103 protein-coding genes and 4 tRNA genes (1 of these 107 only partly in view) are annotated in these 113,245 nt (G+C 71.3%); 65 read left to right on the top strand and 42 right to left on the bottom strand.

Annotated features, from left to right (window positions below; translation table 11 throughout):
• The first annotated feature begins 193 nt into the window (after nt 1–193).
• From ACNYC2_RS26510 to purM, 9 genes are all read left to right on the top strand, one after another.
• The gene (locus ACNYC2_RS26510; protein ID WP_419704612.1) at nt 194–1,069 is read left to right on the top strand and encodes a glycoside hydrolase family 16 protein; all 876 of its coding nucleotides are present in this window, start codon (nt 194–196) and stop codon (nt 1,067–1,069) included.
• 78 nt (nt 1,070–1,147) lie between these two features.
• Nucleotides 1,148–3,496, top strand: a complete 2,349-nt coding sequence (gene purL, locus ACNYC2_RS26505; protein WP_419704611.1) for a phosphoribosylformylglycinamidine synthase subunit PurL — start codon at nt 1,148–1,150, stop codon at nt 3,494–3,496.
• 106 nt (nt 3,497–3,602) lie between these two features.
• The gene (locus ACNYC2_RS26500) at nt 3,603–4,469 is read left to right on the top strand and encodes an endonuclease/exonuclease/phosphatase family protein (RefSeq protein WP_419704610.1); all 867 of its coding nucleotides are present in this window, start codon (nt 3,603–3,605) and stop codon (nt 4,467–4,469) included.
• 84 nt (nt 4,470–4,553) lie between these two features.
• Nucleotides 4,554–6,656 (top strand): RNB domain-containing ribonuclease, encoded by a 2,103-nt coding sequence (locus ACNYC2_RS26495; RefSeq protein WP_419704609.1) that lies wholly within the window; start codon nt 4,554–4,556, stop codon nt 6,654–6,656.
• Nucleotides 6,657–6,746: 90 nt separating this feature from the next.
• Nucleotides 6,747–7,163, top strand: a complete 417-nt coding sequence (locus tag ACNYC2_RS26490) for a sterol carrier family protein (RefSeq protein ID WP_419704608.1) — start codon at nt 6,747–6,749, stop codon at nt 7,161–7,163.
• 284 nt (nt 7,164–7,447) lie between these two features.
• Entirely contained in the window at nt 7,448–12,073 is a 4,626-nt protein-coding gene (locus ACNYC2_RS26485; protein ID WP_419704607.1) for an ExeM/NucH family extracellular endonuclease, read from the top strand.
• 138 nt (nt 12,074–12,211) lie between these two features.
• Nucleotides 12,212–12,511, top strand: a complete 300-nt coding sequence (locus ACNYC2_RS26480; RefSeq protein ID WP_419704606.1) for a hypothetical protein — start codon at nt 12,212–12,214, stop codon at nt 12,509–12,511.
• Nucleotides 12,512–12,585: 74 nt separating this feature from the next.
• Nucleotides 12,586–14,133, top strand: coding sequence for an amidophosphoribosyltransferase (gene purF / locus ACNYC2_RS26475; RefSeq protein WP_419704605.1), 1,548 nt, complete (start codon nt 12,586–12,588; stop codon nt 14,131–14,133).
• Between the two features lie 58 nt (nt 14,134–14,191).
• A complete protein-coding gene (gene purM, locus ACNYC2_RS26470; protein ID WP_419704604.1) occupies nt 14,192–15,298 on the top strand; it encodes a phosphoribosylformylglycinamidine cyclo-ligase in 1,107 nt (368 codons plus the stop codon).
• 64 nt (nt 15,299–15,362) lie between these two features.
• Here the strand turns inward: purM and ACNYC2_RS26465 are convergent, their stop codons facing one another.
• The gene (locus ACNYC2_RS26465; RefSeq protein WP_116673279.1) at nt 15,363–15,575 is read right to left on the bottom strand and encodes a DUF3073 domain-containing protein; all 213 of its coding nucleotides are present in this window, start codon (nt 15,573–15,575) and stop codon (nt 15,363–15,365) included.
• Between the two features lie 595 nt (nt 15,576–16,170).
• On the opposite strand from ACNYC2_RS26465, the gene ACNYC2_RS26460 reads away from it, so the two are divergent.
• Nucleotides 16,171–16,380 carry a BldC family transcriptional regulator gene (locus ACNYC2_RS26460; RefSeq protein ID WP_108495333.1) on the top strand — a complete coding sequence of 70 codons (210 nt, stop codon included), beginning with the start codon at nt 16,171–16,173 and terminating at the stop codon, nt 16,378–16,380.
• A gap of 65 nt (nt 16,381–16,445) precedes the next feature.
• Here ACNYC2_RS26460 and ACNYC2_RS26455 read toward each other — a convergent pair whose 3' ends face one another.
• The 3 genes from ACNYC2_RS26455 to ACNYC2_RS26445 form a co-directional block, all read right to left on the bottom strand.
• The gene (locus ACNYC2_RS26455; RefSeq protein WP_419704603.1) at nt 16,446–16,769 is read right to left on the bottom strand and encodes a DUF3618 domain-containing protein; all 324 of its coding nucleotides are present in this window, start codon (nt 16,767–16,769) and stop codon (nt 16,446–16,448) included.
• Nucleotides 16,766–17,218, bottom strand: a complete 453-nt coding sequence (locus ACNYC2_RS26450) for a phage holin family protein (RefSeq protein WP_116673281.1) — start codon at nt 17,216–17,218, stop codon at nt 16,766–16,768. The genes ACNYC2_RS26455 and ACNYC2_RS26450 overlap by 4 nt, the downstream gene beginning before the upstream one ends.
• 512 nt (nt 17,219–17,730) lie before the next feature.
• Nucleotides 17,731–17,991: a GntR family transcriptional regulator gene (locus ACNYC2_RS26445; protein WP_419704602.1), complete on the bottom strand. Its 261-nt coding sequence runs from the start codon at nt 17,989–17,991 to the stop codon at nt 17,731–17,733.
• A gap of 85 nt (nt 17,992–18,076) precedes the next feature.
• On the opposite strand from ACNYC2_RS26445, the gene ACNYC2_RS26440 reads away from it, so the two are divergent.
• Nucleotides 18,077–18,340 (top strand): hypothetical protein, encoded by a 264-nt coding sequence (locus ACNYC2_RS26440; protein WP_419704601.1) that lies wholly within the window; start codon nt 18,077–18,079, stop codon nt 18,338–18,340.
• A gap of 108 nt (nt 18,341–18,448) precedes the next feature.
• Here ACNYC2_RS26440 and ACNYC2_RS26435 read toward each other — a convergent pair whose 3' ends face one another.
• Together ACNYC2_RS26435 and ACNYC2_RS26430 are read right to left on the bottom strand one after the other, a co-directional pair.
• Complete coding sequence (locus tag ACNYC2_RS26435) at nt 18,449–19,093, bottom strand: bifunctional 4-hydroxy-2-oxoglutarate aldolase/2-dehydro-3-deoxy-phosphogluconate aldolase (RefSeq protein WP_419704600.1); 645 nt, start codon at nt 19,091–19,093, stop codon at nt 18,449–18,451.
• Nucleotides 19,090–19,935 carry a GntR family transcriptional regulator gene (locus tag ACNYC2_RS26430; RefSeq protein ID WP_419704599.1) on the bottom strand — a complete coding sequence of 282 codons (846 nt, stop codon included), beginning with the start codon at nt 19,933–19,935 and terminating at the stop codon, nt 19,090–19,092. Before ACNYC2_RS26430 ends, ACNYC2_RS26435 begins: the two co-directional genes overlap by 4 nt.
• A 244-nt stretch (nt 19,936–20,179) precedes the next feature.
• On the opposite strand from ACNYC2_RS26430, the gene ACNYC2_RS26425 reads away from it, so the two are divergent.
• From ACNYC2_RS26425 to ACNYC2_RS26370, 12 genes are all read left to right on the top strand, one after another.
• Entirely contained in the window at nt 20,180–20,407 is a 228-nt protein-coding gene (locus ACNYC2_RS26425) for a hypothetical protein (RefSeq protein ID WP_419704598.1), read from the top strand.
• On the top strand, nt 20,404–20,730 hold the full coding sequence (locus tag ACNYC2_RS26420; protein WP_419704597.1) for a DUF6284 family protein: 327 nt from the start codon (nt 20,404–20,406) through the stop codon (nt 20,728–20,730). The genes ACNYC2_RS26425 and ACNYC2_RS26420 overlap by 4 nt, the downstream gene beginning before the upstream one ends.
• Nucleotides 20,731–20,746: 16 nt before the next feature.
• Nucleotides 20,747–20,953: a hypothetical protein gene (locus tag ACNYC2_RS26415; protein WP_419704596.1), complete on the top strand. Its 207-nt coding sequence runs from the start codon at nt 20,747–20,749 to the stop codon at nt 20,951–20,953.
• Nucleotides 20,953–23,172 carry an FtsK/SpoIIIE domain-containing protein gene (locus ACNYC2_RS26410; protein ID WP_419704595.1) on the top strand — a complete coding sequence of 740 codons (2,220 nt, stop codon included), beginning with the start codon at nt 20,953–20,955 and terminating at the stop codon, nt 23,170–23,172. Before ACNYC2_RS26415 ends, ACNYC2_RS26410 begins: the two co-directional genes overlap by 1 nt.
• 3 nt (nt 23,173–23,175) lie before the next feature.
• Complete coding sequence (locus tag ACNYC2_RS26405) at nt 23,176–23,346, top strand: KOW motif-containing protein (protein WP_419704594.1); 171 nt, start codon at nt 23,176–23,178, stop codon at nt 23,344–23,346.
• Nucleotides 23,347–23,387: 41 nt separating this feature from the next.
• Nucleotides 23,388–24,476 carry a hypothetical protein gene (locus ACNYC2_RS26400; protein WP_419704593.1) on the top strand — a complete coding sequence of 363 codons (1,089 nt, stop codon included), beginning with the start codon at nt 23,388–23,390 and terminating at the stop codon, nt 24,474–24,476.
• A gap of 50 nt (nt 24,477–24,526) precedes the next feature.
• A complete protein-coding gene (locus tag ACNYC2_RS26395; protein ID WP_419704592.1) occupies nt 24,527–24,901 on the top strand; it encodes a hypothetical protein in 375 nt (124 codons plus the stop codon).
• Nucleotides 24,902–25,043: 142 nt separating this feature from the next.
• Nucleotides 25,044–25,394 (top strand): hypothetical protein, encoded by a 351-nt coding sequence (locus ACNYC2_RS26390; protein ID WP_419704591.1) that lies wholly within the window; start codon nt 25,044–25,046, stop codon nt 25,392–25,394.
• Between the two features lie 19 nt (nt 25,395–25,413).
• A complete protein-coding gene (locus ACNYC2_RS26385; protein ID WP_419704590.1) occupies nt 25,414–25,827 on the top strand; it encodes a hypothetical protein in 414 nt (137 codons plus the stop codon).
• Nucleotides 25,824–27,104, top strand: coding sequence for a hypothetical protein (locus ACNYC2_RS26380; protein ID WP_419704589.1), 1,281 nt, complete (start codon nt 25,824–25,826; stop codon nt 27,102–27,104). Before ACNYC2_RS26385 ends, ACNYC2_RS26380 begins: the two co-directional genes overlap by 4 nt.
• 170 nt (nt 27,105–27,274) lie before the next feature.
• Nucleotides 27,275–27,505 (top strand): helix-turn-helix domain-containing protein, encoded by a 231-nt coding sequence (locus ACNYC2_RS26375; protein ID WP_419704588.1) that lies wholly within the window; start codon nt 27,275–27,277, stop codon nt 27,503–27,505.
• The gene (locus ACNYC2_RS26370; protein WP_419704587.1) at nt 27,502–28,743 is read left to right on the top strand and encodes a site-specific integrase; all 1,242 of its coding nucleotides are present in this window, start codon (nt 27,502–27,504) and stop codon (nt 28,741–28,743) included. The genes ACNYC2_RS26375 and ACNYC2_RS26370 overlap by 4 nt, the downstream gene beginning before the upstream one ends.
• Nucleotides 28,744–28,832: 89 nt before the next feature.
• On the opposite strand, the gene ACNYC2_RS26365 is transcribed toward ACNYC2_RS26370, so the two are convergent.
• From ACNYC2_RS26365 to ACNYC2_RS26350, 4 genes are all read right to left on the bottom strand, one after another.
• On the bottom strand, nt 28,833–29,489 hold the full coding sequence (locus tag ACNYC2_RS26365; protein ID WP_419704586.1) for a hypothetical protein: 657 nt from the start codon (nt 29,487–29,489) through the stop codon (nt 28,833–28,835).
• Between the two features lie 357 nt (nt 29,490–29,846).
• Nucleotides 29,847–29,919: transfer RNA gene (locus tag ACNYC2_RS26360), tRNA-Phe, on the bottom strand.
• Between the two features lie 54 nt (nt 29,920–29,973).
• A tRNA-Asp gene (locus tag ACNYC2_RS26355) sits at nt 29,974–30,047 on the bottom strand.
• 145 nt (nt 30,048–30,192) lie between these two features.
• A tRNA-Glu gene (locus tag ACNYC2_RS26350) sits at nt 30,193–30,265 on the bottom strand.
• A 100-nt stretch (nt 30,266–30,365) separates the two neighbouring features.
• Between ACNYC2_RS26350 and ACNYC2_RS26345 the strand changes: the two genes are divergently transcribed.
• Nucleotides 30,366–30,710 carry a metallopeptidase family protein gene (locus ACNYC2_RS26345; RefSeq protein WP_357503921.1) on the top strand — a complete coding sequence of 115 codons (345 nt, stop codon included), beginning with the start codon at nt 30,366–30,368 and terminating at the stop codon, nt 30,708–30,710.
• A 52-nt stretch (nt 30,711–30,762) separates the two neighbouring features.
• Here ACNYC2_RS26345 and ACNYC2_RS26340 read toward each other — a convergent pair whose 3' ends face one another.
• On the bottom strand, nt 30,763–32,139 hold the full coding sequence (locus ACNYC2_RS26340) for a M15 family metallopeptidase (protein WP_419704585.1): 1,377 nt from the start codon (nt 32,137–32,139) through the stop codon (nt 30,763–30,765).
• Nucleotides 32,140–32,554: 415 nt separating this feature from the next.
• Between ACNYC2_RS26340 and ACNYC2_RS26335 the strand changes: the two genes are divergently transcribed.
• On the top strand, nt 32,555–33,166 hold the full coding sequence (locus ACNYC2_RS26335) for an antibiotic biosynthesis monooxygenase (protein ID WP_419704584.1): 612 nt from the start codon (nt 32,555–32,557) through the stop codon (nt 33,164–33,166).
• 27 nt (nt 33,167–33,193) lie between these two features.
• Here the strand turns inward: ACNYC2_RS26335 and ACNYC2_RS26330 are convergent, their stop codons facing one another.
• Complete coding sequence (locus ACNYC2_RS26330) at nt 33,194–34,054, bottom strand: glycerophosphodiester phosphodiesterase (RefSeq protein ID WP_419704583.1); 861 nt, start codon at nt 34,052–34,054, stop codon at nt 33,194–33,196.
• 190 nt (nt 34,055–34,244) lie between these two features.
• Here ACNYC2_RS26330 and ACNYC2_RS26325 point away from each other — a divergent pair, with 190 nt between their 5' ends.
• Nucleotides 34,245–34,739 carry a hypothetical protein gene (locus ACNYC2_RS26325; protein WP_419704582.1) on the top strand — a complete coding sequence of 165 codons (495 nt, stop codon included), beginning with the start codon at nt 34,245–34,247 and terminating at the stop codon, nt 34,737–34,739.
• Here the strand turns inward: ACNYC2_RS26325 and ACNYC2_RS26320 are convergent.
• The 5 genes from ACNYC2_RS26320 to ACNYC2_RS26300 form a co-directional block, all read right to left on the bottom strand.
• Nucleotides 34,714–36,162 carry an FAD-binding protein gene (locus ACNYC2_RS26320; RefSeq protein ID WP_419704581.1) on the bottom strand — a complete coding sequence of 483 codons (1,449 nt, stop codon included), beginning with the start codon at nt 36,160–36,162 and terminating at the stop codon, nt 34,714–34,716. The two genes, ACNYC2_RS26325 and ACNYC2_RS26320, sit on opposite strands and share 26 nt — an antisense overlap.
• A 79-nt stretch (nt 36,163–36,241) precedes the next feature.
• Nucleotides 36,242–36,760 carry a TrmH family RNA methyltransferase gene (locus ACNYC2_RS26315; protein ID WP_419704580.1) on the bottom strand — a complete coding sequence of 173 codons (519 nt, stop codon included), beginning with the start codon at nt 36,758–36,760 and terminating at the stop codon, nt 36,242–36,244.
• Between the two features lie 106 nt (nt 36,761–36,866).
• Complete coding sequence (locus ACNYC2_RS26310) at nt 36,867–37,343, bottom strand: SRPBCC domain-containing protein (RefSeq protein WP_419704579.1); 477 nt, start codon at nt 37,341–37,343, stop codon at nt 36,867–36,869.
• Nucleotides 37,340–37,669, bottom strand: coding sequence for an ArsR/SmtB family transcription factor (locus tag ACNYC2_RS26305; RefSeq protein WP_419704578.1), 330 nt, complete (start codon nt 37,667–37,669; stop codon nt 37,340–37,342). The genes ACNYC2_RS26310 and ACNYC2_RS26305 overlap by 4 nt, the downstream gene beginning before the upstream one ends.
• Nucleotides 37,670–37,779: 110 nt before the next feature.
• A tRNA-Lys gene (locus ACNYC2_RS26300) sits at nt 37,780–37,855 on the bottom strand.
• Nucleotides 37,856–38,077: 222 nt separating this feature from the next.
• Here ACNYC2_RS26300 and ACNYC2_RS26295 point away from each other — a divergent pair.
• Nucleotides 38,078–38,362 carry an iron-sulfur cluster biosynthesis family protein gene (locus ACNYC2_RS26295; RefSeq protein ID WP_116677444.1) on the top strand — a complete coding sequence of 95 codons (285 nt, stop codon included), beginning with the start codon at nt 38,078–38,080 and terminating at the stop codon, nt 38,360–38,362.
• On the opposite strand, the gene ACNYC2_RS26290 is transcribed toward ACNYC2_RS26295, so the two are convergent.
• Nucleotides 38,346–39,164, bottom strand: a complete 819-nt coding sequence (locus ACNYC2_RS26290; RefSeq protein WP_419704577.1) for a M50 family metallopeptidase — start codon at nt 39,162–39,164, stop codon at nt 38,346–38,348. The two genes, ACNYC2_RS26295 and ACNYC2_RS26290, sit on opposite strands and share 17 nt — an antisense overlap.
• Before the next feature lie 192 nt (nt 39,165–39,356).
• Between ACNYC2_RS26290 and ACNYC2_RS26285 the strand changes: the two genes are divergently transcribed.
• Both ACNYC2_RS26285 and msrB read left to right on the top strand, forming a co-directional pair.
• Nucleotides 39,357–40,859, top strand: a complete 1,503-nt coding sequence (locus tag ACNYC2_RS26285; RefSeq protein ID WP_419704576.1) for a DEAD/DEAH box helicase — start codon at nt 39,357–39,359, stop codon at nt 40,857–40,859.
• Between the two features lie 137 nt (nt 40,860–40,996).
• On the top strand, nt 40,997–41,395 hold the full coding sequence (gene msrB, locus ACNYC2_RS26280; protein ID WP_108495362.1) for a peptide-methionine (R)-S-oxide reductase MsrB: 399 nt from the start codon (nt 40,997–40,999) through the stop codon (nt 41,393–41,395).
• Between the two features lie 15 nt (nt 41,396–41,410).
• Here the strand turns inward: msrB and ACNYC2_RS26275 are convergent, their stop codons facing one another.
• The 11 genes from ACNYC2_RS26275 to acs all read right to left on the bottom strand — a co-directional run bounded on the left by ACNYC2_RS26275 (nt 41,411) and on the right by acs (nt 55,289).
• Nucleotides 41,411–41,968, bottom strand: coding sequence for a MarR family winged helix-turn-helix transcriptional regulator (locus tag ACNYC2_RS26275; RefSeq protein WP_419704575.1), 558 nt, complete (start codon nt 41,966–41,968; stop codon nt 41,411–41,413).
• Between the two features lie 149 nt (nt 41,969–42,117).
• Nucleotides 42,118–43,734 carry an MDR family MFS transporter gene (locus ACNYC2_RS26270; protein WP_419704574.1) on the bottom strand — a complete coding sequence of 539 codons (1,617 nt, stop codon included), beginning with the start codon at nt 43,732–43,734 and terminating at the stop codon, nt 42,118–42,120.
• On the bottom strand, nt 43,731–44,234 hold the full coding sequence (locus tag ACNYC2_RS26265) for a MarR family winged helix-turn-helix transcriptional regulator (protein WP_419704573.1): 504 nt from the start codon (nt 44,232–44,234) through the stop codon (nt 43,731–43,733). Before ACNYC2_RS26265 ends, ACNYC2_RS26270 begins: the two co-directional genes overlap by 4 nt.
• A 198-nt stretch (nt 44,235–44,432) precedes the next feature.
• Nucleotides 44,433–45,875, bottom strand: coding sequence for a sugar porter family MFS transporter (locus ACNYC2_RS26260; RefSeq protein ID WP_419704572.1), 1,443 nt, complete (start codon nt 45,873–45,875; stop codon nt 44,433–44,435).
• 87 nt (nt 45,876–45,962) lie between these two features.
• Nucleotides 45,963–46,967, bottom strand: coding sequence for an anion permease (locus ACNYC2_RS26255; protein ID WP_419704571.1), 1,005 nt, complete (start codon nt 46,965–46,967; stop codon nt 45,963–45,965).
• A 1-nt stretch (nt 46,968) separates the two neighbouring features.
• Nucleotides 46,969–47,586, bottom strand: a complete 618-nt coding sequence (locus tag ACNYC2_RS26250; RefSeq protein WP_116673298.1) for a DUF47 domain-containing protein — start codon at nt 47,584–47,586, stop codon at nt 46,969–46,971.
• A 335-nt stretch (nt 47,587–47,921) separates the two neighbouring features.
• Nucleotides 47,922–48,521: a hypothetical protein gene (locus ACNYC2_RS26245; RefSeq protein WP_377136613.1), complete on the bottom strand. Its 600-nt coding sequence runs from the start codon at nt 48,519–48,521 to the stop codon at nt 47,922–47,924.
• 82 nt (nt 48,522–48,603) lie between these two features.
• Nucleotides 48,604–49,500 (bottom strand): NUDIX hydrolase, encoded by an 897-nt coding sequence (locus ACNYC2_RS26240; protein WP_419704570.1) that lies wholly within the window; start codon nt 49,498–49,500, stop codon nt 48,604–48,606.
• 136 nt (nt 49,501–49,636) lie between these two features.
• Nucleotides 49,637–51,892, bottom strand: a complete 2,256-nt coding sequence (locus ACNYC2_RS26235; protein WP_419707909.1) for an RNA degradosome polyphosphate kinase — start codon at nt 51,890–51,892, stop codon at nt 49,637–49,639.
• Nucleotides 51,893–52,210: 318 nt separating this feature from the next.
• Nucleotides 52,211–53,188: a mycothiol synthase gene (gene mshD, locus ACNYC2_RS26230; protein WP_419704569.1), complete on the bottom strand. Its 978-nt coding sequence runs from the start codon at nt 53,186–53,188 to the stop codon at nt 52,211–52,213.
• A 70-nt stretch (nt 53,189–53,258) separates the two neighbouring features.
• Nucleotides 53,259–55,289, bottom strand: coding sequence for an acetate--CoA ligase (gene acs, locus ACNYC2_RS26225; RefSeq protein WP_419704568.1), 2,031 nt, complete (start codon nt 55,287–55,289; stop codon nt 53,259–53,261).
• A 180-nt stretch (nt 55,290–55,469) separates the two neighbouring features.
• Between acs and ACNYC2_RS26220 the strand changes: the two genes are divergently transcribed.
• Nucleotides 55,470–56,561, top strand: coding sequence for an NADH:flavin oxidoreductase/NADH oxidase (locus ACNYC2_RS26220; RefSeq protein WP_419704567.1), 1,092 nt, complete (start codon nt 55,470–55,472; stop codon nt 56,559–56,561).
• 537 nt (nt 56,562–57,098) lie between these two features.
• Here ACNYC2_RS26220 and ACNYC2_RS26215 read toward each other — a convergent pair.
• Entirely contained in the window at nt 57,099–57,929 is an 831-nt protein-coding gene (locus ACNYC2_RS26215; protein ID WP_419704566.1) for an HAD family hydrolase, read from the bottom strand.
• Between the two features lie 253 nt (nt 57,930–58,182).
• On the opposite strand from ACNYC2_RS26215, the gene ssd reads away from it, so the two are divergent.
• The 9 genes from ssd (at nt 58,183) to ACNYC2_RS26170 (ending at nt 64,538) form a co-directional block, all read left to right on the top strand.
• Nucleotides 58,183–58,971 (top strand): septum site-determining protein Ssd, encoded by a 789-nt coding sequence (ssd, locus tag ACNYC2_RS26210; RefSeq protein ID WP_419704565.1) that lies wholly within the window; start codon nt 58,183–58,185, stop codon nt 58,969–58,971.
• Entirely contained in the window at nt 58,968–60,128 is a 1,161-nt protein-coding gene (locus ACNYC2_RS26205) for a TadA family conjugal transfer-associated ATPase (RefSeq protein WP_419704564.1), read from the top strand. The genes ssd and ACNYC2_RS26205 overlap by 4 nt, the downstream gene beginning before the upstream one ends.
• Nucleotides 60,122–61,270 carry a type II secretion system F family protein gene (locus tag ACNYC2_RS26200; protein WP_419704563.1) on the top strand — a complete coding sequence of 383 codons (1,149 nt, stop codon included), beginning with the start codon at nt 60,122–60,124 and terminating at the stop codon, nt 61,268–61,270. Before ACNYC2_RS26205 ends, ACNYC2_RS26200 begins: the two co-directional genes overlap by 7 nt.
• A 150-nt stretch (nt 61,271–61,420) precedes the next feature.
• A complete protein-coding gene (locus ACNYC2_RS26195) occupies nt 61,421–61,642 on the top strand; it encodes a DUF4244 domain-containing protein (protein ID WP_419704562.1) in 222 nt (73 codons plus the stop codon).
• A 3-nt stretch (nt 61,643–61,645) separates the two neighbouring features.
• On the top strand, nt 61,646–61,990 hold the full coding sequence (locus ACNYC2_RS26190) for a TadE family type IV pilus minor pilin (protein ID WP_419704561.1): 345 nt from the start codon (nt 61,646–61,648) through the stop codon (nt 61,988–61,990).
• Nucleotides 61,987–62,397 (top strand): Rv3654c family TadE-like protein, encoded by a 411-nt coding sequence (locus ACNYC2_RS26185; protein ID WP_419704560.1) that lies wholly within the window; start codon nt 61,987–61,989, stop codon nt 62,395–62,397. Before ACNYC2_RS26190 ends, ACNYC2_RS26185 begins: the two co-directional genes overlap by 4 nt.
• Nucleotides 62,398–62,451: 54 nt before the next feature.
• A complete protein-coding gene (locus tag ACNYC2_RS26180) occupies nt 62,452–63,432 on the top strand; it encodes an ABC transporter ATP-binding protein (protein WP_419704559.1) in 981 nt (326 codons plus the stop codon).
• Nucleotides 63,429–64,301 carry an ABC transporter permease gene (locus ACNYC2_RS26175; protein ID WP_419704558.1) on the top strand — a complete coding sequence of 291 codons (873 nt, stop codon included), beginning with the start codon at nt 63,429–63,431 and terminating at the stop codon, nt 64,299–64,301. Before ACNYC2_RS26180 ends, ACNYC2_RS26175 begins: the two co-directional genes overlap by 4 nt.
• A gap of 3 nt (nt 64,302–64,304) precedes the next feature.
• A complete protein-coding gene (locus ACNYC2_RS26170; RefSeq protein ID WP_419704557.1) occupies nt 64,305–64,538 on the top strand; it encodes a helix-turn-helix transcriptional regulator in 234 nt (77 codons plus the stop codon).
• A gap of 3 nt (nt 64,539–64,541) precedes the next feature.
• Here the strand turns inward: ACNYC2_RS26170 and ACNYC2_RS26165 are convergent, their stop codons facing one another.
• Nucleotides 64,542–67,196: a DEAD/DEAH box helicase gene (locus tag ACNYC2_RS26165; protein ID WP_419704556.1), complete on the bottom strand. Its 2,655-nt coding sequence runs from the start codon at nt 67,194–67,196 to the stop codon at nt 64,542–64,544.
• A gap of 172 nt (nt 67,197–67,368) precedes the next feature.
• Here ACNYC2_RS26165 and ACNYC2_RS26160 point away from each other — a divergent pair, with 172 nt between their 5' ends.
• Nucleotides 67,369–69,681 carry a hypothetical protein gene (locus ACNYC2_RS26160; protein ID WP_419704555.1) on the top strand — a complete coding sequence of 771 codons (2,313 nt, stop codon included), beginning with the start codon at nt 67,369–67,371 and terminating at the stop codon, nt 69,679–69,681.
• Between the two features lie 86 nt (nt 69,682–69,767).
• On the opposite strand, the gene ggt is transcribed toward ACNYC2_RS26160, so the two are convergent.
• Both ggt and ACNYC2_RS26150 read right to left on the bottom strand, forming a co-directional pair.
• Nucleotides 69,768–71,594 (bottom strand): gamma-glutamyltransferase, encoded by a 1,827-nt coding sequence (gene ggt / locus ACNYC2_RS26155; protein ID WP_419704554.1) that lies wholly within the window; start codon nt 71,592–71,594, stop codon nt 69,768–69,770.
• A gap of 123 nt (nt 71,595–71,717) precedes the next feature.
• Nucleotides 71,718–72,266: a methylated-DNA--[protein]-cysteine S-methyltransferase gene (locus ACNYC2_RS26150; RefSeq protein ID WP_419704553.1), complete on the bottom strand. Its 549-nt coding sequence runs from the start codon at nt 72,264–72,266 to the stop codon at nt 71,718–71,720.
• Between the two features lie 149 nt (nt 72,267–72,415).
• Here ACNYC2_RS26150 and ACNYC2_RS26145 point away from each other — a divergent pair, with 149 nt between their 5' ends.
• Complete coding sequence (locus ACNYC2_RS26145; protein WP_419704552.1) at nt 72,416–73,381, top strand: SGNH/GDSL hydrolase family protein; 966 nt, start codon at nt 72,416–72,418, stop codon at nt 73,379–73,381.
• 30 nt (nt 73,382–73,411) lie between these two features.
• Here ACNYC2_RS26145 and ACNYC2_RS26140 read toward each other — a convergent pair whose 3' ends face one another.
• The 3 genes from ACNYC2_RS26140 to glp are packed head-to-tail and all read right to left on the bottom strand — an operon-like array spanning nt 73,412 to nt 75,617.
• Nucleotides 73,412–73,672, bottom strand: coding sequence for a DUF6457 domain-containing protein (locus tag ACNYC2_RS26140; RefSeq protein ID WP_419704551.1), 261 nt, complete (start codon nt 73,670–73,672; stop codon nt 73,412–73,414).
• Nucleotides 73,669–74,322 (bottom strand): molybdenum cofactor guanylyltransferase, encoded by a 654-nt coding sequence (gene mobA, locus ACNYC2_RS26135; protein ID WP_419704550.1) that lies wholly within the window; start codon nt 74,320–74,322, stop codon nt 73,669–73,671. Before mobA ends, ACNYC2_RS26140 begins: the two co-directional genes overlap by 4 nt.
• Nucleotides 74,319–75,617: a gephyrin-like molybdotransferase Glp gene (glp, locus tag ACNYC2_RS26130; RefSeq protein ID WP_419704549.1), complete on the bottom strand. Its 1,299-nt coding sequence runs from the start codon at nt 75,615–75,617 to the stop codon at nt 74,319–74,321. The genes mobA and glp overlap by 4 nt, the downstream gene beginning before the upstream one ends.
• An 89-nt stretch (nt 75,618–75,706) precedes the next feature.
• Between glp and ACNYC2_RS26125 the strand changes: the two genes are divergently transcribed.
• Complete coding sequence (locus ACNYC2_RS26125; protein WP_419704548.1) at nt 75,707–76,096, top strand: VOC family protein; 390 nt, start codon at nt 75,707–75,709, stop codon at nt 76,094–76,096.
• 3 nt (nt 76,097–76,099) lie between these two features.
• Here the strand turns inward: ACNYC2_RS26125 and ACNYC2_RS26120 are convergent, their stop codons facing one another.
• Together ACNYC2_RS26120 and ACNYC2_RS26115 are read right to left on the bottom strand one after the other, a co-directional pair.
• Nucleotides 76,100–76,696, bottom strand: a complete 597-nt coding sequence (locus ACNYC2_RS26120) for a Fic/DOC family protein (RefSeq protein WP_419704547.1) — start codon at nt 76,694–76,696, stop codon at nt 76,100–76,102.
• On the bottom strand, nt 76,689–77,219 hold the full coding sequence (locus ACNYC2_RS26115) for a helix-turn-helix domain-containing protein (protein ID WP_419704546.1): 531 nt from the start codon (nt 77,217–77,219) through the stop codon (nt 76,689–76,691). Before ACNYC2_RS26115 ends, ACNYC2_RS26120 begins: the two co-directional genes overlap by 8 nt.
• A 266-nt stretch (nt 77,220–77,485) precedes the next feature.
• Between ACNYC2_RS26115 and ACNYC2_RS26110 the strand changes: the two genes are divergently transcribed.
• Genes ACNYC2_RS26110 through ACNYC2_RS26100 form a run of 3 tightly spaced genes read left to right on the top strand, consistent with a single transcriptional unit; the run spans nt 77,486 to nt 82,871 of the window.
• Nucleotides 77,486–78,868 (top strand): MFS transporter, encoded by a 1,383-nt coding sequence (locus ACNYC2_RS26110; protein ID WP_419704545.1) that lies wholly within the window; start codon nt 77,486–77,488, stop codon nt 78,866–78,868.
• Between the two features lie 2 nt (nt 78,869–78,870).
• Nucleotides 78,871–81,219, top strand: a complete 2,349-nt coding sequence (locus tag ACNYC2_RS26105) for a molybdopterin oxidoreductase family protein (RefSeq protein WP_419704544.1) — start codon at nt 78,871–78,873, stop codon at nt 81,217–81,219.
• Nucleotides 81,216–82,871, top strand: coding sequence for an FAD-dependent oxidoreductase (locus tag ACNYC2_RS26100; RefSeq protein ID WP_419704543.1), 1,656 nt, complete (start codon nt 81,216–81,218; stop codon nt 82,869–82,871). The genes ACNYC2_RS26105 and ACNYC2_RS26100 overlap by 4 nt, the downstream gene beginning before the upstream one ends.
• A gap of 98 nt (nt 82,872–82,969) precedes the next feature.
• On the opposite strand, the gene ACNYC2_RS26095 is transcribed toward ACNYC2_RS26100, so the two are convergent.
• Nucleotides 82,970–83,647 carry a class I SAM-dependent methyltransferase gene (locus ACNYC2_RS26095; protein WP_419704542.1) on the bottom strand — a complete coding sequence of 226 codons (678 nt, stop codon included), beginning with the start codon at nt 83,645–83,647 and terminating at the stop codon, nt 82,970–82,972.
• An 86-nt stretch (nt 83,648–83,733) separates the two neighbouring features.
• Here ACNYC2_RS26095 and ACNYC2_RS26090 point away from each other — a divergent pair, with 86 nt between their 5' ends.
• From ACNYC2_RS26090 to ACNYC2_RS26045, 10 genes are all read left to right on the top strand, one after another.
• Nucleotides 83,734–84,939, top strand: coding sequence for a Fic family protein (locus ACNYC2_RS26090; RefSeq protein ID WP_419704541.1), 1,206 nt, complete (start codon nt 83,734–83,736; stop codon nt 84,937–84,939).
• A 104-nt stretch (nt 84,940–85,043) separates the two neighbouring features.
• Nucleotides 85,044–87,638 (top strand): nitrite reductase large subunit NirB, encoded by a 2,595-nt coding sequence (nirB, locus tag ACNYC2_RS26085; RefSeq protein ID WP_419704540.1) that lies wholly within the window; start codon nt 85,044–85,046, stop codon nt 87,636–87,638.
• Nucleotides 87,635–88,075: a nitrite reductase small subunit NirD gene (gene nirD, locus ACNYC2_RS26080; RefSeq protein WP_419704539.1), complete on the top strand. Its 441-nt coding sequence runs from the start codon at nt 87,635–87,637 to the stop codon at nt 88,073–88,075. Before nirB ends, nirD begins: the two co-directional genes overlap by 4 nt.
• Before the next feature lie 56 nt (nt 88,076–88,131).
• Nucleotides 88,132–88,911, top strand: a complete 780-nt coding sequence (cobA, locus tag ACNYC2_RS26075) for a uroporphyrinogen-III C-methyltransferase (RefSeq protein ID WP_419704538.1) — start codon at nt 88,132–88,134, stop codon at nt 88,909–88,911.
• 52 nt (nt 88,912–88,963) lie between these two features.
• Nucleotides 88,964–90,055, top strand: coding sequence for a uroporphyrinogen-III synthase (locus ACNYC2_RS26070; RefSeq protein WP_419707908.1), 1,092 nt, complete (start codon nt 88,964–88,966; stop codon nt 90,053–90,055).
• 100 nt (nt 90,056–90,155) lie between these two features.
• On the top strand, nt 90,156–91,928 hold the full coding sequence (locus ACNYC2_RS26065) for an RNA polymerase sigma factor (protein ID WP_419704537.1): 1,773 nt from the start codon (nt 90,156–90,158) through the stop codon (nt 91,926–91,928).
• 104 nt (nt 91,929–92,032) lie between these two features.
• Nucleotides 92,033–92,611: a sigma-70 family RNA polymerase sigma factor gene (locus ACNYC2_RS26060; RefSeq protein WP_419704536.1), complete on the top strand. Its 579-nt coding sequence runs from the start codon at nt 92,033–92,035 to the stop codon at nt 92,609–92,611.
• Nucleotides 92,608–94,365, top strand: a complete 1,758-nt coding sequence (locus ACNYC2_RS26055) for a hypothetical protein (protein ID WP_419704535.1) — start codon at nt 92,608–92,610, stop codon at nt 94,363–94,365. The genes ACNYC2_RS26060 and ACNYC2_RS26055 overlap by 4 nt, the downstream gene beginning before the upstream one ends.
• 145 nt (nt 94,366–94,510) lie before the next feature.
• Nucleotides 94,511–95,062 (top strand): sigma-70 family RNA polymerase sigma factor, encoded by a 552-nt coding sequence (locus ACNYC2_RS26050; protein WP_419704534.1) that lies wholly within the window; start codon nt 94,511–94,513, stop codon nt 95,060–95,062.
• Complete coding sequence (locus tag ACNYC2_RS26045; RefSeq protein ID WP_419704533.1) at nt 95,059–96,060, top strand: hypothetical protein; 1,002 nt, start codon at nt 95,059–95,061, stop codon at nt 96,058–96,060. The genes ACNYC2_RS26050 and ACNYC2_RS26045 overlap by 4 nt, the downstream gene beginning before the upstream one ends.
• Nucleotides 96,061–96,123: 63 nt before the next feature.
• Here the strand turns inward: ACNYC2_RS26045 and ACNYC2_RS26040 are convergent, their stop codons facing one another.
• Nucleotides 96,124–97,368, bottom strand: coding sequence for an oxygenase MpaB family protein (locus ACNYC2_RS26040; protein WP_419704532.1), 1,245 nt, complete (start codon nt 97,366–97,368; stop codon nt 96,124–96,126).
• A gap of 31 nt (nt 97,369–97,399) precedes the next feature.
• Entirely contained in the window at nt 97,400–98,602 is a 1,203-nt protein-coding gene (locus ACNYC2_RS26035; protein WP_419704531.1) for an FAD-dependent monooxygenase, read from the bottom strand.
• Between the two features lie 163 nt (nt 98,603–98,765).
• Between ACNYC2_RS26035 and ACNYC2_RS26030 the strand changes: the two genes are divergently transcribed.
• The 6 genes from ACNYC2_RS26030 (at nt 98,766) to ACNYC2_RS26005 (ending at nt 107,176) form a co-directional block, all read left to right on the top strand.
• A complete protein-coding gene (locus tag ACNYC2_RS26030) occupies nt 98,766–99,368 on the top strand; it encodes a sigma-70 family RNA polymerase sigma factor (RefSeq protein ID WP_419704530.1) in 603 nt (200 codons plus the stop codon).
• On the top strand, nt 99,365–100,600 hold the full coding sequence (locus ACNYC2_RS26025; protein ID WP_419704529.1) for a hypothetical protein: 1,236 nt from the start codon (nt 99,365–99,367) through the stop codon (nt 100,598–100,600). The genes ACNYC2_RS26030 and ACNYC2_RS26025 overlap by 4 nt, the downstream gene beginning before the upstream one ends.
• 128 nt (nt 100,601–100,728) lie before the next feature.
• On the top strand, nt 100,729–102,036 hold the full coding sequence (locus ACNYC2_RS26020; protein ID WP_419707907.1) for a M18 family aminopeptidase: 1,308 nt from the start codon (nt 100,729–100,731) through the stop codon (nt 102,034–102,036).
• 401 nt (nt 102,037–102,437) lie between these two features.
• The gene (locus ACNYC2_RS26015; protein WP_419704528.1) at nt 102,438–103,955 is read left to right on the top strand and encodes a helix-turn-helix domain-containing protein; all 1,518 of its coding nucleotides are present in this window, start codon (nt 102,438–102,440) and stop codon (nt 103,953–103,955) included.
• Nucleotides 103,952–104,704, top strand: a complete 753-nt coding sequence (locus tag ACNYC2_RS26010; RefSeq protein ID WP_419704527.1) for an HAD family hydrolase — start codon at nt 103,952–103,954, stop codon at nt 104,702–104,704. Before ACNYC2_RS26015 ends, ACNYC2_RS26010 begins: the two co-directional genes overlap by 4 nt.
• A gap of 162 nt (nt 104,705–104,866) precedes the next feature.
• The gene (locus ACNYC2_RS26005) at nt 104,867–107,176 is read left to right on the top strand and encodes a sodium-translocating pyrophosphatase (protein WP_419704526.1); all 2,310 of its coding nucleotides are present in this window, start codon (nt 104,867–104,869) and stop codon (nt 107,174–107,176) included.
• A 97-nt stretch (nt 107,177–107,273) separates the two neighbouring features.
• Here the strand turns inward: ACNYC2_RS26005 and ACNYC2_RS26000 are convergent, their stop codons facing one another.
• Nucleotides 107,274–107,852: a DinB family protein gene (locus ACNYC2_RS26000; protein ID WP_419704525.1), complete on the bottom strand. Its 579-nt coding sequence runs from the start codon at nt 107,850–107,852 to the stop codon at nt 107,274–107,276.
• 154 nt (nt 107,853–108,006) lie between these two features.
• Between ACNYC2_RS26000 and ACNYC2_RS25995 the strand changes: the two genes are divergently transcribed.
• The 4 genes from ACNYC2_RS25995 to ACNYC2_RS25980 form a co-directional block, all read left to right on the top strand.
• Nucleotides 108,007–110,670, top strand: coding sequence for a M14 family zinc carboxypeptidase (locus tag ACNYC2_RS25995; RefSeq protein ID WP_419704524.1), 2,664 nt, complete (start codon nt 108,007–108,009; stop codon nt 110,668–110,670).
• 188 nt (nt 110,671–110,858) lie between these two features.
• Nucleotides 110,859–112,601 carry a M20/M25/M40 family metallo-hydrolase gene (locus tag ACNYC2_RS25990; protein WP_419704523.1) on the top strand — a complete coding sequence of 581 codons (1,743 nt, stop codon included), beginning with the start codon at nt 110,859–110,861 and terminating at the stop codon, nt 112,599–112,601.
• Nucleotides 112,602–112,669: 68 nt separating this feature from the next.
• A complete protein-coding gene (locus ACNYC2_RS25985) occupies nt 112,670–113,002 on the top strand; it encodes a CD225/dispanin family protein (RefSeq protein ID WP_419704522.1) in 333 nt (110 codons plus the stop codon).
• Nucleotides 113,003–113,081: 79 nt separating this feature from the next.
• Nucleotides 113,082–113,245, top strand: partial view of a hypothetical protein gene (locus tag ACNYC2_RS25980; protein ID WP_419704521.1) — the start only. 1,096 nt of this gene lie beyond the right edge of the window; the window shows 164 of its 1,260 coding nt (coding positions 1–164); the start codon lies at nt 113,082–113,084; its stop codon lies off the right edge, out of view.

Genomic DNA, 113,245 nt, shown 5'->3' with positions numbered 1-113,245 from the left:
TGCACGTCCATCGCATATCACTGGCTGACCGTTCAGCGGGACTGAAGTGTCAACGGCGGCTCGGCTACGTGTTTTCACCATCTTGTCCCACCGACCGGGTGAAAAGTAGCGTCGCCCCACCATGCCGGTGCGATCGGCCGCATGTCCGTCCCGCCCACGTGTGGGGAAACACATCTTCGCGAAGGAGCGTCCGATGCGTAGCACGAGACACCGCACCATCCGCACCACGGCCACGGCCGCCGCTGCCATGACGTTGGTCCTGTCGGCCTCGCTCGTGGCCTCCGCCACCGCGCCCAAGGCGCCCGACGCCGGTTCGGCGTCCGCGGCCACGCCCGCCGCCGTCGGCGCGCTGAGCTGGTCCGACGAGTTCGACGGCGCCGCCGGCAGCGCCCCGAACCCCGCCAACTGGAACCTGGAGACGGGTGCGGGCGGCTGGGGCAACAACGAGCTGCAGAACTACACCAGCTCCCGCGAGAACTCCGCGCTGGACGGCAACGGGAACCTCGTCATCACCGCTCGCCGGGACGGCAACGGCGGCTACACCTCGGCCCGGCTGACCACGCAGGGCAAGGTGCAGCCGAAGTTCGGGCACCTCGAGGCCCGGATCAAGATCCCGCGCGGTCAGGGCATCTGGCCGGCGTTCTGGATGCTCGGTGGCCAGATCGGCAACGGCGTCCCGTGGCCCGACTCGGGCGAGATCGACATCATGGAGAACGTCGGCTTCGAGCCCCACATGGTGCACGGCACCCTGCACGGGCCCGGCTACTCGGGTGGTGCGGGCATCGGAGCCGCGTACACGCACCCGCAGGGCTGGTCGTTCGCCGACGACTTCCACACCTTCGCCATCGACTGGGCGCCCGGCCGGATCAGCTGGTCGGTGGACGGCAACGTCTACCAGACCCGCACGACCGCCGACGTCGGCGGCAACCCATGGGTCTACGACCAGCCGTTCTTCTTCCTGCTGAACGTCGCGGTGGGTGGCAACTGGCCCGGATATCCCGACGGGACCACGCAGCTCCCGCAGCAGATGGTCGTCGACTACGTCCGCGTCTACGACTCCCAGCTCTGACCGCACCGGCGCGTGGCGCGTCGTAGACTGGCGGGGCGCTCCGGCGCCAAGAAACCTACCCCGCACGCGAGGAACTACATGACCGCGCCCGCGTCCCAGGCACCCTCCCGCACGACTCCCGCCGTCCCGAGACTGGACACGGTGGAGACCGCCGCGGCCACCCCTGATGAGGTGCAGCCGTACGGAGAGCTCGGCCTCAAGGAGGACGAGTACCAGCGCATCAAGGACATCCTGGGCCGCCGCCCCACCGCGGCCGAGCTCGCGATGTACTCGGTGATGTGGAGCGAACACTGCTCCTACAAGTCGTCGAAGGTGCACCTGAGCAAGTTCGGCGAGAAGGTGACCGACGAGATGAAGGAGCACCTCCTCGTCGGCATCGGTGAGAACGCCGGCGTCGTCGACATCGGCGACGGCTGGGCAGTCACCTTCAAGGTCGAGTCGCACAACCACCCGTCGTTCGTGGAGCCCTACCAGGGCGCCGCGACCGGTGTGGGCGGCATCGTCCGCGACATCATCTCGATGGGCGCGCGCCCCGTGGCGGTCATGGACCAGCTGCGGTTCGGCGACGTCAACCACCCCGACACGGCGCGCGTCGTGCACGGCGTCGTCTCCGGCGTCGGCGGCTACGGCAACTCCCTCGGCCTGCCGAACATCGGCGGCGAGCTCGTCTTCGACGGCTCCTACCAGGGCAACCCCCTGGTCAACGCCCTCTGCCTCGGCGTGCTGCGGCACGAGGACATCCACCTCGCCAACGCCACCGGCCTCGGCAACAAGGTGGTGCTGTTCGGCGCCCGCACCGGCGGCGACGGCATCGGCGGCGCCTCGATCCTGGCCTCGGAGACGTTCGAGGACGGCGTCCCCGCCAAGCGCCCGAGCGTGCAGGTGGGCGACCCCTTCATGGAGAAGGTGCTCATCGAGTGCTGCCTCGAGCTCTTCCAGGCCAAGGTCGTGGAGGGCATCCAGGACCTCGGCGCCGCGGGCATCTCCTGCGCCACCTCGGAGCTCGCCTCCAACGGTGACGGCGGCATGCACGTCGACCTCGACGACGTCCTGCTGCGCGACCCCACGCTGAACGCCGGCGAGATCCTCATGTCGGAGTCGCAGGAGCGCATGATGGCCGTCGTGCGGCCGGACCAGCTCGACGCGTTCCTCGCGATCACCGGCAAGTGGGAGGTCGAGACCGCCGTCATCGGCGAGGTCAACGACTCCGGCCGCCTCACCATCGACCACCACGGCCAGCGCATCGTGGACGTCGACCCGAAGACGGTGGCGCACGAGGGGCCCGTGTACCACCGGCCCTACGCGCGTCCGGAGTGGCAGGACGCGCTCCAGGCCGACTCGACGGCGGCGGCGGGCCTCGCCCGTCCGGCGTCCGGCGAGGAGCTGCGGGAGACCGCGCTGACGCTCCTGGCCTCGCCCAACCTCGCCTCCAAGGCGTGGGTGACCGACCAGTACGACCGGTTCGTCCAGGGCAACACGGCGCTCGCCCAGCCCGACGACAGCGGCGTCATCCGTGTCGACGAGACCACCGGGCTCGGTGTCGCGCTCGCGACCGACGCCAACGGCCGCTACGGCAAGCTCGACCCCCGTACGGGTGCCGCGCTGGCCCTCGCGGAGGCGTACCGCAACGTCGCCACGTCAGGCGCCGAGCCGCTCGCGGTGACGGACTGCCTCAACTTCGGCTCGCCGGAGCATCCCGACTCCATGTGGCAGCTCGTCGAGGCGATCGAGGGCCTCGCTGACGCCTGCCAGGAGCTCGGCGTCCCGGTGACCGGTGGCAACGTCTCGCTCTACAACGGCACGGGCGAGCCCGGCCAGATCGACTCGTCGATCCACCCCACCCCCGTGGTGGGCGTGCTCGGCGTGCTCGACGACGTCAGCACTTCGCTCTCGTCCGGCTGGCGGACCGAGGGGCTGTCGCTCCTCCTGCTCGGCACGACCCGGGACGAGCTCGACGGCTCGGCCTGGGCCGACGTCGTGCACTCCCACCTCGGCGGCCTGCCGCCGCGCGTGGACCTGGCGGCCGAGAAGGCGCTGGCCTCCGCGCTCGTGGAGGCGCGGAAGACCGGCCTCGCCGCCGCCGCGCACGACCTGTCCGAGGGCGGCCTGGTCCAGGCGCTGCTCGAGGCGTCGCTGCGCTTCGGCGTCGGCGCGTCGGTCGCGCTCGAGGGCGTGACCGGCCGCGACAAGGTGGACCCGTTCGTGGCGCTGTTCGCCGAGTCGACGGGCCGCGTGATCGTCGCGGTCGACCCCGAGCACGAGGGCGAGCTGACGCACCTTGCCGAGGACGCCGGTGTGCCGGTGCTCCGTCTCGGCACCACCGGCGGCGACGCCGTGGTGATCGAGGGCCAGTTCGAGATCCCGCTGTCGGAGGCCCGCGAGGCGCACGAGGCCACCCTCCCGCGCATCTTCGGCATATGCCGGTAAGGTCCGGGAGTGCGATTTGTCCACGGCTTCATCTCGTCAGTGCTCTGGATCGTCGCGATCCCCCCTGCTCCTCATAGCCGTCGCCCGGCTCCTGCCGTTCGACGGCGTGATCCCGCTGCCGCACCTCGTGGCGTTCACGCCATGGGCGACGCTGGCGACGTTGCCGTTGCTGATCGTCGCGCTCTTCGCCCGGCGCAAGGTGCTGGCGGTGCTGCTCGCGGCCGCGCTGGCCGGCTACGTGTACTGGCTGGCGCCCTTCTTCGTGCCGCCGGGCACGTCGTCGCCGGCCGACCCGGCCGACGCCGGCACGCTCCGGGTCATGACCGTCAACGTCCTGTACGGGCAGGCCGACGCCGAGACCGTCGTCGGCCTCGTGGAGTCCCAGCACGTCGAGGTGCTCGCGGTCCAGGAGCTGACGCCCGCCTTCGAGCAGGCGCTGACGGACGCAGGCCTCGACGTGCTGCTGCCGCACAGCTTCACGGTGCCCGCCGACGACAGCCCCGCGGGGAGCGGCCTCTGGTCGTCCACGCCGCTGGCGGAGGAGGAAGAGCTGCCCGGCACGAGCTTCGCGATGCCGTCGGCGCTCGTCGGCGTGGGCGGCACCGACGTGCGCGTCACGGTCGTGCACCCGCACCCGCCGATGCCCACGGACATCACTGCCTGGCGTACCGAGCTGGCCCGGCTCACCGAGCACGCCCACGCGGACGACGCGCGGCAGATCCTGGCCGGCGACTTCAACGCCACCTACGACCACGCCGGATTCCGTGACCTGCTCGGCTCGCGCTTCTCCGACGCCACGCGCGAGTGGGGCGCCGGACCCGCCGTGACCTGGCCGGAGGGCAGCCAGGTGCCCCCGCTGTTCGCCCTGGACCACGTTGTGGTGGAGCGGGACATGCCGGTCTCCGACGTCGTCACGATGCAGGTGCCGGGCACCGACCACCGGGCGGTCCTCGCCACCGTCGTCGTCGAGTAGCAGGGCCGCCCGCGCGGCCGATAGCAGGGCCGGCAACACAGCGACACCGCGCGGAGAGGGCGAAACCGGCTTATGTTCGCAGTTGTGCCCACTCGTCAGATGCGCCTCGCGCCCGCCGCCCCCGACGACGTGAGCAGTGCCCTCGCGGCGCTCCGCGCCGAGGTCGGCCTGCCCGCGATGTTCCCGCAGGACGTCCTCGAGGAGGCTCGGGCCGCAGCCGACCGGGACCTCTCCGTCGGCCGGAACGACCGCCGCGACATCGAGTTCGTGACCATCGACCCGCCCGGCTCCAAGGACCTGGACCAGGCGGTGCAGGTGGAGCAGTCGGGCGAGGGTTACGTGGTGCACTACGCGATCGCGGACCTGGGCGCCTTCGTGACGCCCGGCGGCGCGCTCGACATGGAGGTGCGCAAGCGGGGCATGACCGTCTACGGGCCGGACGCCCGGACACCGCTGCACCCGAAGATCCTGTCGGAGGGCGCGGCGAGCCTGCTGCCCGAGGAGGACCGCCCGGCCGTGCTGTGGACGGTCACGCTGGACGCGCGCGGCATCATCACCGGCGCCTCGCTGGAGCGGGTGCTGGTGCGCAGCCGCGAACGGCTCACGTACGCCGAGGTCCAGTCGGCCCTCGACGCGGGCACGGCGAGCGAGTCCCTGCAGCTGCTGGCCGACGTCGGGCGCCTGCGCCAGTCGCTGGAGGCCGCGCGCGGCGGCGTCTCGCTGGAGGTGCCCGAGCAGGAGGTGGAGCGGCGGGAGGACGGCACGTACACGCTCTCGTTCCGGCGCAACCTGCCGGTCGAGGAGTGGAACGCGCAGATCTCCCTGCTCACGGGCATCGCGGCGGCCCATCTCATGCGGGAGGCGGGCGTCGGCATCCTGCGCACCCTCCCCGAGGCCGACCCCCGCGACCTGGCCCGCCTGCACCGCACCGCCCGCGCGCTCGGGATCGACTGGGCGGACAGCGTCCCGTACGCGCGCCTCGTCCCGACGCTCGTCTCGCGGGTCCCGGAGCACGCCGCGTTCCTGAACGAGGCGACGACCCTGTTCCGTGGTGCCGGCTACGTCGCGTTCGGCATGCCGGGGCCCGACGGCGCCCCCGTCCCGCCGCCCGAGAACACGCGCCACGCCGCCATCGCGGCCGACTACGCGCACGTCACCGCGCCGTTGCGGCGCCTGGTGGACCGCTACGCGACGGAGGTCTGCCTCGCGGTCTCCGCGGGTACCGCCGTCCCCCGGTGGGTGCTCGACGCCTTGCCGCACCTGCCTGCCGTGATGGCCGAGACCGGCCGTCGGACCGCGTCGTTCGAGCGTGAGTGCGTCGACATCGTCGAGGCGTCCCTCCTCGCCGACCGGCTCGGCGAGGAGTTCGACGGCGTGGTGGTCGACGTCGAGGACGACACCAAGGACATGCAGCGCGGCCTGGTGGTGCTGCGCGACCCCGCCGTACGCGCCCGTGTGACGGGTCCGCGGCTCCCGCTGGGCGACGAGGTGCGGGTCAAGCTCGCCGAGGCGGACGTCTCCGAGCGCCGAGTGATGTTCACGCTGCTCGGTGACGGCGCGGTCGACCAGGGAACGGACGCCGGGACCGCAGCACACCGGGCCGACACGTGGGACGGCGGCGGACGACGCTCCACCACCGGCCCGCGCTCGGCCGCCGGTGTGGCGCGACGTGCGGCAGATCCCGCGGCCTTCTCAATCCCCGTCGCCGACGGTCCGGTGCCCGCCCACGGGAGAGTCCTGCGGTCCACCGTCGAGCCCGCGTTCGCGACCGGCCCCGAGCCGGCCCCGCAGCCGAGCCCGAGCCCCGGGCCACGTCCGGTTCCCCGGCCCCGACCGGTTCCGCAGCGGCCTCAGCCGACCCCGCAGCCGCGGCCGGACGGCGAGGAGGCGGCGGCTCCGCGTCACCCGGGTCACGGCATCAGCTACCCGCCCATGCGGCGGCCCGTGCGCCCTCAGGTCCGCGACGAGATGCCGCTGTCCGAGCCCTGGCCGCGGCACGCGCCGCAGAGCGGGTCGCCCCGGCGGCTCGCGGCGCCGTCGCAGCCCGTACCCGCGGTACGCGGCGACGCGTTCCCGGGCGTGACGCACGTGGACTACCCGTCGGTGGCCTCGCTCGAGCTGCCGATGGTCGTGGCGGCGGACCTGCTCGCCGTCGAGGGCCCGGGCTCGGACGTCTACCGCTACTGACACCGCGGTCCGCGATACTGGCCCTATGAAGCACGCAGCTCCCGCCGCTGCCGCCCGGATGCGGCTCGGCGACCTACCGGCGGTGCGGTAGTGCCCCCGCGGCGCCGGACCGACCCGGCGGCCGGGCGTGCCGCCGTCGTCGCATGGGCCCGTGGCGAGGCGGACCGGCGTGACGTGACGACCGCCGTCCGGTTCACGCTGGAGGAGCTGGCCGACACCGCGCCCGGAAATTCTGTGGAGGTGCGCGTGCCGCCCGCCGGTGCGGTGCAGGCCGTGGCCGGGCCACGGCACACGCGCGGCACGCCGCCGAACGTGGTCGAGACCGATCCGGCCACCTGGCTCGGCCTTGCCACAGGCACCGTGACCTGGGCGGACGCCGTCGCGGACGGCCGCGTGCACGCCTCGGGCGAGCGCTCCGACATCTCCGACCTGCTGCCGCTGACGGTCGGGCGCCGGGCGGTGTCCGGGGTGGGCGGCGACCCGGAGTCCTCGGTCGCCCCAGGGTGAACCGGGGCGCGCGGGGTAACGGATGTCGGTAACACCCGTTAACCTCGGCGTCGATCTCGTACATCGGCCGCGGCAGGTTCACCCGGTGCTGGAACAGCAGTTTTCCCGGCGGGTGCCCAGTTGTAACCGCTGGTTCACGAGGCAGTGATTGGTTTGGTGACACTCGTGCCGGACCGCCTGCGCAACTGATGCGCGCCCGGCCACGGCGATGCCGCCGAACAAGACGTCCAGCAGCAGTGCACTCCCAGCCCGGCCTTCGGTCGGCTATTGCAGAAGGAGTCAGCGTGAGACCCACCACGCTCCGGTCCCCGCGACCGCAACCCCACCACCGTGGAAGGGCCGCCGTCGCAGTGGCCCTCTCCGCAGCGCTCGTCGTGCCCGCGACGGCGGCTTTCGCCGCGCCCGCGGCCGGCGCCGACGGCCCGGACTCCGGGCACGTCGTCATCAGCGAGGCCTACCTCGTCGGTGGCAGCACCGGCCAGCCGTACCGGAACAAGTTCGTCGAGCTGCACAACCCCACCGATCAGCCAGTCAGCGTCGACGGCTGGTCGGTCCAGTACAAGTCCGCGACGGGCGCGACGTTCTCCGGCGTCACCGCGCTGAGCGGCACCATCGCCGCCGGTGGCCACTACCTCGTGCAGGGCGCCTCGAACGCGGCGAACGGCGAGCCGCTCCCCACGCCCGACGCCGTCGGCACGCTCAACCCGAGCGGCACGGCCGGCGTGGTGGCGCTCGCGTCGCAGGCCACCGCGGTCACGCCCGCGAAGGGTGCCGTGCCGGCCGAGGGCGCCGCGGGCGTCGTCGACCTGCTCGGCTACGGCACCGCCGACACGTTCGAGACCGCTCAGGGTCCGGCCGGCCAGGGCACCGGCGTGGTCGGGTCCTTGGAGCGCACCGGCGACGCCGGTGACAACTCGGCGGACTTCGTGTTCTCCACCGAGGTGACCCCCGTCAACGGCGCGGGGTCCGAGCCCGAGCCCAGCCCCACCCCGTCGCCGTCGGTGCCGACCGAGCCCGGCGAGGTCACCCCCATCGCCGAGATCCAGGGCACCGGTGACGCCTCGCCGCTCGCGGGCACGACGGTGACGACCCGTGGCGTCGTCACCGCCGTCTACCCGACCGGTGGGTTCAACGGCCTGTACCTGCAGACCGCCGGCACGGGTGGCAGCCAGGACCCGACGCCCGGCGCGTCGGACGGCATCTTCGTGTTCTCCGCGGCGGCAGCCGCCGACCTCTCGGCCGGCGACCACGTGGAGGTGACCGGCGCGGTCTCCGAGCACAACGGGCTGACCGAGATCACCCCGTCGTCGGGCGGCTGGGCGGTGCTGAACGAGCCCGCGACCGTCGAGCCGACGGCGACCGCCTGGCCGGCTGCCGCCGCCGAGCGCGAGGCCTTCGAGGGCATGCTCCTCGCCCCGCAGGGCTCCTTCACGGTGACGGACAACTACGACACCAACTACTACGGCGTGATCGGCCTGGCGGCCGGTGAGAGCCCCCTCGTGCAGCCCACGACGGCGGGCCGGCCGGGGTCGGCGGAGTACGACGCACAGATCGCGGACAACGCGGCCCGCGCCGTGCTCCTCGACGACGGCTCGTCGGTGAACTACAACTCGACCGCCAACAAGTCGAAGCCGCTGCCCTACCTGACCGGCGGTGCGCCGCTGCGCGTGGGCGCAGGGGTCACGTTCACGCGTCCTGTCGTGCTCGACTACCGGTTCGACGCGTGGGGCTTCCAGCCGACGTCCCAGCTGACGCCCGACGTCGCCGACGCCGTGCAGCCCGCGACGTTCGAGGACACGCGTGAGGACGCGCCCGCCGAGGTGGGCGGCAACCTCCAGGTCGGGACGTTCAACGTCCTGAACTACTTCAGCACCACGGGCGACGAGCTCACGGGTTGCACCTACTACACGGACCGCGCGGGTGACCCGGTCACCGTCTCGGGCGGCTGCGACGTCCGCGGCGCGGCCGAGGAGGAGGACTTCCAGCGGCAGCAGACCAAGATCGTCGCGGCGATCAACGCGCTCGGCGCCGACGTCGTCTCGCTGCTCGAGGTCGAGAACTCGCGCTACTTCCTGGGCAAGTCCCGGGACCAGGCGGTCTCCGACCTGGTGGACGCGCTCAACGCCGCCGCGGGTGCCGGGACGTGGGCCTACGTGGCCTCGCCCGCCGAGGTGCCGGCCGACGAGGACGTGATCCGTAACGCCTTCATCTACCGCACGGCCTCTGCCGAGCCGGTCGGCGAGTCGCACATCCTGCTGACGGGCGACGCCTTCGACAACGCCCGGCGTCCGCTGGCCCAGGCCTTCCAGCCCGCGGGCGGTGCGGCCGACGCCGGCGACGACATCCTCGTGGTGTCGAACCACTTCAAGTCGAAGGGCTCGGCGGGCCCGTGGCCGGGCGACGCGGACCAGGGCGACGGCCAGGGTGCCTCGAACGAGTCGCGCGTGCGTCAGGCGAACGACCTCGTCGCCTTCGCGGACGCCCAGGCGCAGGCCGCCGGGACGGACAAGGTCCTGCTGGTGGGCGACTTCAACGCCTACGAGCACGAGGACCCGATCCACGTCCTGGCCGAGGCCGGCTACGTCGACCTCGCCGCCGAGACCGGTGAGTACTCCTACAACTTCGGTGGCATGGTCGGCTCGCTCGACCACGAGCTGGCCTCGCCCGCGGCGGCGGAGCTGGTCACCGGCGTGGACATCTGGAACATCAACGCGTACGAGCCGGTGGCGAACGAGTACAGCCGCTACAACTACAACGCGTCGATCCTCTACGACGAGACGCCGTTCCGGTCCTCGGACCACGACCCGGCGATCGTCGGGCTCGACCTGGGCGCCTCCGAGCCTGGCTCGGTCGACCTGGACCTCGTCGCCATCAACGACTTCCACGGCCGCATCGACGCCAACACGGTCAACTTCGCGGGCACCGTGGAGCAGATCCGGGCGCAGAACCCCGACGGGACCGCGTTCGTCTCCGCGGGTGACAACATCGGCGCCTCGCTGTTCGCCTCCGCGCTGCAGCAGGACCAGCCCACCATCGACGTGCTGAACGCGCTGGGCCTGAAGACCTCCGCGGTCGGCAACCACGAGTTCGACCAGGGCATGACGGACCTGACCGACCGCGTCATTCCGGCCTCGGACTTCAGCTTCCTCGGTGCCAACGTCTACGACGAGGCGACGGGCGAGCCCGCGCTGCCGGAGTACGACGTGATCTCGGTCAACGGGGTCGACGTCGGTTTCGTCGGCGTGGTCACGGAGGAGACGCCCACGCTGGTCACGCCCGCGGGCATCGAGGGCCTGGCCTTCGGCGACCCGGTCGAGGCGATCAACCGCGTCACGGACGAGCTGCTCGACGGTGACGCCGCGAACGGCGAGGCCGACGTGGTCGTGGCCCTTGCGCACGACGGCGCGAGCGCGGGCACGCCGGACGGCGCCACGCTGGAGGAGGAGATCGCCGCAGGCGGTCCCTTCGCCGAGCTGGTGCAGAACACCGACCCACGCGTCGCGGCCATCTTCACGGGTCACACGCACAAGCAGTATGCGTGGGACGCGCCGGTCCCGGGCGCGGAGGGCAAGACCCGTCCGATCGTCCAGACCGGCAACTACGGTGAGTTCCTGGGTCACGTCTCCCTCACGGTGGACACGGAGACGTTCGACGTCACCGACTACACCGCCGAGAACGTGGCGCGCACGACCACCCCGGCCGCCGAGCTGATCGCGGCGTACCCGGCGGTCGCCGAGGTCGACTCGATCGTCGACGCCGCGCTGGCCGAGGCCCAGGAGATCGGCACACAGCCGGTCGGCGAGGTCACCGCGGACGTCACGACGGCGTTCTCGGGTGGCTCCTACACGGACGGCGTCTACACGGGCGGCAACCGTGACGACCGCGCGTCGGAGTCGGCGCTCGGCAACCTGGTGGCGAACTCGCTGCGCGAGTCGCTCGCCGCCGAGGAGCGGGGCGGCGCCGACATCGGCGTCGTGAACCCGGGCGGCCTGCGCAACGAGCTCTACTTCGGCGAGGACGGCGTGATCACCTACGCCGAGGCCAACGCGGTGCTGCCGTTCGTCAACAACCTGTGGACAACCACGCTCACGGGCGCGCAGCTCGACACGCTGCTCGAGCAGCAGTGGCAGACGGACGCCAACGGCAACCGCCCCTCGCGCCCGTTCCTGGCGCTGGGGCTGTCGGACAACGTCTCGTACACCGTCAAGACGGCAGACCCGAACGCGACACCGGGCGACAACGTCTCGTCGATCACCATCGACGGCGTGCCCGTCGACCCGGCCGCGGAGTACCGCGTCGGGACGTTCTCCTTCCTGATCTCGGGAGGCGACAACTTCCGGGCCTTCACCGAGGGTGCGGAGAGCCGCGACTCGGGCCTGGTCGACCGTGAGGCCTGGATCTCGTACCTGAAGAGCTCCTCGCCGGTCACGCCGAGCTTCGCCCGCACCCGTACGGTCACCCCGGCTCTGCCGGGCACGGTCAAGGCCGGTGCCTCGACCGACGTCAGTCTGTCCGGTCTGGACCTGACCTCGCGCGGCGCGCCGCAGAACACCGCCGTCGAGACCTTCCTGGTCCCGTCGGGCGGCGCGGCGGCCGACGGCGTCTCCCTCGGTACCAGCCCGGTCACCGGCGGCGCCACGTCGGCGACGGTCACCGTGCCGGCAGGCACGGCACCCGGGGCGTACCAGCTCCTGGTGCAGGCAGCGCCGTCCGGCACCACCGCCCGCCTGCCGCTGACCGTCGAGGCAGCGGATCCGGTGGAGCCCGAGGCGCCCGCCTGGCGGCCGTTCAAGCTCTACTGGTGGGGCGACCTGGTGACCTACAAGGGCCTGGTCTACGAGGCGACCCGCCCGACGATCCTCCAGATCCCGGGCGTCGGAAAGCGCAGCCCCTGGCAGCTGGTCGACTGACCCGCCCGAGGACCGCGAAGTAGAGCGCCTGTCCGAGTCTCCCTGGTCTCACCAGGGAGACTCGGACAGGCGCTCTACTTCGCGGTCCCCAGCGGTCGGGTTTCCGGGTGCCCCTTCCGGGGCGCGTACCCTGGTTTCGTGAGTGAAACCCAGGCACCGAGCGACTCCGCCGACGACGTGGAGGTGCGCGACGTCATCGACCCGGCCAGCGTGCGCCGGGCTCCGCGGTACAAGGCGTTCTTCTGGACCGGCGCGCTGATCGGGATAGTTCTCGGGCTGAGCCTGTCCCTCTACCTGGTGAACTCGCCCTCCGGCGCGGCCATGATGAAGCCCGGCGTGTACGTCACGGTGCTGACGGCCTTCGTCACGATGGTGACCACGCTGCTGGCCGGCCTGTTCGCCGTGATCGCCGACCGCCGGAGCCTGCGCGGTCGCTGACCCGGCGGGCCGCTGACACGGAGGTCACAGGTCGGGCAGACGACTTCGATCCGACCGCATGGGATACTCGGGGCATGCCTCTGCGCGGAGATGGCCGACTCAACCACGACCTCATGCCCGGCGAGAAGGGCCCCCAGGACGCATGTGGCGTCTTCGGGGTCTGGGCACCCGGCGAGGAGGTCGCCAAGCTCGCGTACTTCGGTCTGTACGCCTTGCAGCACCGCGGACAGGAGTCCGCGGGCATCGCCACCAGCAACGGTGAGCAGATCCTCGTCTACAAGGACATGGGACTCGTCTCCCAGGTCTTCGACGAGACAGCCCTGAACGCCCTGACCGGCCACATCGCCGTCGGGCACTGCCGTTACTCCACCACTGGTGGCGTGACCTGGGAGAACGCCCAGCCCACGCTCGGCGCCACGGCGTCCGGCACGGTGGCCCTCGGCCACAACGGCAACCTGACCAACTCGGCGGACCTCGTCAACCTCGTGGCCGAGCGCTACGGCGCGCAGCGCCGCGGCGAGCTCGCCCGCGGCAACACGACCGACACCGCGCTCATCACGGCACTGTTCGCCGGCGACGCGGACCGCACCCTGGAGGCCACGGCGCTGGAGGTGCTCCCGCGTCTGCGCGGCGCCTTCTCCCTCGTCTTCATGGACGAGAACACCCTGTACGCGGCACGCGACCCGCAGGGTGTGCGCCCGCTCGTCCTCGGTCGTCTCGACCGCGGCTGGGTGGTCGCCAGCGAGACCCCTGCCCTCGACATCGTGGGCGCCTCCTTCGTGCGCGAGGTCGAGCCGGGCGAGCTCATCTGCATCGACGCCGACGGCATGCGCTCAGAGCGCTTCGCCCCGGCCGAGCGGGCCGCCTGCGTCTTCGAGTACGTCTACCTGGCTCGTCCCGACAACACCATCAACGGCCGCTCGGTGCACGCCGCGCGCGTCGAGATGGGACGCCAGCTGGCCCGCGAGCACCCCGTCGACGCCGACCTCGTCATCCCGACGCCGGAGTCCGGCACGCCGGCCGCCGTCGGCTACGCGGCGGAGTCCGGCATCCCGTTCGGGCAGGGCCTCACGAAGAACGCCTACGTGGGCCGTACGTTCATCCAGCCGTCCGACACGCTGCGGCAGCTCGGCATCCGCCTGAAGCTCAACCCGCTGCGCGAGGTCATCAAGGGCAAGCGCCTGGTGGTCGTGGACGACTCGATCGTGCGCGGCAACACCCAGCGGGCCCTGATCCGCATGCTGCGGGAGGCGGGCGCCGCCGAGGTGCACGTGCGCATCTCGTCGCCGCCGGTGAAGTGGCCGTGCTTCTACGGCATCGACTTCGCGTCGCGCGCGGAGCTCATCGCCAACGGGCTGGCCGTCGACGAGATCGGCCAGTCGCTGGGCGCCGACAGCCTGGGCTACATCACCACCGAGGGCATGATCGCCGCGACGGAGCAGCCCAGCTCGCAGCTCTGCGCCGCATGCTTCACCGGCAAGTACCCGATCGAGCTGCCGCCGGACGACCAGCTCGGCAAGCACCTGCTCGAGCAGGCGGAGCTGCCGCTCGGTCCGCCCGAGGACGGGCTCAAGCAGCTCGCCGTGAGCAGGGGCGGTTCGACCGCGCTCGAACACCCGTGACCACACCGCTTCACCAGCACACCGCTTCACCCGCCACGACCACTTTCATGGAGCACCAGTGACATCCGAAGGCCTGACGTACGCCGCCGCCGGCGTCGACACCGAGGCGGGCGACAAGGCCGTCGAACTCATGAAGGACGCCGTGCGCCGCACGCAGGGTCCGGCCGTGCTCGGCGGCGTGGGCGGCTTCGCCGGCCTCTACGACCTGTCGGCGTTCAAGGGCTACCGCGCACCGCTGCTGGCGACGTCCACCGACGGCGTCGGCACCAAGGTCGCGATCGCACAGGCGATGGACAAGCACGACACCATCGGGTTCGACCTGGTGGGCATGGTCGTGGACGACATCGTCGTGATCGGCGCCAAGCCCTTGTTCATGACCGACTACATCGCGACGGGCAAGGTGGTCCCGGAGCGGATCGCGGACATCGTCCGCGGCATCGCGCAAGCCTGCGAGGTGGCCGACACCGCGCTGGTCGGTGGCGAGACCGCCGAGCACCCCGGCCTGCTGAAGCCGGACGAGTACGACGTCGCGGGTGCCGCCACGGGCATCGTCGAGGCCGACAAGGTCCTCGGCCCGGACCGGGTCCAGCCCGGCGACGTGCTGATCGGTATGGCGTCCAGCGGTCTGCACTCCAACGGGTACTCGCTGGTACGCGCGGTGATCAAGCACGCCGGCTGGTCCCTCGACCGGCACGTGGACGACCTCGGCCGGGCACTGGGCGAAGAGCTCCTGGAGCCGACGCGTGTCTACGCGACGGACTGCCTGGCCCTCGCCGCGGACGAGGCGGCACAGGTCCACGCGTTCACGCACGTGACCGGTGGCGGCCTTGCCGCGAACCTGGCGCGTGTGCTGCCCGCAGGGCTGGTCGCCACGGTCGACCGTGCGTCGTGGGACGTGCCGGCGGTGTTCCGCATGGTGCGCGATCTCGGCGGCGTGCCGAACCGCGACCTGGAGAACACCCTCAACCTGGGCGTGGGCATGGTGGCGGTAGTGGGCGCTGACGGCGCCGCCGCGGCCCTCTCCCGCCTGTCCACGCTGGGCGTGCCCGCGTGGACGCTCGGGAGCGTCGATACCCTGGATGCCTCTGCGGCGCAGGAAGACCTGGTCGCAGGGACAAAGGGTGTGTCCGGCGGCGCTGTCAGGCTCGTGAACGACTACCGCTGATGATGCGGAGCCGAGACCTGATCAGGAGCTGAGCGCGGTGCCGGCGCTAAGGCGCCGGCACCTTTTAACGCGCGTTGCCGTCCTGCTCTACCCAGTCGGAGTACCTATTGTCGTACTCCTCGTCCTCCGGGGCGTCCCACCGCGACTGTGTCGCAACATCCGTGCGGGAGCTTCCGCTGAGCTCCTGCTCGAGGGCGTGATAATTGGTGTCCGGGCTGTAGTACTTCAGCTCGCGAGCAACCTTGGTCTGCTTAGCCTTCTGACGGCCGCGGCCCATGGCTCCGACCCCCCTCAACGTAGGAGCGGGGCGGCACCGTGCATGGACGTGCGGCCCCGTAGCGTTTCGTCTGTCCAGGTTCCAACGTTACATGCTGGTACGGCGTTTCTTCCAGTCCGTGGACGTGATTCGTCCGATCGCCTGATGTGACATTCGGATCACCCGGTCTCGCACGTCCTGCTCGGGCGTGGCCCGTCCCTTGACGGGCACATGGCTATCACGAGATCCACGCATTACCATGGCTGCCAGTTGGTCGGCGCCGGTGCCACGCGCCAGCGGATTCCCGCTCGTGTGCCCGGGGCGTCTTTCCCTGATGCTTTGCCGACTCCTGGTTGATGCACGGATGTCGACCGGTTCCACCCCTGCGGTCGTCCGTACGCGGCGACGAGGTGCGGTCGGATAGTGCCATTGGCGTGTCGCACGTGTCCGAGACACGCCCGAAACGGGCGCGCGTGGCGAGGCCTGGAGAAAGTGAGGAAATAAACCGCTCCCCCAAGTCGCCTAAATCCCGTTTGCTGCTAACAATGGTGCAAGAGCGGGTGTCGTCAACCGCCTGGTACGGCCAGGCCGACACCGTTCCGGAGGAGGTGCGGGGATGTCCATCCACGGAGAATCCGAGGTCCTGCTCACGCCCGCCGAGGTAGCGAGCTTGTTCCGTGTTGACCCCAAGACAGTAACGCGTTGGGCAAAAGCGGGAAAGCTCTCGTCGATCCGGACACTTGGCGGTCACCGCCGCTACAAGGAGTCCGAGGTACGGGCGCTGCTCGGTGCGGCAGCGGACAGCTCGGGCGACTCTGACAACTAGTCAGGCGTCGTTGACGGATTGGTCGGCAAGCAGAAACGAAGGCGCGCCGGGTGCTGCCCCCCAGCTCAGCCCCGCGCGCGCCTGAGTACAGCGGTCACGGCAACTGCCGTGCCTACGACTACCACTAGCGTGGCTCCGATCAGGAGCTTGGCGTTGCGGGCCCGGCGCGGATCTTGCGCCGGGCCGTTTTTGTTGCCGAACGCGCCGGTGGCCATCGCGCCGGCGTCGCTGGCGGCCTGCTTGGCCTCGCGCGCGATGCGAGAGGCCTGATAGCTGGGGCTCAGGCGCGTGGTCAGCTCGTCGATGGCCGCAGCGAGCTCCGCACGGGTGCGGAGAACCTCGGCCTCGAGCTCACGGCTGCTGGACGGCGGTGTTGTCGGAGTGCTCATCGGTGCATCCCCTCCTTGATCGACGCGATGTCGTCCTTCACCCGCTGGACGCTCTCCGGCGGGGTGGTGCCCTTCTTCAGGAGCTGCACGCCCACCAGTGCCAGGACGGCCGTGACGAGCAGCATGAAGCCGCCTATGGCGAGCGCGGACAGCCACAGCGGCCACACGGTCCCCAGGCCGTACACGGCGGCCAGGAGCAGCACGCCCACGGTGTAGACGAGGATCAGCAGAGCGAAGACCAGCAGCCCGATACCGATGCCGGACTTCTTCGCCTTCTCGGCCAGCTCCGCCTTGGCGAGCGCGATCTCCGCGCGTACGAGCCGGGACGCCTGGTCGGAGATCTGCTCGACGAGCTTCCCCAGCGATGCGGGTCGCTCGGGTTCCGGCGTACCTGTCGGGGCGCCGCCTGCTGCCCCCGTGTGGCTGTCGATCTTCACGTTCTCGATCATCTGCCCTCCCGTGCCGCCGTTTTCGTAACTGCGCCGCTGAAGACAACTCAACAGGTCAAGTGCGCATGGGGCAATTCCTGGCGCGGCGTGGCTCCGAGGAAAAGAGATGAAGGGAACTGTGCGCGAATGAAAATTCGCTGAAAGGAATTTCCTTGAAGTCGCCTGAGAGCGATCACCGCTTCTGTGCGGCACCGGTTAGCCGGACGGACAGGCCAGGCGCGGAAACGCCGATGGGCCGCACTTCCGAAGAAGTGCGGCCCATCGAGATCGCTGGATCCTGCGATCCTTTGGCTGTGGCTCCGACCGGCGTCGATCCGGTGACCTTTCGATTTTCAGGCGCATCCGGCCGGTTGTGGCGACTGCACCGTGGGTCTGATGCCGCGTCGCCCTGTCCACAGGCGTCTACTGCTGACCGCTCGTGGCGGTCGGCGTTGTCATGCAATTTGTCATGCAGCAGGTCCGCTGACAGGTCTAACCGTCGCGGAGCCGCCGGGCCCGTTCGCGCAGCGAGGTTAGGGGCAGTCGTCGGCGTCGTCTGCGGACGGCTGTGCGACGTAGGTGCCCTTGCCCTGCACGGTAGAGACCAGGCCACGCTCACGCAGGAGTTGCACGGCTGAGCGGGCGGTGGGCCGCGCGACGCTGAACTCTTCGCAGATGGCCGCCTCGGAGGGGATGCGGCGTCGCGGCGGATACGTGCCGTCGGCGATGCGGGCAGCGAGCACGGCAGCGATCTGCTCGTACAGCGGCTCTGGCCCGTCAAGATCCAACGTCATGTATCGACGGTAAATGTCTTACAACAATGCTTCTCGACACGTGACGACACCTGTCATCACATGACAAGTGCAGTACGTTCCACGCATGAGGACTTCTCAGGGGATGCCGCCCGAGGGCACCGAGGCCAGGTGCGAGTTCTGCCGCGGGGTCGTGATGCTGGTTCCTGTACCGGCGCGACAGTGGCACTGGGTGCATGAAGGCGACCCGATAGACGGACAGCGCCACTGCCTCGGTGGCGTCCGTGACGGGCTGCGCACGCTCCACAAGCCCAGGGATCTCGCCTGGATGTACGACGAGGACGGCTACCCGCTGTCGCCTACGGGCCAGCCGCTGCCGCGCGGGCACTGACCTCCCATGGAAACGACAGAAGCGTGGAAGACCGTCCTGGTCTTCCACGCTTCGTCCATCTCAGGACGTTTGCCCTGGTCGAGCACGCTCCCGCGCGGCCCTGCGTGCCTACGGGGAGTCGGCGACGATGTCCAGCCATTCGCGCGCCGAGGTTCGAACCGTGCGGTAGTCGCCGGTTGCCATGCTGTCGCCGACGAGGTCGGAGCCGACGCCGAGGGCGACCGCTCCGGCGTCGAGCCAGGCGCGGGCATTCTCTCGGGTGATCGTGCCGGTAGGCATGATCCCGGCATCCGGCAGTGGCGGTAGGAGTTGCCGGATGAACTTCGGCGTGTGCGAGCTGGCCGGGAAGAGCTTGACCACTTCGGCGCCTGATTGGGTGGCTGCGTCGATCTCGCTCGGCGTGAAGACGCCGGGCACGAAGCCGATGCCGCGTTCCCGGGCGTACTCGACCACCGGCATGGACATGCTTGGTGCCACGAGGAAGCCCGCGCCCGCATCGATGGCGCGCCGCGCGTCGGCGACGTTCCGCACCGTGCCTGCGCCGACATACGCGGTGTCGCCGAGACGCGCGGCAACCTTGGTGACCACGGACAGAACCTCTGGGCCGGCTATGGGGAACTCAAGTGCCCGGATGCCCTCGGACACCAACACCTCGGCGACGTCGGCGAGGCGTTCGACGTCCGCGCCACGCAGAATCGCGAGGAGCCGCGCGTCACGGATCGCTTGGGCTGCGCTCGATGGTCGCGTGGTCATGCTGCCTCCGTCACCGTGGTGAGCATTTTGGTCGCCTGGCTTTGCAGCGGCTCACTGGATGCGGAGTTGTTGATGACGACGTGGTCTGCCTCGGGCCGGAAGTCGAGGTCGATTCCCGCGACGTAGTCGTTCCAGTCCACGAGCTTGCCCGTGTCGCGGGCAGCTCCGCGACGCTTGAGGTAGGTGTGCATGGTGCTGGCGTCGCAGCGGACCCACACGAGGGTGAGGCCGACACCTGCGGCGTTCAGGCGAGTGCTGACGCGGTCGATCCATGCGCTGTCCTGGAACTCCCGGATGAACGGCGCCGTGGCGATCACCCCGACGCCGACCTCGGCGTTCTCTTGGATGGTTGCTAGCAGGGCCTCGTACTCGTGCGGGCGAACCTGCTCAAGATATGTCTGAGACTCGCGGTCGTGGGCTGGCCGCCCCAGGTCCTCAAGAAGCCGCTCGACCACGGGGCGCGTGATCGTGTCCTTGTCGATGATCGCGGCCCCGGTCAGGCGCGAGAGCACCCGGGCAAGCTCGGACTTGCCGCTACCGGCATAGCCACCAATCAGGAACACGTGCGGCTTGCGCGGCTCGCCGCTCGACGACGGCGGCGTGATGCCACTGCGGACGATGCGGCGCGAGCGGGAGACGTTCTCGACGAGGCCATCTGCGGCAAGGTGCTCCATCGCCTTGTTGACGGTCCACGCGCTCACTCCCATCTGTTCGGCGAGAGCGCGGGTGGAGGGCAGTGCTTCGCCGTCGCGGAGCCTGCCCGCTTCGATGTCGTTCCTCAGGATTCGTTCGACTCGTTCGAGCTTCTGGCCGCCCACATCCTCGGCGCTGTACTGCGACATGTGACCTACCTCACATTGGGATCTAACAGCTGACTGGATTTGGCCTAACAACTGGTCTGTCACCGATCATCCCCGGCTAACCGCCATCTGCCAAGTCCTGCCTCGTCGCACCAAACAGTTGACAGGGTTGCCTCTCACGTTGTTAGGTCGCCATACAACAGAACTGTGACCGGCGACATAGAGCCGGATCACAGGGGCCCGAGCCGATGGGCGGCCCGGGACTGAGGCACTGAGGAGTCGAGCAATGACGCAGAGAACCGTGGATCTCAGGGCCGCTAGGCGGGTCCTGCTTTCCGTGTCCGTGGGTCTGAAGGACGCCGCCGTCTTGCTGATCGCGAGCGGTCTGGGCGACGACGGCCGGACCGCATCGCGCATGGGCGACGAGGTCGTGGCGATGCGGAAGCGGGTCCGCAAGGCCCACAACACCGCCATCAACGCCGAGCGCAACGAGCCGACGGGGGAGACCCGATGAGCACCTACACCGCCCTTGCCGCCGCGTTCGACGACGAGCCGACGCCGAGTGAGCTCGCGGCCATCGTCGACGAGGAAGTCGCCATCGACGCCGGGGTCGACCTGGTGGACGCCGAGTGCGCCCTGGTCACGTCGCCCAACGAGCTCACGATCCGCCGCCACCGCCGCGCCGTCGTCGCCTACGGCGTCGCGCTGCGTACGGCCGCCGAGACCAGCACCAACCGCACCAACCGCGCCACGTCCACGGCTCCGATGTACACCGCCGGTAGCCAGCTCTCGACGGCCCGCCGGGTCGTCATCCGTCCCGCCACCCGCACCGCCTGATTAAGGAGTAACCGCCATGGTCACCATGCCCCTGTTCTTCATCCTGGGCGTCATCGTCGTCGCAGGTGTCGCGCTCAAGAAGACCGGCAACGGGTCCCTCATCCTGGGCATCCTGTTCGGCCTGGCCCTGGGCACCACGGTGTTCGGGGCCCCGATCCTGGAAGCGGCCGGGTCTTTCCTCGACGGTCTCGTGTCCGGCGTCTCGTCTGTGGCGGGTGCCTGATGACGACGCCCAACGACGAGACGACGCCGGGCAGCAACGTGCCCGATGACGCCGAGCTGGCCGAGCTCGAAGCCATGTTCAACCGGCCCGGCGCGGACGTCGCGGTCCGTGCCGGGCTGGACCAGAGCCCCGTGCCGGCGGACGAGGACAACTCGCTTTCGGGCGAGGTCATCGACGCCCCGGCCGCTCCGGAGCCCGAGCTCGCGGAGCGTGCGCCGCGTGTGGTCGAGCACCGCGGCGACCATGAGCCGCTGACGATCCTGCCCGAGTGGGCCAAGTCGCCCGAGGTGTTCCTCGCCGCCGCCTACCGCGAGGCCAAGTTCGTGGCCTCCTGGTCCGCTCACCACGGCATCCGGCTGCCGTTCGTGTACCTGCCCAAGTTCCTGGTCCGGGCCGGTGTCGGGCTCGGCCTCTGTGTGCGTGGCCTGGCCCGGTGGGTGACCGACGCCGACAACCGCACCACCCGCGCCGCGCTCATGCTCGGCGTCAAGGGCACAGCCGAGTGGAAGACGCTCCGCAAGGAGCACGCCGACGGCGTCCGCGCCCGGCTCGGTGGCCTGGCCGCAGCCGGGTTCACCTCCGGTGTCGCCGGGGTCACCCTGCACGCCTACACCGGCCCCGAGGGCCTGACGGCCGCCGCCATCGCCACGGGCGCGGCAGCGCTCACCGCGTTCGGCGTCGTCGGCACCCGCCACGCGGCCACGCCGATTGCCGAGTCTCACAAGAGCGACGTCCCCAAGCTCACGGTGGACGTCGTCACGGACGCGCTGCTCACGCTCGGTCTGGGTTCGATGGGGGAGGCCAAGCGCGGCAACGCCGAGGTCAAGGTCCTGCGGATCTTCCCGACCACGGGCGGCGTCGAGATTCACGTTGACCTGCCGCCGGGCGCGACCGCTGCGGACGTGATCGAGCGCAAGGACCGGCTGGCGTCGGCGCTGCGTCGCCCGATCGACACGGTATGGCCTGAGGGCAACCCCAAGGCTCACCCGTCGCGGCTGAACCTGTTCATCGCGGACAAGGGCCTCTCACAGCGCGCCGTGGGCGCCTGGAAGTACCGCAACAAGGGCGCCGTGAACGTGTTCGAGTCGTTCGTCATCGGCGAGGACCAGCGCGGCCGCCCCGTCACCACGTCCCTCATGTACAACAACGGCGTCATTGGTGGCCTGCCAGGCATGGGCAAGACGTTCCTGCTCCGCGTGCTCATCCTGGGCGCGGCCCTGGACCCGCGCACCGAGCTGCACATTCACGAGCTCAAGGGCACCGGTGACCTGCTGCCGTTCGCCCCCATCGCGCACGTGTGCCGCTCCGGTGACGACCCGGAAGACCTCAAGGCCCTGCTCGCCGACCTGAGCGCGGTGCAGAAGGAGATGCGCCGCCGGGCGCGGATCCTGCGCGGGATGCCGCGTGACGTGGCACCGGAGTCCAAGGTCACCGACGAGCTCGCCGCCGTGGGTAACCCGTACGGGTTCAAGCCGCTGCTGTTCGTCATCGACGAGTCGCAGCTCGGGTTCGGTGACCGCACCCTCGGTGCGGAGATCTCCGACCTCGTCGAGGACATCACCCGCCGTGGTCGCGCGCTCGGGATCATGATGTGGCTCGCCACGCAGCGCCCGAACAAGGACGCCATCCCGACCGGCATCTCAGCGCTGTTGTCGCTGCGGATCTGCCTGCGGGTGGGGGACCAGACGACCAATGACATGGTCCTGGGAACGTCCATGTACCGGGCGGGGCACCGGGCGACGATCTTCTCTCAGGAGGACAAGGGCGTCGCGCTGCTGGCCGGTGAGAAGTCCGACCCGCTGCTGGTGCGTGGCGCGTTCATCGACGGGGCCGCGTCGGACCAGATCGTCGAGCGCGCCCGTGCCATCCGCGAGGCCAAGGGCCTGCTTACCGGGATGGCGGCCGGGGACGAGGCCGCCGACCTGGACCACTCCACGATCCTGGACCACCTGCTCGCAGTGTGGCCCGCCGAGGACCCGCAGTGGCCCAACGGGAAGATCTGGTCCGACGTCCTGGCCGAGCGCCTGGCCGAGTCCAAGCCCGCCCTCTATGAGGGCTGGGACGCCGCACAGGTCAACGCCGCCGCCAAGCGCCACGGCGTCACCTCGAAGAACGTCAAGCGCGGCACCAACGTCCGCAAGGGCCTCGTGCGCGCCGACGTCATCGCCGCCGCTGGCGACGTCATCGCGCTGCCCGACACCACCACCGAGGAGGACTGACCCATGAGCACGCTCCGCAAGGGCACCAAGGTCCGCGTCACCAGCGGCCCCAGCAAGGGGCAGACCGGCCGGATCGTCGACGCCGACGCCGCCGACCCCACCTACCTGGTCCACATCCGCCGAGGCGACCGCCTCGTTGAGATCCCCCGCGCCAGCCTCAAGACCACCTGGTGAACACCACACACCCGCTGCACCACCCGGAAGGAGCACCGATCATGAGCACCACACACTCCACCACCGATGCACCGCGGCGAGGCTCGCGCCGCCTGGTCCTGGGCGGAGCTATCTCCGTCGCCCTCATCTCCACCGGCTCCGCCTACCTCGCGATGGTCTCGTTCGGCATCGACGTCCTCGGGATGAACCAGGGCACCGCCTACACCACGGCAGGGGTGTTTGAGCTCTCGCTCATCACCGTGGCTCTGCTGGCTCGTGAGGCGGCGCGGGACAACCGGCCCGGCGGGACCCTGCTCACGCTCACGTGGGCGCTGTCGTCCGCGTCCGGTGTGTTCGCCGCGTGGCACGAGCTCTACATGGGCCACCCGCTCGGCGCGGTTCTGTTCCGGTTCATCGTGCCGCTACTGGCCGCCCTCATGTGGCACCTGGCGCTGATCGGTGACCGCCACCTCGCGTCCGGAGCGACCTGGTCCGGCATCCGGCAGTCCATGCGGATGCACGCCCTGTTCCTCACCACCGAGGACGCTGTCCGGGCACACGCCGCCGACGACGGCACGCCGTCCGCCCGCCGTGCGGTCGAGCGGGCTGAGGCTCGCCGCCGGGCTGCCCGGGCGGTTGCGCTCAAGTCGGTTCCCCCGGCCGAGATGCGGACCCGGACCGCTGAGTGGCTGGACTCGCTGTCCGCCGTGGCGGACGCCGTGACCGACGTCGCCCGCCTGCACGTCGAGGCCAACAACCGCGTCGCTGGGCTCGCGTCCGCCCCGGTCATGTCCGGGCCGGACTACACCGAGCGCGTTGACGACGCTGTCCGGGCTGAACTGGCGGACATGGCCGGACTGTCCGCCACCCCGGCGGCCGGACAGAGCACGCCCACTGTCCGGGCCGCTGTCCGGCCCGCGCCGCGCCGGACTGTCCGCCCGGTGTCGAACGGTGACCGGGCTGTCCGCCTGGACATCGTGTCCGGGCTGCTGTCCGCCAACCCGGACGCCACCGCCCGCGACGCCCTGTCCGCTCTGGCCGACGCCGGGCACATCGTGACCGACCGGACCGCGCGCCGCCTGCTGTCCGAGGCACGCCCGGCGCCCACCGACACCGCCACCGCGACGGACGCCGAGGCTGACGCCGCATAGCTCACCAAGCACACCACCGCCCGCCCCGCCCGTCGACCGCAGGAGGAACCGTGAACCGCAACGACAACCTCAGCTCCGCCGAGTACGCCGAGCTCGTGCACGCGGCCCGCAAGCTCGTCGCCGCCGTCGAGCGCGCAATCCACCGCAGCGAAGTCGTGTTCGCCGTCGCAATGGGCCTGACCATCGCCGCGTCGCTGCTCGGTCTGGACCTGGTCGCCACGATCACCTCCGTGATCGCCGTCGGCGCGCTGGGTGGTGGCTTGATCCTGCTCATGGCCCGCCTCGCCCTCGGTCCCGCACCCGCCGAGGTAGCCATCACCACCACCCCCACCGAGCTCGTCGAGCACCCGGCGAACGGTAGCGCAGGACCCGCTACCGGTAGCGGCCCCGCTACCGCCACAAACCGCAGGATTCTGCGGAAGTAGCGGGGTAGCGCCCCCTCGCGGCGCACCCCAGAACCCCTACCTCACGCACTGCTGAGGGCACGGCGGGCCGCTACCGCTACCCGCCGTGTCCCTACCCCGCTCATGCCAAAAACAGGCCGCAGAACAGGAACGGAGACCCGCCATGACCAGCACACCGCCCGCCGGTCGCGCCTACTCCCGTCAGGTCATCGCCGCGTGGCTGCACGGCTACACCACCGGCCACGCCGTCGGTCGTCACGACGGCCGTGTCGTCGGGTTCGTCGAGGGGTACGACGTCGGGCACGCCGACGGCATCCCCGAGGGCCGCCGCCTGGCCGATGACGAGGCATCCGAGAAGTGGCGCGCGTACCGCGCCATGTCCGACGCGGTCCGCCCGAACAGGGCCCGCCCCGGGGCTGCGTGGGGCGAGGCCAAGCCGCTCCCGACGCCTGCCGAGTGCCTGGCCACCTGGCCTGCCACGCCCGCTCTGTACTCCGTCCGCGACGCCGCCTGACCCCGAGGGAGACACGACCATGAAGCACACCACCCGTCACCTGACCGCTGTGCCGGCCAAGCCCGCCCACCACGTCGAGGCGTTCGTTCTCGACGTCCACCGCACCCACACGAGCTGGTGCTACTGGCCCGCCCAGCCCGGACAGCACCGGCGGCTCGAGTACTCCGAGGCGCAGGCCGGAACCTACCCCGTACGCGTCGAGACCAGCCCCGTAGGCGACCTGCTCGCGGTGGTGGACCTGGACACGTTCGTCATGCGCCGCGTCACCTGGCGGTGGATCTTCCCGACGGTTGAGCGGCTCTACGTCCGGACGGTGTCTGACGTCGCGTGGCTCACCGACGAGGTGACTGACGGCGTCGCGGCGATGACCGACACCGACGGCACGCCGCTCGCGACCTGGCGTCGCCTGCCCACCGAGGAGGTCGCCCGATGACCGCCACGACGCCCGAGCTCCACACCGGAACTGAGGACCTGGACCCCGAGTCCGTGTTCTGGGAAGCACGCCCCGAGCTCGCCGCCGTGCGTCAGTACGCCCGCGCCGCGATGGCCTCACCCTGGGCAGTGCTCGGCTGCACCCTGGCCCGCGTCGCACTGTCGGTGCCGCCCGTCGTCGTCCTGCCGCCGCTGGGCAACGACGCCTCCGCCGTCGCGTCGCTCAACCTGTTCGTCGGGCTCGTCGCACCGTCCGGCGTCGGTAAGGGCGTCGCCACCCGTGCCGCCGAGGGGTTCCTCAGCATCCCGCCCGGCGGCGGGCGCCTGATCGTCGAGCGCCCCCTCGGTTCCGGCGAGGGCATGGCGCACGTGTTCACCGACACCGACGACGACGGCGAAGACACCCCCGCCGTCCACTCCGTGTGGTTCGACGTCCCCGAGGTAGACACCCTCACCGCGCTCGTCGGTCGCAAGGCATCCACCCTCGCGTCCGAGGTCCGCAAGATGTTCACGGGGGAGGGCCTGGGCTTCCAGAACGCCGACGCCACCCGCCGCAAGATCGTCCCCGCGCACTCCTACCGGGCCGCACTCGTCGCCGGTGTCCAGCCACGCAAGGCGGGACCGCTGCTCGACGACGCCGCCGGCGGAACACCGCAGCGGTTCCTGTGGATGCCCGCCACCGACCCCGGCGCACCCGACGAGCTCCCGCCCGCACCGGACCCGCTGACCTGGACCTCGCCCGTGCTGTGCACGGAGCAGCGGCGCGTGCACCTGAACGTGGCCGCACCGATCAAGGCCCGGCTCCAGGCCGAGCGCCGTGCCCGGCTGCGCGAGGAGCTGACCGACGACAACGGACAACAGTCGCTCGTGCGGCTCAAGGTCGCAGCCCTGCTCGCGCTGCTGGCCCGCCGCACCGACGTCACAGAAAGTGACTGGAGCCTGGCCGACTACGTCATGGGCGTCTCTGACCACACCCGCAACCGGATGCGGGAGGCCCTGCGCGCCGACGCCGCCCACGCCGTGCGCGAGCGGGCCGAGGCACGGGCCGCGTTCGACGAGCATCAGGACGACGCCGTCGTCCGACGCACGGCCGAGAAGATCCTCGCCCGGCTCTCCACCGACGCGGTCCCGTCGAGCACCGTCCGTTCGGGTCTGGGTAAGAACCTCCGTGAGTACTTCGAGGCCGCTGCCGATGCGCTCATCGCCCGGGGACTCGTCGAGCGGGCAGACGACGAGTACCGGGGACAGCCCCGAACGATGCTCCGGCTGCGCCACTGACCCACAGCCCTGGCATCTGCCATGCCTGCCAGGGCTGCATATGCCAGGCATGAAACAGCAGGTCAGCACCGCTTTTCATGCCTGGCAGGTCAGCCCTGGCGTTTGCCAGGGCTGACCCCCTCGAACCACCACCCGCACCACCCCGCGAACTGCCCGGAAGGAGACGTGCCATGGCAACCTCAACCCCGCCTGTCTACGTCGAGACCGCGCCCACCATCACCGCCGTCGTCCCCCTGCTGTACCGCGTCGAGGAAGCCGCTGAAGCGCTCCGGCTCTCCCGCGCCATGGTCTACGAAATCATCCGCTCCGGTGAGCTCCGCACGGTCAAGATCGGCACCCGCCGACTGGTGCCCGTCGCCGCCCTGGGCGAGTACATCGACACCCTCGGGAGTGCAGCATGAGCGAGAGCAAGCGGACCACCCGGACGAAGCTGCCGCACGGTGAGGGGAGTGTCTACCCGAACCCCCGTAGTGATGGGTACATCGCGGAAGTGACCGTCGCGTTCGATGCACGCGGCAAGCGCGTCGTGCGACGCGGCTATGGCAAGAGCGAGACTGCGGCCATCAAGGAGCTGCGCCGCAAGGTCAAGGAGTACGAAGACGGGCTGACTGTCGAGGCCGCCCGATACAAGGTCGAGGACGCGGTGCGGGACTGGCTCAGGTACGGGCAGGGCAAGACCGCCGACAACACGTGGGAGGGGTACCGGTTCAACTGTGAGCGACACCTGATCCCGGCCCTCGGTAAGCGCCGTCTGCGGGACTTGACCGCGACCGAGGTCGAGGAGTGGTTGGCCTCGCTGACGACGGTTCTCGGCACGTCGATGCTCAAGCAGCTCCACTCGGACCTGAACCGCTCGGTGAAGCGCGCCATGGCACGAGGCATGGCGGCCCGGAACGTGGTTGAGCTGTGCACAGTTCCCGAGGGCCGTGAGGGTCGGGCGTCGCGGTCGATGACAGAGGCACAGGTCCGCTCTGTGCTGGAGCACTGCAAGAGCGACCCCATCTATCCCTACATCGTCCTGTCGATCTTGACCGGGCTGCGTACCGAGGAGGTCCGCGCGCTCAAGTGGGACCGCGTCGACCTGGACGGCGCCCCGGAGACGGGCCGTCCGCCGAGCGTCATGGTGTGGCGCTCTGCTCGCCGGAAGGGCGACACCAAGACCAAGCTGTCTCGCCGCACACTCGCCCTGCCCGCCGTCGTTGTGGCGTCGCTGCGACTCCACAGGACTCGGCAGATCGAGCGGGACATGAAACTCGGTAGGGAGTGGGACCCGAACGGCTTCGTGTTCGGCACCCGCAACGGAACCATGATGAGTTCCCGGAACGTCGCCCGCGACGTTCGTCGAGCGCTCGCCAAGGTGCCGGGAATCGTCCCCGACGAGTGGACGCCGCGCGACTGGCGGCACACTTACACGTCGGTGATGTCGGCCGGAGAGGTGCCGCTGGAAGAGGTGTCCCGGACCCTTGGGCACAGCAGCACCGTCGTCACCGAACAGGTCTACCGGCACGAGCTGCGGCCGGTGATCCAGACGGCGGGGGCAAAGATGGATGACCTCTTCCCGGTAAACGAGGTGGGCGTGGGCTGGCACATGGAACCGCTGTTTGGCCCAGCAGAGGCGGAGGGGCGAGAGGGCTTTTAGTCGGCCCTTTCGGAACCTGGGTCGGTGGCTGACACCTTCAGCACTCTCGGGTGCGGGGTGCGGCCGCCGGCCCCCAAATACTGGTAGCCCTACGCTGACTGCACGTCGTCTGTATCTGCCTTTTCCCTGCTGTCTAGTCTGCGCATGAGGTCTCGGACGGATATACCCATTTGCCTTGCCGTCTGCATCCAGAGAAACTTCTGCCCAAGTCGCATCTCGCGCGCAAACCCGAGAGGGCCGCCCCGTATGCGGTGTCCTTCGTCGTCAATCGCCCAGTAATTGCTTGCTGCGTCCTTGAAGACAATGTGCATTCGCTGATCGACGCCGGTGATCCCTGGGGGTATCGGACTCGTCAGGACTTCTCCTGGCTCGACGTACTGAGCAGCCGGGTCCTCACCTCTCTCGAACCCCCACTGCCACGTCCCGACGCTGCGTGAACGAAAAAATCGTCGGCCGCCGCGCAACCGCCGCACCGTGCGAACGGGGTGACGAATCCAGAACCAGATCTGTTCGGGGATCGTCCAGGGGCGAAAGTACACGCGGGGCATTGCGATCGGGGCCGAGCTCAGATTGCGAATCTTCGCATACTCTTGGTCGGTCACCTCGACCCAGAAGTGGATCCCTTTGGCTTGCTCGCGTTTTCGATTTCGGCGATCGAGCATGAGGATGGAGAGTGCGACGAACAGTGATCCCACAGTTCCGACCGCTTCGAGCCAATCAGTGAACGACGGCGGTTGCTCAGGCATGACCGGAATCTACGACGACTTCCCGCCCGATGGAACGGCGCCACCAATGGCGGAGGCGGAATCACCCGCTGATCCTCTCTGTGTTGCGCACAGCCGCTCCGGAGGAGTCAGGGATCGATGCCACCGCCGATGCCAATCCGTCAGGGTGATCTGGCCTGCCGGAGCCTGCGCCAGTCCGCCGAGCTCCACGGGTGCTGGCCAGATGCGGCTGACGGTTCGCCTCAAGTCGTGGCTGAGGAGGACGGCGCCAAGGAGGATGTCATGCAATTTGTCATGCAAGATCAAAACGAAGCGGCCCGCACACTCCGAGAGTGTGCGGGCCGCTTCGTTTCCGCAGGTCATGCGGTGTTTTTGAGGTGGCTCCGACCGGCGTCGATCCGGTGACCTTTCGATTTTCAGTCGAACGCTCTACCAACTGAGCTACAGAGCCCTAGCGCGAACGCCCGGATAGTCGAGACTACCGACAACCCGGGCGTACCTCGCGCGACCCTGACGGGACTTGAACCCGCGACCTCCGCCGTGACAGGGCGGCGCGCTAACCAGCTGCGCTACAGGGCCTTGGATGCTTACCCGCATCCGGGGGGCTCTTTTCGAACCGTGAGAACCTTAACCCATCCCGGGGCCGAACCTGAAATCAGATTCGGGCCCCGACAGGATGACCTGCCTCACAACGCTCAAAACCTGGCTCTGACGAGCCCCTTCGTACCCCCAACGGGATTCGAACCCGTGCTACCGCCGTGAAAGGGCGGGGTCCTAGGCCGCTAGACGATGGGGGCTGGGACCTGGCAAGTCTACAGTCGGTCGGCGGTCCCGCTGCACAGTCCACGAGATGGTCCCGCGCGGGCTCCTGTCAGGGATGATGGGTGCGTGGTGGAGATGACGCGAGAGGACTTCGAGGCAGCGGTCAGCGAGGGGCTGGACCTCGTTCCGCCGGATCTCGCGGCGCAGATGGACAACGTGGTGGTGCTCGTCGAGGACGACGCGCCCGCCGACGATCCGGACCTGCTGGGCCTCTACGAGGGAGTGCCGCTCACGGAACGCGATCACATGTGGGCCGCCGGCGCGCTCCCCGACCGCATCACCATCTTCCGTAACCCGACGCTCGCGTTCTGCGAGACACGTGAGGACGTCGTCGAGGAGGTGGCGGTGACGGTGGTCCACGAGATCGCCCACCACTTCGGGATCGACGACGAACGGCTCCACGAGCTCGGCTGGGCATGACGAAGCCGGCCTCACGAGGCTGAGCCTCGCGGGGCCGGCTTCGTGGCACCGGTCAGTACGAGGTGCCGTACTCCCAGTGCCAGGCTTCCGGCTTGCTGCCGCCCGCCTGGGCCCAGGCGGGGTGCTTCCAGCCGTACTCCCCGGCGTTGGCGACCATCCAGGCGTGTTCCGCGGTGCCGAACGACTCGATGCCGCCGGACAGGTCTACCGCCTGCCCCCAACCGTGGTTGGAGGTACCGGGCACTGCCGCGAGGCCGCCCTTCGACGCCGCTACCGACAGCTGCTCCGCGTAGGAGCGGTACCCGTCGGTCACGTCCAGGTTCCGGCCGAACTCCGCGCGGAAGGCGTCGTTCAGGTTCTCCAGCTCGACCGCGGCGTCGCACCGCAGCAGCTGGTCCGGCGCCCAGCCCAGGTCGCAGAGCACGCTCGACGGGATCTGCCCGTTGCCGTAGCCCTGCGCGGCCTTCGCCATCTCCTTGGCCTCGGCGACCCGAGCGGCAGCTGCCGCCCGTGCCTTGGCGGCCTCGCGCTCGGCGGCACGTGCCGCACGGGCCTCGCGCCGCTCCTCGGCGGCCTTCTTCGCGGCGGCGATCTCCTCCGGCGTCGGGCCCGCCTTGACGGACACGACCGCGTCGCCGTCGGCCTTCGTGATGAGCCGCTGGAGCGAAGCCGTCTCCTTCTCGATGCGGGTGGCCGACGGCGCCGCCGGGTCGGCGGTCTTCCCGGCGCCGTTCCCGGCGTCCGCCTGCTGCGGCCGGGTGGCCAGGTCGACCGAGGCCGCGAGCGGGGTCTCGAGGACGGGGCGGCCAGCGGCCCCCTGCTCGGCGAGCGGGGCGACACCCGTGACGGTGCCGGCCAGGTTGGTCGGCTCGGTGGCTGCCGGGCTCGGGGAGGCGTCCGCCTTGGCGGCGGAGGCGTCCGCCGCACGTTCGGCGAGCGACGCCCGCTCGCCGTCCCGGGAGGCGGCAGCGGCCTGCCGGGCGCCGGCGACGCCGGTACCCGAGCTGTCACTGGCCTGCTCCAGCATGGACCGCAGGTTCCGGGCGGCCGCCCGGAGCTGCTTGCGCTCCTTGCGGTCGAGGTCGCCCTCGCGGGTCACGTAGTCGGCGTCGCTCAGGACGGCGGTCGCCTTCTCGGAGGCGGACCGCAACGCCGGGTCGGTGACGATCGCGCTGCCGACGACGACAGGGCCGGTCTGTGCGGCGCGCTCAGCGGCTGCCGCGCTGCCCGGGGAGCCGACGGCGCTGCCGTCGTTCCCGGTGAGGCTGACCGCCGCTGTGGTGGTCAGGGCGACCGAGGTGAGTGCGGCGGCTATCGCGAACGACGAGCGGCGCACCAGGGGGTGGCCCGAGGCCACCGCGGCATGTGCTCCGCTGGCGCCCGGGCGTCGCGTACGACGGGGAACGAGTGCGTGGTCGCCGTGCGTCAAGGACGATCCTGACACTCGGGGACAGGGACAAGGCGCGCCGTGCGGGGCGCGACGGGGTTCGGCGTCTGGGGCACGCTGAGCTTCCGTTCTGCGGCTGGGCACGCTGACACCGTGAGGGGCTGATCCCTCTGGCGGACGGTGACGGGTGCGCCTGCTGCTGTCTGGCCACGGCGCGCGACGGGTCGCGGAGGTCATGGCGGTCGCCGCGTGGAACCGGGCCGGGAGGCCCAGGGGGGGTTGGTTCCATGCGGCGACATTCAATGCTGGACGACTGTCCAAGAGTTATGGAACCCCCTCCGCGGAGGCGTGCCTCACAAAAACTGGGGGCAGATGGTGGTGCGAACGTGAAGGGCCGACAACCTGGGGTGTGCGCGCTCACATTGAAGGGCGCGGGGCCATACGTGACACTTCGAGCATGGCCCATCACGACCAGGCCGCGAACGGATCCGTGCCCATCCCCGCCGGACAACCCGTCACCGTGTCCATCCACCGCATCGTCAACCCCGACCACGTCCCCGAGGTCACCCGCTGGGTGCAGTCGGGCGTCAACCTCGCCAACCGGTGGGACGGCTTTCTCGGCTCGGGCTGGATCCGCGCCGCCGAGGGCTCCCGCGACTGGCACATGCTCTACCGCTTCGCCGACGCCGACCGGCTCGCCGCCTGGGAGCAGTCCGCCGAACGGCGGGACTGGCTGGCGCAGGGCACGGGCCTCGTCGAGGAGCTGCGCTACCAGCAGCGGACGGGCATCGAGGGCTGGTTCGAGGACCCGACACGCACCGACGAGCCGGCCGACGTCGCAGCCGTCGTCGTGCCGCCCCGGTGGAAGCAGGCGACGAGCATCTGGCTCGGGTTCTTCCCGGTGAACCTGCTGTTCACGGCCCTGTTCACCTACCTGGTGCCCGGCTGGGACGACGTCGCGCTGGTGCTCAAGGTGCTGATCTCGACGCTGATCCTGACGCCGATCATGGCGTACTGGGTGCTTCCGTGGGTGACCCGCAGCCTGCACGGCTGGCTGCACCGGGCGTAGCCCGCACGCCGCCGCATCCGACAGGCGTCAGGCGGTACCCGCCACCACCCGTTGCGCAGGGACGCGCCGCCGCCGCAACCGGATCCCGCCTCGGCCCGGCAGCGACGGCGCGGCCTGCTGGTCGTTCCGCCCGGCGAGCCGCCCGGCGATCCAGCCGGCGAACCGCTCCGGCCGGTCGGTGATGACGCCGTCGACGCCCGCGCCGTCGTCGGTGTCGACGAGCGTCGTCCACGCGGCGGGGTCGTTCGCCGTCCAGGACATGACCCGCAGGCCGGCGGCGTGCAGGCGGGACACCAGGCGCGGGCTGCCCGCGACCGTCGCGACCGACGGGTTGCAGGCGACCACACGAAGGCGCTCGCAGAGGCGCAGCAGCCCGGGCGGGTCGAACGAGACGAGCAGGCCGCCCGGCAGGTGCGGCGCGACGTCGCGCACCGTGGCCACGGTGCCCGGCCAGAAGCTCTGCACGAGGACGCGGTGGTCGAACCCGGCCTCGGCGATCGTGGCGGCGACGCGTTCGACCTGGTCAGTGGTCCACGAGCCCTTGAGCTCCAGCAGCAGGTCGGTGTCCGGGTGCCGCGCGAGCACGCCCAGCACGTCGGCGAGCGTGGGCACGCGCTGTCCCCTGAACGCGGGGGAGAAGCGTGCGCCGGCGTCGAGCCCGAGCACCTCGTGCGAGGTCAGGGTGGAGACCTTGCCTGTGCCGTCGGTGGTGGCGTCGACGGTCTCGTCGTGGATCACGGCGCCCACGCCGTCGGCGGTGGGCTGAAGATCGATCTCGACGGCGTTCGCGCCCGCGCGGCACGCGGCCTCGACGGCGGCGAGCGTGTTCTGCGGGGCTACCGCGGAGTACCCGCGATGGGCGATGACTGCGGGACTGGCGACGGCCATGCTGACCTCCGGGTCTGCGGTTCACTCACCACGCTAGGCCGCTCTCGCGTGGCTTCCCAGCGGGAGGCGGGCGAATTCCGGGAGTGTTCCGGGACCGTTCACCGCCCGGCCCTGAGGCAGCCGTGTCGGCCACCCGGCCGAAACCCGCCGGATGCGCGAATTCCCAGCGCCTGGTGGTTTCATGTCCGCCATGGTCCGACCTGTCATCACCGCCCCGGCCGGCTTCCGGGCCCGCGGGGCCCTCGTCGCAGCTGCCACGCTCGTCCTGCTCGCCGGCTGCTCGGCCGGCGCCGACGCCGACGCCGGGGCGAGCGCGTCGCCGTCCGGCAGCACGAGCGCAGCACCCTCCGCGAAGCCCGACCCGGACGCGCCGCTGGACGCGAACCAGGCCTGCGCCGCGATGTACGTGGACAACGACAAGACGCTCGAGGAGCGCATCGGCACCGCACTCGTCGGCGCGAGCGACGGGCTCGACGGCCAGGCGGCCGACCAGATGCACGCGACCGCGGTGGAGCTCGGCCGGCTCGAGGCGCGGGTGCCCGAGGAGTTCAGGGGCCCGGTGGAGAAGATCCGGGTGCCGTTCCTGCAGCTGCAGAAGTCGCTCGACCTGGCGCAGGGCGAACAGCTGGAGCTCGACGTCGCCTCGACGGTCGAGGGTCTCAAGGAGTACCAGGAGCTCTGCTGACGTCCTCGAAGATGCCCTGACCGGGCGTGAGCACCTGGCGGGGGTCGTACCGCTCCTTGGCGCTGCGCACGGCGGGCCAGCGCTCTCCATAGTGGGTGCGCCAGTCGGCGGGGGTCAGGCGCAGGGCGTTGACCGGGTAGTTGGTGCCGCCGACGGCACGGACCTTGGCGTACAGCACGTCGTTCTCGGCGATGAGGCGTTCCGCCTCGGCGTCGTCGGGCGGGCTCACCGCGCGGAGCAGCGCGAGCAGGAAGAACACCGGGCCCTCGGGGACCATCACCTGCGGGCGGCTGATCAGCGACCGGTTGGTCGGGTAGAGCAGGGCGACGCCGCCGGCGTCGGCGGGGGTGAGGGTGGTCAGGAGCTCGGTGACCACGTCGTCCGTCGCCGCGTCCGGGACGAGCACGTTGAGCCACGGCCCGGGCAGTCGGAGCGCCTCGATCTGCTCGACGGTCTCGTAGATCCGGTTCAGCCACTCGAAGTACGGCAGGTCCGCGACGTCGACACCGGAGGGGGCGAGGCCGGCGAGCAGGGCGTCGTCGTCGGGCGGCTCGCTGGTGAACCAGGCCCCGCCCTCCAGGACGAACGCGAAGCCGTCGTCGTCGGTGGGGACGAGCTGACCCTCCAGGTAGTCGAAGCGGCCGTCGGCCAGAGCCGTGCGCTGGGCGGCCGTCAGGTCGGTGACCTTCGGATACGTCAGCGTGTAGACGCGGGCCATGGCCGGTGCCGGCACGAGCCGGACCGTCGCGCGCACGATGACGGCGAACTGGCCGAGCCCGCCGAGCACCGCCTCGAACAGCTCGCGCTCGTGATCGGCGGAGCACGTGACGAGCCGGCCGTCGCCCGTGACCACCTCGAGCTCGAACGTGTTGTCCACGAGCAGCCCGAAGTGCTGCGAGGCGCCACCGATCCCGCCGACGCACAGCGTGCCGCCGACCGAGAGGCCGAGGTAGTCGGTGGTGACCGGCGGCGCGACGCCGACGGTCAGGGCCGCGCGGACCAGGTCCAGCCACTGCACGCCGGCGTCGACCACCGCCCGGTCGGGCGTGATCTCGTGGATCGTGGCGAGCGTGCGGGAGTCGATGACGATGCCGCAGTCGGCCTGCGCCTGGCCGAACGTCGAGTGGCCCTGCCCGCGGACGGCGACCGTGATGCCGTGCTCGTTCGCGAAACGCACCACGGTGACGACGTCGCTGACCGATCCCGGCCGCAGCACCGCACGCGGGCGCCGGTGGACCAGGTGCCCGTAGTCGGTGGCGGCCTCGGTGAGGGATGCGTCGTCCGTGACGAGCTCGCCGTCGAGGCGAGGACTCGGGACCGCTCCGGTGTTCTCCGCGAAGCTGGTGAGCCACTGTGACGTCATCGGATCGAACGCGACGACGGCAGCGCCTGCCAGAGTTGTGCGGCGGTCGAGCTGTGTCATGTGAGCCCCTCAGCATCGGGTGGGCGACCACGGTACCGGTCGCGGAGCGCACGGTGGTGCGCATTCCGTGGACGACCTGTCACGACAGGCCCGCGAGCCGGTAGACGACGAGGCTCCCCGCGACCGCTACGTTCAGGCTCGCACCCCAGCCGGTCATCGGGATCTCGACACACTCGTCGACGTCCGCGAGCACGTCGTCCGGCACGCCCTGGTGCTCGTGCCCGAGCAGGAGGACCGTGGGGCTCCGGGCGGGTTCGAGGCGCGGCAGGGGAGTCGCGCCGTCGGCCAGCTCGACGGCGACGAGCCGGAAGCCGCCGTCCCGCTGCTCGTCGAGCCAGCGTTCCTTCGACGGCGCCACCCAGTGGATGCAGGGCCGCCGCCCGCGCAGGGTGTCGCCCCTGGCCAGCGCCTCCTTGTAGTGCGGCGTGCGGGGGACGGCCAGGCAGGCGCCGACGGCGTCGCACGTGCGCAGCAGGGTCCCGAGGTTCGCTTCGTACGCGACCCAGAGCGGAGCGACGACGAGATGGCCCCAGCAGCCGTGCTGCCTGGTGCGTCGTCGTCGGCGGAGCTCGGTCGGCTTCGACTTGGACCCGCTCACCTGATCGTGGCGGTGTCTCCCGGACGAATGAACATGAGGGGGTGCCTTTCAGCGGCGGCACCGGTCCATCGACGGCGGCGAGGTGTTCGCCGCGGGATCGCCGACGCTACACCGCGGGAGCGGTGCTGACCAGGCGCGCGAGCTGGTCGGTGGTCGAGCCCCAGCCCTCGGTGAAGCCCAGCTCGGCGTGCCGGACGCGGTCGGCGGGATCGCCGTGGCGCACGACGACCCGGTAGTCGGTGCCGTCCGGGTGGTCCCGCAGCACTACCTCCGCGGTCATCGGGACCGGCGCCGGGCTCGTCGGGCGCCACTCGCTGTTGATCGCGTTGGTGAAGACGATGCGCTCGTACTCGTCGACGGCGAGGAAGCAGGCGTCCAGGTGCGGGACGAACGCCTCGCCGTCGTCGCTCATCAGCGTGACGAAGCCGCCCCCGGCGCGGACGTCGAGGCGCTCGACGCGGCACCGGGTAGGGGCGGGGATCCACCACTGCGCCAGCTTGGCCGGCTGGGTCCAGGCGTCCCACACCTGCTTGCGGGGCGCGCGGATGATGCGGTCGATGCTGAGGTCGAGCTCGGGGTTCATGCGTTCTCCTCGGTGACGAACTGCTCCAGGCGGTCGGTGCGGCCTGTCCAGATGCTGCGCTGCTCGGCGAGCCAGTCCTCGACGAGCGCGAACTGCTCCTTGTTGAGCTCGCAGGTGCGCACCCGGCCCGACTTCGCGGTGCGGATCAGGCCGTTCGACTCGAGCACCCGCACGTGCTTCATGAACGACGGCAACGTCATCGGGGCGTCCTTGGCGAGGTCGCCGACACTTGCCGGCCCGCGGCCGAGCCGCCGGACCACCGCGCGCCGGGTCGGGTCCGCGAGGGCCACGAAGACGCCGTCGAGCACTGCTGAATGCTGAGCCATGAGGCTAAGTATTAGCGCGGAGAACACTTAGCGCAAGGGCTAAGTGTTTTGGCCCGGGCCGGCGCTCGCCGTGGCGTGCCGAGGAAGGGAAGGGCTGCTCGCGATCGTGATGGTGGGCCCCCCGGGGATCGAACCCGGAACCCGCGGATTAAAAGTCCGCTGCTCTGCCAGTTGAGCTAGAGGCCCGCGTGCCCGGCATCCGGGCGGCGCGAGTAGAAAGCCTACCGGTCAGGTGCGGTGAGGTCGTAGACGCGGCCGAGCGGGGCACCGTACGTCTTCGAGTGGCCTCTGTCACCCGCTGTCTCACTCACCGGGAGATATCGGGTTAAATGCGTCTCACGCTTGCGCTGTGCCGGTGGGCTTGGTTCGGTGGTCGGGACCGCGGAGAACCAATCTGAGGAGCTCAACGTGCTCACCGTGACCGACAATGCCCGTACGGCCGTCCAGGACCTCGCTCAGCAGGCTGGTGTGCCGGTCGAAGGCGGGCTGCGCATCGCGCAGGCGTCCGGCCAGCCCGGCAACTTCGAGCTCGCGCTGGTTCCGGCCCCGCAGCCCGACGACCAGGTCGTCGACGCCTCGGGTGCCACCAACGTGTTCGTCGAGGCGGAGGCTGCTCCTGCTCTGGACACGCTGACCCTGGACACCGACCCAGGTGCTGAGGGTCCGGGATTCGTGCTCACGCCCACGGCGTGATCCCTGGCGCCCGCTCGGGCGCCGAACTGCCGAAGTAGAGCGCGACCCCGAGGATCCACGCGCCGCCGAGCGTCAGCGCCCCCAGGGTGACGAGCAGGAACATCGCCACCCAGAACAGACCGCCGACGCCGGTCAGGCGGGCGAGCATGTCGGCGTCCGACGTCCGGGCCTGGCCGCGGGAGCGCTGGATCTGGAGCTCGAACACGGGGCGCACCGCGCCCAGCAGGAGGAACCACGTCACCGCGTAGGCGACGGCGCTCTGCACCTCGGGCTCCAGGAACCAGGTCACGAACACGAGCGCGGTGCCGCTGACGAGGATCGACCAGAGCCCGAACCAGTTACGGATCTGCAGGAGCAGCAGCGCGAGGAGCGCCACGAGCAGCCACAGCAGCCCGACGGCGTAACCGAGCTTGAGCAGCCACGCGGCCCCGAGGCCGATGAGGCCCGGCCCCACGTAGCCGGCGAACGCGGTGATGACCATGCCCGGTCCGCGGGGCTTGCCGCGCGACACGGTCAGGCCGGAGGTGTCGGAGTGCAGCCGGATGCCTTCGAGCTTGCGGCCCGTGAGCAAGGCGCCGAGGCCGTGCGACGCCTCGTGGGCGATGGTGATGACGTGCCGCGTCACGTGCCACAAGGGCCGGTACAGGACGACGATCAGCGCGACCGCGCACATGCCGATCACCATCAGGTTCGACGGCGGGTCCACCGGGGTGACCGCGTTTGTCCAGATGGTGCCGAGCACGTCACCGATGGCGGCGAACGGTCCGGCCGAGCTGGTCGCTGCGGGAATCATGCGCCACATAGAACCACACGGAACGTGACGTTCTCCGCAGCCACCGGTCACGATGACGTGAGATAGTGGGTGGTCGTGGGCGGCTCCATCCGCCCGACGTCGTGGCCCCGGCCCGGGTTAGCACCCCGCCGCCCGGTGTGAGAGCACGGCGGACAACCGGCGCGATCCGCGCCGCCACCGAGCCCGAGAGGCCCATCTCCTTTGACTACGTTTGCCGACCTCGGTCTGCCCGCGCCCGTTGTGCGCGTCCTGACAGACCGCGGCATCACTTCGCCGTTCCCCATCCAGACGGCATCCCTGCCGGACTCCCTCGCCGGCCGCGACGTGCTCGGCCGCGGCCGCACCGGCTCCGGCAAGACCCTCGCGTTCGCCCTCCCGGTCGTGACGCGTCTCGCGACGTCCGGCGCCCGTTCGGCCGCCGCGGGACAGACCCGTCGCGCGTCGGGTCGCCCCCGCGCACTGATCCTGGCCCCCACGCGTGAGCTCGCGAACCAGATCGACGAGTCGATCGCGCCGCTGGCGCAGGCCCTGGGCCTGAAGACCACCACCATCTTCGGCGGCGTGGCGCAGTCGCGTCAGGTCACCGCGCTCAACGCCGGCGTCGACATCGTCATCGCCTGCCCCGGCCGGCTCGAGGACCTGCTCGGCCAGCGGCACCTCACGCTCGAGGACGTCGAGATCACCGTGCTCGACGAGGCCGACCACATGGCCGACCTCGGGTTCCTGCCCGGCGTGAAGCGCATCCTGGACCGGACGTCCGCGAAGACCCAGCGCCTGCTGTTCTCGGCCACGCTGGACAACGGCGTGGACGTGCTGGTCAAGCGGTACCTGAACCAGCCGGTCACCCACTCCGTGGACGACGCCGCCGCGCCGCCCCCGCAGATGACGCACCACATCCTCGCCGTGTCCGACAAGGACGCGAAGAAGAACGTGGTGCACCAGCTCGCGCAGGGCACCGGCCGCCGCGTCCTCTTCATGCGGACCAAGCACCAGGCCAAGAAGCTCGCCAAGCAGCTCACCGCAGCGGGCGTGCCCGCCGTCGACCTGCACGGCAACCTCGGCCAGGGTGCGCGCGAGCGCAACCTCGCCGCGTTCTCGTCCGGTGAGGTCCGGGTGCTCGTCGCGACGGACATCGCCGCGCGTGGCATCCACGTGGACGACGTCGAGCTCGTGGTGCACGTGGACCCGCCCGCAGAGCACAAGGCGTACCTCCACCGCTCGGGGCGGACGGCGCGTGCCGGTTCCGGCGGCGACGTCGTGACCATCATGCTGCCCGAGGAGCGCGGCGACGTGCGTGACCTGACCCGCAAGGCGAAGATCACCGCCCGTCCCCAGGACGTCCGTCCCGGCGACGCGACGGTGACCAGCCTGGTCGGCGAGGTCGCGCCGTACGTCGAGTACGTGCCGCCGGCCCCGCAGCCGGTCCGCCAGAGCCAGCCGCGCAAGCAGGGTGGACGCTCACGCTCCGGCGCGCAGACCACGGGTCAGACCGGTGGCCAGGCCGGCGGGCAGGGTGGCGGCCGGCAGAGCCAGCCGCGCAGCCAGGGCGCCGGCCAGTCGACCGGCCAGCGCAGTGCGGGTCGTCCGGCGTCGGGCGGCGGACGTACCGCGGCCGACCACTTCCCGCGGACGGACGCCGCGGGTGCTCCCCGCCGTCGTCGGCGTGGCGGCCGTGGCCGCGGGGCGAGCACCCCGAACGCCTGACCTCAGCACCGCGAAGTAGAGCGTGTGTCCGGTCTCCACTGGGTATCCACCAGGGGAGACCGGACACACGCTCTACTTCGTGGTCAGGTGGGAACAGCGGGTACCGACCAGGAGTTGCACAGCGCGGAGGTGTCGAGATGACCTACAAGATTTCGAAGTCCGACCAGGAGTGGCGCGAGCAGCTCTCGTCCCAGGAGTACGCGGTGCTGCGCCAGGCGGGCACCGAACGGGCGTGGACGGGCGAGCTGCTCGACGAGAAGCGCACGGGTGTCTACCGGTGTCGCGCGTGTGACGCCGAGCTGTTCCGCTCGGACACCAAGTTCGACTCGCACTGCGGCTGGCCGTCGTTCTACAGCCCTCTCGCGGGGGACTCGGTCGAGCTGATCGAGGACCGTTCGCTCGGCATGGTCCGCACCGAGGTGCGCTGCGCCACGTGCGGCTCCCACCTGGGGCACGTCTTCGACGACGCGCCGCAGACGCCGACCGGCGACCGGTTCTGCATGAACTCGGTGAGCCTCACGTTCGAGGAGAGCTGACCACCGGCGGACCCGTCAGTGGCTCTGCTTCCACGCGACGATGTCCGCCGAGTAGCGGTTGAGGAGCCTGGCCAGCTGGCTGACCTCTTCGGTCTCCCAGGTGGCCAGCGCCCCCTCCAGCATCGCCACCCGGCTGGAGCGGGCCCGGTCCAGCCGGGCGGCGCCGTCGGGCGTGAGGGTGATGCGCTGTCCGCGGCTGTCGTCCGGGTCGACGGTGCGTTCGACGAGGCCGAGCTCGGCCAGGCGGCTGAGCTGCCGCGACACGGTGGCGCGACCGACACCGAAGAAGGTGGCGAGGTCGGAGCCGCGCGCGCCCGGCCGTTCGGCGACGTGCGCCAGGAGCGGGTACGCGCTGGCGTCCAGCTCCGGATGGACCCGGCGCGCGATCGACGTCCCTGAGGACTGCGCGCGGCGGATCAGCAGGCGGATCTCCCGCTCCAGACCCTCGAACGGTCCCAGGTCGGTCCCGTCGTCAGCGACCGCGCCGTCGACGACCGTGTCGTCGGCATCATTGCCGGCGGCGACCTGGTCGTCGGAAGCGTCCGTGCCGGACCTGTCTGTGCTCGGGAACATGCGCCCATGATGACGTGTCGGGCCTTCTGAGCACAGTCCGTGGGCACGAAATCCCCCGACGATGCCGAAGTAGAGCGTCTGTCCGGGTCTCCCTGGTGATGGTGGGGAGACTCGGACAGGCGCTCTACTTCGGCGACCGGGGGCGCCGCCTAGCTTGCGGCCGGTTCCAGGTCCTTGAGCTGGTCGATGCCCGAGCGGTGGCCCAGCGGCACCTCCTTGATGAGGGAGACGCAGAGCAGCGCGATCAGGGCCAGCGGCACGGCGGCGAGGAAGATGTCCGCGATGCCGTTCGCGTAGGCCTTCTCGACGACCTCCACCAGGATGTGCGGCAGCGTCGCCAGGTCGGGCAGTGTGCCGCCCCCGGAGGCGAGGGCTGACGGGTCGATGCCCTGCTTCGCCAGCTCCGGGGCGATCTCGGTGATGCCGTCCTGGAGGCTGGTCTTCACGCTGTGCCCCAGGATCGCGCCGAGCGCCGAGACGCCGATGGCCCCGCCGAGCGAGCGGAAGAACGTCACGGTGGACGTACCCGAGCCCGAGTCCTTGATGTGCAGCGTGTTCTGCGTGGCCAGCACCATGTTCTGCATGAGCATGCCGACACCCGCACCGAGCACGAACAGGTAGATCGACACCAGCACGAACGAGGTGTGGTAGTCGAGCGTCGACAGGAGCAGCAGGCCGGCCGTCAGCAGCACGCCGCCCGTGACCATGTACGGCTTGTACCGCCCGGTCTTGGAGATGAGCTGCCCGCTCACCGTCGACGACAGGAACAGGCCGACGACCATCGGGATCGTGTACAGGCCCGACTCGGTCGGCGTCATGCCGCGCGAGAGCTGCATGTACTGGCTGAGGAACACCGACGAGCCGAACATCGCGACACCCACGGCGACCGAGCCGATGACGGCGAGCACCAGGGTGCGGTTCTTGAACAGGTACATCGGGATGAGCGGGTTCTTGACCCGCAGCTCCACGAGCACGGCGATCGCCAGGACCAGCAGGGAGCCGCCGACCATGGCCGCCGTCTGCCAGGACATCCAGTCGAACTCGGTGCCCGCGAAGGTGATCCACAGGAGCAGCGTGGCGATGCCGGCCGAGATCAGCGTGGCGCCGATGACGTCGATGCGGGCGGAGCCGCGCGGTCGCTTCGGGAGCTTGAGCGTCATCTGGAGCACGATGATCGAGGCCACCGCGAACGGCAGGCCCACGAAGAAGTTCCAGCGCCAGCTGATGGCGTCGGTGAGGAAGCCGCCGAGGATCGGGCCGCCGACCATGCCGATGCCCATGATCGAGCCCATGAGGCCCATGTACCGGCCGCGCTGACGCGGGCTGATGATGTCGGCGATGAGCACGGCGGAGAGGGACTGCAGGCCGCCGGCGCCGATTCCCTGGAACGCCCGGAAGGCGATGAGCTGGCCGGTGTCCTGCGCGAACCCGGCGGCGGCCGCGGACAGCACGGAGATGATCAGCGCTATCTGGATCAGCGTCTTGCGGTTCGTGAGGTCGGCGAGCTTGCCCCAGATCGGGGTGGAGATCGTCGAGGTCAGCAGGGTGGCGGTGACCACCCAGGTGAAGGCCGACTGGTTGCCCTCGAGGTCGGTGATGATCTTCGGCAGCGACGACGAGACCACCGACATCGCCAGGACCGAGACGAACATGCCCAGCAGGATCCCGGACAGGGCCCGGAGAACCTCGCTGTGCGTCATGGCGGGTGGTTCGCCCTGGAGGTGGTCGGTCTCGACCACGGTGGACTGGGTGGTGGGGCTGGTCATGCAAACTCCTGCTGGTTCTGGGGTGATCTCCGGTGCGCCGTGTCCGCACTGATGGTGTCGACGAGGCGGTGCAGCGTGCGGGTCGCCTCGGCGAGGTCTTCGGGCGACCAGGCGGCGAACGCCCGGTCGATCAGGTTCGTGTACTGCTGGGCGGCCTCGGACGCCAGGGCTCGCCCGGCGTCGGTCAGCTCCACCGTGCGGACCCGGCGGTCCTCGGTGTCGACCGTGCGGACGACGTAGCCGGCGTCGGCCAGCGTGCTGACCTGACGGCTCGCGACCGAGAGGTCGACGCGCAGGTGCGCCGCGAGATCGGTCAGGGAGGTCGGGCCGCACTTGGCGAGCAGGTGCAGCACGGCGACGCCGGACCGGGGCCAGTCGAGCTCGTGAGCGATCCGCGCCGCCGCTTCCCGCTGGGCGCGCGAAAGGCTCTGGAGCGCGGAGATCAGGGTGACGGCCGGAGCTTCGGTGCCGGACGGCGTCCGGCTGGGTGGGGAAGTCATCGGTGCCTCACAATTGATTGCTTAGAGCAACTATATGAATAATGGTTGCTCGGCGCAAGTGTTCTGCGGGCGTCGGTCGGCCGGTACCTATGTGACCTGCGCGACACGCCGTCCGAGAGGCAGCCCGGAGCACCAGAACGGCGCCGCCCCCTGGTGGGGGACGGCGCCGTCGTCGGTCGGTCGGGTGGTGCGCCCGGGTCAGGCCTTGGTGCGGCTCTGCTCGACCATGTCCTCGAGCTCCATACCCTTGGTCTCGGGCACCTTGGTGAGCACGAAGAAGAAGCTCAGTGCCGCGAAGGCCGCGTACATCAGGTACGGCACGCTGGCGCCGAAGGCGGCGAGCATCGGCGGGAACGTCAGCGTGATGGCGAAGTTGGCGATCCACTGCATGGCCGCTGCGACGCCCAGGGCGGCGGCCCGGATGCGGTTGGGGAACATCTCGCCGAGCAGCACCCAGACGAGGGGCCCCCACGAGGCGCCGAAGAAGACGACGAACGCGTTGGCGCAGATCAGGGCGATGACCCCCCAGGGGCCGCTGAGCGAGATGTCGTCGCCCGAGCCGGTCGCCTGGGTGAACGCGACGGCCATGAGGCCCAGCGACACCGCCATGCCGGCCGAGCCGATGAGCAGCAGCGGGCGGCGGCCCACCTTGTCGATGAGGGCGATGGCGATGAACGTGACCGCGACGTTGGTGACCGACGTGATGGTGGAGACCAGGAAAGCCTGGCTCTCGTCGAACCCGACGGCCTGCCACAGCGTGCTCGAGTAGTAGAAGATCACGTTGATGCCGACGAACTGCTGGAACACCGACAGCAGGATGCCCACCCAGACGATCGGCTTGAGGCCCAGGGCGCTGCCCCGGAGCGATGCCTGGTTGGTGTTGGCCTCGTCGACCGCGATGCTGTGGTGGATCTGGGCGAGGCGGTCGTCGACGTCCTCGTCGGGGCCGAGCACGCTGGCCAGGACGGCCCGCGCGTCGTCGTCGCGCCCCTTGGCGGCGAGGTAGCGCGGCGACTCCGGGATACGCAGGGCGAGGATGCCGTAGACGGCGGCGGGGACCACGGCCACCAGGAACATCCAGCGCCAGGCCTCCCAGCCGAGCCAGAGCACGTTGGCGGCGCCGCCGGCCGACTCGGCCAGGATCTGGTCCGAGAGCAGGGCGGCGAAGATACCGATGGTGATCGCGAGCTGCTGCAGCGAGCCCAGCCGGCCGCGCATGGCCGCGGGCGCGATCTCCGCGATGTACGCGGGCGCGATCACTGACGCGATGCCGATTCCGACGCCGGCCATGAAGCGCCAGACGGCCAGGTCCCACGCGGAGAACGCGATGGCCGACAGGATCGACGACACGAAGAACAGGATCGCGCCGATCACCATGACGTGGGTGCGGCCCCAGCGGTCGGCCAGGCGGCCGCCGGCCCACGCGCCGAGCGCGCAGCCGAGCAGGGCGATGGCGACGACGATCCCGGTGACCGACGGGTCCAGGGCGAACTGGCCCTCGATGGCGTTCACCGCCCCGTTGATCACGGAGCTGTCGAAGCCGAACAAGAAGCCGCCCACCGCTGCGGCGAAGGCGAGGGCCGTTGCTTTGCGATGGGCTGATCTGGCGCCCGCAGTCGGGGCCGTGGAGGCGGTGCTCATACGATCGATGCTAGATCTCACCCGGTGCAAGTCGCGCGGGGAGCGTTCCTGACCAGGTCAGGTCCGGTCGGGTCCGGTCCGGTCAGGTCAGGTCAGGAACGGGAAGAGCGCCCACGTCGCGAGCGCTGCCACGAGGGCGGCGGCCGGGATGGTGAGGACCCATGCGACGGCGATGTTCTTGGCGACGCCCCAGCGCACGGCGGAGAGCCGGCGGGTGGCGCCGACGCCCATGATCGCCGAGGTGATCGTGTGCGTGGTGGAGACCGGGGCGTGCAGGGCGAACGCGTTGACGTACAGCACGAGCGCCGAGACGGACTCGGCCACGAAGCCGCGGGCCGGGTCGAGCTCGATGATCCTGCGGCCGAGCGTGCGCATGATCCGCCAGCCGCCCGAGTAGGTGCCCGCGGAGATGGCGGCCGCCGCGGAGAGCTTGACCCACAGGGGGATGCCCTGGTCCACGTTGGCCCAGCCCACGGTCAGCAGGGCCAGGTAGATGACGCCCATCGTCTTCTGCGCGTCCTGCAGGCCGTGGCCGAGCGCCATGGCGGCGGCCGACGCCGTCTGCGCGATCCGGAAGCGGCGGTTCGTCCTGGCCGGCGCCGCGTAGCGGAAGATCCACATGACCGCGACCATCACGGCGAAGGCGAGGCCGAAGCCCACCAGCGGCGAGATGACCATGGGCAGGACCACCTTGTCCACGATCGCGGACCAGTAGACGCTCATGCCGCCCGCGATACCCGCGCCGACGAGCCCGCCGATCAGGGCGTGCGTGGACGACGACGGCAGGCCGAACCACCAGGTGATCAGGTTCCACACGATCGCCCCGAGCAGCGCGCACAGCACGACGGCGAGCTCGGCGTGCGTGCCGGCGCCCTCGAGGTTGACGATCGACGTCGCGATCGTCTCCGCGACCTCGGTGCCCAGCAGCGCTCCGGCGAAGTTCATGGCGGCCGCCATGACGAGAGCGACCCGCGGGGTCAGCGCCCGCGTCGACACCGACGTCGCGATGGCGTTGGCGGCGTCGTGGAAGCCGTTGGTGAAGTCGAAGCTCAGGGCGAGCGCCACCACGAGGACGACGAGAGCGACCTCCAACTCAGGACTCCTTGAGGGCGATGGTCTCGACCATGTTCGCGACCTTCTCGAAGCTGTCCGCGGCGTTCTCGAGAACCTCCACGATCTCCTTCAGCTTCATCAGGAGGACGGGGTCGCCGGCGAAGTCGTCGAAGAGCTGGGCGAGCAGCTTGCGGTGCAGCTTGTCCGCCTGGTTCTCGAGGCGGTTCACCTCTACCCAGTAGTCGGCGAGCTTGTCCATCGAGCGCAGGCGCGGCATGGCCTCCGCCGTGAGCTCCGCGCACCGCTGGAGCACCTGGACCTGCTCGGACACGCGGTCGGGCAGACCCTCGACCTTGTACAGGACGATGAGCTCAGCAGCCTCGTCCATCTCGTCCATGCAGTCGTCGAGCGCCGAGGCGAGACCGGAGATGTCCTCGCGGTCGAACGGCGTGACGAAGGTCTGGTTGAGGCGGCGCATGATCGAGTGCGTGGCGTCGTCGGCGAGATGCTCGACCTCGTGCATCTCGTCGGCGAGCTTCTCCCGTCCGGCCCGGTCCGCACCGAGCAGCTCCGCCAGGAGGGACGAGCCCCGGACCAGATGCTGGGCCAGGTCGGCAAGAAGATCGAAGTACTTGGTGTCGCGCGGAGTAAGGCGCACGAGGGCTCCCGTTCTAAGGGCTCTGGAACAGGTTCAGCGTAGAGCGCTTGCCGACTATCGCCAATTTGCAAGGTTGCGCTTTGGTAACCCGTGACAAAGGGCACGGGTGCACGGGGCAAGGTTCCGCCGACGGTGTCGTCGGCCGTGCGAGGAAGTTGGAGCGACGCCGAACCGGGAGCGCCTCTCGGCGCGGGGCCGCTCGTAGCGGCTTGAGGTGGAGCCCGGGGCATCCGCAGCCCGGCGTCGCTTGCACCATCCTAATCGTGTGCGGGGATCTGCCAAGGGGGTCCGACGTCACAGCGCTATGGGCGAACGCCACTTGACAGGTTGTCGGCCTACTCGAGAGAGCCGGTGCGCCACAGGCCTCCGGCCCGTTCCAGCTCCTCCGCGGTGCGCAGCAGGGAGCTCGCGCTGCGGGTCATCCGGGTGGCGCCGGTGGGGTCGGCCACCTCGCGGGAGTCCGCGTCGAACGCGGCTCCGGTCGACAGGATGCGGCAGAACGCGCCGGCCCGTTCGAGGGCGACGGCGAGGTCGCCGGTGAAGACGCCGGAGAGCACCGCGTCGGCGAGGATCTGCAGGTCTCCCGGTTCCGGAGGGCTCGGGACGCCCGCGACGGCCTCCTGCACCGGGGCGGCTTCCACACCGAGTCGATACCGGAGCATGACGGTAGGCATGTCGCGGCGCACCCACTCACGCAGCACGTACAGCCGCCAGAGCGCCCCGGGCAGCGAGACGGCGGCGGCGTCCGCCCACAGGCCCGCCACGGTGTCGAGGCCCTCGTTCTCGACCAGGTGGATGAGCCGTTCCACGACAGCCGGATCCTCGGTGGTGCGTGCCCGGTCCACCAGCGCGCGTGCGGTCGCGTGCGCGACCTCGTCGCGCATCGCGGGGTCCACCTCCCCGGGAAGCGCGTCGGCGTCCCGGGGGTCCAGCATGGCCGGCCGTCTCGGCGGTCGTTGGTCGCTGCTCATGGTGACCGATAGTGCGCCGAAGTAGCGCGTGTGTCTACCACCGCGGTCACCAGACCAGCGGACTCACCTTCTCGGTGGCCACCACCAGGGGTCCCGAGGTGGTGTCGGCGACGTGCGCCACCAGCAGCTCGCCCGGCTCGAGGAACGGGTCGATCGACGGCAGCCCCTCCGCCACCGCGCGCGACGCGTGCCTGCCCAGCACGTCGAGCACCGTCGGGAGGACCGGGCGGTGGGTGCAGATCACCGACGACTCGGTGGTCTCCTCCAGGAGGTCGCGCACGGTGGCCGCGACGCGTGACGGCGACCGCTCGTGCTGGGCCTCGGTGAGGTACTCGCTGTAGCTCGGCCGCAGGCTCGCGGCCCTGACGTACGGGTCGATCGTGGTGGCGCACCGCTCCCACCGGGAGCTGATCACGTGCTCGACGCCGTAGGCCGCCAGCACCGGGACCAGCGCCGCCGCCTGGCCGTGCCCGAGCGGGGTGAGCGGGCGGTCCCGCTCCGCGCCGTGCCAGGCCGTGCGCGGCACGGCACGGCCGTGCCGCGCGATCACGAGCGTCCGGGTCTGCAGCACACCCTCGGCCTCGGCGGCCACCAGGGCGTTCAGCGGCCCCCGGTCCGACGTCCGGGTGAGGCGCTGCTCGGCCTCGTCCACGTCGAACCACTCGGCGCGGTCGACCTCGTCCCGGTCGACCGGTGCCAGGGGAGCGCGCGCCGTGAGCGCCGCGCTGTCGTGGCCCTTGCGCGCGCGGCGCGCAGCCCAGTAGTGCACACGCTTCACCGTGCCGTCGGGGGTCAGGTACTGCAGACCCGGCAGAGGCCTGCCGAGCACTATCTCCTTGCCCGTCTCCTCGCCGACCTCGCGGATCGCGGCACCCTGGAAGGACTCCCCGACCTCGAGCTTGCCCTTGGGCCACGACCAGTCGTCGTACCGGGGGCGGTGCACCAGCTGCACCTGGAGCGCGCCGGAGCGACGGCGCCAGACGAGCCCCCCCGGCGGTCATGACGACCGGGGTGTGCAGACCCGCGGCGGGGGGAGGCCGCCGTCGTCGGACCGGTGCCTACCACCGACCGCCGTCCCGTCACCGGACCGGCTCGAGCCGACGGCGCTGCCGCTGGATCAGGACCGCCTGCAGGTCGCGGAGGCCGTTGCTCTCCGCACCCGCGTTCGGACGCTCCCAGCTGCCGTCGGGCAGGAGGTGCCACGACGCCGTCGTGTCGGCCATGGACTCGTCCAGCAGGCCGAGGATCTCGCCCACGTGGTTCGGGTCGGAGATCCGGATGAGCGTCTCGACCCGGCGGTCGAGGTTGCGGTGCATCAGGTCGGCCGAGCCGATGAACACCTCGGGACCGGACTCCGGCCCCTCGGCGAGCGCGGGGCCCACGGAGTTGGCGAACGCGAAGAGGCGCGAGTGCTCGAGGAAGCGGCCCAGGATGGACCGCACCCGGATGTTCTCGCTCAGCCCGGGCACGCCCACGCGGACGGCGCAGATGCCGCGCACGACGAGGTCGACCTGCACCCCCGCCTGGGAGGCGCGGTAGAGGGCGTCGATCACGGTCTCGTCGACGACCGAGTTGATCTTCATCTTGACCCAGGCCTCGTGGCCGGCCCGGGCCGCGGTCGCCTCGCGCTCGATGCGCTCCACCAGGCCCGAGCGGACGGCGCGGGGCGCCACGAGCAGGCGGTGGAACGTCGACTTCGGTGCGTACCCGGAGAGCTGGTTGAAGAGCCGGGTCAGGTCCTGGCCGACGTCCGAGTTGCACGTCAGCAGGCCGTGGTCGGTGTAGAGGCGCGCCGTCTTGGGGTGGTAGTTGCCCGTGCCGACGTGGCAGTAGCGCAGCAGCGAGCCGTCCGGCTCCTGGCGCACGACGAGCGACAGCTTGCAGTGCGTCTTGAGGCCCACGATGCCGTAGACGACGTGGACGCCCGCCTCCTCGAGCTTGCGGGCCCAGGAGATGTTGGCCTCCTCGTCGAACCGGGCCTTGATCTCGACCAGGGCCAGGACCTGCTTGCCGGCCTCGGCGGCGTCGATCAGGGCGTCGACGATCGGCGAGTCGCCCGACGTCCGGTACAGGGTCTGCTTGATCGCCAGCACGTGCGGGTCGGCGGCCGCCTGCTCGAGGAACGTCTGCACGCTCGTCGAGAAGCTGTCGTACGGGTGGTGCAGCAGGATGTCCCGCCGGCGGATCGCGGCGAACACGTCGGTCGGCTTGGAGCTCTCGACCTCCGCGAGGTGACGGTGCGTCGAGGGCACGAACGGCGGGTAGTGCAGCGACGTCAGGTCGAGGTCGGCGATGAGGTTGAGGCCCGTCAGGTCCAGCAGCGCGGGCAGCTCGTAGACCTCCTCGTCCTTGACCCCGAGCTCGCGGACGATCAGGTCGCGGATGCGCGGGCTGATGTCCTTCGCGATCTCCAGGCGCACGGGCGGCCCGAACCGGCGCCGGAGCAGCTCCTTCTCCATGGCCTGGAGCAGGTTCTCGGCGTCGTCCTCCTCGACGTCCACGTCCTCGTTGCGGGTGACGCGGAAGGTGTGGTTCTCGCGCACCTCCATACCGGGGAACAGGTAGTCGAGGTGCTGCGCGATGACCTCCTCGAGCGGCACGAACGAGAGCGGCCCGCGCTGCGGGTCGGCCTTCTTGGTGCCGGGACGGCGCGGCTTGCCCGACGCGTCCACCGCGATGAAGCGGGGCAGCAGCGGCGGCACCTTGACGCGCGCGAAGTGCTCCTTGCCCGTCGCCGGGTTCGCGACCACCACCGCGAGGTTCAGGCTCAGCCCGGAGATGTAGGGGAACGGGTGGGCCGGGTCGACCGCGAGCGGGGTGAGCACCGGGAAGATCTGCTTGCGGAAGAACTTGTGCAGGCGCTCCTGCTCCTTGGTGTCGAGCTCGCCCCAGTGCACCAGCGTGATGCCCTCGCCGGCCAGCGCGGGCTGCACCTCGTTCTCGAACACGCGCGCGTGCCGCTCCATGAGCTTGTGCGCCTCGTCCGAGATACGGGACAGCGCCTGGCGCGGGCCGAGACCGGAAGCGCTCGTGACGGCGATGCCGGTCGCGATGCGGCGCTTCAGGCCGGCCACGCGCACCATGAAGAACTCGTCCAGGTTGGACGCGAAGATCGCCAGGAAGCGGACGCGCTCCAGCAGCGGGATCCGGGGATCCTCCGCGAGCTCCAGCACGCGCTGGTTGAAGGCGAGCCAGCTCAGCTCCCGGTCCGCGAACCGGTCGACGGGCAGCGGCCCGCCGAGCACCGGGTCCAGCAGGCTGGTGCCCTCCGGGCTCTCCGCGATGTGCTCGGCGATGTGCGCGGCCAGGCTCGCGTCCAGGGAGTGCGGGTCCATGATGTCGTCCGCAGAGGCGCCCTCCGGAACGGGCACGGGCGCCGGTGCCGGCACCGGCGTGGGCGACGGACCGGCGGCCTGCTTGGTCTTCTCCGCCACCTCGGCGGCCGCCAGTCTGTCCGCGGTCTTCCCGGGGCGGTCCCGGTGTCCGTCGGGCCCGCCGTTCATGCTCTCGGTGCTTGTCGTACGAGGGCTCTGCTTCATGAATCGGCCGTTCTTGTCCCTGGTCCTGGCGGAGGTGTTCCCAGCACTGTCCTTCATGTCGTTCATGGTGTCACCGTTCGGTACACAGTGGGTGACGCTCTCGCAGAGCGTTCGTCACGGGCGGGCATACTGAACGTGTACTGCGGCCCGGGTGAACCCGGACCGCTCGTACGTCGCGAGAGCTGGCGCGTTGTCCCCCTCGACGTACAGCACGGCGCGCGTAGCGCCGGTCCGTGCGAGGTGCGTCAGCCCGACATCCGTCATCAGCCGGCCCAGGCCCTTGCCCTGATGATCGGGGTCCACACCGAGGACGTAGATCTCGCCGTCGCGGGCGCCGTCCGGCTTGCCCGGCTCGACCTTGGTCCACTGGAACGCCACGGGATCGGCGTCTGCCGTTCCCTCGGCGGCATCCTCGCCCGTGCCCTCGGGCACGAGCAGGAAGAAACCCTCGGGGTCGAACCACTCCTCGGCCTGGCGTGCGCGCAGGTCGTCGAGGGTCATCCGGCCCTGCTCCGGATGGGTCGCGAACGCGCGGGCGTTGACGCGGAGCCACGCGTCGTCGTCCACTCCGGGGCGGAACGTGCGCAGGCGATAGCCGGCGGGCGCGGTGGGTAGCTCCGGCGCTGCGGACCGCTCGAGGGGACGGGCCAGGAAGAGGAGCTCACGCACCGGGCGCAGGCCCGTCGCCCGGGCGAAGCCGCGGGCTGCCTCCAGGTCGCCGTGCGCCCAGACCCGCAGCTGCTTGCCGTGCTGGCCCGGCTCGCCCGAGCGGGACGGGAGCGTCGCGTCACGTTCCGCGGTCTTCAGGAGCATGCGCCCTCGGCCACCCAGACGGTGGTCCGGATGGATCACCAGCTCAGCGCTCGCGGTCTCGCCCGAGCGGTCGACCTGGACGTAGCCGATGGTGCTGCCCGACGTGGTGTGGGCCACGACGTGCGTGATCCACTCCGCGTCCGTCCCCAGGTTGAGCAGCGGCTGCTCGGAGAGCGGCGCTACGCCGTCGTGGGACTCGGCTGCGGCCGCCAGGTCTCGGACGGCCTGCTGGGCGTCGGCGTCGAGCGGGCCGATCTCGATGGGGGCAGCGATACGCATACGCCCATCTTCTCCCGATGGTCGAGCTTGTCGAGACCGCGGCCTCGACAAGCCCGACCGGCGGAAGGGGTCAGTCCTCCGAGGCGGCCGACGGCGCGGCCAGGCCCGCCGTGATCAGGTCCATCACCGAGGAGTCGGCGAGGGTGGTGGCGTCGCCCACCGCCCGGTCCTCGGCGACGTCGCGCAGCAGGCGGCGCATGATCTTGCCGGACCGGGTCTTGGGCAGCTCCTGCACCACGAGGATCTTCTTGGGCTTCGCGATGGGGCCGATCTCCTTGCCCACGTGGTCGCGCAGCTCCTTCTGCACCTCGGCGGCGCCCTCCTGCGTCGACGCCCGGCTCGCGTGGGTGCCGCGCAGGATCACGAACGCGACGACGGCCTGTCCGGTCGTCTCGTCGTTCGCGCCGACGACGGCTGCCTCCGCCACGATCGGGTTCGACACGAGCGCCGACTCGATCTCCGTGGTGGACAGGCGGTGGCCGGACACGTTCATGACGTCGTCCACGCGGCCCAGCAGCCAGATGTCGCCGTCCTCGTCCTTCTTGGCGCCGTCGCCGGCGAAGTACAGGTTCTCGAACCGCGACCAGTACGTCTCCTTGTAGCGCTCCAGGTCGCCCCAGATGCCGCGGAGCATGGACGGCCACGGCTCGGACAGCACGAGGTAGCCCCCGCCGCCGTCCGGCACGGGCTTGGCCTCGTCGTCGACGACCGTCGCGACGATGCCGGGCAGCGGGACCTGGGCCGAGCCGGGCTTGGCCGCGGTGACGCCCGGGAGCGGGCTGATCATGATGGCGCCGGTCTCGGTCTGCCACCAGGTGTCGACGATCGGTGTCCGGTCGCCGCCGATGACGCGGCGGTACCACATCCACGCCTCGGGGTTGATGGGCTCGCCCACCGAACCGAGGACGCGCAGGGAGGAGAGGTCGAACCCGCCGGGGATGTCGTCGCCCCACTTCATGCAGGTACGGATCGCCGTCGGTGCGGTGTACAGGATCGAGACCTTGTACTTCTCGATGAGCTCCCACCAGCGGCCGCGGTGCGGGGTGTCGGGCGTGCCCTCGTACAGGACCTGGGTCGCGCCGTTCACGAGCGGCCCGTAGACCACGTAGGAGTGGCCGGTGACCCAGCCGACGTCAGCGGTGCACCAGTAGACGTCGGTCTCCGGCTTGAGGTCGAAGACGTTCTTGTGGGTGTAGGCGGCCTGCGTGAGGTAGCCGCCCGTGGTGTGCAGGATGCCCTTCGGCTTCCCGGTGGTGCCGCTCGTGTACAGGATGAACAGCGGGTGCTCGGCCTCGACGGCCACGGGCTCGTGCACCGGGTCCGCGGCGGCCAGCGCCTCGTGCCACCACACGTCGCGGCCCTCTACCCAGTCGACGTCCTGCTTGGTGCGCTGGACGACGAGCACCTTCTGGACGGTTGTCGCCTCGGCGCCGTCCTTGGGCGCGAGGGCCTCGTCGACGGCCGGCTTGAGGGCCGACGGCGCGCCGCGTCGGAAACCGCCGTCGGCGGTGATCACCAGCGTGGCCTCCGCGTCGGCGATCCGGCTGCGGAGGGCGTCCGCCGAGAAGCCACCGAACACCACGGAGTGCGCGGCACCGATGCGGGCGCAGGCCAGCATGGCCACCACGGACTCGACGAGCATCGGCAGGTAGATGACCACGCGGTCGCCGGTCCGCACGCCGAGCGTGGTCAGGGCGTTCGCCGCACGGGACACCTCCTGCTGCAGGTCGGCGTACGTGACCGTGCGGGTGTCACCGGGCTCGCCCTCGAAGTGGATGGCGACGCGGTCGCCGTTGCCCGCCTCGACGTGGCGGTCCACCGCGTTGTACGCGGCGTTCAGCGTGCCGTCCGCGAACCAGCGTGCGACGGGGGCGCCGCTCCAGTCGAGGGTCTCGGTGAACGGCGTCTTCCAGGACACGAGCTCCCGGGCCTGCTCGGCCCAGAACCCGAGGCGGTCCGCCGACGCCTTCTCGTACAGGTCGGCCTTCGCGTTCGCCTGAGCCGCGAACTCCTCGCTGGGCGGGAAGCTCCGGGTCTCGTGCAGCAGGTTCTCGAGGCTGGGGCTGGATGCCGAGCCCGACGTCGGGTTGGTGTCTGTCACGGTGACCTCCGGTGCGCGTCTTCGCGTTCGTCTCAGGCAGGTGCTTGGTACTGCCTTGACGTCTCTCTGGTCGGTGAGTGTAGTCCCGGACGGTGACAGTCCTCACAATCCCGTGTCACCACCTGAGACGCCGGCCGGCCACCCGGAATTGCCCGGGGAGCGGCCACGTTGGGGGCTGGCGTGAGTCTCCTCTTCGAACCGATCACCCTCCGCGAGCTGTCGCTCCCCAACCGGGTCTGGCTGTCGCCGATGTGCGAGTACTCCGCGTCGGACGGCATGCCGAACGACTGGCACCTCGTGCACCTGGGTTCGCGCGCCGTCGGTGGGTTCGGGCTCGTGCTGACCGAGGCGACCGCCGTCGTCCCGGAGGGCCGGATCTCGCCTCAGGACACGGGCATCTGGAACGACGAGCAGGTGGTCGCCTGGAAGCGCATAGTCGACTTCGTGCACGAACGCGGGGGCCGCATCGGCATCCAGCTCGCGCACGCGGGGCGCAAGGCGTCCACCTTCCGTCCCTGGTCCCCGCTGCAGGGCACCGTCCCGGCGCCCGACGGCGGCTGGCCGACCCTCGGCCCGTCGCCCACCCCGTTCCCGGGGCTCGACACCCCGGCGGAGATGTCCGCAGAGCAGGTGGCCGACATCCCGGAGCAGTTCGCCGCGGCCGCCCGCCGCGCCCGCGAGGCGGGTTTCGACACCGTAGAGGTGCACGCGGCGCACGGATACCTGCTCCACCAGTTCCTGTCGCCGCTCGCGAACTCCCGTACCGACGAGTACGGCGGGTCGCCGGACGGGCGCTCGCGGCTCGTCGAGGAGACGGTCGGCGCGGTGCGGTCCGTCTGGCCGGACGAGCTGCCGGTGCTCGTGCGGCTGTCCGCTACCGACTGGCGCGACGACGGCCTCGGGGTCGACGACGTCGCGGCGGTCGCCGGTCGCCTGGGCACGCTGGGTGCGGACCTGATCGACGTGTCGACGGGCGGCGCGGCGCCGGCGAAGATCGCCGTCGGGCCGGGTTACCAGGTCCCGTACGCGCGCCGCGTACGGGAGGCCACCGGGCTGCCGGTGAGCGCCGTGGGGCTCATCAGCGAGCCGGCCCGGGCCGAGCAGATCCTCGTGGAGGGTTCGGCGGACGCCGTCATGCTCGGTCGCGAGGCGCTGCGTGATCCGTACTGGCCGCTGCGAGCGGCGCACACGCTCGGGGAGAAGATCGGGACTCAGCCCGTGGAGTCCGGGGCGGGAACGCAGCCGCAGTATGCGCGCGCGCAGTGGCGGTGACCTGCTGCGGGGCTGTGGGCTGAACGCGATTCCTGTGCCTGCGGCGTTTTCAACGCCGGGAGGAATACGAGCGTGGTGATTCTTTTCCAGCGAGTGTGCATTCCGCGAAACGATTCGCCGTGCGGCCGGGCTCCTCGCAATTTCCGTTCGCGATCCGGAAGTGCGAGGGCCCGGCCACTGCGGTGGCGAGATCTCGGTCTACGAGTACGACGTCCGGGAGCATCCTCAAGCCGGATGTCGCTCTCACCAGCTGGGCGGGGTGACCGTGCGCTTCGCTTGCTGTCCGATCAGGTCAACACCCTTTCGGTACCCAGAGCACGGTCCCTTCCGCCCTGAATGCTTGCTGTGAACACAATCACACTGCCTTCAGCTAACAAAAGCAACTGGAGCGGACGCATCTTCACAATTGCCAATTCCTGTCATGTTGGCAATTGGCTGCGAAAATATTTGGCCTTACCTTGGCTTGACCTGATGGGGTGGTCCCGGCGACCTTGACCCGTGAAGCGTGGGGACCGGGTGATGTGTACGCCTCGGTGGTCAGCTGCGACGCGAGCGGCGTCGGGCCGCACGCCAGATCAGCCAGGCGGCGACACCCACTGCTGCCAGGCCGATCACCGCGATGACAGGGACCGGCTCGATGCGAGGGCGCAGCGCGATCGGCCGGGTGAACGCGAGGACGCCCCAGCCGGACTGGGCCGCCCGCCGCTTCAGGACGCGGTCCGGGTTGACCACGTAGGCGTGGCCGACGGCGGCCAGCATCGGGGCGTCCGTGATGGAGTCGGAGTAGGCGAAGCTGCCGGCGAGGTCGTACCGCTCCTGCACGGCGAGCCGGCGAATGCCCACCGCCTTGTTGGCGCCGTAGTTGTAGAAGTCGATCTTGCCGGTGAATCGCCCGTCCGCGACGCTCATCTGGGTGGAGAGCACGTGGTCCGCGCCGAGCGCGGCGGCGATGGGCTCGACCAGCACGGCGGCCGACGCCGACACCACGACCACGTCCCTGCCCGCCGCGTGATGCTCGGCGATGAGCTCGACCGCCTCCGCGTAGACGTACGGGTCGATGAGCTCGTGCACCGTCTCGGTGACGATCTGCCGGACCTTCTCCACGTCCCAGCCCGTCACGAGCGACGACAGATGTGCGCGCATCCGCTCGGTCTGGTCGGCGTCGGCGTTGCCGATCATGAAGACGAAGTGGGCGTAGGCGCTGCGCAGCACGTCGGCGTGCGAGAGCAGCCCGCCCGCCAGGAACGGCTTGGAGAACGCCGCCGACGAGCTCGTGGCGATGATCGTCTTGTCGAGATCGAAGAACGCGGCCGTGCGCGGGGCGTGCGACGTCGGTCGAGTGGCGATCTGGGGAACCTGCTCGGTCACGCGACGAGCCTAACGGCGCCGCCCGTCCAGGGAGTTCACCAGCGGGGTGTGCCGCAGCTCGGATGAAACCCGTCAGCCCGTTCCGCAGACCCTGGTCACGACGGGACGGGGGAGCGAGCCCGACCACAAGCAGCAGTTCCCACGATCTGTGCACAGCGAAGCAGCCCGGGGCATCCCGGCCCTGCGCCGAACGCCCAACCTGGTTCCGGAGCCCGGCAGACAGCCCGGGACGGTCCGGACGATGGAGGCGGCGATGGTCAGCACAGTGGGCGGCGGGGTACCGGAGCCGGGGCGGGTGATCGGCGTGGTCGGCGCGTGCGGCGGAGCGGGCACGTCAGTGGTGGCCGCATGCGTGGCCCACGGCTTGCGCCGGGGCGGGGAACGAGCAACGCTCGTCGACCTCGACGCGCACGGACCGGGCACGGACCTACTTCTGGGGGCTGACGGCGGGCGCGGCGCCCGCTGGCCGGACCTGGTCGAGGCGCGTGGCGAGGTCGAGGGCGCCGGGGTGGTGGCCGCGCTGCCTCGCTGGGGCAGGGTGCCGGTGCTGAGCGGTACGGCGTCGGGTGCGCCACCCGAGGACGACGTGGTGCTCGACGTCTGCCGCGGGTTGGTACGGGCGGGCGAGTCCCTGGTGCTCGACCTGCCGCGGCCGGGTGCCTGGGCCTCGGTCACCCGGCGGGGCAGGGGCGCCGCCGCCGAGGCGCCGGGCAGCGACGGTCTCGCCGTGCGCACCCTGCTGGCCGGCTGCGACACGGCACTGCTCGTGGTGCCGCTGACGCTGCCCGCGATCATGGGTGCGGGGCGGGTGCGCGACACGCTGCGGGGTGCGGGCGTACCGGACGTGCGGTTGGTGGTGCGGGGTCCGGCGCCTGGCTCGGTCGACGAGGAAGACGTGTCGGCCGCGCTGGGGCTGCCGGTGGCGGCGGTGATGGGTCGCGACGCGGGGTTGGCCCAGGCGATCGAACGGGGCGAGGGGCCGGCGATGTCGCGCCGGGCCAACCTCGGCAAGTTCGCTGCCGACGTGTCGGGCGCGCTGTGAGCGCGCCGGTCGGTGAGCTCTCCCTGCTCGACGACGTCCGCGCGCGCCTCGCGACCGGCCGCACCGGCGCGGGAGCTGCTGTCCGCGACGCCGTGCGGGACTCCGGGCGGGTGCTGGGGTCCGATGCGCTCCGGGACCTGGAGGACGCCGCCCGCGCCGAGCTCACCGGCGCCGGCCCGCTGCAGGCGCTCCTCGACGCACCCGACGTCACCGACGTGCTCGTCAACGGACCGGACGACGTGTGGATCGACAGGGGCGCAGGGCTCGAGCGGGTCCCCATGAACCTCGGTACGGCTGCCGAGGTGCGAGGGCTGGCGGTCCGGCTCGCCGCCCTCGGCGGCCAGCGGCTCGACGACGCCTGCCCGACCGTCGACGCGCGTCTGCCGGACGGCACCCGCCTGCACGCGGTGCTGGAACCGCTCGCCGAGGCCGGTGCGGTGATCTCCTTGCGAGTGCTGCGCACCCGCGCGTTCACGCTCGACGAGCTGGTGACCGCCGGTGCGCTGCCGGGCCGGTGGGCGGGCCTGCTGCGCGCCCTGGTGCTGCGGCGAGCGAACATCCTGATCAGCGGCGGCACGGGCACGGGAAAGACCACGCTGCTCGCCGCTCTGCTCTCCCTGGTGCCTCACGACGAGCGCGTGGTGACCGTCGAGGAGGCCCGCGAGCTGCGGCCGACGCACCCGCACGTGGTGCACCTTGCCGCTCGTCGCGCCAACGTCGAGGGGGCAGGAATCGTGAGCCTCGCCGACCTCGTGCGGAACGCGCTGCGCATGCGGCCGGACCGCATAGTGCTCGGCGAGTGCCGCGGAGCCGAGGTCCGCGAGGTCCTCATGGCCATGAACACGGGGCACGACGGCGGCTTCGCGACCCTGCACGCCAACGCCGTGGCAGTGGTGCCCGCCCGGCTGGAGGCGCTCGCGGGTCTGGCGGGGATGACCCGCGAGGCGGTGGCCGCGCAGGCCGCCGGCGCCCTGGACGTGGTGCTGCACCTCCGCCGGTCGAACGGCGCTCGATACCTGGCGGAGATCGGTCTGGTGGGTCGCGGGCCTGGCGGCGAGCTGGAGGTCCGCACGGTCGCTCGGTGGGACGGCGGAGACGGCGGCGCGATCGAGCCGGACGCGTGGCGCGAGCTGGTGGGCAGGTACGGGCCGTGGTGAGCGTCGTGGAGTCGTACGGCGTGGGGCTGCTCGTCGCACTCGGTGCCTGGCTGGTGCTGGCACGTGGCGGCCGCCGGTTGCGGGAGGTCCTCGTACCGCCGGCCTCAGGAGCTGAACCGGGCACCGGTGGCCGCACCGGCACGCTCGCCGGCGTCGCGCCCGGGCCGGACTCGACCTCCGCGGCGCGACAGGGCCGTCGGTTCCGGGCCGAACGCGGCCCGGGCGGCGACGTCCGGGTGGTCGTGATGCAGGTGGTGGCGCTGCTCAGGGCGGGATCGTCGCCGGGGGCGTCGTGGTCGCGCGCGGTAGGCGTGGGCGTGGACCTCACGGGTGTGCCCGACGTCGACGGCCTCACGCGGGTGCTCGGCGCGCGGCACGCGGAGGCAGTGGTCGCGGCCACCCGGCTCGCGCTCGACGTCGGCGCGCCGCTCGGCCGGGTCCTCGAACAGGTCGCCGGGACGCTCGTCGCGGAGGCAGAGTCGAGAGCTGAGCGGGAGGCGGCCCTCGCCGGGCCCCGGACGACGGGGCGGCTGCTCATGTGGCTGCCGATCGTCGGCGGGCTGCTCGGATGGGCGCTCGGCGCGGACCCCGTGGGTACGGCCACGGACGGCGGCATCGGCAGCCTGGCCGTGGGGGCGGGGCTGATGCTGCTCGTGGCCGGCCGGGTCTGGTCGGACCGGCTGGTGGCCGCTGCAGGCGGCGCCGACCGGCCAGGCGTGGACGTCCAGGTGGTGCTGGAGCTGGTGGCCGCCGCGCTGCGGTCCGGTGCCGGTGTCCCACGAGCGCTGAAAGCCACCGGCGCGGCTGTCGGTGGAGCCGACGGGGTGGTGCTCACCAGGGCGGGGCACGCCCTCGTGCTCGGGGCGGCCTGGGAGCGCGCCTGGACCGGTGTCTCCGGGGAGCTGGACCCGATGGTCCGGGCCCTGCGCGGTGCCTGGCTGGACGGCGCCGCACCGGGCGAGGCGCTCCGGGCTGCCGGCGAGGAGGTGCGGCACGAGCGGAGGGCCGGCGCGCGGACCGCTGCCGCTCGGCTCGGAGTGCGGCTCGTGCTCCCGCTGGGTACCTGCTACCTCCCCGCGTTCGTGCTGGTCGGCCTCGTGCCCGTGCTGCTGGCGCTCGGCATCGACCTGCTCGCCGGCTGAGCCGACGTCGGGCAGGGATCAAAAAGCTTCGGCGCGCTCAGGCGCCGGCGCCGTCCGCCACATGGCGGACGGGACCCGCTGTGCGGGTCATGAGAAGACGGCCCGCTGTGCGGGCTAGGTTGCCCGGAAACGGGCGGAGACGGAGAAGACATGACAACGACGAAGACCGCTGTGGCCTGCCCCGAACCGGACGACGGGCCGCAGGCGGAGGCCGACGACCGCTGGTCGGAGCGAGGGCTGGCTACCGCCGAGTACGCCATCGCGACGATCGCGGCCGCCGGGTTCGCGGGAGTCCTGATGGTCATCCTGCGGGGCGGAGACGTGAAGTCGATGCTCACGTCGCTGGTCCAGTCGGCGCTCTCGATCGGCTGACTCATGACGGAGCGTGGGTCGGAACGGGGCACGGTGACGGCGGAGCTGGCCATCGGGCTGCCCGTCGTGGTGCTCGTGCTCGTCGCCGTGCTCACCCTCGCGGCCGCGTCCACGGCGCAGATGCGCGCCATGGACGCGGCCCGCGCGGGAGCGCGGGCACTGGCGATCGGGGAGCAGGGGCCGGCGGTGAGCGCGGTGGTGGCCAGGGTCGGCGGTCCTGAGGCGGAGCTGGCGCTCGCGCACGAGGGCGGATGGGTACGCGTGACGGTGACGAGGCCGGTGGCAGGCGGCTGGTTGTCGGGGACGCTGCGGGCCACGGGCGCGGCGACGGCATGGGTGGAGCCGTGAGCACCGAGCGATGCTCCGAGCGGTCCCCCGAGCGATCCGAGCGTGGAGCCGGAACGGTGCTCGTGCTCGGAGTCATCGCCGCGATCCTGGTGCTCGCGTTCGGGATCGCCGCTCTCGGCGCTGCCCAGAACGCGCGCGGGGCGGCGCAGACCGCGGCGGATCTCGGCGCGCTCGCCGGCGCGACCGCGCTGCGGGACGGCTTCGATCCGTGCGGGACGGCAAGGACCGCCGTGGCGCGCAACGGCGCGACGGTCGCCGCCTGCGAGGAGCTCGGCGGAGGCGTGGTGCGGGTGGTCGCGACACGGGTCGCGGCAGGTCCGGGTGGTGCCCTCGGCGAGGCGCGGGCGAGTGCGCGGGCCGGACCCCGAGCGGGTGATCCTGGCGAACCCGGTGCAGAAAGGGAGTGACATGCGTTCAGTACGACTCGTAGTATTCCTGCTATGAGAAGTACGGAAGATGCGATGAGCGCGCGGAACGCACCTCCGCCGTCGGGCGATGTGGCGCTCGACGTGCGCGACCTACGAATGCGATACGGGACGAAAGACGTGCTCACGGGGGTCTCGTTCGAGGCGTACCGGGGAGAGGTCCTCGCCCTGCTCGGCCCCAACGGGGCCGGCAAGACCACCACCATCGAGATCCTTGAGGGCTTCCGCATGCGGTCGGCCGGCGAGGTGTCGGTGCTCGGACAGGATCCGGCGCACGCTGACGAGGCATGGCGCGCGCGGCTGGGTGTGGTGCTCCAGTCGTGGCGGGACCACGGCCGCTGGCGGGTCCGGGACCTGCTCGGGTATCTCGCGCGGTTCTACGGCCCGTACTCGACCCCCGAGGTCAAGCGGCCATGGGACGTCGAGGAACTGATCGGTGTGGTCGGCCTCGCGGAGCACGCCAATGTGAAGGTGCAGAAGCTGTCCGGAGGGCAGCGCCGCCGCCTGGACGTGGCGATCGGCATCGTCGGGCGGCCTGAGCTCGTCTTCCTCGACGAGCCGACGGCGGGCTTCGACCCGCACGCCCGCCGGGAGTTCCACGACCTGGTGCACCGCCTTGCCGACTTCGAGAACACGACGGTCCTGCTCACCACGCACGACCTGGACGAGGCAGAGAAGCTGGCCGACCGGATCCTCGTGCTCGACGAGGGCACGATCGTCGCCAACGGGTCCGCGGAGCAGCTCGCCCGCGAGCTGACCACTCAGGCGGAGGTCCGCTGGATGTCCGAAGGACGCCGGCACGTGCACGCCGTGACCGAGGGCGACCCGACCCAGTTCGTCCGTGAGCTCCTGACGCACGATCCGGGGGCCACCGAGCTCGAGGTCAAGCGAGCGAGCCTCGAGGACACGTACATGTCGCTCGTCCACCGGGCCGAGAGCGACCCTGTCCGCCGGACCGAGCGGACAGGAGCGGCAGAGACAGAGCAGACCGAGCAGACCGAGGAGGCGCAGTCATGACCACGCCAACGTCCACCCCGACCGACGTGCGATGGGCGGCCGTGCGGGCAGGGCTCTCCCGCGGCTGGCTCGAGACCAAGTACTCGCTCCAGGAGCCGGGCGACGTCATCTGGATCATCGCCTTCCCGGTGATCTACGCGGTCGTGCTGCTGTTCATGCGCGGCAGCACCGTGCCCGGAACCGACTTCGCGCTGGGCGCCATGGTGCTGCCCAGCCTGGTCGGCATGTCGATCGCGTTCGGTGGACTGACCGGACCCGCCAGCACCATCGCGGTCGACCGCGAGGACGGGACGCTGCTGCGCGCGAAGGCCACACCCAACGGGATGATCGGCTACCTCGTCGGCAAGATCCTGCTGTTCGCGCTGACCACGCTCGTGAGCCTCGTCGCGCTGGTGATCCCGGCCTTCACGGTCGCGGGCGACCTGCGGCTGGATGCCCGTACCGGCGTCCTGCTGGTGCTGATCTTCGTGGTGGGGATGGTCGCGACGGTCCCGATCAGCGTGGCGCTCGGGTCACTGTTCAAGACGGCGTCCCAGACCGGGCTGCTGTTCCTCGGGTCGATGCTCCTGATCGTGCCGTCGGGGATCTTCTACCCGATCACGGCGCTGCCCGAGTGGCTGCAGTGGGTGGGGCAGGCGTTCCCGTACTACTGGCTCGGGCTCGGTGCCCGGTCGGCGATGCTCCCGGAGGCCATGGTCACGGCGGAGATCGGGGAGTCGTGGCGCACGGTCGAGATGTTCGCGGTGCTCGGGGTCTGGGCGGTCGTGGGTATGGTGCTCGCGCCGATCGTGCTCCGCAGGATGGCCAGGCGCGAGTCGGGCTCCACGGTCGCGGCGGCACGAGAGCGCTACATGACCAAGGGGTACTGAGTGGTGGCAGAGCAGACCGACGTCGTCCATAACCGCATAGCGATGCTGCGTGCCGAGCGGGGCATCTCGCGGCGTGAGCTGGCGGAGGCGCTCGGGGTGCACTACCAGACGGTCGGGTACCTGGAGCGGGGTGAGTACAGCCCGTCGCTGTTCCTCGCGCTGCGCATCGCCGAGTACTTCGACGTCGCCGTCGAGGTGGTGTTCTCGACGTCCCCGTTCAAGCGCCTGGGCGAGTAGGACTCAGCGGGCCTCGGCGAGGGTGGCGCGGGGGTCGTGCGAAAGCACGGCGTCGAGGAGCCGCACGGCCGCGGCCTTGTCCAGCGGCGCGTTGTAGGAGCCGCACTTCGGCGACTGGACACATGCCGGGCACCCGTCGGCGCAGGGGCAGGCCGCAATCGCGTCACGGGTCGCCTGGAGCCACGTCGCACCCAGGTCGTAGGCCCGCTCCGCGAAGCCGGCGCCACCTGGATAGGCGTCGTAGACGAACACCGTCGCCTCGCCCGTGTCAGGGTGCAGCTCCGTCGACACCCCGCCGAGGTCCCACCGGTCGCACGTCGCGAGCAGCGGTAGCAGGCCGATCGAGGCGTGCTCGGCGGCATGCAGCGCACCCGGCGCCTGCTCGGGCGTGATGTCGGCGGCCCGCAGCACGAACTCGGGCACCGACCACCAGACGGCGACCGTGCCGAGGGTGTGCTCGGGCAGCTCCAGCTGCTCGGTCCCCAGCACCTGCATGTCCGGGACCCGACGCCGCTGGAAGCTCACCACCTGCGACGTCACCTCGACCGGGCCGAGACCCCAGGTGATCGGTCCCCACTCCCGGGTGACCAGGTCATGGCCGGGGCCGTCCGCGCGCCCGGCCTCGGCGCCCGGGTCGCCGGACGCCTCCGCGTCCCAGCCCTCGATGGCCACCGACATCACGGAACGCGACCACGTGCCGTAGTCCAGCTTGCGCCGCTGCACGACGGCGGTGTGGTCCGTCAGGTCGAGGTGCGACACCACGTAGGTGGTGCCCTGGTGCACGTAGACGGCGCCGTCGTGCACCTGGCCGTCCGCCGACGCCGCGTCGACCGTGCCGAGCATGCGGCCGGTGCCCTGCTCCACGACGCGCACCGGCGTGCCGCCCGCCCCACGCAGGTCGGTGAGGCCCGCGGCACCCTGGGCGTGCGTCCAATACCACCCGGACGTCCGACGCCGGAGCGCGCCCCGGGCGACCAGCACGTCCAGGATCCCGCGGACGTGGTCGGGGTGCCCGAAGGTGGCGAGGTCCTCGGTCCGGAGCGGTGCCTCCTGGGCCGCCGCGCACAGGTGCGGCGCGAGCACGTGCGGGTTGGCGGGGTCGAACACCGTTGCCTCGAGCGGGGCGTCGAACACCGCCTCGGGATGGGTCACGAGGTAGGTGTCCAGCGGGTCCTCGCGCGCGACGAACGCGACAAGGCCGTCGGCGCCCGCCCTCCCGGCGCGGCCCGCCTGCTGCCAGAGCGACATGCGGGTGCCAGGCCAGCCGGCGATCAGCACCGCGTCCAGGCCGGAGATGTCCACGCCGAGCTCGAGCGCGTTGGTCGTCGCGAGGCCGAGCAGATCGCCGGTGCGCAGGGCCTGCTCCAGCTCGCGGCGCTCCTCGGGGAGGTATCCGCCGCGGTACGCCGCGATCCTGCGGGCGGCGTCCGGGGCCGCGTGCCGCAGGTGGTCGCGGGCCTGCTGGGCGACGGACTCCGCGCCGCGCCGGGACCGCGTGAACGCGAGGGTGCGGGCGCCGGCCGCGGACAGGTCGGCGAGCAGGTCGGCGACCTCCGCGGTCGCGGACCTGCGCGGATGCTCGGGCGGTGCCTCGGTCGCTACCGGCTCGGCCTCCGGATCGGGCTCCGAGGCGGGCGTCGAATCGGGCCCGGCGGGAGGCAATGCCCAGGGGTCGGGTTCGGCGACGGCGACCCGGCGCATCGACGTCTGCTCGTCGACGGACAGCTCGCGCGGGGATGCGCCGGCGTCCGCCCCTGTGCCGTCCGCGCCGTCGCCGGCAGGTGGCCGCCAGCCGACGATCTCCGGCGGCTGCCAGAGCACGACCGTGCGGCGTCCGGAGGGCGAGGCATCCTCGGTGACGGCGGTGACGTCATCGGGCGCGACGCCGATGAGGCGGGCCGCGCTGACCGCCGGCTGCGCCGTCGTGGCCGAGGCGACGACGAACGTGGGCGAACCCTCCCCGTAGCGCGCCGCGAGGCGCGCGAGCCGCCGCAGCACCAGCGAGACGTGCGCGCCGAAGACGCCGCGATAGGCGTGCCCCTCGTCGACCACCACGTACCGCAGGCCTTTCAGCAGCCGCGACCAGCGGCGATGGTTCGGGAGGAGGGCGTAGTGGAGAAAGTCGGGGTTCGTCAGGACGACGTCGGCGTGGTCCTGCACCCAGGAGCGTTCCTCGCGCGAGGTGTCGCCGTCGCACGTCGCGACGCGGACGTCGCGCGTGCCCGCCGCGTCGAGGATGCGCTCGAGCGCGTTCAGCTGGTCAGCGGCCAGGGCCTTCGTGGGGCTGAGGTAGATCGTCGTGGGCCGGACGTGCGCCGACTCGATGTTTCCGGGATCGAGCGTGGCGGCAGCGGCGGCGGTCCGGACGGCGGACAGCGCGGGGAGCCAGAACGCGAGCGACTTGCCCGACCCCGTCGAGGTGGCCAGGGCGGTGTGCCGACCCTGGTGGACGAGGTCGGCGGCGACGGCCTGGTGCGTCCACGGCCGCTCGACGCCGAGCTTCCGGTACCCCTGCACCACCGTGGCGTCGGCCCAGCGGGGCCAGTCGGCGTGCTCGGCGGTGCGCTCCGGGAAGATGCGCGACGCCGTCAGCCGCTCGGCGCGCGCGCCACCGGCGAGCAGCACGTCGAGGAGGGGATGCGTGGAGGCGTCGGACACGGTGCACAGTCTCGCACCGGGGCGTCCCTCAAGACGTGGTCAGGATGTCCGACGTGACCGGTAGGGACTTGCTCAAGTCCGAATAGTTCACCCGTTAAATGGCTAAATCGTGCGCCTTGGCGCAGGTAGGTTCGCGCGGTCACACCGGTCCACGTAATAGCCGCAGGAGGACATGATGAAACGCTCCCTGATTGCCGGAGCAGCAGCGGTCGGGTTGGTGCTCGCGGCGTTTGCCACGCCCGCCACGGTCGCGGCGTCCGCTGAAGTCTCGGCCGCACCCGCAGTCGCGTGCGATGGCGCCGCTGAAGACGAGACGGCGGCGGTGGCGCTCGCCGCCGCGTGCGCCGAAGACGTCAGGGTGCTCAGCGCTAGCGGGGACGGGGCGGCGCTGTTCGCCGAGCCTGATGGTTCGATGCGGCTCGAGGCATCGGCGGTTGACCCCTCCGTCTCCAGGAAGCACACAGCGCGCACCGTTCTCAGGCCGGCCGGGCCCTCGGGCTACGGCTGGCCCGGCACCCAGTGGGTCGGCTACTGCGATCCCGCCGAGTACGCCGAGGGCTGTGCTGCCGCAGGCGTTCAACGACTTGTCTGGCAGTTCGACGGCATCGAGGTGCTCGCTGATCTGGAACCGGAGGACATCACGTCGGCCGAGTTTTTCGCGAACAGTGCCGTCGCGTGGCTCGACGACGTGAACTGCACGCCGAGCCGCTTGGACCTCTACGACGTTCCGCGGATCTCGGCCGGCACCGACTGGGCGAGCACCGCGGCGTGGACGGAAGAACGACGGGTCGGCGGCAGCGCGTTCTACTGGCCGGCGTGTGAGCAGACCCCCGGATACACGGGCTTCTTCGACTTCGATGCGACGCAGCTTGCGGTCAATGCCGCGCGTGCCGACCGCTCGTCCGTGACCGTTGGTGTTCGGGCCGCGGACGAGACGTGCATGACGTGCGGCTGGACCTCGTTCAAGCCGGACGTGACCCTGATCGTCCGATTCAACAGGACACCGTTCGCGCCCACCGACCTGCAGGTCGGCGGCAGCCAGGGGTCGCTGCAGGCGTGCACCGTCGAGCGTGCGCTGCGCACCACGTCGCCGTACCTGTCCGCGGACGTCCGGGACCCTGACCCGGACAACGTGGGCCCCACCAGAGCGACGTTCAGCATCGCACGAGCGGACGCGCCTGACGTCGTGCTGTGGCAAGTATCCCCGTCGAGCTCGGTCGACCACAGGTACACCGTCTCGGTGGGCTCCGAGATCCTGGAAGACGGCGGTCGGTACGTCTGGTCGGTGTTCGGTACGGACGCAGGCGGCCTGGTCGGACCCGCTGCCTCATGCACGTTCTCGGTCGACATCGAGGCACCCGCTGCCCCCGTGGTCACGCCTCTCGTCGGAGCCGACACCGTCTACCCCGAGAACGTAGCGCGTGGGGGCCTGGGAATGGCGGGGTCGTTCCGCATCGCCAGTACCTCGGACGATGTTGCGACCTATCGCTACTCGATGAACTCCGGATCGCAGATCACGGTGCCGGCCACTGAGCACACGGTCATCACCGTCGCGCCGACGTGGCACGGCTTCAACACGCTCACGGTGGAGGCACTGGACCACGCGGGCAACCGCAGTCGGAAGGACTACGAGATCTACGCCGGCGGCGCCGATGCGACACCGACACCGCCCGCGATCACGGTGACTGGTCCGACGTCGTACACGTTCGGGGACGTACCTACGGCCTCTGTGACCCTCAGCGAGGACGCCGTTACCCCGTACGGGACGGTGACAGTCAAGTCCGGCTCGACCACTGTCGGGAGTGCGGTCTTCGACGAGCGCACCGAGCTGCTGGAGCTCGACGGCCCGGCGCTGGGCACGGGAACCAAGACGCTGACGTTCACGTACCGCGCGTACCCGAACGCGCCGACCTGGAGCACGCAGCGGACGGTGACGATCAAACCCCTGGCGTTCTCGACCTCCATCTCGCCCTCGGTCTCCGGCACTCCCCGGGTCGGTAGGACGCTGACCGCGACGCGAGGTCCCTGGACACCGGAGCCGACGACGGTCAAGTACCAGTGGCGCCTGGACGGGCGATCTGTCTCCGGGGCGACGGCGTACAACTGGAAGCTCCCGGCGTCGGCCAAGGGAAGGACGGTCTCGGTCGCGATCACCGGTTCCAAGACCGGCTACACGACGAAGACCCTGGTGAGTCCCGCGACGACCACGGTGAAGGCAGGGGTGTTCGTCGCACCGACGCCTACGATCGCGGGTTCCGCCACGGTCGGTTCGACGCTCCAGGTGTATCGCGGGACGTGGACGCCGCTGCCGTCGACCGTGACGCACCAGTGGAAGATCGACGGGAGGTCGGTCGAGGGTGCGACACGCTCCACGTTCAGGGTGCCGACGTCGGCCAGGGGTAAGCGGGTCTCGGTCGTGGTGACGGGATCGCTCGCCGGCTACACGACCAAGTCCGTGTCCAAGTCGACCGGTCTGATCCGCTGAGCGCAGGCGGGGCGGGTGCCCGAGGGCTCCCTTGAGAAACCTCGAGCGGCTGGCGCGCCATCGGCGCACCAGCCGCTCGACCTATGTCAGGACCCCGCCGGCCACACCACGCGGGCCGATCCACCGCCGAGCCTGGTCGGCTCGGCGACGGCGGTGAGACGGCCGCCCGGGCCGATCTCGATGGCGGTCGCGGCCCCGATGGCGTTGGTCGTCGGCCGGAGCGTGTGCCCGTACCCGGTCAGCGCCGTGCCGTAGCTGTCGACGAACGCCTGCTCGGCAGTCGTGCGCACCGAGTTCTGCGGCGCGGCCCGCGGGGCGGCGATCGCTTCCTCGATGGTCATGCCCAGGTCGATCCGGTTGATCAGCATCTGCGTGACCGTGTTGATGATCTGCGACCCGCCCGGCGAACCGAGCGCGAGCACCGGGCGCCCGTCCTCCAGGACGATCGTCGGTGCCATGGACGAGCGCGGGCGCTTGCCGGCCTCGAGCCGATTCGGGTCGGTGGCGCTGTACTCGATGCTGAAGTCCGTGAGCTCGTTGTTCAGGATGAACCCGCGTCCCGGCACGACGATCCCCGAACCGCCGATCTGCTCCAGCGTCAGCGTGTACTCGACCACGTTGCCCCACCGGTCGACCGCCGTCAGGTTCGTGGTCGACGGGCTCTCGGTGTCCTCGGGGACGACGCCCTCCGCGCCGGGGGTGGCGCATACGCCGTCGTACGACCTGGCGTCACCTGCCGTCACGGGCTTGGCGGCCGCCGTCGTGGGGTCGAGCAGGCAGGCCCGCTCCTTGGCGAAGGTGTCGTCCAGCAGCCCGGCCACCGGGACGTCGACGAAGTCGCCGTCGCCCAGGTAGGCGGCGCGGTCCGCGAACGCCAGGGCGCTCGCCTCGATGTAGTGGTGCAGCACGGCCGGGTCGTCCTGCGAGCCCAGGTCGAACTGCTCGAGGATGTTGAGCGTCTCGCCGACGGTGGTCCCGCCGGACGCCGGCGGCGCCATCCCGAAGATGTCGTAGCCGCGGTACGAGACGGAGACCGGGTCCCGGTCCACGACCTCGTACGCCGCGAGGTCCTCGGCGGTCATCGATCCCGCCGGCACCGGGAGCGTGGTCCCGGCCGCGACGGGCGGAGCCTGCACCGCGGCCGCGATGTCCTGCGCGAGTGCTCCCTCGTAGAACGCCTCGACGCCGCCGTCGGCGATCGTCCGGTAGGTCTCCGCCAGGTCCGGGTTGCGGAACACGGAGCCGATCGCCGGGGCCTGTCCACCCGGCAGGAACAGGTCGCTGGTGGAGGTCAGGGCCTGGAACCGCGCCTGGTTCAGCAGTGTCTGGTCGTAGAAGAGCTTGTCGACGACGAAGCCCTCCTCCGCCACCTTCGTCGCCGGGCGCAGCGTCTCGCTCAGGGACCTGGTGCCCCACCGGTCCAGCGCGCGCTCCCACGTCGCGGGAGTTCCGGGCACGCCGACGCTGACACCGCCGGTGACCAGGTCCGGGTAGAACGGGTACGACTTGCCGGTCGCCGGGTCGATGAAGGCGTCGTGCTCGATCGCCGCCGGCGCCGTCTCGCGTCCGTCGATGGTCTCGACCTGACCTGACGCGGCGTCGTAGTGGACGAAGAACCCGCCGCCGCCGATCCCGGCGCTGTACGGGTCGGTCACGCCGATCGCCGCGGCCATCGCGACGGCGGCGTCGGTGGCGTTGCCACCGCGGCGGAGCATCTGCAGACCTATCTCGGAGACGACCGGGTCGAGCGAGCTCACGGCGCCGCCGTACCCGGTAGAGGTCGGCACCTTCGGCGGCTCGGGCTTCGTCTCGGTGGACGCAGCAGCGAGCGGGCCTGCCGAGATGGCACCGGCCAGCAGCAGGGCGAGTGCGCCCGTGGCTGCCGATGAACGAACGGGGAATTTCTTGCGCATAGGGTTTCCGGGCTCCTGAGGTGTGCGGATAGCGGGGACGGCACCGACTAAGACGCACAGTGTGCCCGAAAAGTTGTGGGGTGGATGAAATTGGTGGGCCGGATGAAATCCGGTCGAATCGGATCAGAGATCGAAGAGCGTGGGCTGCTCCAGGTAAACGCCTTCCGTCTCCAGCATCCGCACCTTGGTGCGCGGCCCGCCACGCGCCGAGAACCCGCCGACGCGGCGGCCCGCTGCCAGCACGCGATGGCACGGCACGATGGGCGGGAACGGGTTGCGGCCCATGGCCTGCCCGACGGCCTGGGCCGCTCCGGGCGCGCCCAGCTCGGCCGCGACCTCGCCGTACGTGCGGGTCTCACCCGGAGGGATCGCGCGCACCACCTCGTAGACGCGACGGTCGAAGTCCGGCACGGCGCTCATGTCCAGGGGGACCTCCGCGAGATCCCCGACGCCGTCGCCGAGCAGCCGGACGAGTGCCGCGGCGGCAGCTTCCACCGCGGCGGGCGAGGCCTCGACGGCGCCTGGGTACCAGCTGCGCACGGCGCCCCGCACCTGCTCGGCGCCACCGTGGGGCAGTGCCGAGCCGACGATCTCCGCATCCTCGTTCCAGACGAGCGCGCACTCGCCGATCGCGGTCGGGATCACCGCGAACTCGAGCCTGTTCCGGTCCATGCGCCACACGATATGCGGGCACACTGACATGCGGCCCGCAACGCTGCGCGGCCCGCAGGATCACTGGTGTTCCCGACCGGCACATGACGCCGGATGCGCGAGCGGAACCGTGATATCCCGCGTCCGGGCCGCCCACCTAATCTCAGCGCATGACGCAGCACAGCGCGGTGTTCCGTGTACTGGCCCTCGCCCTCGCTACCTCGTTCGCCACTACATGCCTCGCCGTCGGAGCGGCTCCGCCGTCGCAGGCCGAGGAAGCCGGCGCGGTCACCGCACTGCCCCGATACGAGGAGTACGTCGCCCTCGGTGACTCCTGGACCGCCGACGTCGTCCTGCTCGACGGCCGCGGCACCCCGGACACCCGCTACGCGCCGCTCGGCTGCGCACAGTCCAAGGTCAACTACCCCAAACTCGTCGAGCAGACGATCCGGCCCGCGACGTTCCGCGACGCCTCGTGCGGGGCTGCGACCACCGATCACTTCGCGAACAGCCAGAGCGTTCTGCTCGGCACCAACGAGCCCCAGTTCGCACGCCTCACGGCGACCACCGACCTCGTCACCGTGGGCATCGGCGGGAACGACGCCGGTATCGCGGCCGCGGGCCTCGACTGCCTCGGTCTCGTGCCGCTCACGCCGATCACCGACCTCGGCATCGGCCTGCCGCTCGGTGGCTGCAAGGCCAAGTACACCCGCGGCGGCGTGGACCAGCTCAGCCAGCAGATCGTCGCCTCGGAGGACAAGCTCGTCGCGGCGTTCGAGGGCATCCGGGCGATCTCCCCGGACGCGCGAATCCTCGCGGTCAACTACATGGACGTCGTGCCCGACCACGGTTGCTTCCCCCGCCTGGCCGCGTCCGACACAGACATGAAGTACATCTCGGGGAAGTTCCGCGAGCTCAACACGATGATCGACCGGGCGGCCGCGCGTGCTGCCGTGGAGGTGGTCGACACGTTCGCCTCGACCGGCGGCCACGACCTCTGCACCGGGCCGTTCGACCGGTACGCGGAGGCGTACGGGCTGTCGCTCAACGGCGTTTCGATCGGCGTTCCCGCGCACCCGAACTCGGCGGGTGCCGAGGCTCAGGCGCGTGCGGTGATCGCCCACCTCGGAGGGTGACGCTCCTGGCCGGAGCGTGCTGCGCGACGGTCAGCCGGCGACCCAGCGAGCAGCGAGGCTGATCGCCTTCTCCGCGGCGTCCGGTCCGCTGCTCGCCGTAGCGCCCAGGGCTCCGGCCGCGGCCAGGCCGTCGGCGAAGCCCACCGCGTAGGTGGTGACCGGTGCGGCCGGCCGGGCGACGGCGTGCGCCGCGTCGCGGGCGAGGTCGAGCACCGCTCCGACGTCGACCGTTCCTGGCGGGAGCCCGAGCTCAGCCTCCAGCGCCTCCACCCAGCTGTCGAGATCTGTCATCTCGGGTCCTTCCGGTAGTCGTCGGCCGCGGCGCCGAGGCGCTCCGCGTCCGCGGGGGTGTCGATGTCGTCGCTCCAGCCTGCCGGGTCCGGCACCTCCGCGCAGCGAAGCTCGCCGACCAGGCGTCTCATCGAGGCGCCGGCCGGCTCGATACCGGCGAGCGCCGAGACCAGGGCGGCGCGCCGGTAGATCCCCACCAGCCACTGGGCCCGGCCCTCGCGCACCAGGTACGCGCCGTCCGTGGGTTCACGTGAAACGGCCTGCTCCAGGAGCGCGATCGCTCCCGCGGCGTGCGGTACGTCCACCGCCAGGACCAGGACCCATGGCGCACCCGCTGCGGGAAGGGCTCGTAGCCCTGCGGCGAGGCCCGCGACCGGCCCGCCGAAGGGCGGGTCCTCCTGGGTGAGCACCGGTTGCGGCCGGACGCCGGTCAGTACGTCGGCGAGCTCCGGCGGGCCCACCACCACTGTCGTTCGGGCTCGGCTGCTCGCCGTGAGCGCCCGGTCGAGCAGCCGCTCGCCGTCGACGACGAGTCCCGCCTTGGCGGTCTCGCCCAGCCGGGCGGTGCCGCCCAGCCTGGTGGCACGTCCGCCGGCCAGCACGACGGCGTCGTACGTGATCCCCGCGGACGTCGCGGCGTCGTCCGTCATCGCAGCATCAGCACGTGGACGATGTCGCCGGGCCGCACCTTCTCGACGTCCGGCGGGACGAACGCCAGGCCGTCGGCGGTGGCGAGCGCGGACAGCGAGTGGTGGGAGCCGGCGGGCAGGACGCCGACGGCTCCCGGCGCGGTGCCGCGGCCGTCGGGCAGCGGAACGACCCGGACCGGGACGACGAGCAGCCGCCCGGGCGAACCGGACCAGCCCGCGGCGGCGGCGAGCGGTACCGCGCGGGGCGGACGGTGTCGTCCCGAGGGCTCCACGCCTCGGAGGCTGTCGATCGCCGGACGCGCGAAGAGCTCGAACGACGCGTACGCGCCCACGGGGTTGCCCGGCAGGGCCAGCCACGGCACCCCGCCCCAGCGCGCCAGCGCCTGCGGCTTGCCGGGGGACATCGCGACGGTGGCGACGTCGACGTCGGTCGCTCCCCGACCGTTCGAGCCAGGAGCTGCAAGGACCTCCCGGACCACATCCGCTGCGCCCGCCGACACGCCCCCGGCGGTCACGATCAGGTCGGCGCCCGCACCGTCGGCGTCGGCGCGCACCGCCTGGTCGAGCACCCGGCGGAGCGCCGCCGGGTCGTCCGTCACAGGCCCGAGCCGGACGACGTCGGCGCCCGCCGCGCGGACCGCCGCTGCGAGCATCGGCCCGTTGGAGTCGGTGATCTGCCCCGGTCCGAGCGCACCGCCGAGAGGTACGAGCTCCGACCCGGTGGAGACGACGGCGACCAGCGGCCGGCGTCGGACCGCGACGCGCACCGTGCCCGACGCCGCGAGCGCACCCACCAGCGCCGCCGTCAGCTCTGCCCCTGCCCGCGCGAGAAGCTCTCCCTGGCGCACGTCATCGCCCGCGCGCCGGACGTGCGGCCGGGACTGCCTGGCGAGCGTCACCGACTCCTCCGCCCGGGGCGCCCCAGCGACGAACCGGCCGGTCGACGTGCGCTCCACGGGGACGACGGCGTCCGCGCCGGGCGGGAGCGGGGCGCCGGTCATGATCCGGACCGCCTGCCCCGTCCCGACCTCGGTCAGGCCGCTCGGCCCTGCCGCGACGTCCCCCGTCACCTGGAGGGTCACCTGGCCCCCGTCGGGCGGCAGGTCGGCCAGCCGCACCGCATACCCGTCCATCGCGGCGCCGTCGAAGGGCGGGACGGGCACGGAGGCGTACAGGTCCTCGGTGAGGACCGAGCCGAGCGCGTCCTCGAGGCTCCGAGTTTCGGCGGGCACCGGCGCGACGAGGGCGAGCGCACGCTCCACGTGCTCGGTGACGCTGCGTGCCTGCGGCTCCATGGCTCGACCTTAGGACAGCGGGACACGAAGGTGGTTTCGGCGCCCGCACAGCCTGTCGCCGTGCGGTGTGAGCAGCGATAATCGGGCCCATGCGCCTTCACCACGTCCAGGTCGTCTGCCCGCCCGGCGGCGAGGATGCCGCCCGCCGCTTCTACGGCGAAGGCCTTGGCCTCACCGAGGTTCCGCGGCCACCCGGGCTCGCGGGCCGGGCGCTCTGCTGGTTCCGTGACTTCGACGACGAGGGCCGCACGACCGCCGAGATCCACGTAGGCGTGCAGGACCCGTTCGAGCCCGCGCGCAAGGCTCACCCTGCGCTCGTGGCCGACGACGTAGCGCACCTCGAGACCATCGGCGCCCGCCTGGAAGAGCTCGGGTTCGAGCTCACGTGGAAGGATCGCTACACCTTCGACGGCTACGAGCGTTTCCACACCTTCGACGGCGCGGGCAACCGCGTGGAGGTCCTGACGCCGGTCGGGTGAGGCTCAGGGCAACTTAGCGACCAGCGCGTCGAACATCGTGACGAGCGGGCCGAGGTCACCGCTGGCGGCGCTGTGACAGGCGGCGTCGTTGACCTCGCCCGATACGTCGCGCCAGTCGACGTCGTACCCCGCGTCTCGCACCACCCGGCTCCAGAAGATGCGCTGTGTGCGCCCGTTCCCCTCGCGGAACGGATGCAGGTAGTTGAACTGGTCGTAGTGCAGGGCGAGTCTTTCGATCAACCGTTCACGCGGCAGTGCGCGCAAGAAACCGTCCTCGCGCAGTGATTCGGCGGCATAACCGGCGGATCGTTCGATCATCGTCACTGGTGCGAAGAACGCGGCTCCGTCGCTGTTCTTGCGGATGTCCACGGTTCGGGTTTGCCCGGCCCAGTCGTAGACGTCCTGGAACAGGTGGTAGTGGATGGCGCAGAGCTCGGCGAGATCGTTGGTGCGCGGAATGCTGCGCCTTCGGAGCTGGGTCGCGCGTGCGTAGGTGAGGTCCGACTCGGCGGCGTCCAGCGCATTCTGGGAAGTGGCGCCGACGAGGTTGCGTAGGACGCCGGTTCGTTGGTCGACGTAGGGATCGTGAAACTCACTCAAGGCCGTAGCGCGCTCGTGTGATGCGGACGAGTTCGTCTTCGTCGATCTTGCCGCTCACAAAGGCGACGGCGTCCGAGCGCGCGGCGTCCGAGATCGGGAGACCCTCCATCGTGTTGTTGTGCATCGCCTCTTCGACGATGCGCAACCGTTCGGCCCTTTGCATGGTGCGAAAGGCGATGACGTCGATCATGGCTACACGCCGGTACGAGTTGACCTTCGTGAACGGGATCTGGCCGGACTCGAGAAGCTTGACGAGTGTCGGGCGAGAGACCTCCAGTATGTCCGCGGCCTCCTGCGTCGAGAGCATGCGAGTGTGCTCCAGGAGCGTGACTGCGCTGCCCGTCCGAAGGAACCTGGTCGCGGAATCGAGCAGCTGGCGGAGCTGTTCGGGAAGCTCCGCGGCGTCGCCGCTCTCCGTGTGCAGCGAGAGATGTCCAGGCCCGGCGAGGATCTCGCCGATCTGCGTCAGCGCCTCCAGATCCTCGACGGACGGCGTGATCGTGTTCTCGTCGATCGTCGACATGGCACCACCGTAAGTCGAAAAAGTCGAAACATCTAGTTGTGGATGGGCCCGACTGAGGTGCTACCAGGACCGCCATCTGGATGCATCAACACCCTCACACGGCGCGTCGGTACGCTGTGCGTTCTTCCTTACGGTCGATTAACTGCTCTTTGTCGGGCGATGAAACACCGCCTCCCTAGGTTCCTACCTGTCGGTCCGACGTCGGGCCGGCCCCGGATTCGGCGCTTGTCGGTCCGGGCGCGCCCGGCGTCGTCGGGCATACGCCCATGCAGGAGGACAGCGTGTCCACTCCGATCACACACGACGACCAGACCTCGGCCGGGAGCGAGCCCACCAGCTCGACCGCCACCGAAACGGCGCCGAAGTCAGCGGTCCAGCGGTACACCGGACGCTGGATCGACCACTGGGACCCCGAGGACAAGACCCTCTGGGAGGACGGCGGACGCCGGACCGCCCGACGGAACCTCGTCCTCTCGATCTTCGCGGAGTTCCTCGGCTTCGGCGCCTGGGCCCTGTGGTCCATCGTCGTGCCGCAGCTGCCCGCCGCGGGCTTCGACCTCACCGTCGACCAGATGTTCTGGCTCATCTCCGTACCGGCCCTCGTCGGCGCGACGCTCCGCATCCCCTACACGTTCGCCGTCCCCGTGTTCGGCGGCCGCAACTGGACGATCGTCTCGGCGCTGCTCCTGCTGCTGCCGATCGGCGCGCTGATGCTGACCGTCAGCGACCCGACCACGCCGTTCCCCCTGCTGCTCGGCGCCGCGGCGCTCGCGGGCCTGGGTGGCGGCAACTTCGCGTCCTCGATGGCGAACATCTCGTTCTTCTTCCCGGAGAAGGAGAAGGGTGCGGCCCTCGGCTGGAACGCCGCCGGCGGCAACATCGGCACGGCGGCCGTGCAGCTCGCGGTCCCGCTCGTCATCGTCACCGGTGCGGGCGTCGCGCTCGACCGCGCCGGGCTCATCTTCATCCCGTTCATCCTGCTCGCCGCGTTCCTCGCCTGGCGCTGGATGGACAACCTCACCGAGGCGAAGGCGGACCCCCGCTCGTTCGGCGTGGCCGTCAAGAACAAGCACACGTGGATCATCAGCTTCATCTACATCGGCACGTTCGGCTCGTTCATCGGGTACGCGGGCGCCTTCCCGACGCTGCTCAAGGGCCAGTTCCCCGATGTCGCGATCCCGCTCGCGTTCATGGGTGCCCTCGTCGGGTCGGTCGCCCGGCCGCTCGGCGGCATCCTCGCCGACCGCGTGGGCGGCGTGGCCGTGACCCTCGGGTCCTTCACCGTGATGGCCCTCGGCGCGATGGGCGCGATCTACGCCCTCGGCACCGGGAGCTTCGCGATGTTCTTCGGCTCGTTCCTCATCCTGTTCGTCGCGACCGGCATGGGCAACGGCTCGGTCTACCGGATGATCCCGGCGGTCTTCAAGGTGAGCGGCGGGACGGCGAACGCGGCGGCCGGCTGCATCGGTATCGCCGGCGCGATCGGCGCCTTCGGCGGGTTCCTCATCCCGCGCGGGTTCGCGCTGTCCACCACGGTGGCCGGGTCGCTCGTGCCCGCGCTGTGGGTGTTCATCGGGGTCTACGCCGTGATGGCCTTCGTGACCTGGTTCGTCTACGGCCGCGGTGCCATGGCAGAGGCTCGGGTCTGAACATGCTTGCTTCCCCCGGAACCGCCGTCGACTCACACTGCCCCTACTGCGCGCTGCAGTGCGGGATGTCGCTGACGCGGCCCCGCGCCGACGTGACGGCCGCACCAGAGGTGCAGCCCCGTGACTTCCCCACGAACCGGGGCGGGCTGTGCCAGAAGGGGTGGACGTCGGCGGCGGTCCTCGGGGTCTCGGACCGGCTCGTCACCCCGCTCGTCCGGGGCGAGTCCGGCGAGCTGGAGCCGGTGAGCTGGGACGCGGCGCTCGACCTGGTCGCGTCCCGGCTCGCCGGCCTGGCCGCCGAGTACGGCCCGGAGTCCGTGGCGGTGTTCGGCGGCGGCGGGCTGACCAACGAGAAGGCGTACGCGCTCGGCAAGTTCGCGCGGACCGTGCTGCGCACGCCGAACATCGACTACAACGGCCGGTTCTGCATGGCCTCGGCGGCGGCCGGGATGAACCGGTCCTTCGGCGTCGACCGCGGGCTGCCGTTCCCGCTGGCCGACCTCGGGGGCGCGCAGGCGGTGCTGCTCCTCGGCTCCAACCTCGCCGAGACCATGCCGCCGGCCGTGCAGCACCTCGCCGGGGCGCGGGCGGCGGGCGGGCTCGTCGTCGTCGACCCGCGGCGCTCGGCCACGGCCCGGCTGACGGGCGACACCTCGTCGGGACAGCCGGCAGAGGGCGTGCACCTCGCACCCGTGCCGGGCACGGACCTCGCGGTCCTCCTCGGGCTCCTGCACGTGGTGCTCGCGGAAGGCCTCGCCGACCGTGAGTACCTCGAGCAACGCACCACCGGGTTTGACGACGTCGCCCGGTCGGTCGCCGGCTGGTGGCCGGAGCGGGTCGAGTCGGTCTCGGGTGTACCCGCCGACGAGCTCCGGCGCGTGGCCCGGCTGCTGGCCGCGGCCGCACCGGTCCACGGCGGCGCGGGCGCGTACGTGCTGACCGGCCGCGGCGTCGAGCAGTCGACGCAGGGCACCGCGACCGTCACGGCGTCGATCAACCTCGCGCTCGCACTGGGCCTGCCGGGCCGGGTCGGTTCGGGCTACGGCGCCATCACCGGGCAGGGCAACGGGCAGGGCGGCCGCGAGCACGGGCAGAAGGCCGACCAGCTTCCGGGCTACCGCAAGATCGACGACCCGGCGGCGCGCGAGCACGTCGCCGCGGTCTGGGGCGTCGACCCGGAGTCCCTGCCCGGGCCCGGCCTCCCGGCGGTGCAGCTGCTCAGGTCGCTCGGGACACCGACGGGCCCGCGCGCGATGCTCGTGCACGGCTCCAACCTCGTGGTCAGCGCCCCCAACGCGAGCCAGGTCATCGACCGCCTGAAGAGCCTCGACCTCCTGGTCGTCTGCGACTTCGTCCCGAGCGAGACGGCGCTGCTGGCCGACGTCGTGCTGCCGGTGACGCAGTGGGCGGAGGAGGAGGGCACCATGACGTCGCTCGAGGGGCGGGTCATCCGCCGTCGGGCCGTCGTGGCGCCGCCGGGCGAGGCCCGGTCCGAGCTGTGGATCCTCGCCGAGCTGGCGCGCCGGCTGGGCGCGCCCGAGGACCTCGCCTTCCCGACCGACCCGGCAGTGGTGTTCGACGAGCTGGCCAGGGCCTCCGCCGGCGGCCCCGCCGACTACTCCGGGCTGTCCCACGCCCGGCTCGACGCCGACGAGACGTCCGGCGGCCCGGGCCTGTTCTGGCCGGTCCCCGCCCTGCCCTCCGAGGTGTCAGACACACAGGTCACCGGAGTGACCCCTGCGTCTGACACGGGCGAGCATCCCGGGACACCGCGGATGTTTCTCGAACGGTTCGCCACGCCCGACGGGCGGGCGCGCATGGTCGCCGTCGACCACGTGGGGCCGAGCGACGAGGTACGGCCCGGTGCGCCCTTCTACCTGGTCACGGGCCGGGTGCTGCAGCACTACCAGTCGGGCGCGCAGACGCACCGCGTCGCGGAGCTGGAGCGCCTCGTCGCCGAGCCGTACGTCGAGCTGCACCCGGTGCTGGGCTTCCGCATCGGCGTGCCCGACGGCGCCCGCGTGCGCCTCACCAGCTCCCGCGGCCGGGTCGAGGCCACCGCCCGCTGGACCGACGCGGTCCGCCCCGACACCGTCTTCATGCCGTTCCACTGGAGCGGCATCGGATCCGTCAACCAGGTCACCACCGACGCGACCGACCCGATCTCCGGCATGCCGGAGTTCAAGGTCTGCGCCGTGGACGTCTCGGTGGCCCCAGCTCCGTCGGTCGCCCTTCGACAGGCTCAGGACCCGCCAGGGACAGGTCTCGACAAGCTCGACCAGCGGGGTCCGCGCGACCCGCGGAGTTCTCTCGATCAGCGAGATCCAGTACAGAAGGAGCTCTCGACATGAACCTACGTGTCCCCGTGAAGGTCGTGGTGGTGGGCTTCGGGATGGTCGGCTCGCGGCTCGTCGACGAGCTGCTCCGCCGTGAGCCCGAGGCGTTCGACATCACAGTGCTCGGCTCCGAGCCCTACGAGCCGTACAACCGGGTGCTGCTCAGCGACGTGGTGGCCGGCCGCACCGACGTCGCCGCCATCACCATGCCCCTGCCCGACGGCGCCCGGGTCAGCGTCCTGCGGGGCGTCACCGCGACCTCGATCGACCGCGAGTCCCGGGTGGTGACCGCCGACGACGGCTCGACGCACCGGTACGACCACGTGGTGCTCGCGACCGGCGCGGCGGCCCGCATCCCGCCGATCCCGGGCCTGCGCACGGCCGACGGCGGCCTGCCCGCCGGCGTGCACGCGCTGCGGACCCTCGACGACGCCCGCGAGATCGTCGCCGCCACCGTCAACTCGCCGCGTGCGGTGGTGGTCGGCGGCGGCGTGCTGGGGCTCGAGGCCGCGGTGGGGCTCGCGGGCCGTGGGCTCAGCGTGACCCTCGTCCACAACGTGCAGTCGCTCATGGAGCGTCAGCTCGACCCGGAGGCCGCAGATGTCGTCCGGTCCGGACTGGAGGGGCAGGGCGTCACGGTACTGCCGAACTCCCTCTCCAGCGAGGTGCTCGTCGCGGGCGGCCGGGCGGTGGGGATCCGGGTCAAGGACAACACGGACCGGGCCGGTGACGGGGGCTCGGGCCCGCGCGACGAGGTGGTCGCCGCCCGGCTCATCATCTTCTCCGTCGGCACCATCCCCGAGACCGGCCTCGCGGCGGCGGCGGGGCTGTCGACGGACCGGGGCGTCGTCGTCGGCTACGACCTCGCCAGCCCCGACGACCCGCGCGTGCACGCGATCGGCGACTGCGCGCAGCCGCCGAACGGCTCGCGCGGGCTGGTCGCCGAGGGCTGGGACCAGGCGCGTCGTCTGGCGGAGACCCTGGTCTCGCTGGTCGAGCCGGTCAACGCGCCGACGTCGCTGGTCGAGCCCGTCGAAACCCCTGTCCACCTCCGCCTGCCCCACGACGGCGCCCAGCCCAGCATGGCCGTGCGCCTTGGCGCCCTGCTGACGGGCGGCGCCTCCCGCGCGCAGTCGGACCAGGGCATCGACACGCGGGGGACCGACGTCGTGAAGGTCAAGGCCGGGGCGCTCAGCGTCACCACGATGGGCGTCTGCGGGCCGTCGCGCCCGAACGGCCTGACGCAGCGCGCGGTCCGCCTGGCCGACCCGAGGGCGGGCCGGTACATCGAGGTGGTGGTGTCCGACGGGATCCTCGTGGGCGCCACCTGCGTGGGCGATCCGCGGGTCGCCGCCGACCTCACCGCCGCCTACACGCGCCGCACCCCGGTCCCGATGGACCCCGCGTTCCTCCTGCTGACGCCGGTGATGCAGACGGCGGCTCCGGCGTCGTCCCCCGAGCACATGCCGGACGACGCGGTGGTGTGCCGCTGCAACGGCGTGACCAAGGGCGATATCGCGGAGTCGTGCGGGTCGGGTGCGCACACGGTCGAGGAGGTCGTGCGCGAGACCCGGGCGACGACGGGCTGCGGGTCGTGCAAGGACGCGGTCTGCGGGCTGGTCGACTGGCTCAAGGAGAGCAAGGAGGCGGTCCCGGAGCCGGCGTGAGCTGAACCCCGAACCCGCGGATTAAAAGTCCGCTGCTGCCCAGTGATCGGGCCCGGAACTCACTATGGATACGGGCCCGATCGCTGGGTAGACCGCGGCTATACCGGCCTGGTCCATTCCAGCGTGTAGCGGAAGAACAGGCGACGCCGGATGCGTGCGCCCGGTAGTACCCGGCGCACCACCCGGGCGAGCTCCGCGAACGTCTCGGCGGCGTCGCGCACGGGCATCGCGGGACCGCCGTCGTCCACAGGCTCCGTGACCGGCTGTGGATGCTTGAGCATCCCGACCAGCGGGTTGAGCAGCGACGACGGGATGTCCCAGATGAAGTCCGTCAGACTGTCGGCCCGTGCCAGACCGACGACGAGCAGCCGGCCGCCGGGTTCGAGCAGCTCGGACGCGTGCCGCAGGGCGGCCTCCAGCGGCATGTGGTGCAGCACCGCGATCATGGTGATCGTGTCGAACGTGCCGTCGACGTCCTCGAACCGGGCGTGGCGCACGCTCACGACGGGATCACCGGCGAAGCGCTCCGCCGAGACGGCGGCCATGGCGGCGTCGGCATCCACGCCCAGGACCTCGTCGAAGCGGCCGCGCAGCCGGCTCAGCAGGAGGCCCGCACCGCAGCCGACATCGAGTGCCCGGCGCCGTCGGGCCGGGAGCCGCCGCAGGATCCATCCGTGGAAGTGGTCGTTGTGGCTCCAGGGATGCCGCTGGTTGACGCGATGGAGCCAGCGGCCGCCCACGCGCACCAGCGGGTTCGGTACGGTCCGGATGTCCATGCCGCCCCACGGTAGCGGCGCGAAACTTGGAATAGGGAAGGCCCGTTAATCCAAGTTTCGCCGAAACTTGGATTAGCGTGGGGTGCATGCTCCAAGTTCCTGTGTTCCAGCACGAGGACGAGTACTGGGTGGCCGAGTCCGACGGCATGACGAGTCGTGCGCGGATGGCGGAGGCTTCCGGACCGTATCGTTCGACGGTCCCGCCCCGGATCGCGGACTGGGCGCCCGACGTCGCCGCTGACCTCGCGGCCGACACGGAGGAAGCGGCTGCCGCGCTGAGCAGGTTCGACGACTACGCTCGCGCAGTCCTCGGGGAGTCGAGCCCGTCCCTGGGGCCGATGAGCTCGATCCTGCTCCGGACCGAGTCCACGTCGTCCTCGCAGATCGAGGACCTGACAGTGGGCGCAAGGCAGCTCGCGCTGGCCGAGATCGACCAGTCGACGTCGGACAACGCGCGGACCGTGGTCGCGAACGTCCGCGCCATGGAGGCGGCGCTCGACCTGGCAGACAGTCTCGACATCGCCGCCGTGCTGGAGATGCACCGGGCGCTGTTGTCAGGTCAGCGAGGCTGGGAGGAGCACGCCGGCCAGTGGCGCGACCAGCTCGTGTGGATCGGGACGAGTTCCGTGAGTCCGCGCGGAGCGTCCCACGTGGCGCCGCAGGCAGCGCTCGTGCCGGGGGCGATGGAGGACCTGATGGCCTTCGTGCGCAGGGACGATCTTCCCGTCGTCGTTCAGGCTGCCGTGGCGCACGCCCAGTTCGAGAACATCCACCCGTTCACCGACGGGAACGGCAGGACAGGTCGCGCGCTCGTGCACGCGATGTTGCGCGCCAAGCGGCTGGTGACGAGCACGACGGCGCCCGTATCGGCGGGCCTGCTGAAGGACACCGATCGGTACTTCCGAGCGCTCACGGCATACCGCGACGGGGACGCGCGGCCGATCGTCGAGCAGTTCTCCGCTGCTTCGCGATTTGCAGCGACCGCAGGGGCGCGCCTGATCGACGATCTCGCGGCACAGCTCGAGCAGTCCCGTGACCAGATGTCCGGGCTTCGTCCGCAAGCGTCGGCGTGGAAGGTACTTCCGCACCTGCTCTCTCACCCGGTGCTCAACGCGAGCTATCTGTCTGCCCAGGTAGGTATGGGGGCTCAGAGCGCGCAGAATGCGCTCGGCCAGCTCGCCGACGCCGGCGTGCTGGAGGAGCGAACTGGCCTCCGCCGCAACCGGGTCTGGCAGCACCCGGGCATCCTCGGAGTTCTGGACCACTTCGCACAGAGTCTGATCCGCGCCTGACCCGACCGCACTCACCGGCTCCCTCCCGGCCTTGTGAGGAAGATGTTCGGCCCGGGTAACGACCGGCGCACCAGCGCGAAAAACCAGCACTCTACGGTCAAGGCATGGTCAACTCGGGCAATACTCAGCACCTCGTCGTGATCGGCGGCGGCATGGTCGCGCAGCGGCTCGTCGAGGCCCTGCGCGCCCGGGACGACGCCGGCCGCTACCACGTCACCGTCTTCGCGGAAGAGCCCCGCGTCCCCTACGACCGGGTGGGCCTGACCCGCTGGTTCGAGGACGGCGCCGAGGGCGTGGCCCTGGGCGACCCCGCCCTGTGGGCTGATCCGTACGTCACCCTGCACACCGACCGCAGGATCGACTCCATCGACCGCGAGGCCAAGACGGTCACCGACCGCCTCGGCAACGTCCACGCGTACGACGAGCTCGTGCTCGCCACCGGCTCCAGCGCCGCGATGCCGCCCATCCCGGGCAACGACCTGCCGGGCGTCTTCGTGTACCGCACCATCGACGACGTCGCCGCGCTGCGCGGCTGGGTGGAGCAGAAGCGCAAGAGCTACCTTGAGGGCAAGCCGGTCCGCGGCGCCGTGATCGGCGGCGGCCTGCTCGGCCTGGAGGCAGCCGGGGCGCTCACCGCGCTGGACGCGCAGGCCACCGTCATCGAGTTCGGCACCCACCTGATGGGCGTGCAGGTCGACCTCGGCGGCGGCCAGGCGCTCAAGCGCCTCATCAACGGCAAGGGCATCGGCGTGCGCGCCGAGACCGCGACCAGCCAGATGAAGCCGCACCGCCGCACCGGTCACGTGGGCCGGCTGGACTTCGCCGACGGCGGCCGGCTCGACGTCGACGTCGTGGTGGTGGCCACCGGCGTGCGGCCCCGGGACGAGCTCGCTCGCGCGGCCGGCCTGCCGGTCGGCGAGCGCGGCGGCGCCGTCGTCGACCTCTCCTGCCGCACCGAGGACCCGTACATCTGGGCCGTCGGCGAGGTGGCCTGCATCGAGGGCCGCTGCATCGGCCTCGTCGCGCCCGGCAACACGATGGCCGAGGTGGTCGTGGACCGCCTGCTCGGCGGCCTCGCCGAGTTCCCCGGCGCGGACACCGCGACCAAGCTCAAGCTCTCCGGCGTCGACGTCGCGTCGTTCGGCGACGCGCACGCCCGCACGGAGGACGCCGTCGAGGTGGTCTGGGCCGACCCCGTGGCCGGCGTCTACAAGAAGCTCGTCCTGTCCGACGACGCCCGCACCCTCCTGGGCGGCGTCTTCGTGGGCGACGCCGGACCGTACGCCAGCCTGCGCCCGATGCTCGGCGCGGAGCTGCCCGGCGACGACCCGAGCGCGTTCCTCCTCCCCGAGGGTGGCGGCGGCGCCCCGAACCTGGAGCTGCCGGACGAGGCGAACGTCTGCTCCTGCAACAACGTCTCCGCCGGAGCGATCCGCGGCGCCGTCACCGAGCACCAGTGCACCGACGTCCCGGGCGTGAAGGCCTGCACCCGCGCCGGCACCACCTGCGGCGCCTGCCTGCCGCTGGTGAAGAAGCTCGTCGACACCGAGCTGGAGCGCGCGGGCATCGAGGTCAGCACCGCGCTGTGCGAGCACTTCGAGATGTCCCGCGCCCAGCTGTTCGACGCCGTCCGGGTCGCCGACCTGCACTCCTTCAGCGACATCGTGGCCCGGTTCGGGCAGCCGGACAGCCGTGGCTGCGACATCTGCAAGCCCGTCGTCGCCTCCATCCTGGCGAGCCTGGGCAACGGCCACATCCTGTCGGGCGAGCAGTCCACGCTGCAGGACACCAACGACCACATGCTGGCCAACCTGCAGAAGGACGGCACGTACTCGGTGGTCCCGCGGATGCCCGGCGGCGAGGTCACCCCGGAGGGTCTGATCGTCGTCGGCCAGGTCGCCAAGGACTTCGGGCTGTACACGAAGATCACGGGCGGCCAGCGCATCGACATGTTCGGCGCCCGCGTCGAGCAGCTCCCGGACATCTGGCGCCGCCTGGTCGACGCCGGTTTCGAGTCGGGGCACGCGTACGGCAAGTCGCTGCGCACGGTGAAGTCGTGCGTCGGGTCGACATGGTGCCGCTACGGCGTCCAGGACTCCGTGGGCATGGCCGTCGAGCTGGAGCTGCGCTACCGCGGCCTGCGCTCGCCGCACAAGCTCAAGATGGGCGTCTCCGGCTGCGCCCGCGAGTGCGCCGAGGCGCGCGGCAAGGACGTGGGCGTCATCGCCACGGACAAGGGCTGGAACATCTACGTGGGCGGCAACGGCGGCCAGACGCCGCGGCACGCGAAGCTGCTCGCCGAGGACCTGACGTCCGAGGAGCTCCTGCGCACCATCGACCGCTTCCTCATGTACTACGTGCGCACGGCCGACCGGCTGCAGCGCACCGCGCCGTGGATCGAGGAGGTCGAGGGCGGCCTGGAGGGTGTCCGCGAGGTCATCATGGAGGACTCGCTCGGCATCTGTGCCGACCTGGACTCCGCCATGGCCCGCCACGTCGAGAACTACGAGGACGAGTGGAAGGCCGTGCTCGAGGACCCGGAGAAGCTGCGCCGGTTCTCGTCGTTCGTCAACGCCCCCAAGGACGCCGACCCGTCGCTCGCCTACGTCGAGGAGCGCGGTCAGCGCCGCCCCGCGACGGCGGAGGAGCGCGCGTCTGGCGTCGTCATCGCGGGCCCGAAGCTGGAGGTACGAGCATGAGCGTCAACGACGTGTCAGAAGTACAGGTCACCGGGGTGACCTGGGAGTCTGACAGCTCGGCGGTGACCCGGTGGGAGCGGGCCTGCCTGCTCACCGACCTCTTTCCCGAGCGCGGCGCGGCAGCGCTCTTCGGCGACGTGCAGGTGGCGCTCTTCCGCCTCGCGGAGGACCCGGCGGACCCGACCCAGGGCGGGCGGGTGTACGCCGTCCAGAACCTCGACCCGTTCTCCGCGGCGCACGTGATGTCGCGCGGGATCGTCGGCACGCGGGCCGGCGTGCCCACCGTGGCCGCTCCGGTCTACAAGCAGGTGTTCTCCCTGGTCACCGGCGAGTGCCTGGTCGCGGCGGACAAGACCCCCAAGGGCGACCTGCCGCCGGACCTCACCACCTACCCGGTGGAGGTCCGCGACGGCGTGGTCCACGTGGGCCTCCCGTGACCGTGTCAGAAGCACAGGTCACTCCGGTGACCCGGGTGTCTGACAAGTTGGGGCGGGTGACGCTTGTGGGGGGCGGGCCCGGGGCCGTGGATCTCCTGACGCTTCGCGCCTGGCGTGCGCTGCAGTCGGCGGACGTCGTGGTCGCGGACCGGCTGGGTCCCGTCGAGATCCTCGCCGAGCTCCCGCCGCACGTCCGCGTGGTCGACGTCGGCAAGGAGCCCGGCCGGCACCCCGTGCCGCAGGAGCGCATCAACGAGATCCTCGTGGAGCACGCGCTGGCGGGCGCGCACGTGGTGCGCCTCAAGGGCGGCGACCCGTTCGTGCTGGGCAGGGGCGGCGAGGAGGTCATCGCGTGCGTGGCCGCCGGCGTGCGGGTCGAGGTGGTGCCGGGCGTGACGTCCGCCGTCGCCGTGCCCGGCCTGGCCGGTATCCCGCTCACCCACCGTGGGGTCACCACGGGCTTTCACGTGGTCTCCGGCCACTGCGCCGCCGGGTCGGACGACGTGTCCGAGAAGTCCGGACCGCTCGACGCCGCGGCCGTGGCCTGCGTGCGGGACGCCACCGCTACTCTTGTCGTACTGATGGGGGTGCGGTCCCTCGGCGCGATAGTGGCGCAGTCCCTGGCCGCAGGCGCAGATCCCGCAACCCCGGTGGCGATCGTGGAGAACGGTTCCACCGCGGAGCAGCGTGTCACCCGGGCACGCCTCGACGAGGCAGCCGGTGTGGCAGCGGTTCGCGGGGTGCGGTCACCCGCGGTCGTCGTCATAGGCCGCGTGGCAGCAGAAGGTCTCCTGGAGGTTACGAGTGAGCGACGTCTGGCAGGTGCCGGTGTCTGATGTCGTAGCGCCTGCCCACGCCCAGGCGACCCACCCGACGCTGGGCCAGGTGATGGCCGGCGCGACGGTTCTCGTCACCGCCGAACGCCGGGCCGCCGAGCTCGCGGCGGCCCTGGAGCGGCGCGGCGCCACGATCCGGCACGCGCCGGCGCTGAGCATGATCCCGCACGTCGACGACGAGACCCTGATCGCGGCGACCCGCGCGATCATCTCGGCCCCGCCCAACGTCCTGGTGGTCACCACCGGGATCGGCTTCCGCGCCTGGATCGAGGCCGCCGACGCGCACGGGCTCGCCGAGCCGCTCCTCGAGCTGCTCGCCAGGACCCGGATCGTCGCGCGCGGCCCCAAGGCCCGCGGCGCCATCCAGGCCGCGGGCCTGCAGGCCGACTGGGTCGCCGAGTCCGAGACGTCCGCCGAGGTGGCGGAGGTGCTGCTCAGCGAGGGTGTGCAGGGTCTGCGCATCGCCATCCAGCACCACGGCGCGGGCGCCGACGGCCTGGACGAGGTGTTCGAGAAGGCGGGGGCGCAGGTCGCCAGCCTGGTGGTCTACCGGTGGGGACCGGCGCCCGACCCGGCGGCGCTGCGCGCCTCGGTGCACGCGCTGGCCGACGGCGAGATCGACGCCGTCGTCTTCACCTCTGCCCCCGGCGCCGAGGCCTGGCTCCGGACCGTCGAGGAGGAGCGGCTGCTCGATCGCGTGCGCGCCCGGTTCGTCGACGGCGGGACCGTGGCGGCCGCCGTCGGGCCGATCACGGCGCAGCCGCTGGAACACCGGGGGATCGTGCCGCTGCAGCCCGAGCGCGGCCGGCTCGGGGCGCTCGTCCGCGCGCTGGTGGGTCACTACGAGCACATCGAGTCCGTCGCCCTGGCCACCGTCGCCGGGTCGCTGGTGATCCGGGCGCGCGTCGCGGTGCTGGACGGAAAGGTGCTGCCCCTGTCACCGACGGGTGTGGCGGTGCTGCGGCTGCTCGCCGCGGCCGAGGGCGACGTCGTGCCGCGCGAGCAGGTGCTCGCCGCGCTGCCCGGCGACTCGCAGGACACGCATGCCGCCGAGGTCGCGATCGCGCGTCTCCGCGAGGCTGCGGGCCGCCGCGACCTCATCCGCACGGTGGTCAAGCGCGGCTACCGCATCGAGCTCGCCTGACCTTTCTCTTCGCGGCCCGACGAGATTTCTCGTCACCGGCATCATCGTTCGTCTCTCCCCACCCGTCAGGGAGCATGAAGAGGGAGAGGGGGCGTCTGACATGGCGCAGTGGGAGACAGAGCTCGAGGAGCTCATGGAGCGGCGCAGCCGCGCGCTGGTCGGGTATGCGTACACGCTGACGCGCGACCTGCCGCGGGCGGAGGACCTGGTGCAGGACGCGCTGGTCAAGGTGTTCTCGCGCCTGCGCCGTCCGGCCGGGAGCAGCGAGGGCGGACAGAGCATGCGCCTGGACCAGGACGAGCCCCGGCTGACCAACGCGGAGGCCTACGTGCGCCGGGCGATCCTGACGATCTACCTGGACGGCTACCGGCGGCAGAACAGCTGGACGGGCATCAAGCACCTGCTCGCCGACGACGCCTTCGCGCCCGCGGCGGAGCGCGCCGCGACAGCAAGGGTCGACGTCGGCCTGGCGCTGGCGCGCCTGTCCCCGCGGCAGCGCGAGTCGGTGGTGCTGCGCTTCTTCGAGGACATGACCGTGCCCCAGATCGCGCAGACGCTCGGGACGAGCCCCGGCACCATCAAGCGGCACCTGTCCAACGCGATGGAGCTGCTGCGCACGTCGCTCGCGGAGATGAACGTGCCGGAGATGGAGACCGCGTTCGAGGACCGCCTCGGCGCCGTGTCGGGTTCGGTCCGCCGCCGCCGGGCCGTGAAGGTCGGCGCCCTCGGCGGGGCCACGCTGGTGATCGCGGGTCTGCTGGCCGTCGCCGCGCTGTGGGGGCCCGACCGTCTCCTGTCGGAGCCGGTACCGCCGGCCACGCCGAGCCCTGGGGTGTCGGGCGTGCCGGTCGCCGGCTGGGTGCCCGGCGGCTGGCAGACGCGGGGCGAGCAGTACCACTGCGGCATGGAGGTGACGGACCTGACGTCGACGTCGGACGCCGTGCGCCTGGAGCTGACCGGCGACCTCGAGCTCGTGGAAGGTGTGGAGGACGGCAGCGGGCCACAGGACGACCATCTGTCGGCGCCCATCAGGATCTCTCGGCCCGACGCCGAAGGTCCGGACCTCGACGCTGGTTACCCTCAGCTCGTCTTCGCTCAGAACGGCCTGGTGACCGACATCGGCAGGGGCTGGAACGAGGGTGGGTACAGCCTGCCCGGTGACCGCGTGTCCCTGGACCGCGTCGCCGAGGCGGACGGCACCACCGCGTGCGGTGCGTGGACGACGGACGGTGTGACCCCCTGGGAGAGGTACCTGGACGCGCGCCCGGCAGGTACGTACGACGTGTACGTCGTGCTGCCGTGGAGCGACCTCGACGGCACCAGCGGCGTGGCCGTCAGCGACCCCGTCACCATGGAGGTTCCCGCGGTCGAGGTGCGGGAAGAGGCGCCGTTGGGCGTCGACATCCGCGACGGCTACCAGCCGCCGTGGCTCGAGGGTACGAGCCTGGCTTGCGGCGTCCATGCGTCCGATATCCCTGGCGGCTCCTGGAAGCGCGGGGTGCTGTCGGGCCTGGACCTGAACATCGAGCCCTCCGGCAACGAAGTGACTGTGCGGCTCACCGAGACCGAGGGGGAGTCCATCGACACGACCCGTACGCCGTTCACCCTGGTATGGCTCAGCGACGGGCGCGTGGTCGGGGTCGGCAGCGATGTGTGGTCCGATCCGGTGGAGCGCTTCCAGGTGGACGCCGACGGCGAGTGGTCCGCCGTCGTACCGGTCACCGAGCCGGACCTGACCTGCCTCACGGACCCGGGCGCCGGGATGCCGGCTGGGAGCTACGAGGCGTACGCCCTCACGGAGCTCGACCCCGGCTCGGGTGGCGAGCGGCAGTTCATGTCCACGAGCGTCGGCGGCCATACCGTCCAGGAATGACCCTGGGTAGGCGGCGCAACCGCTGACCAACGAAACCCTCGCGTGGCGCGTCATGGTGGGTGTGGAGACGATGACGGCACATACGCACCCGGGGGGTGGGGGCCATGGCGGGGTGGGAGAACGAGCTCGATGAGCTCATGCGAGCGCGCGGCAGCGCGCTCGTCCGCTACGCCTACATGCTCTCGGGTGACCGCGCGCTCGCCGAGGACCTGGTCCAGGACGCGCTGGTCAAGGTCTACTCGCGGCTGCGCGGCACGCCCGCCGTCTCCGGGGCGGTGGGTGTGCCCCAGGGCAGCCAGGCGCACGACCTCGACTCCCCGTTCACGAACGCCGAGGGCTACGTGCGACGGGCGGTGCTCACCATCTACCTGGACGGCTACCGCAAGCGGCAGCGCTGGACGGGGATCAAGCACCTCCTGGCCGACGACCTCAGTACCCGTGGTGCTGACCAGGCAGCCTCGGCGCGCATCGACGTGATGGCGGCGCTCGCACGGCTCGGCGCTCGCGAGCGGGCCTGCGTGGTGCTCCGCTACTTCGAGGACATGACGGTGCCGCAGATCGCCGACGCCCTGGGTACCGCCCAGGGAACTGTCAAGCGGTACCTGTCTGATGCCACCAAGAACATGCAGGAGTACTTGCGCCCCGACGACTTCCGACCCGCCGAAGGGAGGGCTGCCCGATGAACATCGAACGTAACGACAGCTGGAACGAAGACAACGACTTCCTGAGCGGCGCGCTCCGTGACGCCGCCGACAAGATTCCCGGTGGGGAGGTGGACGACTTGCACATCTCATTCGGAGTGGTGCGTGACCGCGTGCGCCGCCGTCGCGCCGCCAAGATCGGCAGCCTCGCCGGCGTCAGCCTCGTGCTGGTGGGCGGGATCGCCTTCGGCGCTACCCAGACGCCGCTGCTGCGGAGCGATGGTCCGGTGCTTCCCGGTCAGTCCCAGGGCACGTTCATGACGCCGGCCCCGGACGACTCCGCGCGAGACTCCGCGACCGAGGCGCCGGAGCCCAGCCCGGGCGGGTCGCCCGCCCGGGACGACATCAGGGTCGGCTACACACCCTCGTGGCTCGCGGATCTCGGGCTCGGCCTGGAGTGCGGTATGCCCGTGGCTGACCTGACGACGACGGCTGCGGGCTGGTCCGTGGCGGCGGCGGGCGACATGTACGCCAGGATCTCCAACTACGGGGGCGTCTCGTCGCCGACCCGGTTCATGGGGGCGACGGTTCAAAGAGGGGCCGGGTCGCTCGACGTGCCTCCGACCGTCGTGTGGAGCCAGGACGGCGTGGTGGTGGACCTGGGGGTGAACGTCTTCGGCGCGCCGGGCTCGCAGGTCGAGCCGCTGATCGCCTCCGGGGACGGAGCCGTCGAGGCCGAGGCTCGCGTGGCGTCGACGTGCATACCGACCGAGACCGACGACCGCGACATCTTCGAGACGTCGCTCCCTGACGGCGAGTACGAGGTGCAGGTGATCGCCTTCCCCGAGGTGGCCTCGGGCCAGTGGGAGATGACGGTGAGCGAGCCGGTAGACGTCCACCTCGACGGCACCGGCGCGCACAGCGCGACCGGGGCACGTGGCGGCGCGGCGACGATCGAGCCCCTCGCGCCCGACGAGAACGAGCTGACCCGGTTCGTGCTCGACCGCACCACCGACTGGGTCCTGGCGCAGCAGGAGCAGAGCGACTACAGCTCTACCGGCCCCGCGCGGCTCACCGCTCAGTGCGAGAGCGTGAGCGCCGGTGACTCGGTGCCGTTCGAGATAGTGGTGCCGTCGACCCAGGACGTGGTCGACTCCGGCTCCATCAGTTGCGACGCCACCCAGCAGGTCAGCACGATCGAGGTGCCGGACGTCGGCGGCGAGGTCCTCGACATCCGGTTGCGCGACGTGCCCGACGGCGTCGCGCGGTTCGAGGCCGTCCTGGCCCCGGGCGGCGGTGGCGGTGGTGATCCCGCGGCCGACTGCTCGGCCAGCGGCCTGACCATGGAGTACGACCCGGCCCGTTCGCCGAGCGAGGGCGCGAGCACCACGGCTCGGGCCATCGTGGCCGCGGCCCTGGACTGCGACTCCGGCCGGCTGGTCGACCTGGCCACCGTGTACCCGACGGAGCTGATGATCACCGGCGAACCCGCTGAGGACGTCTTCGCCCTGCCGGAGGGCGAGGAGCAGCACTACCGCACCTTGGTCGCCCTGCTGGCCGGGACCGGCGGCGCGTTCAACGGTGGGGACGCCGGCAACCAGACAGTGGTGTGGCCCCGGGTCGTCGCCGAGGAGTTCCGCGACTCCGACGAGGCGTGGCAGGAGGTGGTGGACGCCGGCCTGCTCACGCAGGAGCAGGCTGATGCCCAGCGGGCCGACGAGACCTTCGGCTACACCGGGATGCGGATCGCCATCGACGAGTCCGGTGCCTGGAGGTACTACTCCCCCACGCCGTGACGTGAACGCCCGCTCCGGACGGTTCGTGTCACAACGGTTTCTGTGCCCCGCTCGTATCAGTGTGTGAGCGGGGCACAGGGGCCCGCCGCGGCGAACGGGACGAACACATGACCGGTGAGGCGTTGGGACAGAGGGCGGGGGCATCGTGAGCACCCGCTGGGACGACGAGCTCACGGACCTCGTCACGAGCAGAGGGCGTGCCCTCGTGGGGTACGGGTACGCGCTGACGGGTGACGTGCGGCGGGCGGAGGACCTGGTCCAGGACGCCCTGGTGCGCGTCTTCCGGCGGTTCCGCCGCCCCGAGGCCGCGGGTACGTCCGGTCGCACGGAGTTTCCCCTGAACGACGGCGGGAGCCACGCGGGCATCGAGGCCTACGTGCGGCGGACGATGCTCAACCTCTATGTCGACGAGAGCCGCCGGTTCGCGCTGTGGCGCAAGGCCGAGCCCAAGCTGGCGGTGCCGGACCAGATCAAGGCGCCCGCGTCGGACATCACCGCCCGCGCGGACGTGACGGCAGCGTTGCGGGGCCTGAGCCCGCGCCAGCGTGCGTGCGTGGTGCTCCGCTTCTACGACGACCTGACCGTGCCGCAGATCGCCACGACCCTCGGCATCTCGCAGGGCACCATCAAGCGATACCTGGCCGACGGGATCCACGCGCTGCGTGGGGTGCTGGTGCCGGAAGGAGACCTCACATGAGCGGGCACGACGATCTTGGGTTCGACGGCGGCCTCGGCCGTGGCCGCGAGGTCCTGAAGCAGACCATCGGCGCGCTGGTCGAGGGGGCCACGCCCACCGGCGTGCCCAGTACACCGGAGGAGAACCTCGGCCTCCTGCGCCGCCGGGTGCGCACCTGGCGTATCGCCAAGGCAGGGGCGGTAGGGCTGACCGGGGCCGTCGTGGTGGGGGCGCTCGCCTTCAGCACCGCGCAGGCCTCGACCTGGACCCGGTCGGAACCGCTGCCGGGCCGGCCCACCATCCAGAGCACCGAGAGAGGCCCGGTGCCGTCGGAGATCCCGACGTCGCGCATGTCGCCGAGCCCGTCGGCGTCCGCGAGCCCGTCGCCGTCGTCATCGCCGTCCAGCACACCCCAGGCGACACCGTCGGGAGGCGCGGACGTCGACCCGGAGCCGGAGCCGAGCGCGTCGTCGGTGGAGACGGATCCGGCCGACGTGATCACCGCGCCGTTCGACGACGGGTACCGGCCCTGGGGCGTCGACGATGATCCCACGTGGTGCGGTATGCCGGACACGGACCTGGTGTCGACGAGCCCGTCGGTGTCGATCGAGATCACCGGGGACCTGACCTATGCGCGCGGGGAGGGAGGATCCATCCCGGTCCGGCTCGTAGGGGAGATGCCGGGCTACGACGGGCCTGCAGGCGATGGCGATGGCATCGGGAACGGGGCGATCCTGATCTGGTCACAGGGCGGGCGCGTGGTCGACCTGGGCGAGTACTGGCATGAGGCCAACTACGAGATCCCGCCGGCGCTCAACGAGACAGGGGAGTGGACCGGCGTGGCGGAGGTGCCCCCTCACAGCTCCTGCATCGAGGCGGACCGGGAGGAGGGTCTGTCCGGCTACGACAACGTCCGCGCGGCAGGGACGTACCAGGTGCGGGCCGCGCAGGTGCACACGGTCGGCGACGGCAAGATGGAGCTGCTCTTCAGCGAACCGGTCACCGTGACGATTCCCTGACCCCTCACTGGATCCCATGAGTCAGACGCCCAGGTCACCCGAGTGACCTGGGTGTCTGACACGTCAGGGGGAATCCGGCTGGTAGCTCGCCACTGTCGCGTGGGTCCGGCGTCGGCCCCAGCGGTCGAGGCGCTCCCTGCCCCGGCGGGTCCGGCCCAGCACGCGGTACCGCAACGTGTTGAGCGGCAGGAGGTACGCGTGCGCCCACGGCGGACGCAGCGGCAGGCCGAGCTCGCGCATGCTGCGCACCCCGAGGAACGCCGTCAGCATCGACAGCAGCCGTTCCCGCTCGAACCCCGCGCGGAACGGCTGCCACCAGGACGGCCCGCGGTACGTCCGCTCGGCCTGCGCGGCGACCACGGCCCGGGCGAGGCGTGGCCCCGCCTCGGAGATCCCGGCCTGAGCGAGCAGCACGTGGTAGTTGAGGCGGTGTCGCTGCCACTCGTCGTCGACCAGGAAGTCCGGGTGCACGCCCAGCAGGTGCCCCACCCACCGCCACAGGTGCATCAGGGCACGGCTGTCCGACGGCGGGACGCGGACCCCGAGCGCCCGGCACCCGAGGATCAGGGTGCCGTCGAACAGCCCGAGCGTCGCCGCCTGGTCCGCCTGGTTGACCGGCAGGCCCCACCGCGCGGTGTCCCAGCGGTCTCGCTGGCCCTGCCGGTCCGGGTCCGTGAACGACGCGTTCACCAGGGCGTGCATCACGCGGACGTGCACGGTGGCTCGCCAGGCCGGGGCGTACGGCCGCAGCGCTCCGGGTTCGGACAGCCCGATCGTCCACTCCTGCGTCTCCCGGAGCCGGCGCAGCGCCCCGCCGGTCAGCGCACCGGTCGCCGCGAGCAGGTCCGTGGGGCCGCCGAACCGGTACCCGCCGACAAGGGAGAGCTGGAGCAGCACGTCGGACGAGTTCTGCCCGAGCCGCCGCTGTACGGCTGCGCCCTCCTCGACAAGATCCCAGTCGACCCAGCCGGGCACGGCGGTGACCTCGTCGAGGAGCTGGCGCAGAGCTATGGGAGAACCGACGTCGCCCGCACCGTCGCCCGCGAGCGCTGCCCGGACCTGCTTGTGGGTCACGCGTCCGGGAGCACCCGCCGGGAGCCGCATCGCCGCGGCGAGCGCCGCCCCGGCGTCGTCCTGCTCGAAGAAGGCCCGGCCGATCCGGTCCAGGAGCGCCTCGTCCACGCCGCGCACACCCCCGAACCAGCGCAGCGGGCGTCCGATCCGGGCGCCGCGGGCCTCGGCGGAGCGGAACCGGAGCGGGTGCGTCGGCGCGGCAGGCCGGCCGACGTCGTCCGTGGTGCTGGCCATGCCCCATCCTGACCCGCCCGGCGCGGCGCCGTCAGCCTCGGGGGCTTCTGGAGTCCGGCACCCCCGCGTAGTCGGGCAGCTCGACGCCGTTGATCGCGCGCTCGACCACCTCCATGAGTGCTGCCATGTCGGGCTCCGGCGCAGGTCCGGCGTCCGGATCGGGCGCGCTGAGGCTCTGCACGTGCATCCGGCCGATCTCCTGGTTGGCCTCGACGATCGGGCGCATCCGCGCCTCGTAGGCGGCGAACCCCGCCTCCGGGTCCCAGCCGGCGGAGGCCAGCTCTCCGGCCAGCAGGTAGGCGCCCACCAGGGCCAGCCCGGTGCCCCCGCCGGACATCGGTGACGAGCTGAACGCCGCGTCGCCGAGCAGCCCCACGCGACCGTTCGACCACCGGTGCATCACCACCTGGGCGACCTGGTCGAGGTAGAAGTCCGGGGTGTCGTCCAGGTGTGCGAGGACGCGCGGGGTCAACCAGCCCAGGTCGGCGACCCGCTCGCGCAGCAGGTCCTTCTGGGCGGCGACGTCTCGGTGGTCGACGTCGAAGTCGGCCGAGGGGAAGGAGAACATGGCCATCGCCTGTTCGGCGTCGTGGATGGGCCGCAGGAGTGCGGAGCGCCCTGACGCCTGGTGCTGGTAGTCGTACACCCAGCGGTCCAGCCCGAACTCGTTGGGCACGCTGTAGAAGGCCAGCACGAGCCCGAGGTGCCGGACGTACTGCTCGTGCGGCCCGAAGGCCATGGCACGCAGTGCCGAGTGCAGCCCGTCGGCTCCGATCACCAGGTCGAAGCGCCGCCGGTCCCCGCCCGCGAAGGTCACGTCGACCCCGTCCGCGTCCTGGGTGAGCTCGGTGATCCGGTCGCCGAAGACGTACTCGACGCCGTCCCGGGTGTCGTCGTGGAGCACCCGGGACAGGTCCCCGCGCAGGATCTCGATCTCCGAGATGTACCCGTCGCCGCCGTCGTCCTCCGCGCTGAAGGTCTCCAGCACGTTCCCGTCCGCGTCCACGGTGTACGCGCCGGCGGTCTCGGTGCGGGCCGCGCGCACCGCGTCGTCCAGCCCCATCCGCCGGATGATCTCCCTGGCCACCCCGCGAGCGTCCACCGCCTGCCCACCGGGACGCAGGTCCGGCGCCCGCTCCACCACGGTCACCTCGGCTCCCCGCCGGTGCAGCCAGTGGGCCAGCGCGGGTCCCGCGATGCTCGCCCCCGTCACCAATACCCTGGCGCCGCTCATGGTGCTCTCCGCTCATCCGTGGTTCCGAGTTGCCGTCCGAGCAGTAGACGCGCTCGCGGTGGGGAACTCATCGGCAGGGCGGTTCGGACCGGTTGCCGAATCCCCCCAACCTCGTGGCGGGTTGGTTCGTCGATACGGTCAGGACAGCAGGAAGGAGCCGGCAATGGGCTGGCACGAAGACCTGGAGACGCTTGCCGCACAGCGCGGCAGCGTGCTCGTCGGGTACGCGTACACGTTGTGCGGCGATGTGCGGCAGGCCGAGGACCTGGTGCAGGAGGCGCTGGTCAAGTACTGCTCCCGACTGGTGCGGCCTGGCGGCCGCCGCGGGGCAGCGGCGTCGGGCATGCACACGGTGCCGCTGGACGGGCAGCAGGACCGGCCCCACCGGCAGGCCGTGGAGTTCGCCGAGGCGTACGTGCGCCGCATGGTGCTGAACCTCTACCTGGACGGCTGGCGCCGCCGGAAGAGGTGGGCGGACATCGAGCCGCAGATCGCGACTGACGACCGGGTGCGGTTTCCCGACTCGGGGATCACCGCCCGCGCCGACGTGGTGCAGGCACTCTCGCGGCTCTCGCCCCGGCAGCGGGCGTGCGTGGTGCTGCGCTACTTCGAGGACATGACCATCAACCAGGTGGCGGAGACGCTCGGGAACGCCCCGGGCACCGTCAAGCGCCACCTCCATGACGCGCTGCACGTCCTGCGGGACGTGCTGGAACCGGCTGGATCGGCCGCTGGATCGGCCACGGCAGAGGGAGCATTGCGATGAACCAGCACGACGACGGCCGGGGCCAGGACCACGGCTGGGAGGATCCGGCGGAGGCTGATCTGCTGAAGGTGACGCTCGGCGCGATGGCGGGCGGGGTGGACCCGGCGTCTCCCACGGGCCCTGCCGCGGTGATGCCGCTGATGAGCAAGCGGGTGCGACGGCGTCGGACGGCGAAGCTGGGCGGGCTCGGCGGTGGCGCACTTGCCCTGGCGGGCGCGCTGGTGCTCGGGGCGGGGCAGCTGGCGCCTCCGGACCAGTCCGAGGTGCTGCTGCCGGGCGGGTCCACGCCCTCGCAGTCGGCTGAGGCCTCGCCGTCGCCCAGGCCGGACCTCCAGATCCGGGACGGCTACCAGCCCGAGTGGCTCGCCGGGACCGACCTGACGTGCGGCATGCCGGTGGCTGATCTGGAGTCCACGGCGCAGGGCTGGTCGGTCGCGCCGGCCGGCGACATCTACGAGCGGCCGGGAGACCTCAGCAGCGGCGAGCCCGTGACGCAGCGCGGCATGGCGGCGACCGTCAAGGAGGGGGATGGGACGCTCCAGGGGGCCCCCGTATTGGTGTGGAGCCAGGACGGCGTGGTGGTGGACGTGGGAACCGAGGTCTTCGTGGCGTCGGAGCTGCGCGCTCCGCTGCTCGGTTCCGGGGCGGATGTCATCGAGGCCCTGGGCGGTGCGGTCTCGACCTGCATGCCCAGCGGGACCGGTGACAGCACGGTCTTCGAGACACCGCTGCCCGAGGGGGACTACGACGTCCGGGTGGTCGCGCTTCCGACCGACCAATCGGGCGGCCTGGCGGTGGCGGTGAGCGACCCGGTGCAGGTCCGGATCGACGCCGACGGCGCCCACAGCCCGACCAACGAGCGTGGCGGTGAGTCGGTGATCGAGTTCCCGGAGCCGGTCGACGGCCAGGTCGCGCGGTTCGACCTGGACCGCACCACCGACTGGGTCACCGCGGAGCTGACCCGGCCCCGCTACTCGTCCGGCACGCCGATGCGGGTCGTGGGCCAGTGCGACGGACCGGACCCGGAGGCCCTGCTGCCGATCGAGGTGGTGCTGTGGCCCACCGGCGACGTGCTCGCGTCCACCCAGATCTCCTGTGACGGGGACGAGGCCGGGGAGGAGGTCGAGATTCCGGCGGACGCGGGGGCGACCCTCGACATCCGGCTACCCAGCATCCCCGACGGCGTGGGCCGAGCCTGGGTCTCCCTGGAACCGGCGACGCCAGAGAGCTGACCCACCGACGTGTCAGACGCTCAGGTCACCCGGGTGACCTGAGCGTCTGACACGTCTGGGTCGCGCGGGCAGGGCGACATAATGGCCAGGTGACTGCCCAGACATCTCCCGCCCGGTCCGTCGACCCCATCCAGCCCTCCGTGGTCCCGGACGCAGCCCGCGCCCACGCCGAAGACCTCGGCACCTTCGTGGCCGCCTCGCCGTCGTCCTACCACGCGGCACAGGAGGTGGCCCGGCGCGCGGAGGCGGCGGGATTCACCCGCCTCGCGGAGGACGGCGCCTGGGGAGTGACCCACGGCGGACGCTATGTAGTGGTCCGTGACGGGTCGGTCATCGCCTTCACCGTGCCCGACGGCGCCGGCGCCACCACCGCCTTCACCATCGTGGGCGCCCACACCGACTCCACGGGCTTCAAGCTCAAGCCCAAGCCGACGACGCACGGCGCCGGCGGCTGGTGGCAGGTAGGCGTCGAGGTGTACGGCGGGCCCCTGCTCAACTCCTGGCTCGACCGCGAGCTCGAGCTCGCCGGGCGGATCGTCACCCACGACGGCACCGAGCACCTCGTACGCACCGGCCCGATGCTGCGCATCCCGCAGCTCGCCATCCACCTGGACCGCGGTGTCAACGACAACGGCCTCACGCTCGACAAGCAGCGCCACACACAGCCCGTCTGGGGTCTGGGGGACGCGGAGAGCGCGGACGTCCTCGCGGCGCTCGCGGCGGACGCCGGCGTCGACCCCGCGGACATCGGCGGCTACGACGTGGTGCTGGCCGACACCCAGCCGGCCCGCGCCTTCGGTGCGGGCCAGGTCCTGTTCGCGTCGGCGCGGCTGGACAACCTGCTCTCCACCCACGCGGGGCTGACGGCGCTGCTCGGGGTCTCGACAAGCTCGACCGACGGAGCCGACACGATCCAGGTGTTCGCGGCCTTCGACCACGAGGAGATAGGTAGCGAGTCGCGCTCCGGCGCCGCGGGCCCGTTCCTCGAGGACGTCCTGGACCGTGTCTCGGCGGCCCTGGGCGCCACGGCCGAGGACCGGGCGCGGGCGTTCGCGGCGTCGCTGCACGTGTCGTCCGACGTCGGGCACGCGGTGCACCCGAACTACGCCGAACGGCACGACCCGGCCAACCGTCCGGTGGCGGGCGGCGGCCCGATCCTCAAGATCAACGCGAACCAGCGCTACGCCACCGACGCGCACGGCGCGGCGGCGTGGAGCGTCGCCTGCGCGACGGCGGGGGTGCCCACCCAGGAGTTCGTCTCCAACAACGTGCTGCCGTGCGGATCGACCATCGGGCCGATCTCCGCGACGCGTCTGGGTATCCGGACTGTGGACATCGGGGTGGCGATTTTATCGATGCACTCGGCGCGCGAGCTCACCGCCGTCGTCGATCCGTGGTACCTGACCCGTGCGATGGAGGCTGTTTTCGCACGCTGAAACGTCGAATCCTCCCGGAACGGGCCCCTAGGGCGGTTAATCGGAGTGACCTGGGCTTATGCATGTTTCGTTGGTTCTGTCCCGGTCTACAATTTACGTAATTCGGGCACTAGTTGGACGTTTGTCCAAAAAAGATCCCGGCTGACCTGCGAAAACGTACGCTCTAAGTTGGCCGTTGGTGTGGAAGAAAATACCTAGTACCGTCCGGATGCAGTGACCTCAGGGGGGTGATACCACTGTGGTCATCCGAGCCGTAACCTCGGCAAAAGAGAAATGCCGGACCCCAGGAGCCCCCGTTGCCTCGTGCCACCGTTCGCACTTGTGCCCGATGTGGTTGTGTACTCAGCCGCTACAACTCCGAAGCTCGCTGCGCCGCGTGCAGGCGCACCGAGTCAGTGCCCGTGGTCTCACTGCCCAGCGTGCCGACGCGGGTCTGGCAGGACGAAGCCGTCCGGTCAGCGCTCGCAGACTGGGACTTCGGGCAGGTCAGCCGCATGGTGCGGCAGCTGGTCCCGCTGCGTCAGGAGGACGTGGCGGCCCTGACCGGGTTGAGCCAGTCCTACCTGTCGATGCTCGAGTGCGGTGACCGCCGCCTCACCGACGTCTCCCGCGTCGTCCAGTTCCTCACGGGCCTGGGCACGCCACCGGACCTGGTCCGGCTCCCCCTCCCGGGGATCAGCCCGCTGCCCGACGCCGCGGCCACCGCTCGCACCGCCGCGTCCGGGCAGGCCGCAGTGGTGCCGGAGCCGGTGACGCCCACGGCCCCCGACCCGGTCCTGCCGTGGACGGCGGACCGCATGCTCACCGCACTCCGCCTGGCGCACGTCGCCGACAACACGGCGGACTGGCTGCCCACGGACGCCAACGGCCCCGTCTCGGCCACGGCGATGAGCGACGCGGCCGGTACCGACTCGCCGCGTCCGGCGTCCGGCATCGCGCTGAACTCGATGATCCAGAGCTGGGACGCCGAGCAGGCCGAGCCGCTGCGCCGTGCGACCACGGGCACCCGCGTCTCGCTCGAGCTCTGCGGCCACCTGCAGGGCACGCTCGACGAGCTGCGCGTCATGGACAAGGGCTCGGGCAGCGGGGCGGTGGCCGACCTGGCCCGCGCCCACCTCGCCCTGGTGGTCCGCGTCCTGGAGCGCAGCACGTACGACGAGGTCACGGGCCGCAAGCTCGCCGCCGTCGCCGCGGACACCGCCACGCAGGCGGGCTGGTTCGCGTTCGACGCCGGCCGCACGGACACGGCCCGCGCCTACATGCTGGCCGGTCTGCGCGCCGCGCACGCCGCTGCCGACGACCGGCTCGGCGCGGGGGCGCTGTCCTACCTCGCAATCCATGGCTACTCCAGCGGCGACCCGCGCGACGCGGTCCGCGCCGCGGAGGCCGGCCGACGTCGGATCGCCCGCCTCGACGCACCCCACCTGGCGGCCACGCTGCTCACGCGCCAGGCGCGTGGTCACGCCGCGGCCGGCGAGGGCGAGGCGGCGCGCCGTGCCCTCGGCGAGGCCTCGGAGCTGTGCGCCCGCGGGCGCGGCGAGGACGACCCGCACTGGCTGTACTGGATGAACGAGGGCGAGATCCACGGGCAGTCCGGCTCGGCGCACCTGGCACTCGGCAACACGGCGCGCGCCGTCGAGAGCTTCGGGCACGCGATCCAGGCCGAGCGCGCGGGGGAGCGCCGCACGCACGGGCTGTTCCTCAGCCGGGCGGCCCAGGCGCACGCCAGGGCGGGCGACCTCGACGCCGCGTGCGCCACCGGCGACGAGGCGGTGAGCATCGCCGAGACGGTGCAGTCCGCACGGCTGCGGGAGCACCTGCGCGACCTGGCGGCGGACCTCCGTCGCGGCGGTTCGTCGCGCCGGTCCGGGATCGGCGCCCGGGTGCTGACCGAGCGGATCGCGGCACTCGCGTCGTGACCCCACCGGCCACCTCCGGTGGTGCTGCCAGGGCCCTGGTGCTCTGGGACATCGATCGGACGCTCGTCTACGTCGGGGAGGTGGACCGGACCGCATACCGGGAGGCGTTCGCCGAGGTCGTGGGACGACCCGCCGAACGCCTCCCGGCGAAGGGCACCGGCGTGACGATGCCGCTGGCGATCCGCGGGCTCCTCGAGGACAACGGGGTCAGCGCGGACGAGGCGGAGGCCCTGCTGCCGCGGATGCTCGAGGCGGTGCCGCTGCGCTTCGCGGCGCACACCGAGGACGTGCGGGAGCTCGGCGCCGTCCTGCCCGGGGCCATGCAGGCACTCAAGGCGGTCGCGGCAGAGCCCGACCTGGTGTCCACGGTCCTGACCGGCAATCTCGAGGCGAACGCCCTGATCAAGCTGCGGGTCTTCGGCATGGACCGGTACGTGGACGCCGCGGTGGGCGGTTTCTCGTCCGACGACGCGCACCGGCCGGCCCTCGTGGCGGTCGCGCAGGGCCGCGCGGGCGAGCGGTACGGGAGCGTGTTCGACCTCGGCAACACCGTGATCGTCGGGGACTCGCTCGAGGACGTGCGCACCGGGCTCGAGGGCGGCGCACGCGTGATCGCCGTGGCGTCCGGCACGACGTCGGCCGACCGGCTCGTCGAGGCGGGCGCCGACGTCGTGCTGCCGGACCTCACGGACGCCGCGCGGCTGCTCCAGGAGATCCGCGAGCTCACCACGGCTACGGGGCTCCGTTAGACGATTCCGTCGACATAGTGACTGGCGTCACATGTGGGTAGACTCTGGCTTCTTCCCGCCATCGACGTTGCCGGTGGGACGCATTAGGCCTTGTACGGGTCAACCCTGTGCAGGGCAACACACTTTCTGGGGTACTTCCCCGGAGCTCGTCGAGGAGGACGAATGCTCGAAGACGGCATTGTTTTCGGCGCAGGCAGCTACACCACGGTCGCGGTGATCGCCCTCATCGCGGTCCTCGCACTCGGGTGTGCGTTCGTGCTGCGTCGCCAGGTGCTTGCCGCGCCTGATGGAACCGCCAAGATGCAGGACATCGGTCAGGCCGTGCAGGAGGGTGCCTCCGCCTACCTGAAGCGACAGTTCCGTACCCTCGTGCTGTTCGCGGTGGTCGTGTTCGGTCTGCTCTTCCTGCTGCCCGGTGACAGCGGCATCCGGATCGGTCGCTCGGTCGCGTTCGTGTTCGGCGCAGGGTTCTCCGCGGCGATCGGTTATCTGGGCATGTGGCTGGCGGTGCGGGCGAACGTCCGTGTCGCCGCGGCAGCCACCCGTCCGGGCGGCCGGGCCGAGGGCGCCCGCATCGCCTTCCGCACCGGCGGCGTCGTCGGCATGTCCGTCGTGGGTCTCGGCCTGCTCGGCGCCGCGCTCGTCGTGCTCGTCTACGACGTGGACGCCCCGGCCGTGCTCGAGGGCTTCGGCTTCGGTGCCGCGCTGCTCGCCATGTTCATGCGCGTGGGCGGTGGCATCTTCACCAAGGCGGCCGACGTCGGCGCCGACCTGGTCGGCAAGGTCGAGCAGGGCATCCCGGAGGACGACCCCCGCAACGCCGCCACCATCGCGGACAACGTGGGCGACAACGTCGGTGACTGTGCCGGCATGGCGGCCGACCTCTTCGAGTCCTATGCCGTGACCCTCGTGGCCGCCCTCATCCTGGGCAAGGCCGCCATGGGCGAGCAGGGCCTCGTGTTCCCGCTGATCGTCACGGCGATCGGCGCGTTCGTCGCACTGCTCGGCGTCTTCATCACCCGGGTCCGCGGGACCGAGAGCGGGCTCGCCGCGATCAACCGCGGGTTCTACATCTCCGCGATCGTCGGCGCCGTGCTGGCCGGGATCGCCGCCTTCGCCTACCTGCCGTCGTCGTTCGGCCAGATGACCGGTACCGCGGACCTCTCCGACGTGACCGCCGACCCGCGCGTCGTGTCCGCGCTCGCCGTGCTCATCGGCGTCGTCCTCGCCGGCGTCATCCTCTGGGTGACCGGCTACTTCACCGGCACCGACAAGAAGCCGACGCTGCACGTGGCGGCGACCTCCCGGACGGGCGCGGCGACCGTCGTCCTCTCCGGTATCGGCGTGGGCTTCGAGTCCGCCGTCTACACGGCGGGCATCATCGCCGCCGCGATCTGCGGTGTGTTCCTGCTGGCCGGCGGCTCGGTGCCGCTCGCGCTGTTCCTCGTGGCGCTGGCCGGCTGCGGCCTGCTCACCACCGTCGGCGTCATCGTCGCCATGGACACGTTCGGCCCGGTCAGCGACAACGCGCAGGGCATCGCCGAGATGTCCGGTGACGTCGACGAGGAGGGCGCGCAGATCCTCACCGACCTGGACGCCGTCGGCAACACCACCAAGGCGATCACCAAGGGCATCGCGATCGCCACGGCGGTGCTCGCCGCCACCGCGCTGTTCGGTTCCTACGCCGACGCCGTGTCCCACGCGCTCGCGCAGGTCGGGAATGTCGGCACCGGGCTGGTGACCTCGATGCTCAGCTACGACATCATCTCGCCGGTCACCCTCGTGGGCGTGATCCTCGGTGGGGCCACCGTGTTCCTGTTCTCGGGGCTCGCGGTCGACGCCGTCACGCGCGCCGCCGGCGCCATCGTGTTCGAGGTGCGCCGCCAGTTCCGCGACCACCCGGGCATCATGACGTACGAGGAGCGCCCCGACTACGCCAAGGTCGTCGACATCTGCACCCGGGACTCGCTGCGTGAGCTCATCACGCCGGGTCTGCTGGCGGCGTTCGCGCCCATCGCCGTCGGCTTCGGCCTCGGTGTCGGCCCGCTGGCCGGGTTCCTCGCCGGTGCGATCGGCACGGGCGTCCTCATGGCGATCTTCCTGGCGAACTCGGGCGGCGCCTGGGACAACGCGAAGAAGATCGTCGAGGACGGCAAGTACGGCGGCAAGGGCTCCGACGCCCACGCCGCTACGGTCATCGGTGACACCGTCGGCGACCCGTTCAAGGACACCGCCGGCCCGGCGATCAACCCGCTGATCAAGGTGATGAACCTGGTCGCGCTGCTGATCGCCCCGGCGGTCGTGGCGATGAGCGTTCCCGCGGACGCCAACCACGCGCTCCGGATCGGCATCGCTCTCGTGGCGGCTGCCGTGGCGTTCGGTGCGGTCATCTGGTCCCGCATGCGGGCCAGCCGGGTGGACGCCGCACAGCAGGCGGAGCAGGACCGCGCAGAACAGGAAGCGGTCGTCTGACCCTGAGGTAGCAAGGTTCGCGAAGTAGAGCGCCTGTCCGAGTCTCCCCGGAGTGAAGCCGGGAGACGCGGACAGGCGCTCTACTTCGCGAACCTCGTTATTGGCCTACGCGGCCGTCCACGCACTCGCGCAGCAGGTCGGCGTGGCCCACGTGGCGGGCGTACTCCTCGATCATGTGGACCAGCACGTCGCGGACCGGTATCACGTCGTCGCCGTGCGGCACCGTGCGGCCCAGGTCGTCCTCGGGCAGTGCCGCCAGCCAGGCGTCGGCCGCCTGCACCTCGCGCCGCCAGGTGGCCCAGGCCTCCTCGACCATCGCGGGGTCCGCCACGACGTCGTCGAAGTCCGCGTCCGGGTTCTCCGGCGACTTGCCGAAGAGCCTCGGCAGGTCCGGCTGCTCCTGCAGGACCCGCCCGAACCAGCTCTGCTCGACGTCGGCCAGGTGTCGCACGAGCCCGAGGAGCGAGAGGGTCGACGGTGGTACGGAGCGCCGCGCGAGCTGCTCCGCGTCGAGCCCCTCGCACTTCATCTCCAGCGTGATCCGGTAGTGCTTGAGATAGTTCCAGAGGGTCTCCTTCTCCCCGACCGGTTTCGCCAGCGCTTCGCGCGGGTCGTCGTCCGGGTCCGTCCACATGTCGGGATAGACGGTTGCGGAGGTCCATCGCTCGGTGCTCATCGCCACAGTGCACCGCCGGGCGACCGCCAGGTCAACGGCATTCCGGGCGGCGTCCGCCGCAGGGCCGGGGAACCAGGTGGTGGACATCGTGTCTTGTTTCGGTTTGCCCGGGCCGTGGGCCAGACTTGGCCGACTTGCCGTGGGGAGGCACCTCTTGCTCGTTCGTACTCGTCCGCTCGCCGTCCTGACGGGCGTCGCACTGACCTCCGTCGCGCTGGTGGCCGGCTCGCTGACCGCACCTGCCGCCGCGCAGTCTTCGGGCGCGCTCGTGGAGGGGCGCGCGGCCACGGGGGTGGCGACGGCGGTGCTCGGCCGAGGCATCGAGGCGAACGTCCTGGCCGGTCCGACGGCGGACGACGAGGGCCGTCCGGCCGAGCCGCCGGCACCGCTGCCGGCGCGGGGCGGCGACCCGCTGCGCATGCCGGCGTCCTACCCGCACCAGCCGGAGCTGCGCGTCTTCCCGCAGGACGCGGCGGACGCCACCGAGCTGAACGGCACCGTCAGCCATGCGGACCTCGCGCCCCACCTGACCAGGTTGATGGAGCGGAGCGACCGGGTCTCCACACAGGTGGTGGGCAGCTCGACGGAGGGCCGCGACCTCTACCTCGTCACCGTGACGGCGCCCGAGCGCCGGTCGGAGACGGCCCGGCAGACCGCGTGGCGCGAGGAGATCAGGGAACGGCCGGACGAGGCCCTGCGGGACCACGAGCTGCGGGCGGACTACAAGACGCCGATCTGGATCACCGCGAACATCCACGGCGACGAGTGGGAGGGCACCGACGCCGCGCTGCGGGTCGTCGAACGCCTCGCCACGGCGGACGACACCGCCACGCGGAACATGCTGGAGCACCACAGGCTCGTGTTCAGCCTCACGCTCAACCCCGACGGCCGGACGCACGCGACGCGCTCGACGTCCCTCGGCCTCGACGCCAACCGAGACATGGTCACGCTCGCCACGCCGGAGGCGCGCTCGTACGTGCGCACCGCGCAGGCGGTGCAGCCGCTGTTCGCCGGGGACTTCCACGGCTACACCGATGTGCTCCAGGTCGAGCCGGCCGGCCCGCCGCACGGCGAGAACTACGAGTACGACCTCTTCCTCCCGCACGCCTACGCGATAGCCCGCCAGGTGGAGGACGACGTCGTCGCGGCCGAGATCGAGGGCAACACCTACTACGACCGGGACACGGGCGAGGTCGTGGCCCGGAACACGGGGTCCGTCAAGATCCCGTACCGGGACACGCCGTCCGGCTGGGACGACTACCCGCCGGTCTTCACCGCGCAGTACGCGCTCTTCCACGGCGCCGTGGCCAGCACGGTCGAGCTGCCCCTCGACCCGGCGGGCAGCACCACCGCGCGGGCGGACGCGACGGTGAACACCCAGGTGGCGGCCACCGTCATGCGCTCGATGATCGACTACGTCCACACCAGCTCGGACTCGATGCTCGCCGACCAGGCAGAGATGTTCCGCCGCGGGCTGGCCGGGGCGCCCAAGGCCGCGCTGACCACCGAGAACATCGGTGCGGTCCCCGGACCGGACGAGTGGAAGCAGCTCTGGGACGAGGCCGACGACCAGGGCGCGGTGCGCCTCCCGCGCGCGTACGTGATCCCGGCCGGCTCCGGCCAGCGGTCGGCCTCGGACGCCGAGGACCTGGTGGACGCGCTGCTGTTCCACGGCGTCGAGGTGGAACGGCTGGCCGCGTCCACGCGCGTCGCGGGCACCACCTATCCGGCCGGCTCCTACGTGGTGGACCTGCACCAGCCCCTGCGCGGGCTGGCGAACACGCTGCTCGCGCTCGGTTCGGACGTCTCCGACGACGTCCCGGCCATGTACGACGTCTCCGCGTGGTCGCCGGCCTACCTCTGGGGCGCGACGGTGGACCGCGTGGGCGTCACCACCGACGGCCCGGTCGGCCGGACCGCCCCGGTTCGCCGTGGTGCGCCGCGCGGGAGCGTCCCGGACGGAGCGAGGTACGCCGCCTTCGACGTGGCAGGGGTGGAGGACCACCGCGCCCTGAACGACCTCCTGGGGCAGGGCGTGACCGTGCGGCTGACGGCGGACGGCCGGGCCGCCGTCGGACCGCGTGGGCTGCGGGCGGCACGCGACGTCGCGGACCGGTACGGGATCTCCTTCGTGACCGTCTCGCGGGCCGAGTACGCCGCGGGCGAGGTCGGCGAGGACCTGACCGTCGCGTACGCGGGCAACCAGGACGACCGGCTGTCGCTCCTGGCGCTCGGGTTCGACGACCTGGTGCCGGTCTCGGCGGCCCGGATCGAGGCGGGCGCGGCCAACGGCACCCCCACCGGGCTCGAGGACGCCGACGTGCTGTGGGTCGGCTCCTCCCTGGACCTGCGCCTGGGTTCGGCAGGCCACGCACACGTCCTCGCCTGGCTGCACGACGACGGCGCCATCGTCGGGCGCGGAGCCGGCGCGTTCGCGGCCGCGGAGTCGTACGGGCTGGTCAGCGGCACCGCGCTGACCGGCGACCCGGCGAGCAACGGCATCATCGCCACCAGCACCCCTGGCGAGGTGCTGGACGACCACGCGCAGGACCACGGCTTCGTCTACCCCGCGGTCTGGTTCACCGACCTGGGCGAGGAGACGGCCACGGAGCTGACCTACGGCAGTCTCCGGGCCGGGTACTGGCCCCTGACCAGGGAGCCGGACGGGCGGAGCTCCGTCATCGGGCAGGCTGCCGCCGTATCCGGCACAGTGGGAGGTGCGCGGGCGTTCGTGTTCGGCACCTCGGTCTTCTTCCGTACCCATCCCCGGGGCGGCCTGAGCCAGGCGGCGACGGCCATCCACTGGGCCGCACGGTGACCACTGCGCGGTGACCCGGCGAGGTCGGGTGCTGCGCGTCCAGCATTACCGGAGGTATGGGGAAAACCGGGTGCTACCGCTATCGTCTGCGGTGTTGTGCTCCCGAACGCTCCGCGGTCCGCGGGTGCCGACGAGAGCCCCGACGCAGGAGCCCCCTTCGTGGGAGACCCGGAGCAGGAGAAGGTCCCGTGAGTGCCGATATCGACCCGACCGAGGCCATCCCTCAGGTCACGGCCGAAATGATCGCCAAGGCGGCAGTCCAGCCGGCTGCGACGCCGTCCGCCGAACCGACCGCCGAGCCGGCACCTGGGTCGAGGCCCGGGTCCGCCGCCGCGCCGCGCCGCGGGGCGTCGCCGGCACCGTTGTCGGCGACGCGTCCGGACAACGCGCCCGCGCGGTCCGCGTCCACGACGTCGGACGGGCGCCGGAACCAGGCCGCCCGCGAGACGACCGGTGGGCCGACGGCCCAGAAGGCGCAGCCGATCGCCGAACAGCCGGCCGCCCCGGACGCCGCGCTCGGCGACCGGAAGGGCTCGTCCGCGTTCGCCTCGTCGGAGCCGTACGGCGAGCGGCACGCCTCGGCGGGCCACATCGCGGCGGCGCACCTGTCCTCGCTCGTGCAGATCCCCACCGTCGCGTCGTGGGACCCGCAGTCCGCCGACCACGAGTCGTTCGCCAGGCACCGGGCTGCGCTGGCGGCGTTCTATCCCCGCGTGCACGCCCTGCAGAGCGAGCCGGCGGGCGACCACGGCCTGCTCTACCGGTGGCCGGGCCGCGGGCGGCAGGACGTGCTGCACCCGTTCCCCGTGGTCCTCATGGCCCACCAGGACGTCGCGCCGGTCCAGGCCGCGGACTGGGCGACCAACCCCTTCTCCGGCGAGATCCGGGACGGGCTGGTGCACGGCCGCGGCACGCTCGACGACAAGGGCGGGCTCGTGGCGCTGCTCGACGCCGTCGAGACGCTGCTCGGCGACGGCTTCGTGCCGGAGCGGGACGTCTGGCTGTTCTTCGGCGCGGACCAGGAGACGGCGGGCGAGTCCGCGCAGATCGCCGTCCGGCGTCTGTACGAGCTCGGTGTGCGCCCCTGGCTCGTGATCGACGAGGGCGGCGGCGTCGTGACGGACGCCTTCCCGGGGCTGAGCCGGCAGGCGGCGATGGTGGGCGTCGCGGAGAAGGGCTTCGTCGGCGTCAACCTGTACACCTCCGACGTCGGCGGGCACTCGGCGGTGCCCGGCAACCAGCCGGCCACGGTGCGCCTCGCTCGCGCGATCACGCGGGTCACCCGGCGTCGTTTCGCGGCGAAGGTCAACGCGCCGACGGCGGCGATGCTGGAACGCGTCGCGCCGGGGGTGAGCGGCGGGAAGGGGCTTGGTCTCAAGCTGGCGACGAGGCTGGCCTCCGGGCCCCTGCGCAAGGTCGCCGCCTGGCTGCTCGCCGGCGGCGGTCCCGAGGCCGCTGCCCTGGTCCGCACGACCGTCGCGGTCACCGAGCTGCGGGGCAGCGCGGGGCCGAACGTGGCGGCGTCGTCCGCTCGTGCTCGCCTGGACGTGCGCGTGGCGCTCGGCGAGACGGTGGACCGGACGGTCGCGCGGCTGCGCCGGATCATCGGGGACAAGAAGGTCGTGCTCGAGGTGGTGCAGAGCAGCGAGCCCAGCGAGGTCTCACCGACGGACAGCCAGCAGTTCGCACTGCTCAGCGAGGCGATCGGCGCGTCGTATCCCGACGCGGTGGTGGTGCCCCACGTGCTGCTCTCGGCCTCCGACTCACGCACCTTCACCCCCATCAGCGACCACGTCTATCGGTTCAGCCCGTTCGTTCTGTCGCGTGCTCAGCGGCAGTCGATTCACGGTGTGGGCGAGCACCTGAGCGTTGATTCCCTGGGCCGCGGCGTGCATTTCTATCGTGAGGTACTGCGCAAAATACCCGGCTGACCAGCACATTCAACAAATCGCCGAAACTGGACTAAGTTCTCCCTTTACACAGAAGAGGGAGACGGTCCATGAGCAGCTCCGCCCTGCCGCCCGCGGTCCCGGGCGGGTCGCGCTCGCCGGTGCACGTCAGCGTCCACACCTACCCCGCGCAGCTGCAGTATCCGCCGCGGACGTATCTCGTGTTCGCCGTACTGGTCACCATCTTCTGCTTCTTCCCGACGGGTTTGGTCGCACTGGTCAGCGCGCTGCGCGTGAATACCCTGTGGAAGGCGCAGGAGCACGACAAGTCCAGGAAAGCGTCGCGGCGCGCGCGCAACTGGGGACTCCTGTCGCTCGCGATCGGAATCGTCGCGGTCATCGTCGTGGTGTTCTGGTCGAGCATCAACTACCTCAACCTGTAGCAACTTCACCCCCAGTTCGCCACGTATCACACGATTGCCCCTCCTGCGCCGGTGGGACGAGCGGGTAAAGTGCGCGGCTATGAGTGCGACACGGCGCAAGGGTTCGCGGGGTGGTCGTGCTGCGTCTCGCGCCGGTGGTCCCCCCGCATCGAATGCGCTCACGTGGGCGGAGAGCCTCGCGGCCGGAGAGGCCGCACCCGGGGCCAGCGCCCTCGAGTGGGCCGAGAGCCTCGCGGAGAGCGA

This window comes from Promicromonospora sp. NFX87, assembly GCF_048564965.1.
Classification (GTDB): Bacteria; Actinomycetota; Actinomycetes; order Actinomycetales; family Cellulomonadaceae; genus Promicromonospora.
This window is presented reverse-complemented; position numbering and strand designations above follow the sequence as displayed.

What these genes read in the sequence shown, in the direction of transcription:
- ACNYC2_RS26510 (WP_419704612.1), top strand. Translation starts at nt 194, where the DNA reads ATGCGTAGCACGAGACACCGCACCATCCGCACCACGGCCACGGCCGCC.
- purL (WP_419704611.1), top strand. Translation starts at nt 1,148, where the DNA reads ATGACCGCGCCCGCGTCCCAGGCACCCTCCCGCACGACTCCCGCCGTC.
- purF (WP_419704605.1), top strand. Translation starts at nt 12,586, where the DNA reads ATGCCTCTGCGCGGAGATGGCCGACTCAACCACGACCTCATGCCCGGC.
- ACNYC2_RS26465 (WP_116673279.1), bottom strand. Translation starts at nt 15,575, where the DNA reads ATGGGCCGCGGCCGTCAGAAGGCTAAGCAGACCAAGGTTGCTCGCGAG.
- ACNYC2_RS26460 (WP_108495333.1), top strand. Translation starts at nt 16,171, where the DNA reads ATGTCCATCCACGGAGAATCCGAGGTCCTGCTCACGCCCGCCGAGGTA.
- ACNYC2_RS26455 (WP_419704603.1), bottom strand. Translation starts at nt 16,769, where the DNA reads ATGAGCACTCCGACAACACCGCCGTCCAGCAGCCGTGAGCTCGAGGCC.
- ACNYC2_RS26450 (WP_116673281.1), bottom strand. Translation starts at nt 17,218, where the DNA reads ATGATCGAGAACGTGAAGATCGACAGCCACACGGGGGCAGCAGGCGGC.
- ACNYC2_RS26445 (WP_419704602.1), bottom strand. Translation starts at nt 17,991, where the DNA reads ATGACGTTGGATCTTGACGGGCCAGAGCCGCTGTACGAGCAGATCGCT.
- ACNYC2_RS26440 (WP_419704601.1), top strand. Translation starts at nt 18,077, where the DNA reads ATGAGGACTTCTCAGGGGATGCCGCCCGAGGGCACCGAGGCCAGGTGC.
- ACNYC2_RS26435 (WP_419704600.1), bottom strand. Translation starts at nt 19,093, where the DNA reads ATGACCACGCGACCATCGAGCGCAGCCCAAGCGATCCGTGACGCGCGG.
- ACNYC2_RS26430 (WP_419704599.1), bottom strand. Translation starts at nt 19,935, where the DNA reads ATGTCGCAGTACAGCGCCGAGGATGTGGGCGGCCAGAAGCTCGAACGA.
- ACNYC2_RS26425 (WP_419704598.1), top strand. Translation starts at nt 20,180, where the DNA reads ATGACGCAGAGAACCGTGGATCTCAGGGCCGCTAGGCGGGTCCTGCTT.
- ACNYC2_RS26420 (WP_419704597.1), top strand. Translation starts at nt 20,404, where the DNA reads ATGAGCACCTACACCGCCCTTGCCGCCGCGTTCGACGACGAGCCGACG.
- ACNYC2_RS26415 (WP_419704596.1), top strand. Translation starts at nt 20,747, where the DNA reads ATGGTCACCATGCCCCTGTTCTTCATCCTGGGCGTCATCGTCGTCGCA.
- ACNYC2_RS26410 (WP_419704595.1), top strand. Translation starts at nt 20,953, where the DNA reads ATGACGACGCCCAACGACGAGACGACGCCGGGCAGCAACGTGCCCGAT.
- ACNYC2_RS26405 (WP_419704594.1), top strand. Translation starts at nt 23,176, where the DNA reads ATGAGCACGCTCCGCAAGGGCACCAAGGTCCGCGTCACCAGCGGCCCC.
- ACNYC2_RS26400 (WP_419704593.1), top strand. Translation starts at nt 23,388, where the DNA reads ATGAGCACCACACACTCCACCACCGATGCACCGCGGCGAGGCTCGCGC.
- ACNYC2_RS26390 (WP_419704591.1), top strand. Translation starts at nt 25,044, where the DNA reads ATGACCAGCACACCGCCCGCCGGTCGCGCCTACTCCCGTCAGGTCATC.
- ACNYC2_RS26385 (WP_419704590.1), top strand. Translation starts at nt 25,414, where the DNA reads ATGAAGCACACCACCCGTCACCTGACCGCTGTGCCGGCCAAGCCCGCC.
- ACNYC2_RS26380 (WP_419704589.1), top strand. Translation starts at nt 25,824, where the DNA reads ATGACCGCCACGACGCCCGAGCTCCACACCGGAACTGAGGACCTGGAC.
- ACNYC2_RS26375 (WP_419704588.1), top strand. Translation starts at nt 27,275, where the DNA reads ATGGCAACCTCAACCCCGCCTGTCTACGTCGAGACCGCGCCCACCATC.
- ACNYC2_RS26370 (WP_419704587.1), top strand. Translation starts at nt 27,502, where the DNA reads ATGAGCGAGAGCAAGCGGACCACCCGGACGAAGCTGCCGCACGGTGAG.
- ACNYC2_RS26365 (WP_419704586.1), bottom strand. Translation starts at nt 29,489, where the DNA reads ATGCCTGAGCAACCGCCGTCGTTCACTGATTGGCTCGAAGCGGTCGGA.
- ACNYC2_RS26345 (WP_357503921.1), top strand. Translation starts at nt 30,366, where the DNA reads ATGACGCGAGAGGACTTCGAGGCAGCGGTCAGCGAGGGGCTGGACCTC.
- ACNYC2_RS26335 (WP_419704584.1), top strand. Translation starts at nt 32,555, where the DNA reads ATGGCCCATCACGACCAGGCCGCGAACGGATCCGTGCCCATCCCCGCC.
- ACNYC2_RS26330 (WP_419704583.1), bottom strand. Translation starts at nt 34,054, where the DNA reads ATGGCCGTCGCCAGTCCCGCAGTCATCGCCCATCGCGGGTACTCCGCG.
- ACNYC2_RS26325 (WP_419704582.1), top strand. Translation starts at nt 34,245, where the DNA reads ATGGTCCGACCTGTCATCACCGCCCCGGCCGGCTTCCGGGCCCGCGGG.
- ACNYC2_RS26320 (WP_419704581.1), bottom strand. Translation starts at nt 36,162, where the DNA reads ATGACACAGCTCGACCGCCGCACAACTCTGGCAGGCGCTGCCGTCGTC.
- ACNYC2_RS26310 (WP_419704579.1), bottom strand. Translation starts at nt 37,343, where the DNA reads ATGAACCCCGAGCTCGACCTCAGCATCGACCGCATCATCCGCGCGCCC.
- ACNYC2_RS26305 (WP_419704578.1), bottom strand. Translation starts at nt 37,669, where the DNA reads ATGGCTCAGCATTCAGCAGTGCTCGACGGCGTCTTCGTGGCCCTCGCG.
- ACNYC2_RS26290 (WP_419704577.1), bottom strand. Translation starts at nt 39,164, where the DNA reads ATGTGGCGCATGATTCCCGCAGCGACCAGCTCGGCCGGACCGTTCGCC.
- msrB (WP_108495362.1), top strand. Translation starts at nt 40,997, where the DNA reads ATGACCTACAAGATTTCGAAGTCCGACCAGGAGTGGCGCGAGCAGCTC.
- ACNYC2_RS26275 (WP_419704575.1), bottom strand. Translation starts at nt 41,968, where the DNA reads ATGTTCCCGAGCACAGACAGGTCCGGCACGGACGCTTCCGACGACCAG.
- ACNYC2_RS26270 (WP_419704574.1), bottom strand. Translation starts at nt 43,734, where the DNA reads ATGACCAGCCCCACCACCCAGTCCACCGTGGTCGAGACCGACCACCTC.
- ACNYC2_RS26265 (WP_419704573.1), bottom strand. Translation starts at nt 44,234, where the DNA reads ATGACTTCCCCACCCAGCCGGACGCCGTCCGGCACCGAAGCTCCGGCC.
- ACNYC2_RS26260 (WP_419704572.1), bottom strand. Translation starts at nt 45,875, where the DNA reads ATGAGCACCGCCTCCACGGCCCCGACTGCGGGCGCCAGATCAGCCCAT.
- ACNYC2_RS26245 (WP_377136613.1), bottom strand. Translation starts at nt 48,521, where the DNA reads ATGCTGGACCCCCGGGACGCCGACGCGCTTCCCGGGGAGGTGGACCCC.
- ACNYC2_RS26235 (WP_419707909.1), bottom strand. Translation starts at nt 51,892, where the DNA reads ATGGACCCGCACTCCCTGGACGCGAGCCTGGCCGCGCACATCGCCGAG.
- mshD (WP_419704569.1), bottom strand. Translation starts at nt 53,188, where the DNA reads ATGCGTATCGCTGCCCCCATCGAGATCGGCCCGCTCGACGCCGACGCC.
- ssd (WP_419704565.1), top strand. Translation starts at nt 58,183, where the DNA reads ATGGTCAGCACAGTGGGCGGCGGGGTACCGGAGCCGGGGCGGGTGATC.
- ACNYC2_RS26195 (WP_419704562.1), top strand. Translation starts at nt 61,421, where the DNA reads ATGACAACGACGAAGACCGCTGTGGCCTGCCCCGAACCGGACGACGGG.
- ACNYC2_RS26190 (WP_419704561.1), top strand. Translation starts at nt 61,646, where the DNA reads ATGACGGAGCGTGGGTCGGAACGGGGCACGGTGACGGCGGAGCTGGCC.
- ACNYC2_RS26180 (WP_419704559.1), top strand. Translation starts at nt 62,452, where the DNA reads ATGAGCGCGCGGAACGCACCTCCGCCGTCGGGCGATGTGGCGCTCGAC.
- ACNYC2_RS26175 (WP_419704558.1), top strand. Translation starts at nt 63,429, where the DNA reads ATGACCACGCCAACGTCCACCCCGACCGACGTGCGATGGGCGGCCGTG.
- ACNYC2_RS26160 (WP_419704555.1), top strand. Translation starts at nt 67,369, where the DNA reads ATGATGAAACGCTCCCTGATTGCCGGAGCAGCAGCGGTCGGGTTGGTG.
- ggt (WP_419704554.1), bottom strand. Translation starts at nt 71,594, where the DNA reads ATGCGCAAGAAATTCCCCGTTCGTTCATCGGCAGCCACGGGCGCACTC.
- ACNYC2_RS26150 (WP_419704553.1), bottom strand. Translation starts at nt 72,266, where the DNA reads ATGGACCGGAACAGGCTCGAGTTCGCGGTGATCCCGACCGCGATCGGC.
- ACNYC2_RS26145 (WP_419704552.1), top strand. Translation starts at nt 72,416, where the DNA reads ATGACGCAGCACAGCGCGGTGTTCCGTGTACTGGCCCTCGCCCTCGCT.
- ACNYC2_RS26140 (WP_419704551.1), bottom strand. Translation starts at nt 73,672, where the DNA reads ATGACAGATCTCGACAGCTGGGTGGAGGCGCTGGAGGCTGAGCTCGGG.
- mobA (WP_419704550.1), bottom strand. Translation starts at nt 74,322, where the DNA reads ATGACGGACGACGCCGCGACGTCCGCGGGGATCACGTACGACGCCGTC.
- glp (WP_419704549.1), bottom strand. Translation starts at nt 75,617, where the DNA reads ATGGAGCCGCAGGCACGCAGCGTCACCGAGCACGTGGAGCGTGCGCTC.
- ACNYC2_RS26125 (WP_419704548.1), top strand. Translation starts at nt 75,707, where the DNA reads ATGCGCCTTCACCACGTCCAGGTCGTCTGCCCGCCCGGCGGCGAGGAT.
- ACNYC2_RS26115 (WP_419704546.1), bottom strand. Translation starts at nt 77,219, where the DNA reads ATGTCGACGATCGACGAGAACACGATCACGCCGTCCGTCGAGGATCTG.
- ACNYC2_RS26110 (WP_419704545.1), top strand. Translation starts at nt 77,486, where the DNA reads ATGCAGGAGGACAGCGTGTCCACTCCGATCACACACGACGACCAGACC.
- ACNYC2_RS26105 (WP_419704544.1), top strand. Translation starts at nt 78,871, where the DNA reads ATGCTTGCTTCCCCCGGAACCGCCGTCGACTCACACTGCCCCTACTGC.
- ACNYC2_RS26100 (WP_419704543.1), top strand. Translation starts at nt 81,216, where the DNA reads ATGAACCTACGTGTCCCCGTGAAGGTCGTGGTGGTGGGCTTCGGGATG.
- ACNYC2_RS26095 (WP_419704542.1), bottom strand. Translation starts at nt 83,647, where the DNA reads ATGGACATCCGGACCGTACCGAACCCGCTGGTGCGCGTGGGCGGCCGC.
- ACNYC2_RS26090 (WP_419704541.1), top strand. Translation starts at nt 83,734, where the DNA reads ATGCTCCAAGTTCCTGTGTTCCAGCACGAGGACGAGTACTGGGTGGCC.
- nirB (WP_419704540.1), top strand. Translation starts at nt 85,044, where the DNA reads ATGGTCAACTCGGGCAATACTCAGCACCTCGTCGTGATCGGCGGCGGC.
- nirD (WP_419704539.1), top strand. Translation starts at nt 87,635, where the DNA reads ATGAGCGTCAACGACGTGTCAGAAGTACAGGTCACCGGGGTGACCTGG.
- ACNYC2_RS26070 (WP_419707908.1), top strand. Translation starts at nt 88,964, where the DNA reads ATGGCCGGCGCGACGGTTCTCGTCACCGCCGAACGCCGGGCCGCCGAG.
- ACNYC2_RS26065 (WP_419704537.1), top strand. Translation starts at nt 90,156, where the DNA reads ATGGCGCAGTGGGAGACAGAGCTCGAGGAGCTCATGGAGCGGCGCAGC.
- ACNYC2_RS26060 (WP_419704536.1), top strand. Translation starts at nt 92,033, where the DNA reads ATGGCGGGGTGGGAGAACGAGCTCGATGAGCTCATGCGAGCGCGCGGC.
- ACNYC2_RS26055 (WP_419704535.1), top strand. Translation starts at nt 92,608, where the DNA reads ATGAACATCGAACGTAACGACAGCTGGAACGAAGACAACGACTTCCTG.
- ACNYC2_RS26045 (WP_419704533.1), top strand. Translation starts at nt 95,059, where the DNA reads ATGAGCGGGCACGACGATCTTGGGTTCGACGGCGGCCTCGGCCGTGGC.
- ACNYC2_RS26040 (WP_419704532.1), bottom strand. Translation starts at nt 97,368, where the DNA reads ATGGCCAGCACCACGGACGACGTCGGCCGGCCTGCCGCGCCGACGCAC.
- ACNYC2_RS26035 (WP_419704531.1), bottom strand. Translation starts at nt 98,602, where the DNA reads ATGAGCGGCGCCAGGGTATTGGTGACGGGGGCGAGCATCGCGGGACCC.
- ACNYC2_RS26030 (WP_419704530.1), top strand. Translation starts at nt 98,766, where the DNA reads ATGGGCTGGCACGAAGACCTGGAGACGCTTGCCGCACAGCGCGGCAGC.
- ACNYC2_RS26025 (WP_419704529.1), top strand. Translation starts at nt 99,365, where the DNA reads ATGAACCAGCACGACGACGGCCGGGGCCAGGACCACGGCTGGGAGGAT.
- ACNYC2_RS26005 (WP_419704526.1), top strand. Translation starts at nt 104,867, where the DNA reads ATGCTCGAAGACGGCATTGTTTTCGGCGCAGGCAGCTACACCACGGTC.
- ACNYC2_RS26000 (WP_419704525.1), bottom strand. Translation starts at nt 107,852, where the DNA reads ATGAGCACCGAGCGATGGACCTCCGCAACCGTCTATCCCGACATGTGG.
- ACNYC2_RS25985 (WP_419704522.1), top strand. Translation starts at nt 112,670, where the DNA reads ATGAGCAGCTCCGCCCTGCCGCCCGCGGTCCCGGGCGGGTCGCGCTCG.